The 113,979-nt window shown below is 71.3% G+C and carries 102 protein-coding genes (1 of these 102 running past the window's edge); 43 read left to right on the top strand and 59 right to left on the bottom strand.

What is annotated here, in order from left to right; all coding sequences use genetic code 11:
• Positions 1–181, bottom strand: partial view of a nicotinate-nucleotide adenylyltransferase gene (nadD, locus tag ACZ63J_RS31525; protein WP_465399631.1) — the beginning only. It extends 389 nt beyond the left edge of the window; only the first 181 of its 570 coding nucleotides appear in the window; it begins with the start codon at positions 179–181; the stop codon falls past the left edge of the window.
• Between the two features lie 197 nt (positions 182–378).
• Between nadD and ACZ63J_RS31520 the strand changes: the two genes are divergently transcribed.
• The 5 genes from ACZ63J_RS31520 (at position 379) to ACZ63J_RS31500 (ending at position 6,321) form a co-directional block, all read left to right on the top strand.
• Positions 379–2,490, top strand: a complete 2,112-nt coding sequence (locus ACZ63J_RS31520; protein WP_465399488.1) for a RecQ family ATP-dependent DNA helicase — start codon at positions 379–381, stop codon at positions 2,488–2,490.
• Positions 2,491–2,574: 84 nt separating this feature from the next.
• The gene (locus tag ACZ63J_RS31515) at positions 2,575–3,846 is read left to right on the top strand and encodes an MFS transporter (protein WP_465399487.1); all 1,272 of its coding nucleotides are present in this window, start codon (positions 2,575–2,577) and stop codon (positions 3,844–3,846) included.
• Positions 3,847–3,916: 70 nt separating this feature from the next.
• Positions 3,917–5,638 (top strand): arginine--tRNA ligase, encoded by a 1,722-nt coding sequence (gene argS, locus ACZ63J_RS31510; protein ID WP_465399486.1) that lies wholly within the window; start codon positions 3,917–3,919, stop codon positions 5,636–5,638.
• Positions 5,639–5,650: 12 nt separating this feature from the next.
• Positions 5,651–6,040, top strand: a complete 390-nt coding sequence (locus ACZ63J_RS31505; RefSeq protein WP_465314538.1) for a PPOX class F420-dependent oxidoreductase — start codon at positions 5,651–5,653, stop codon at positions 6,038–6,040.
• Positions 6,037–6,321, top strand: a complete 285-nt coding sequence (locus tag ACZ63J_RS31500) for a putative quinol monooxygenase (RefSeq protein ID WP_465314539.1) — start codon at positions 6,037–6,039, stop codon at positions 6,319–6,321. Before ACZ63J_RS31505 ends, ACZ63J_RS31500 begins: the two co-directional genes overlap by 4 nt.
• Here the strand turns inward: ACZ63J_RS31500 and ACZ63J_RS31495 are convergent.
• Entirely contained in the window at positions 6,291–6,890 is a 600-nt protein-coding gene (locus ACZ63J_RS31495; RefSeq protein ID WP_465399485.1) for a TetR/AcrR family transcriptional regulator, read from the bottom strand. The two genes, ACZ63J_RS31500 and ACZ63J_RS31495, sit on opposite strands and share 31 nt — an antisense overlap.
• Before the next feature lie 61 nt (positions 6,891–6,951).
• Between ACZ63J_RS31495 and ACZ63J_RS31490 the strand changes: the two genes are divergently transcribed.
• Positions 6,952–7,665 (top strand): SDR family oxidoreductase, encoded by a 714-nt coding sequence (locus tag ACZ63J_RS31490; RefSeq protein ID WP_465399484.1) that lies wholly within the window; start codon positions 6,952–6,954, stop codon positions 7,663–7,665.
• 258 nt (positions 7,666–7,923) lie between these two features.
• On the opposite strand, the gene proB is transcribed toward ACZ63J_RS31490, so the two are convergent.
• The 5 genes from proB to ACZ63J_RS31465 form a co-directional block, all read right to left on the bottom strand.
• Positions 7,924–9,033 (bottom strand): glutamate 5-kinase, encoded by a 1,110-nt coding sequence (gene proB / locus ACZ63J_RS31485; RefSeq protein ID WP_465399483.1) that lies wholly within the window; start codon positions 9,031–9,033, stop codon positions 7,924–7,926.
• Positions 9,030–10,493 (bottom strand): GTPase ObgE, encoded by a 1,464-nt coding sequence (obgE, locus tag ACZ63J_RS31480; protein ID WP_465399482.1) that lies wholly within the window; start codon positions 10,491–10,493, stop codon positions 9,030–9,032. Before obgE ends, proB begins: the two co-directional genes overlap by 4 nt.
• Positions 10,494–10,603: 110 nt before the next feature.
• Positions 10,604–10,861, bottom strand: a complete 258-nt coding sequence (gene rpmA, locus ACZ63J_RS31475; protein ID WP_465399481.1) for a 50S ribosomal protein L27 — start codon at positions 10,859–10,861, stop codon at positions 10,604–10,606.
• Between the two features lie 40 nt (positions 10,862–10,901).
• Positions 10,902–11,216 carry a 50S ribosomal protein L21 gene (gene rplU / locus ACZ63J_RS31470; protein ID WP_086678418.1) on the bottom strand — a complete coding sequence of 105 codons (315 nt, stop codon included), beginning with the start codon at positions 11,214–11,216 and terminating at the stop codon, positions 10,902–10,904.
• Positions 11,217–11,377: 161 nt separating this feature from the next.
• Positions 11,378–14,317: a translation initiation factor IF-2 N-terminal domain-containing protein gene (locus ACZ63J_RS31465; RefSeq protein ID WP_465399479.1), complete on the bottom strand. Its 2,940-nt coding sequence runs from the start codon at positions 14,315–14,317 to the stop codon at positions 11,378–11,380.
• Positions 14,318–14,867: 550 nt separating this feature from the next.
• Here ACZ63J_RS31465 and ACZ63J_RS31460 point away from each other — a divergent pair.
• Positions 14,868–16,295 carry a S8 family peptidase gene (locus tag ACZ63J_RS31460; protein WP_465399478.1) on the top strand — a complete coding sequence of 476 codons (1,428 nt, stop codon included), beginning with the start codon at positions 14,868–14,870 and terminating at the stop codon, positions 16,293–16,295.
• A gap of 170 nt (positions 16,296–16,465) precedes the next feature.
• On the opposite strand, the gene ACZ63J_RS31455 is transcribed toward ACZ63J_RS31460, so the two are convergent.
• The 9 genes from ACZ63J_RS31455 to ACZ63J_RS31415 form a co-directional block, all read right to left on the bottom strand.
• The gene (locus ACZ63J_RS31455; protein ID WP_465314545.1) at positions 16,466–17,296 is read right to left on the bottom strand and encodes an ABC transporter permease; all 831 of its coding nucleotides are present in this window, start codon (positions 17,294–17,296) and stop codon (positions 16,466–16,468) included.
• The gene (locus tag ACZ63J_RS31450; RefSeq protein ID WP_465334773.1) at positions 17,296–18,099 is read right to left on the bottom strand and encodes an ABC transporter permease; all 804 of its coding nucleotides are present in this window, start codon (positions 18,097–18,099) and stop codon (positions 17,296–17,298) included. Before ACZ63J_RS31450 ends, ACZ63J_RS31455 begins: the two co-directional genes overlap by 1 nt.
• A gap of 98 nt (positions 18,100–18,197) precedes the next feature.
• Entirely contained in the window at positions 18,198–19,142 is a 945-nt protein-coding gene (locus ACZ63J_RS31445; RefSeq protein ID WP_465399477.1) for an ABC transporter ATP-binding protein, read from the bottom strand.
• Positions 19,143–19,183: 41 nt separating this feature from the next.
• Positions 19,184–22,483 carry a phosphodiester glycosidase family protein gene (locus ACZ63J_RS31440; protein WP_465399476.1) on the bottom strand — a complete coding sequence of 1,100 codons (3,300 nt, stop codon included), beginning with the start codon at positions 22,481–22,483 and terminating at the stop codon, positions 19,184–19,186.
• Positions 22,484–22,590: 107 nt separating this feature from the next.
• Positions 22,591–23,316 carry a maleylpyruvate isomerase family mycothiol-dependent enzyme gene (locus ACZ63J_RS31435; RefSeq protein ID WP_465399475.1) on the bottom strand — a complete coding sequence of 242 codons (726 nt, stop codon included), beginning with the start codon at positions 23,314–23,316 and terminating at the stop codon, positions 22,591–22,593.
• Between the two features lie 52 nt (positions 23,317–23,368).
• On the bottom strand, positions 23,369–23,779 hold the full coding sequence (gene ndk, locus ACZ63J_RS31430) for a nucleoside-diphosphate kinase (protein ID WP_465313130.1): 411 nt from the start codon (positions 23,777–23,779) through the stop codon (positions 23,369–23,371).
• An 89-nt stretch (positions 23,780–23,868) separates the two neighbouring features.
• Complete coding sequence (locus ACZ63J_RS31425; protein WP_465399474.1) at positions 23,869–25,503, bottom strand: MFS transporter; 1,635 nt, start codon at positions 25,501–25,503, stop codon at positions 23,869–23,871.
• The gene (locus tag ACZ63J_RS31420; protein WP_465399473.1) at positions 25,500–25,817 is read right to left on the bottom strand and encodes a hypothetical protein; all 318 of its coding nucleotides are present in this window, start codon (positions 25,815–25,817) and stop codon (positions 25,500–25,502) included. Before ACZ63J_RS31420 ends, ACZ63J_RS31425 begins: the two co-directional genes overlap by 4 nt.
• Positions 25,818–25,882: 65 nt before the next feature.
• The gene (locus tag ACZ63J_RS31415; protein ID WP_465399472.1) at positions 25,883–27,430 is read right to left on the bottom strand and encodes an alkaline phosphatase D family protein; all 1,548 of its coding nucleotides are present in this window, start codon (positions 27,428–27,430) and stop codon (positions 25,883–25,885) included.
• 123 nt (positions 27,431–27,553) lie between these two features.
• On the opposite strand from ACZ63J_RS31415, the gene ACZ63J_RS31410 reads away from it, so the two are divergent.
• Positions 27,554–29,908 (top strand): penicillin acylase family protein, encoded by a 2,355-nt coding sequence (locus ACZ63J_RS31410; protein ID WP_465399470.1) that lies wholly within the window; start codon positions 27,554–27,556, stop codon positions 29,906–29,908.
• A 22-nt stretch (positions 29,909–29,930) separates the two neighbouring features.
• On the opposite strand, the gene ACZ63J_RS31405 is transcribed toward ACZ63J_RS31410, so the two are convergent.
• Entirely contained in the window at positions 29,931–30,497 is a 567-nt protein-coding gene (locus tag ACZ63J_RS31405; RefSeq protein ID WP_465399469.1) for a TetR family transcriptional regulator, read from the bottom strand.
• 88 nt (positions 30,498–30,585) lie between these two features.
• Here ACZ63J_RS31405 and ACZ63J_RS31400 point away from each other — a divergent pair, with 88 nt between their 5' ends.
• Positions 30,586–31,479, top strand: a complete 894-nt coding sequence (locus ACZ63J_RS31400) for an SDR family oxidoreductase (RefSeq protein ID WP_465399468.1) — start codon at positions 30,586–30,588, stop codon at positions 31,477–31,479.
• Here the strand turns inward: ACZ63J_RS31400 and ACZ63J_RS31395 are convergent.
• Positions 31,476–31,868 carry a DUF4233 domain-containing protein gene (locus ACZ63J_RS31395; protein WP_465313135.1) on the bottom strand — a complete coding sequence of 131 codons (393 nt, stop codon included), beginning with the start codon at positions 31,866–31,868 and terminating at the stop codon, positions 31,476–31,478. The two genes, ACZ63J_RS31400 and ACZ63J_RS31395, sit on opposite strands and share 4 nt — an antisense overlap.
• Positions 31,865–33,520 (bottom strand): bifunctional tetrahydrofolate synthase/dihydrofolate synthase, encoded by a 1,656-nt coding sequence (folC, locus tag ACZ63J_RS31390; RefSeq protein ID WP_465399467.1) that lies wholly within the window; start codon positions 33,518–33,520, stop codon positions 31,865–31,867. Before folC ends, ACZ63J_RS31395 begins: the two co-directional genes overlap by 4 nt.
• 73 nt (positions 33,521–33,593) lie before the next feature.
• On the opposite strand from folC, the gene ACZ63J_RS31385 reads away from it, so the two are divergent.
• Both ACZ63J_RS31385 and ACZ63J_RS31380 read left to right on the top strand, forming a co-directional pair.
• Positions 33,594–34,229, top strand: a complete 636-nt coding sequence (locus ACZ63J_RS31385) for a class I SAM-dependent methyltransferase (protein WP_465399466.1) — start codon at positions 33,594–33,596, stop codon at positions 34,227–34,229.
• A gap of 71 nt (positions 34,230–34,300) precedes the next feature.
• Positions 34,301–35,176: an SGNH/GDSL hydrolase family protein gene (locus ACZ63J_RS31380; RefSeq protein WP_465334745.1), complete on the top strand. Its 876-nt coding sequence runs from the start codon at positions 34,301–34,303 to the stop codon at positions 35,174–35,176.
• Positions 35,177–35,277: 101 nt separating this feature from the next.
• Here the strand turns inward: ACZ63J_RS31380 and ACZ63J_RS31375 are convergent, their stop codons facing one another.
• The 3 genes from ACZ63J_RS31375 to ACZ63J_RS31365 all read right to left on the bottom strand — a co-directional run bounded on the left by ACZ63J_RS31375 (position 35,278) and on the right by ACZ63J_RS31365 (position 39,376).
• Positions 35,278–36,255: a hypothetical protein gene (locus ACZ63J_RS31375; RefSeq protein WP_465439706.1), complete on the bottom strand. Its 978-nt coding sequence runs from the start codon at positions 36,253–36,255 to the stop codon at positions 35,278–35,280.
• Positions 36,256–36,265: 10 nt separating this feature from the next.
• Positions 36,266–36,496, bottom strand: a complete 231-nt coding sequence (locus tag ACZ63J_RS31370; protein ID WP_465399464.1) for a hypothetical protein — start codon at positions 36,494–36,496, stop codon at positions 36,266–36,268.
• 258 nt (positions 36,497–36,754) lie between these two features.
• On the bottom strand, positions 36,755–39,376 hold the full coding sequence (locus tag ACZ63J_RS31365) for a valine--tRNA ligase (protein ID WP_465399463.1): 2,622 nt from the start codon (positions 39,374–39,376) through the stop codon (positions 36,755–36,757).
• Between the two features lie 56 nt (positions 39,377–39,432).
• Between ACZ63J_RS31365 and ACZ63J_RS31360 the strand changes: the two genes are divergently transcribed.
• From ACZ63J_RS31360 to ACZ63J_RS31340, 5 genes are all read left to right on the top strand, one after another.
• Positions 39,433–39,726, top strand: a complete 294-nt coding sequence (locus ACZ63J_RS31360) for a hypothetical protein (RefSeq protein WP_465399462.1) — start codon at positions 39,433–39,435, stop codon at positions 39,724–39,726.
• A 57-nt stretch (positions 39,727–39,783) separates the two neighbouring features.
• Positions 39,784–40,785 (top strand): hypothetical protein, encoded by a 1,002-nt coding sequence (locus tag ACZ63J_RS31355; RefSeq protein ID WP_465399461.1) that lies wholly within the window; start codon positions 39,784–39,786, stop codon positions 40,783–40,785.
• 73 nt (positions 40,786–40,858) lie between these two features.
• Positions 40,859–41,296, top strand: coding sequence for a MarR family winged helix-turn-helix transcriptional regulator (locus tag ACZ63J_RS31350; RefSeq protein ID WP_465399460.1), 438 nt, complete (start codon positions 40,859–40,861; stop codon positions 41,294–41,296).
• 89 nt (positions 41,297–41,385) lie between these two features.
• On the top strand, positions 41,386–42,687 hold the full coding sequence (locus tag ACZ63J_RS31345; protein WP_465399459.1) for an MFS transporter: 1,302 nt from the start codon (positions 41,386–41,388) through the stop codon (positions 42,685–42,687).
• Positions 42,688–42,735: 48 nt separating this feature from the next.
• Positions 42,736–45,042: an FdhF/YdeP family oxidoreductase gene (locus tag ACZ63J_RS31340; protein ID WP_465399458.1), complete on the top strand. Its 2,307-nt coding sequence runs from the start codon at positions 42,736–42,738 to the stop codon at positions 45,040–45,042.
• A 4-nt stretch (positions 45,043–45,046) separates the two neighbouring features.
• Here the strand turns inward: ACZ63J_RS31340 and ACZ63J_RS31335 are convergent, their stop codons facing one another.
• The 5 genes from ACZ63J_RS31335 to ACZ63J_RS31315 form a co-directional block, all read right to left on the bottom strand.
• Entirely contained in the window at positions 45,047–45,661 is a 615-nt protein-coding gene (locus ACZ63J_RS31335) for a hypothetical protein (protein ID WP_465399457.1), read from the bottom strand.
• A gap of 255 nt (positions 45,662–45,916) precedes the next feature.
• Positions 45,917–47,323, bottom strand: coding sequence for an LCP family protein (locus tag ACZ63J_RS31330; RefSeq protein WP_465399456.1), 1,407 nt, complete (start codon positions 47,321–47,323; stop codon positions 45,917–45,919).
• 48 nt (positions 47,324–47,371) lie between these two features.
• Positions 47,372–48,124, bottom strand: a complete 753-nt coding sequence (locus ACZ63J_RS31325) for an SDR family NAD(P)-dependent oxidoreductase (protein WP_465399455.1) — start codon at positions 48,122–48,124, stop codon at positions 47,372–47,374.
• Complete coding sequence (locus ACZ63J_RS31320) at positions 48,121–48,246, bottom strand: MFS transporter small subunit (RefSeq protein WP_465313152.1); 126 nt, start codon at positions 48,244–48,246, stop codon at positions 48,121–48,123. The genes ACZ63J_RS31325 and ACZ63J_RS31320 overlap by 4 nt, the downstream gene beginning before the upstream one ends.
• The gene (locus ACZ63J_RS31315; RefSeq protein WP_465399454.1) at positions 48,246–49,601 is read right to left on the bottom strand and encodes an L-lactate MFS transporter; all 1,356 of its coding nucleotides are present in this window, start codon (positions 49,599–49,601) and stop codon (positions 48,246–48,248) included. Before ACZ63J_RS31315 ends, ACZ63J_RS31320 begins: the two co-directional genes overlap by 1 nt.
• Positions 49,602–49,704: 103 nt before the next feature.
• On the opposite strand from ACZ63J_RS31315, the gene fdhD reads away from it, so the two are divergent.
• Positions 49,705–50,529 (top strand): formate dehydrogenase accessory sulfurtransferase FdhD, encoded by an 825-nt coding sequence (gene fdhD / locus ACZ63J_RS31310; protein ID WP_465399453.1) that lies wholly within the window; start codon positions 49,705–49,707, stop codon positions 50,527–50,529.
• 124 nt (positions 50,530–50,653) lie between these two features.
• Positions 50,654–50,830: a hypothetical protein gene (locus ACZ63J_RS31305; protein WP_465399452.1), complete on the top strand. Its 177-nt coding sequence runs from the start codon at positions 50,654–50,656 to the stop codon at positions 50,828–50,830.
• A gap of 16 nt (positions 50,831–50,846) precedes the next feature.
• On the opposite strand, the gene ACZ63J_RS31300 is transcribed toward ACZ63J_RS31305, so the two are convergent.
• Positions 50,847–52,286 (bottom strand): carotenoid oxygenase family protein, encoded by a 1,440-nt coding sequence (locus tag ACZ63J_RS31300; protein ID WP_465399630.1) that lies wholly within the window; start codon positions 52,284–52,286, stop codon positions 50,847–50,849.
• A gap of 73 nt (positions 52,287–52,359) precedes the next feature.
• Here ACZ63J_RS31300 and ACZ63J_RS31295 point away from each other — a divergent pair, with 73 nt between their 5' ends.
• The gene (locus ACZ63J_RS31295) at positions 52,360–53,067 is read left to right on the top strand and encodes a TetR/AcrR family transcriptional regulator (protein ID WP_465313155.1); all 708 of its coding nucleotides are present in this window, start codon (positions 52,360–52,362) and stop codon (positions 53,065–53,067) included.
• Positions 53,068–53,144: 77 nt separating this feature from the next.
• Positions 53,145–54,116, top strand: a complete 972-nt coding sequence (locus tag ACZ63J_RS31290) for an alpha/beta hydrolase (RefSeq protein WP_465313156.1) — start codon at positions 53,145–53,147, stop codon at positions 54,114–54,116.
• Between the two features lie 11 nt (positions 54,117–54,127).
• On the opposite strand, the gene ACZ63J_RS31285 is transcribed toward ACZ63J_RS31290, so the two are convergent.
• The 7 genes from ACZ63J_RS31285 to ACZ63J_RS31255 form a co-directional block, all read right to left on the bottom strand.
• On the bottom strand, positions 54,128–55,048 hold the full coding sequence (locus ACZ63J_RS31285) for an anti-sigma factor RsbA family regulatory protein (RefSeq protein WP_465399451.1): 921 nt from the start codon (positions 55,046–55,048) through the stop codon (positions 54,128–54,130).
• A 53-nt stretch (positions 55,049–55,101) separates the two neighbouring features.
• Positions 55,102–55,521, bottom strand: a complete 420-nt coding sequence (locus ACZ63J_RS31280; protein WP_465399450.1) for a hypothetical protein — start codon at positions 55,519–55,521, stop codon at positions 55,102–55,104.
• A gap of 50 nt (positions 55,522–55,571) precedes the next feature.
• On the bottom strand, positions 55,572–56,867 hold the full coding sequence (clpX, locus tag ACZ63J_RS31275) for an ATP-dependent Clp protease ATP-binding subunit ClpX (RefSeq protein WP_465334709.1): 1,296 nt from the start codon (positions 56,865–56,867) through the stop codon (positions 55,572–55,574).
• Between the two features lie 228 nt (positions 56,868–57,095).
• On the bottom strand, positions 57,096–57,749 hold the full coding sequence (locus tag ACZ63J_RS31270; RefSeq protein WP_465313160.1) for an ATP-dependent Clp protease proteolytic subunit: 654 nt from the start codon (positions 57,747–57,749) through the stop codon (positions 57,096–57,098).
• A 25-nt stretch (positions 57,750–57,774) separates the two neighbouring features.
• The gene (locus tag ACZ63J_RS31265; protein ID WP_465313161.1) at positions 57,775–58,380 is read right to left on the bottom strand and encodes a ClpP family protease; all 606 of its coding nucleotides are present in this window, start codon (positions 58,378–58,380) and stop codon (positions 57,775–57,777) included.
• A 138-nt stretch (positions 58,381–58,518) separates the two neighbouring features.
• Entirely contained in the window at positions 58,519–59,910 is a 1,392-nt protein-coding gene (gene tig, locus ACZ63J_RS31260) for a trigger factor (RefSeq protein ID WP_465399449.1), read from the bottom strand.
• 130 nt (positions 59,911–60,040) lie between these two features.
• On the bottom strand, positions 60,041–60,631 hold the full coding sequence (locus ACZ63J_RS31255; RefSeq protein ID WP_465399448.1) for a TetR/AcrR family transcriptional regulator: 591 nt from the start codon (positions 60,629–60,631) through the stop codon (positions 60,041–60,043).
• Between the two features lie 138 nt (positions 60,632–60,769).
• On the opposite strand from ACZ63J_RS31255, the gene ACZ63J_RS31250 reads away from it, so the two are divergent.
• Both ACZ63J_RS31250 and ACZ63J_RS31245 read left to right on the top strand, forming a co-directional pair.
• Positions 60,770–62,869 carry a fatty acid desaturase gene (locus tag ACZ63J_RS31250; RefSeq protein WP_465399447.1) on the top strand — a complete coding sequence of 700 codons (2,100 nt, stop codon included), beginning with the start codon at positions 60,770–60,772 and terminating at the stop codon, positions 62,867–62,869.
• 20 nt (positions 62,870–62,889) lie between these two features.
• Positions 62,890–63,705 carry a hypothetical protein gene (locus ACZ63J_RS31245; protein WP_465399446.1) on the top strand — a complete coding sequence of 272 codons (816 nt, stop codon included), beginning with the start codon at positions 62,890–62,892 and terminating at the stop codon, positions 63,703–63,705.
• A gap of 36 nt (positions 63,706–63,741) precedes the next feature.
• Here the strand turns inward: ACZ63J_RS31245 and ACZ63J_RS31240 are convergent, their stop codons facing one another.
• On the bottom strand, positions 63,742–64,284 hold the full coding sequence (locus ACZ63J_RS31240; protein WP_465399445.1) for a hypothetical protein: 543 nt from the start codon (positions 64,282–64,284) through the stop codon (positions 63,742–63,744).
• A 175-nt stretch (positions 64,285–64,459) separates the two neighbouring features.
• Between ACZ63J_RS31240 and ACZ63J_RS31235 the strand changes: the two genes are divergently transcribed.
• The 3 genes from ACZ63J_RS31235 (at position 64,460) to ACZ63J_RS31225 (ending at position 68,521) form a co-directional block, all read left to right on the top strand.
• On the top strand, positions 64,460–65,989 hold the full coding sequence (locus ACZ63J_RS31235) for a sensor histidine kinase (protein ID WP_465399444.1): 1,530 nt from the start codon (positions 64,460–64,462) through the stop codon (positions 65,987–65,989).
• 4 nt (positions 65,990–65,993) lie between these two features.
• Positions 65,994–67,862 carry a glycosyltransferase family 39 protein gene (locus ACZ63J_RS31230; protein ID WP_465399443.1) on the top strand — a complete coding sequence of 623 codons (1,869 nt, stop codon included), beginning with the start codon at positions 65,994–65,996 and terminating at the stop codon, positions 67,860–67,862.
• A gap of 101 nt (positions 67,863–67,963) precedes the next feature.
• A complete protein-coding gene (locus tag ACZ63J_RS31225; protein WP_465399442.1) occupies positions 67,964–68,521 on the top strand; it encodes a GNAT family N-acetyltransferase in 558 nt (185 codons plus the stop codon).
• On the opposite strand, the gene ACZ63J_RS31220 is transcribed toward ACZ63J_RS31225, so the two are convergent.
• On the bottom strand, positions 68,466–69,644 hold the full coding sequence (locus ACZ63J_RS31220; protein WP_465399441.1) for a hypothetical protein: 1,179 nt from the start codon (positions 69,642–69,644) through the stop codon (positions 68,466–68,468). The two genes, ACZ63J_RS31225 and ACZ63J_RS31220, sit on opposite strands and share 56 nt — an antisense overlap.
• Positions 69,641–70,696: a helix-turn-helix domain-containing protein gene (locus ACZ63J_RS31215; RefSeq protein ID WP_465399440.1), complete on the bottom strand. Its 1,056-nt coding sequence runs from the start codon at positions 70,694–70,696 to the stop codon at positions 69,641–69,643. The genes ACZ63J_RS31220 and ACZ63J_RS31215 overlap by 4 nt, the downstream gene beginning before the upstream one ends.
• A 234-nt stretch (positions 70,697–70,930) precedes the next feature.
• Between ACZ63J_RS31215 and ACZ63J_RS31210 the strand changes: the two genes are divergently transcribed.
• The 6 genes from ACZ63J_RS31210 (at position 70,931) to ACZ63J_RS31185 (ending at position 76,372) form a co-directional block, all read left to right on the top strand.
• Positions 70,931–71,548 carry a hypothetical protein gene (locus ACZ63J_RS31210; protein ID WP_465399439.1) on the top strand — a complete coding sequence of 206 codons (618 nt, stop codon included), beginning with the start codon at positions 70,931–70,933 and terminating at the stop codon, positions 71,546–71,548.
• An 18-nt stretch (positions 71,549–71,566) separates the two neighbouring features.
• Positions 71,567–72,229, top strand: coding sequence for a Crp/Fnr family transcriptional regulator (locus ACZ63J_RS31205; RefSeq protein WP_465399438.1), 663 nt, complete (start codon positions 71,567–71,569; stop codon positions 72,227–72,229).
• A gap of 79 nt (positions 72,230–72,308) precedes the next feature.
• Complete coding sequence (locus tag ACZ63J_RS31200) at positions 72,309–72,569, top strand: hypothetical protein (protein WP_465399437.1); 261 nt, start codon at positions 72,309–72,311, stop codon at positions 72,567–72,569.
• 110 nt (positions 72,570–72,679) lie between these two features.
• Positions 72,680–73,177: a hypothetical protein gene (locus tag ACZ63J_RS31195; protein ID WP_465399436.1), complete on the top strand. Its 498-nt coding sequence runs from the start codon at positions 72,680–72,682 to the stop codon at positions 73,175–73,177.
• Between the two features lie 97 nt (positions 73,178–73,274).
• Positions 73,275–74,531: a bifunctional glycosyltransferase family 2/GtrA family protein gene (locus tag ACZ63J_RS31190; protein ID WP_465399435.1), complete on the top strand. Its 1,257-nt coding sequence runs from the start codon at positions 73,275–73,277 to the stop codon at positions 74,529–74,531.
• The gene (locus ACZ63J_RS31185; RefSeq protein ID WP_465399434.1) at positions 74,531–76,372 is read left to right on the top strand and encodes a glycosyltransferase family 39 protein; all 1,842 of its coding nucleotides are present in this window, start codon (positions 74,531–74,533) and stop codon (positions 76,370–76,372) included. Before ACZ63J_RS31190 ends, ACZ63J_RS31185 begins: the two co-directional genes overlap by 1 nt.
• A 33-nt stretch (positions 76,373–76,405) precedes the next feature.
• On the opposite strand, the gene ACZ63J_RS31180 is transcribed toward ACZ63J_RS31185, so the two are convergent.
• Complete coding sequence (locus tag ACZ63J_RS31180) at positions 76,406–76,834, bottom strand: nuclear transport factor 2 family protein (RefSeq protein WP_465399433.1); 429 nt, start codon at positions 76,832–76,834, stop codon at positions 76,406–76,408.
• A 77-nt stretch (positions 76,835–76,911) separates the two neighbouring features.
• Between ACZ63J_RS31180 and ACZ63J_RS31175 the strand changes: the two genes are divergently transcribed.
• The 4 genes from ACZ63J_RS31175 to ACZ63J_RS31160 all read left to right on the top strand — a co-directional run bounded on the left by ACZ63J_RS31175 (position 76,912) and on the right by ACZ63J_RS31160 (position 82,110).
• The gene (locus ACZ63J_RS31175) at positions 76,912–77,670 is read left to right on the top strand and encodes a hypothetical protein (protein WP_465399432.1); all 759 of its coding nucleotides are present in this window, start codon (positions 76,912–76,914) and stop codon (positions 77,668–77,670) included.
• Positions 77,671–77,748: 78 nt separating this feature from the next.
• On the top strand, positions 77,749–78,459 hold the full coding sequence (locus ACZ63J_RS31170) for a PP2C family protein-serine/threonine phosphatase (protein WP_465399431.1): 711 nt from the start codon (positions 77,749–77,751) through the stop codon (positions 78,457–78,459).
• 115 nt (positions 78,460–78,574) lie between these two features.
• Positions 78,575–80,560, top strand: a complete 1,986-nt coding sequence (locus ACZ63J_RS31165; RefSeq protein ID WP_465399430.1) for a hypothetical protein — start codon at positions 78,575–78,577, stop codon at positions 80,558–80,560.
• A 14-nt stretch (positions 80,561–80,574) separates the two neighbouring features.
• Positions 80,575–82,110 carry an ABC transporter substrate-binding protein gene (locus tag ACZ63J_RS31160; protein WP_465399429.1) on the top strand — a complete coding sequence of 512 codons (1,536 nt, stop codon included), beginning with the start codon at positions 80,575–80,577 and terminating at the stop codon, positions 82,108–82,110.
• Here the strand turns inward: ACZ63J_RS31160 and ACZ63J_RS31155 are convergent.
• Genes ACZ63J_RS31155 through ACZ63J_RS31145 form a run of 3 tightly spaced genes read right to left on the bottom strand, consistent with a single transcriptional unit; the run spans position 82,096 to position 83,212 of the window.
• Complete coding sequence (locus tag ACZ63J_RS31155; RefSeq protein WP_465313187.1) at positions 82,096–82,581, bottom strand: DUF2127 domain-containing protein; 486 nt, start codon at positions 82,579–82,581, stop codon at positions 82,096–82,098. The genes ACZ63J_RS31160 and ACZ63J_RS31155 overlap by 15 nt on opposite strands.
• 26 nt (positions 82,582–82,607) lie before the next feature.
• On the bottom strand, positions 82,608–83,024 hold the full coding sequence (locus ACZ63J_RS31150) for a hypothetical protein (protein WP_465313188.1): 417 nt from the start codon (positions 83,022–83,024) through the stop codon (positions 82,608–82,610).
• Complete coding sequence (locus ACZ63J_RS31145) at positions 83,018–83,212, bottom strand: HC3 family zinc finger protein (protein WP_465334653.1); 195 nt, start codon at positions 83,210–83,212, stop codon at positions 83,018–83,020. Before ACZ63J_RS31145 ends, ACZ63J_RS31150 begins: the two co-directional genes overlap by 7 nt.
• A gap of 79 nt (positions 83,213–83,291) precedes the next feature.
• Between ACZ63J_RS31145 and ACZ63J_RS31140 the strand changes: the two genes are divergently transcribed.
• Both ACZ63J_RS31140 and ACZ63J_RS31135 read left to right on the top strand, forming a co-directional pair.
• Positions 83,292–84,125: a helix-turn-helix domain-containing protein gene (locus ACZ63J_RS31140; RefSeq protein ID WP_465399428.1), complete on the top strand. Its 834-nt coding sequence runs from the start codon at positions 83,292–83,294 to the stop codon at positions 84,123–84,125.
• Between the two features lie 12 nt (positions 84,126–84,137).
• Positions 84,138–84,302, top strand: a complete 165-nt coding sequence (locus tag ACZ63J_RS31135; protein WP_465399427.1) for a DUF397 domain-containing protein — start codon at positions 84,138–84,140, stop codon at positions 84,300–84,302.
• Here ACZ63J_RS31135 and ACZ63J_RS31130 read toward each other — a convergent pair.
• The 5 genes from ACZ63J_RS31130 to ACZ63J_RS31110 all read right to left on the bottom strand — a co-directional run bounded on the left by ACZ63J_RS31130 (position 84,276) and on the right by ACZ63J_RS31110 (position 89,704).
• Complete coding sequence (locus ACZ63J_RS31130) at positions 84,276–84,848, bottom strand: TetR/AcrR family transcriptional regulator (protein WP_465399426.1); 573 nt, start codon at positions 84,846–84,848, stop codon at positions 84,276–84,278. The genes ACZ63J_RS31135 and ACZ63J_RS31130 overlap by 27 nt on opposite strands.
• A 22-nt stretch (positions 84,849–84,870) precedes the next feature.
• Complete coding sequence (locus ACZ63J_RS31125; protein WP_465399425.1) at positions 84,871–86,319, bottom strand: amidohydrolase; 1,449 nt, start codon at positions 86,317–86,319, stop codon at positions 84,871–84,873.
• Positions 86,320–86,625: 306 nt separating this feature from the next.
• Positions 86,626–88,182 carry an ABC transporter permease gene (locus ACZ63J_RS31120; protein WP_465399424.1) on the bottom strand — a complete coding sequence of 519 codons (1,557 nt, stop codon included), beginning with the start codon at positions 88,180–88,182 and terminating at the stop codon, positions 86,626–86,628.
• Positions 88,179–89,087 (bottom strand): ABC transporter ATP-binding protein, encoded by a 909-nt coding sequence (locus ACZ63J_RS31115; RefSeq protein ID WP_465313195.1) that lies wholly within the window; start codon positions 89,085–89,087, stop codon positions 88,179–88,181. Before ACZ63J_RS31115 ends, ACZ63J_RS31120 begins: the two co-directional genes overlap by 4 nt.
• A 2-nt stretch (positions 89,088–89,089) precedes the next feature.
• Positions 89,090–89,704 carry a TetR/AcrR family transcriptional regulator gene (locus ACZ63J_RS31110; RefSeq protein ID WP_465399423.1) on the bottom strand — a complete coding sequence of 205 codons (615 nt, stop codon included), beginning with the start codon at positions 89,702–89,704 and terminating at the stop codon, positions 89,090–89,092.
• 251 nt (positions 89,705–89,955) lie between these two features.
• On the opposite strand from ACZ63J_RS31110, the gene ACZ63J_RS31105 reads away from it, so the two are divergent.
• Both ACZ63J_RS31105 and ACZ63J_RS31100 read left to right on the top strand, forming a co-directional pair.
• Positions 89,956–93,189: a S8 family serine peptidase gene (locus ACZ63J_RS31105; protein ID WP_465399422.1), complete on the top strand. Its 3,234-nt coding sequence runs from the start codon at positions 89,956–89,958 to the stop codon at positions 93,187–93,189.
• Between the two features lie 400 nt (positions 93,190–93,589).
• Positions 93,590–94,981 carry a discoidin domain-containing protein gene (locus ACZ63J_RS31100; RefSeq protein WP_465399421.1) on the top strand — a complete coding sequence of 464 codons (1,392 nt, stop codon included), beginning with the start codon at positions 93,590–93,592 and terminating at the stop codon, positions 94,979–94,981.
• Here the strand turns inward: ACZ63J_RS31100 and ACZ63J_RS31095 are convergent.
• Complete coding sequence (locus tag ACZ63J_RS31095) at positions 94,969–96,132, bottom strand: ROK family protein (RefSeq protein ID WP_465399420.1); 1,164 nt, start codon at positions 96,130–96,132, stop codon at positions 94,969–94,971. The genes ACZ63J_RS31100 and ACZ63J_RS31095 overlap by 13 nt on opposite strands.
• 99 nt (positions 96,133–96,231) lie before the next feature.
• Between ACZ63J_RS31095 and xylA the strand changes: the two genes are divergently transcribed.
• Both xylA and ACZ63J_RS31085 read left to right on the top strand, forming a co-directional pair.
• A complete protein-coding gene (gene xylA / locus ACZ63J_RS31090; protein WP_465399419.1) occupies positions 96,232–97,380 on the top strand; it encodes a xylose isomerase in 1,149 nt (382 codons plus the stop codon).
• Between the two features lie 17 nt (positions 97,381–97,397).
• Positions 97,398–97,787 (top strand): VOC family protein, encoded by a 390-nt coding sequence (locus tag ACZ63J_RS31085; RefSeq protein WP_465313201.1) that lies wholly within the window; start codon positions 97,398–97,400, stop codon positions 97,785–97,787.
• A 44-nt stretch (positions 97,788–97,831) separates the two neighbouring features.
• Here ACZ63J_RS31085 and ACZ63J_RS31080 read toward each other — a convergent pair whose 3' ends face one another.
• The 11 genes from ACZ63J_RS31080 to ACZ63J_RS31030 form a co-directional block, all read right to left on the bottom strand.
• Complete coding sequence (locus ACZ63J_RS31080) at positions 97,832–101,710, bottom strand: carbohydrate-binding protein (RefSeq protein WP_465399418.1); 3,879 nt, start codon at positions 101,708–101,710, stop codon at positions 97,832–97,834.
• A gap of 134 nt (positions 101,711–101,844) precedes the next feature.
• A complete protein-coding gene (locus tag ACZ63J_RS31075) occupies positions 101,845–102,846 on the bottom strand; it encodes a sugar phosphate isomerase/epimerase family protein (protein ID WP_465399417.1) in 1,002 nt (333 codons plus the stop codon).
• Positions 102,847–102,866: 20 nt separating this feature from the next.
• Positions 102,867–104,234 (bottom strand): nucleotide pyrophosphatase/phosphodiesterase family protein, encoded by a 1,368-nt coding sequence (locus tag ACZ63J_RS31070; RefSeq protein ID WP_465399416.1) that lies wholly within the window; start codon positions 104,232–104,234, stop codon positions 102,867–102,869.
• Positions 104,231–105,358: a metabolite traffic protein EboE gene (gene eboE, locus ACZ63J_RS31065; protein WP_465399415.1), complete on the bottom strand. Its 1,128-nt coding sequence runs from the start codon at positions 105,356–105,358 to the stop codon at positions 104,231–104,233. Before eboE ends, ACZ63J_RS31070 begins: the two co-directional genes overlap by 4 nt.
• Complete coding sequence (locus tag ACZ63J_RS31060) at positions 105,355–106,206, bottom strand: TatD family hydrolase (protein WP_465399414.1); 852 nt, start codon at positions 106,204–106,206, stop codon at positions 105,355–105,357. Before ACZ63J_RS31060 ends, eboE begins: the two co-directional genes overlap by 4 nt.
• Positions 106,206–106,751 carry an EboA domain-containing protein gene (locus tag ACZ63J_RS31055; RefSeq protein WP_465399413.1) on the bottom strand — a complete coding sequence of 182 codons (546 nt, stop codon included), beginning with the start codon at positions 106,749–106,751 and terminating at the stop codon, positions 106,206–106,208. Before ACZ63J_RS31055 ends, ACZ63J_RS31060 begins: the two co-directional genes overlap by 1 nt.
• On the bottom strand, positions 106,748–107,569 hold the full coding sequence (locus ACZ63J_RS31050) for a sugar phosphate isomerase/epimerase family protein (protein ID WP_465399412.1): 822 nt from the start codon (positions 107,567–107,569) through the stop codon (positions 106,748–106,750). The genes ACZ63J_RS31055 and ACZ63J_RS31050 overlap by 4 nt, the downstream gene beginning before the upstream one ends.
• Positions 107,566–108,393, bottom strand: coding sequence for an SCO3242 family prenyltransferase (locus ACZ63J_RS31045; RefSeq protein ID WP_465399629.1), 828 nt, complete (start codon positions 108,391–108,393; stop codon positions 107,566–107,568). The genes ACZ63J_RS31050 and ACZ63J_RS31045 overlap by 4 nt, the downstream gene beginning before the upstream one ends.
• Positions 108,390–109,499, bottom strand: a complete 1,110-nt coding sequence (locus tag ACZ63J_RS31040; protein WP_465399411.1) for an inositol-3-phosphate synthase — start codon at positions 109,497–109,499, stop codon at positions 108,390–108,392. The genes ACZ63J_RS31045 and ACZ63J_RS31040 overlap by 4 nt, the downstream gene beginning before the upstream one ends.
• A 108-nt stretch (positions 109,500–109,607) precedes the next feature.
• The gene (locus ACZ63J_RS31035) at positions 109,608–110,879 is read right to left on the bottom strand and encodes an ROK family protein (RefSeq protein ID WP_465334611.1); all 1,272 of its coding nucleotides are present in this window, start codon (positions 110,877–110,879) and stop codon (positions 109,608–109,610) included.
• A 342-nt stretch (positions 110,880–111,221) separates the two neighbouring features.
• Positions 111,222–111,671, bottom strand: a complete 450-nt coding sequence (locus ACZ63J_RS31030) for a MarR family winged helix-turn-helix transcriptional regulator (protein ID WP_465313211.1) — start codon at positions 111,669–111,671, stop codon at positions 111,222–111,224.
• Between the two features lie 135 nt (positions 111,672–111,806).
• Between ACZ63J_RS31030 and ACZ63J_RS31025 the strand changes: the two genes are divergently transcribed.
• Complete coding sequence (locus ACZ63J_RS31025) at positions 111,807–112,991, top strand: MFS transporter (RefSeq protein WP_465334609.1); 1,185 nt, start codon at positions 111,807–111,809, stop codon at positions 112,989–112,991.
• Positions 112,992–113,014: 23 nt separating this feature from the next.
• Complete coding sequence (locus tag ACZ63J_RS31020; RefSeq protein ID WP_465334607.1) at positions 113,015–113,848, top strand: aldo/keto reductase; 834 nt, start codon at positions 113,015–113,017, stop codon at positions 113,846–113,848.
• The last annotated feature ends 131 nt before the right edge of the window (positions 113,849–113,979 follow it).

The raw sequence follows: 113,979 nt of genomic DNA, 5'->3' as shown, positions 1-113,979 counted from the left end.
TGGACGCGGTCGCGATGACCGTCATCAGGTAGCGGTCCTCGGCCTTGGTCACCTGGCGGTCGGTCTTCTGCCACGGCTGCCCGGTGGGGACGAAGATCACCTCGTCGAGCCCGAACCGGGACTGGACCTCGCTCGCTGCGACGAGGTGGCCGTGGTGCACGGGGTCGAACGTGCCGCCCATGACCCCGATCCGCCGTGGTGACATGAGTGAGGAGCCTATACATCGGCGGGCGCCGACGTCCTGTGCTGCCGCACACCTCGCCCGACCGGGCAATCGGTGTGATTCAGGTCACATTACGGCCGGTATTCGACACGAACGGTCCGTTCGCGACGCCGCCGATTCCCGGTCTGTCGGTGCCATGGGGTAGACGTGGGGACGTGGACACCACCGGCACCACCCCAGCCCTCCGCGACCGCGCCGAAACGCTCCTGCGAGCACTGGCCGGCGATTCGGCGAAGCTGCGCGAAGACCAATGGACGGCCATCGAGGCCTTGGTCGCGCAGCGGCGCCGCGCGCTGGTCGTGCAGCGCACCGGCTGGGGCAAGTCGGCGGTCTACTTCTTGGCGACGGCCTTGCTGCGCGAGCAGGGCAGCGGGCCGACGGTGATCGTCTCGCCGCTGCTCGCGCTGATGCGCAACCAGATCTCGGCCGCGGCGAAGGCCGGGATCCACGCGGCGACGATGAACTCCGCCAACGCCCAGGAGTGGGAGCAGGTCCAGGCGGCGGTCGCGGCCGGCGAGGTCGACGTGCTGTTGGTCAGCCCCGAACGGCTGAACAACCCGGACTTCCGCGACAACGTGCTGCCGAAGCTGACCGCGAGCACCGGGCTGCTGGTGGTCGACGAGGCGCACTGCATCTCCGACTGGGGGCACGACTTCCGGCCGGACTACCGGCGCCTGCGGACGCTCCTGGGCGACCTGCCCGACGGCGTGCCGGTGCTGGCGACCACGGCGACCGCGAACGACCGCGTGGTCACCGACGTCGCCGAGCAGCTGGGCCTCGGCACCGGGGGTGACACGCTCGTCCTGCGCGGCACGCTCGACCGGGAAAGCCTGCGGCTGGCGGTGTGCCGGCTGCCGACGTCGCAGGCGCGGCTGGCCTGGCTCGCCGAGCATCTGGCCGCGCTGCCCGGGTCCGGGATCATCTACACCCTCACCGTCGCGGCGGCGCACGACGTCGCGTCGCTGCTGAAGGACCGCGGGTACCCGGTGGCGGCCTACACCGGGAAGACCGACCCGGCCGACCGGCAGGCGGCGGAGGACGACCTGCTCGGCAACCGCGTCAAGGCGCTGGTCGCGACGTCCGCGCTGGGCATGGGGTTCGACAAGCCGGACCTCGGGTTCGTCGTGCACCTCGGCGCGCCGTCGTCACCGATCGCGTACTACCAGCAGGTCGGGCGCGCCGGGCGTGGCGTGGAACGCGCCGAGGTCGTGCTGCTGCCCGGCGAGGAGGACAAGGCGATCTGGGCGTACTTCGGGTCGCTCGCCTTCCCGGACGAGCTGCGCGTGACCCAGGTGCTGAACACGCTCTCCTACGCCGACCGTCCACTGTCGACGGCCGCGCTCGAGCCGTCGGTGGAGCTTTCCCGCTCGCGGCTGGAAATGGTGCTCAAGGTGCTGGACGTCGACGGCGCGGTGCGGCGCGTCAAGGGCGGCTGGACGAGCACGGGTGAGGACTGGCAGTACGACCGCGGGCGCTACAAGCGCGTCGCGGAGGCGCGCGACCGCGAGCAGGACGCGATGCTCGGGTACCTGGCGACCGACGGCTGCCGGATGGAGTACCTGCGCCGCCAGCTCGACGACCCCGAGGCGGCGCCGTGCGGGCGGTGCGACAACTGCACCGGCGCGCACTGGGACACGACGGTGGCGGACGACGTCGCCGAGGCGACCCGGGAACGGTTGCAGCGTCCCGGCGTCGAGGTCGCGCCGCGGAAGCAGTGGCCCACCGGGATGTCCTCTTTGGACGTTCCGGTGTCCGGCCGGATCTCGGCCGACGACCAGGCCGAGCCGGGCCAGGTGCTCGGGCGGCTGACCGACGTCGGCTGGGGCAACCGGCTGCGGGAGCTCGTCGGGCCGCAGGCGAAGGACACCGAGGTGCCGGACTCGGTGTTCAAGGCCTGCGTCCAGGTGCTCGCCGGGTGGCAGTGGTCGGAGCGGCCGGTCGCGGTGGTGGCGGTGCCATCGGAAACGCGGCCGCAGCTCGTCTACAGCCTCGCGACGCGGCTGGCCGAGATCGGCAAGCTGGAGTTCCTCGGCGCGCTCGACGCCGAGGGGCCGCCGCCGCGGCAGGCCAACAGCGCGCAGCGGCTGGCCGACCTGTGGCGGCGGATGAGCATGCCGGCCGACCTCGCCGGGGTCCTGGCGGGCGGGCCGGTCCTGCTGGTGGACGACGTCATCGACACGGGCTGGACGATGACGCTGGCCGCGCGCCTGCTGCGGAAGGCCGGGGCGCCGGCGGTCCTGCCGTTCGCGCTGGCGAGCACCGCTTGAGAGGAGAACGGACAGTCAGGATCTTTCGCACCGCGAACGAATGTGGCAAAGTCCCGTCCACCTTCGGGGGACGTGGAGGCTGCCATGACCGTGCAGGTCCAGCACCGGCTGCCGGTGCGCAAGCTGTTCGCGGCGAGCGCGGGCAACGCGCTGGAGTGGTTCGACTGGACGATCTACGCGACGTTCAGCATCTACTTCGCCGGCGCGTTCTTCCCGGCCGGGAACGACACACTCGCGTTGATCAACACGTTCGCCACCTACGCGCTCGCGTTCTTCTTCCGCCCGCTCGGCGGAGTGCTGCTCGGGCGCTTCGCGGACACGCGCGGCCGCAAGCCCGCGATGATCCTCACCATCCTGCTGATGGCCGGCGGGTCGGTGGCGATCGGGCTGCTGCCGACGTTCGCGCAGGTCGGCTGGCTCGCGCCGATCCTGCTGCTGCTCGCCCGGATCGCGCAGGGGCTGTCGCTCGGCGGTGAGGTGTCGAACGCGTCGGCCTACCTGGGTGAGATCGCGCCGCCGGCGCGTCGCGGGCGGTACTCGGCGTTCTTCTACATCTCGACCGGTTCGGCCGTGCTCATCGCGACCGTGCTCGGGTTCGTGCTGGCCCGGACGCTGGACAAGGCGCAGCTCGCGTCGTGGGGCTGGCGGCTGCCGTTCCTGCTCGGCGGGGTGTTCGGGCTGGTCGGGCTGTGGTTACGGCGCAGCCTCGCCGAGACCGAGCTGTTCGAGCAGACGAAGACCAAGGCCCAGAAGCTCGAACGGCCGTTGCTGACCACGCTGACGCACCACCCGAAGGCCGTCGGCCGGCTCGTCGGCTTCTCGATGCTCTCGACGCTGTGCTACTACACGTTCTTCAGCGCACTGACGTCCTTCGCGGTGAAGAACCGGCACGCCGACGCGGACGTCGTCTTCCTCGCCCTCTCGGTCGCCACGGCGTTGTTCATCGTGCTGCAGTACCCGATGGGGGCGCTGGCGGACCGGGTCGGGCGCAAGCCGCAGCTGCTCGTCTGGTCCGGGGCGACCGCCGTGGTGATCGTGCCACTGTCCACTTTGATCGGACCGTCGGCCGGCGGGCTGCTCGTGGTGTTCTGCGTCGGGCTCGGGCTGTACACGGCGATGACGTCGATCGCCCCGGCCATCATGAGCGAGCTGTTCCCCACCGAGCTGCGCGGGCTGGGGATCGGCGCCTGGTACAACCTGACCGTCGCGGTCTTCGGCGGCACCGCCCCGCTGCTGATCACCGTGTTCGGCGCCGTCTCGCCCACGCTCTACTTCTGGTACGTCGCCGCCGGCGCCGCGATCGCGTTCGCCGTGATCCTCACGCTGCCGGAGACCAAGGGCGCGGAGCTGCGGTAAACCCCGTCGTCACCGGAGGGTCGCGCTCGCTACGCTGCGGGCTCCGTGACCGATCCGAAGGAGGGACACCGTGCAGCACGCCGACGTTACCGAGGAGCTGGCGCGCCGCGTGGTCGCCGCCGCGGGCCGGGCACTGGACGTCGAGCTGACGCCGGAGCAGGCGCTGATCCAGGCGTCGCCGCGTGACGGCGTCGACTACCAGGGCAACCTCGCGATGAGCCTGGGCAAGCGGCTCGGCCGGCCGCCGCGCGAAGTCGCGACGCTGATCGCGGAGGCGCTGGAGCTGGACGGGCTCGCCGACCCGCCCGAAGTGGCCGGGCCCGGTTTCCTCAACTTCGTGCTGCGCACGGACTGGCTGGAAGCGCGTGTCGCCGCGATGCTCGGCGATCCGCGGCTCGGAGTGCCGGAGGCGGCCGAACCGCGGACGATCGCGCTCGACTACAGCAGCCCGAACGTCGCGAAGGAAATGCACGTCGGGCACCTGCGCTCGTCGGTGATCGGCGACGCGCTCGCCCGCCTGCTGCGCTTCGCCGGGCACGAAGTATTGGCGCACAACCACCTCGGCGACTGGGGCACGCCGTTCGGCATGCTCATCGAGCACCTCCTCGACGTCTCCGCCGGGCATCGCGCGATCGCCGATCTCGACGCCTTCTACCGCGAAGCGCGCGGGAAGTTCGACAGCGACGAAGCGTTCGCGACCCGCGCGCGCAACCGCGTCGTGCTGCTGCAGAGCGGCGACGAAGAGACGCTCGCCGTCTGGCGGGAGCTGGTCGAGGAGTCGAAGCGGCACTTCAACGAGGTCTACGCGCTGCTCGGGATCTCGTTGACGGACAAGGACATCTACGGCGAGAGCTTCTACAACCCGTTGCTCGCCGCGGTGGTCGACGACCTCGAAGCGACCGGGCTGACCGAGATCAGCGACGGCGCGGTCTGCGTGTTCCCCGAAGGGTTCCGCAACCGCGAAGGCGACCGGCTGCCGCTGATCGTCCGCAAGCGCGACGGCGGTTACGGGTATGCGGCCACCGATCTCGCCACCGTCCGGTACTGGACGGCCGAACGCGGCGCCACCGACCTGCTCTACGTCGTCGGGACGCCGCAGGCCCAGCACTTCGCGATGCTGTTCGCGACCTGCCGCGAAGCGGGCTGGCTGACCGGGCACGCCGAGCACATCGGGTTCGGCACGGTCCTCGGCGCGGACGGCAAGACCATGCGCACCCGGGCCGGCGACACGATCAAGCTGGCCGACCTGCTCACCGAAGCCGTAACGCAGGCCGCCGCGGTCGTCGCCGAACGCAGTGAGCTCGACGCGGCGGGGCAGGCCGAGGTCGCGCGGGCCGTGGGCATCGGCGCGGTCAAGTACGCGGACCTGTCCGGGGACCGCGAACGCGACTACGTCTTCGCCTGGGACCGCATGCTCGCGAAGGAGGGCAACACCTCGGTGTACCTCCAGTACGCGCACGCGCGGACGCAGTCGATCCTCCGGAAGGCGGGCGGCCTGCCCGACGGCGCGCAGGTGCTGCTGGAAGCGCCGGCGGAGCGCGCTCTGGCGCTGAAGCTGCTTCGGTTCGGCGAAGCGCTGAATAGCGCGACGAGCAGCTACGCGCCGCACAAGCTCTGCACTTACCTCTACGAGACGGCGGTCGCTTTTTCCCGGTTCTTCGAGGAATGTCCGGTCCTGAAGGCGTCCACCCCGGAGCTGCGCGCGTCCCGGCTGCGGTTGACTACGCTGACGTCGCACACGCTCGCGCTCGGGCTCTCCCTGCTCGGCATCGCGGCGCCCGACCAGCTCTAGCGGGAGACCACTGTGGAACTGCCCGGCGACCTGCTCGCGCTGCTGCGCGAGCCCAGCCTCTGCTTCCTCTCGACCCTGATGCCGGACGGCTCGCCGCAGCTCACCCAGACCTGGGTGGACACCGACGGCACGCACCTGCTCGTCAACACCGTGCTCGGCCACCAGAAGCAGCGCAACATCGAGCGTGACCCGCGGGTGGCGCTGAACGTCGCCGACCGCGAGCGGCCGTCGCGCTACTTCGCGATCCGCGGCCGGGTGCTGGAGATGACCGAAGAGGGCGCCGTCGAGCACATCGAGAAGCTGGCGCAGCGTTATCTCGGCGGGCCGTACCCGTGGTGGGGCGGGCGCGACCAGACGCGGCTGCTGCTGACGATCAAGCCGGACCGGATCAACCCGTCATGATCATCGTGTCCGGCTGGCTCGCCGTCGCTCCCGAGAGCCGTGACGCCTATCTCGAGGACTGTGCCGAAGCCGTCCGGCTCGCGCGGGAAGCGCCGGGTTGCCTGGAGTACTCGCTGGGCGCCGACCTGCTCGATCCCGGCCGGATCACCGTCTACGAGCGCTGGGAGTCCGACGAGGACCTCGAGCGCTTCCGCGGCTCCGGGCCTTCGGACGAGCAGGCGGTCCAGATCCTCGACGCGTCGGTGGCGCGCTACCGGATCTCGGCCGTCGAAGCGCCGTGATCGGCCAGTAGCGCCACCAGTTCGCCGGCCAGGCCGCGGCCGATCGGCTCCCGCGTCGCGAGGAGCCGGTACCAGAGCGTGCCGAACACGACGTCGATCACCGTGCGGGCGCTGACTCCCGCGGGCAGCTCGCCGCGCTCGCGGGCGCGGTCGACGATGGTGCCGAGCGCTTCGCGGCGCCGGTTGAGGAAGTCTTCGCGGAACCGGCCGCCGAACTCCGGGTCGAGCTGCGCCTGCGCCATCAGCGCGCGCAGGCTGTCCGCGACCTGGGCTTTCCCGCCCAGTTCGAACGTGCTGTCCAGGAAGCCGGCGAGGTCGGCGCGGAACGTCCCCTCGTCGGGGATCGGCACATAGAGGTCCGCCTTCGTCGCGAGCGCGTCGAGGAGGACGTCGGCCTTCGACGGCCACCAGCGGTAGATCGTCTGCTTGCCGACGCCGGAGCGCGCGGCGATGCCCTCGACGGTGAGCGTGCCGTAGCCCGCCTCCGCGACCAGGTCGAGCGTGGCGGCGAGGATCGCCAGCCGGCTCTGTTCGCTGCGTTTGCGGCCGGGACGGGACTGGTCGGTCATGGGATCCGATGGTAGCGTCGATTTCGAAACGAGACGTACCGGTTCGAAATGGGGAACGAGCATGAGCATCGCACTTGTCGCCGGCGGCACTTCGGGCATCGGCCTGGCGACCGCGCGACGGCTGAGCGAGCGGGGTTACGACGTCCACGTCACCGGGCGCGGCAAAGAGCGCCTCGACGACGTCGCGGTCAGCGACCCGTCCTTGACGGGGCACCAGGCCGACGGCGGGGACGCTGCGGCGATGGCGGCGCTGGCATCGTCGCTGGGGACGGTCGACGTGCTGGTGGTGAGCCTGTCCGGCGCCGAAGGGATGGGGCCGATCGCGTCGCTGGACCTGGCGATGCTGCGGCGGGCGTTCGACGCGAAGTTCTGGGCGCACCTGACGACGATCCAGGCGGTGCTGCCGCACCTGGCCGCGGACGGGTCGATCACGCTGCTCGGCGCGATCAGCGCACACGCGGCCATGCCGGGGACGGCGGGCATCGGCGCGCTCAACGCGGCGGTGGAGGCGCTGGTCAAGCCCTTGGCGGTCGAGCTGGCGCCGCGGCGGGTGAACGCGGTTTCGCCGGGGGTGGTGGACACGGCATGGTGGAGCGGCTTCCCGGCGGAGGTGCGCGAAGGGTTCTTCGCGCAGACGGCGGCTTCGATCCCGTCCCGCCGCGTGGCCACGGCGGACGACGTGGCCGAGGTGGTCACGGTGGCGGCAACGAACCGCAACTTGAGCGGAACGATCCTGGAGGCCGACGGCGGCGCCCGCCTGGTCTCGGTGGGCTAGCGGGCATCACGCGTGGTTGAAGGGGAATCTCGTGTGATTGAAGGGGCATCACGCGTGATTAGAGGGTCGACACGCGTGATTGGAGGGTCGACACGCGTGATTGGAGGGTCGACACGGCGATGGCCGCTAGACCACGAGTGATGCCTGCTCGATCACGCGAGATGCCCGCCTGATCACGGGTGATTCCCCTCGGATCACGGGTGATGCCCGCTGGATCACGCGTGGTGCCCCTCGGGGCACGGGATGGCTGGTGGCGGGTTAGCGGCGGAGGGGGACGAGGTCGTCGGCGTGGACTACCTCGCGGCGTTGTTCCGGCGGGAGCTCGTGGGTTGAGCGGCCGATCAGCTCCGGGAGCTCCGTCGCGTCGAAGGCGACCACTCCGCGGGCCACCGCCCGGTCTTTCGCGTCGACCAGGTCCACCACGTCGCCGGCCTGGAACTCGCCCTCGACGCCCGTGATTCCCGCGGCCAGCAACGACCGGCGGCGGCGGACCACCGCCGTCACCGCGCCGTCGTCCAGGCGGAGCTTGCCCGTCGTGTCCGCCGCGTAGCCCAGCCAGAAGCGGCGGGCCGACAGGCGGGTGTCCGCCGGGGCGAACGCCGTTCCCGGGGACGCCGTTGTCAGGGCCGCCGATGCTTCCGACGCCGCCGCCAGCAGGACCGGGATGCCCGCGCCCGCCGCGGTTCGGGCGGCCGCCAGCTTCGAGACCATGCCGCCCGTTCCGAGACCGGAGCTGGACATGCCGACCGAGATTCCGTCCACATCGGACTCTGACAAGACCTCGGTGAGCTTGCGGGTCGCGCCCTCGCGGGGGTCGCCGTCGTACAGACCGTCCACATCGGACAGCAGGATCAGCGCGTCCGCGCCGATCAGGTGCGCCACCAGGGCCGCCAGCCGGTCGTTGTCGCCGAAGCGGATTTCTTCCGTGGCCACCGTGTCGTTCTCGTTGACCACCGGGACCGCGCCGAGGGCCAGCAGCCGGGAGAACGTCCGCTGGGCGTTGCGGTAGTGCGAACGGCGGACGACGTCGTCGGAGGTGAGCAGCACCTGCCCGACCGTCAGCGTGTACCGCCCGAACGACTCGGCGTACGCGTGCGCCAGCGCCAACTGGCCGACACTCGCCGCCGCCTGCTGCGTCGCGAGGTCACGCGGACGCTTGCCCAGCGACAGCGGGGCCAGACCCGCCCCGATCGCGCCCGACGACACGAGCACGATCTGCGTTTCGCGGGCGACACGCTCGGCGATCGCGTCGACCAGCGCGTCCAGGCGGGCCGTGTCGAGCCCGCTGCCCGCGGTGGTCAGCGCCGACGAGCCGACCTTGACCACCAGGCGCCGGCCCGCGGCGATGGACTCGCGGGTGCCGCTCACGCGTCGAGGTCCAGGTCGTCGTCGTCCTCCGGCTCCTCCGTGCCGTCGCGGCGGACCCGGCGGGCTTCCTTGCGCTCGGCCGCGCCGATGCGTTCGTTGCGCTCGAGCCGGACGTCGGTGCCGCGGCCGGACAGGTGCACCGCGACGCTCGGCGTCGACGGCTCCCACTCGAACTGGACGTCGCCGATCGTGACCGGGCTGCCCGGCCGCGCGCCGAGCTTGGCCAGCTTCTCCTCGACACCGAGGCGGTTGAGCCGGTCGGCCAGGTACCCGACGGCCTCGTCGTTGGCGAAGTTGGTCTGGCGGATCCACCGCTCCGGCCGGGAGCCACGCACGATGAACGCGCCCTCCTCCTCCGGGTCGACCTCGACGGTGAACCCGGTGTCGTCGACGGCGAGCGGCCGCAGCACGATCTTCTCCGGCTCCAGCACCGGCTGCGCCTCGCGGTACTCCTCGACCACCTTGGCGAGCGCGAACGTCAGCTCGCGCAGGCCCTTGCGCGACGCCGTCGAGACCTCGAACACCTGGAGGCCACGGGCTTCGAACTCCGGCCGGACGAACTCGGCCAGCTCGGCAGCCTCGGGGACGTCGATCTTGTTGAGCACGACCACCCGCGGACGTTCTTCGAGCTTGCCGCCGAGGCCGGGGGTGTACTTCGCGAGCTCGGCCTCCAGAGCGTCCACATCGGACACCGGATCGCGGCCGGGCTCGAGTGTGGCGCAGTCGACGACGTGCACCAGCACCGCGCAGCGCTCGATGTGGCGGAGGAAGTCGAGGCCCAGGCCCTTGCCCTCGGACGCGCCGGGGATCAGGCCGGGCACGTCGGCCATCGTGAAGACGGTCTCGCCGCCGGTGATGACGCCGAGGTTCGGCACCAGCGTGGTGAAGGGGTAGTCGGCGATCTTCGGCTTGGCCGCGGAGAGCACCGAAATCAGCGACGACTTGCCGGCGGACGGGAACCCGAGCAGGCCGACGTCGGCGACCGACCGCAGCTCCAGCACCAGGTTGCGGGCCTCACCCGGCTCGCCCAGCAGCGCGAACCCCGGGGCCTTGCGGGCCTTCGACGCCAGTGAGGCGTTGCCGAGCCCGCCGCGGCCGCCCTGGGCGGCGACGAACGTGGTGCCCGGGCCGATCAGGTCGGCGACCAGCCCGCCGTCCTCGGTGAACACGACGGTGCCCGAGGGCACCTTCATGACCAGGGTGTCCCCCGCCGCGCCCGCGCGGTTGCCGCCCTGGCCCATCTTGCCGCTGCCCGCCTTGGCGTGCGGGCGGAAGTGGAAGTCGAGCAGGGTGTGCACGTTCGGGTCGACGACCAGCAGGACGTCACCGCCGTTGCCGCCGTTGCCGCCGTCCGGGCCGCCGAGGGGCTTGAACTTTTCGCGGTGCACCGAGGCGCAGCCGTTCCCACCGTCACCCGCGGTCAGGTGGATGACCGCGCGGTCCACGAACCGGGACGCCATGACTATGCCTCACTTCACTCAACAAAAAGGGTCCGAACAAAACAAACGAGGGGTGGCACCGGATATTCCGGCCCCACCCCTCGTCAGAGGTCTAACTCGAAGCCGAAAACTCAGGCTTCGGACGGCACGATGTTGATCGTCTTGCGGCCGCGCTTCTCGCCGAACTGGACCGCACCGGCGGCCAGCGCGAACAGCGTGTCATCGCCGCCGCGGCCGACGTTCACACCCGGGTGGAACTTGGTGCCACGCTGGCGGATCAGGATCTCGCCGGCGTTGACTTCCTGGCCGCCGAAGCGCTTGACGCCGAGGCGCTGCGCGTTCGAGTCGCGACCGTTGCGGGAGCTGGACGCACCCTTCTTGTGAGCCATAGCTCAGTCCTCTTTCTGAAAAGCAGATCCGGAAAAGTTCTTACAGCGAGATGGCGGTGACCTCGACGCGGGTCAGCTTCTGCCGGTGACCCTGGCGCTTGTGGTAGCCCGTCTTGTTCTTGAACTTGTGGATCCGGATCTTCGGACCCTTGGTCTGCTCGACGACCTTGCCGGTGACCGAGACCTTCGCCAGCGCGTCGGCGTCCGTGGTGACCTCGCCACCGTCGACGTACAAAACGGCGGGGAGGATGTGCTCGGTGCCCGGCTCGCCCTCGAGCTTCTCGACCTCGACGACGTCGCCGACGGCCACCTTGTACTGCTTGCCGCCGGTCTTGACGATCGCGTACGCCGACACGGAAGTCTCCTGCATTACTCGACAATGGGTGGGGGCCCGCGCGATCGGCCCGCCTCCGGGAAGGCGGTCCTGGACTCGCGCAGCGACCTGCTCTGGTGGCAGGCCGTACTACAGGTTACGTGGGGTGCCCCGGTGCGTTACCACCGGGGTCCCCTAGTTGTTCAGTTGCTCTGTTCCGAGGCGTGCACCGGCGGGCCCGCCGGGCGTGACGCGGCCCGGCGCGGACGGCGCCGGGTGGAGCGCACGGCCGGCTCGGGCACGCTGACCTCGGGTTCGGCGACCGGCTCGGCGGCCTCCGAAGACTCGGTGACCGGCTCTTCCGCCGGTTCCGGCGCCGAGGACCGCTCGACCGCCGGCTCGTCCTGCGGCACCGGCGTCTCGTCCGCCTCGGTGGTCACCGGGACGTCCGCGACCTCGGTGGCCGGGGCTGCGGCTTCCTCGGCCGGCTCGACGGCCGAGGTGGTGTCGGCGGGCTCGGGCACGTGCCCGTTGCCGTTCAGCGCACCCTGGTCGTGCTCCTTGGCGGCCTTCGAGGCGTTCGCCATCGCCGCCACCGCGGACGCGACCGACGCGCGCTGCTCCGGCGGCGGAACGGCGTGGACCTCGGCCTTGGCGGCCTCGGCCTGCTCCTTGGCGGCTTCCTCGCCCTTGCCGCGGCCCCGCGACCGGCGGGAGCTCTTCTCCCCGCCACCGCCGCCGTTGCCGCCGTTGTTCCCGCCGTTGCCGCCGTGGGTGTGCGAGCCGCCGCCCGTGCGCTGCACCTCGGTCGAGACGACCACGCCCCGGCCCTTGCAGTGCTCGCACGGCGTCGAGAACGCCTCCAGCAGGCCGGTGCCGATCTTCTTGCGGGTCATCTGCACCAGGCCGAGCGAGGTGACCTCGGCGACCTGGTGGCGCGTGCGGTCGCGGCCGAGGCACTCGGTCAGCCGGCGCAGCACCAGCTCGCGGTTGGACTCGAGCACCATGTCGATGAAGTCGATCACGATGATGCCGCCGATGTCCCGCAGCCGGAGCTGGCGGACGATCTCCTCCGCCGACTCCAGGTTGTTGCGGGTCACCGTCTCCTCGAGGTTGCCACCCGAACCGGTGAACTTGCCGGTGTTGACGTCGATCACCGTCATCGCCTCGGTGCGGTCGATGACCAGGTAACCGCCGCTCGGCAGCCAGACCTTCCGGTCGAGCGCCTTGGTGATCTGCTCGTCGATCCGGTGGTCGGCGAACGCGTCCCCGGTGCCGGTGTAGCGCTTGAGGCGCTCGGTGAGTTCCGGCGCGACGTGGCTGACGTAGCCGTTGATGGTCTCCCAGGAGCGGTTGCCCTGGATCTCCAGCTTGGCGAAGTCCTCGGTGAAGAGGTCACGCACGACCTTGACCAGCAGGTCCGGCTCTTCGTAGAGCATGGTCGGCGCGCCGCCCTTGCGGCCGGAGCCGGCGTCGGCCTTCTCCTTGATGACGTCCCACTGGGCCTTCAGGCGGTCGACGTCGCGGCCGAGCTCCTCTTCGCCGATGCCCTCGGAGGCGGTGCGGATGATGACACCCGCGTCCTCCGGGACGATCCGCTTGAGGATGTCCTTGAGCCGGCGGCGCTCGTTCTCCGGCAGCTTGCGGGAAATGCCGGTGGCGCCGCCCGCGGGGACGTACACCAGGAAGCGGCCGGGCAGCGAGATCTGCGTGGTCAGCCGGGCGCCCTTGTGCCCGACCGGGTCCTTCGTGACCTGGACCAGCACGGAGTCGCCGGTGGAGAGCGCCTGCTCGATCTTGCGGGCCTTGCCCTCGAGACCGGCGGCGTCCCAGTCGACCTCACCGGCGTAGAGCACGGCGTTGCGGCCGCGGCCGATGTCGATGAACGCGGCTTCCATGCTCGGCAGCACGTTCTGGACGCGGCCGAGGTAGACGTTGCCGACGATCGAGCCGGAACCCGACTGCGTCACGAAGTGCTCGACCAGCACGCCGTCCTCGAGCACGCCGATCTGCGTCGAGTCGCCCTTCTCGGCGACGACCATCGTGCGCTCGACCGACTCGCGGCGGGCGAGGAACTCGGCCTCGGACAGGATCGGGGCGCGGCGGCGGCCGGCCTCGCGGCCGTCACGGCGGCGCTGGCGCTTGGCCTCCAGGCGGGTCGACCCGCGGACGCTGCGGACCTCGTCGCGCGCCGGGCGCTCACGCTCGGCCTGCTCGGCCTTGGCCTGGCGGACGTGGGTGACGGTGTTGGGCGGGTCGTCGGTGGTCTCGGCGTCGTCGCCGTCCGAGCCCTTGCGACGGCGACGGCGGCGACGGCGCTTGTTGCCACCCTCGCCGTCTTCGCTGTCGTTGCCGTCGTTGTCCGCCTCCGCGGCGGCGTCTTCGGTCTCTTCGGTGTCCGCTTCGGGCTTTTCGTCCGTGTTGCGGCCCTTGCGGCGCGGCTCTTCGGCCTGGCCGTCCTCGTTGTCGCCGGCCTCGTCGCTGCCGTCGGCGCCCTTGCCCCGGCCGCGGCCACGGCGGCCGCGGCGGCGACGGCGGCGGCTGTTGGCGTCGTCACCGTCGTCGTCACCGGTGTCGGTGGCCGGCGTGGTGTCCTCGGCCTCGTCTTCGTCCGCCTCCGGCTCGGGCTGCGGCTTCGCCTTGGGCTGGGCCGGCGGCTGCGGCGGCTCCGCGAACGGGTCCGCCGGCTTGCGGGCCGGCTTGGTCGCCGCGGGCTCCGGCGGCAGGAAGACCGGCGACGGCGCGGCAAACACCGGCAGGTGCGCGCGGGTCTTCTGCCGCGGGCGCGGCTTGTCGGCCTCCGCGGCCGGCACCTCGGGCACCGCCGGGGCCTCGGCCTTCTTCGGCTCCGGCGCTTCGGGCTGCTCGGCGGCGGGCTGCTCGGCGGCCGGCGCCGCGTCGGTGGTGCCGCCCGAGAAAGCCTCGGCGACCTTGAGTGCCACTTCCCTGGTCACGCTCGACTGCGCGCTGCGGACGCTTTCGCCCAGTTCGGCCAGCTTCGCGAGGACGTCCCGGCTGTGCGACTCGAGCAGCTTGGCCAGCGCGTGCACCCGGATCCGGGCGGGCAGGTCGGCCAGCGGGCCGGTCGTGGGTGTGGCGGGATTCCCGCCGGTGTGCTCGGCGGGCGTTTCCGCGTTCGACATGTGTCTCCTCCGCCCCCGGGCGCGTCTGCCGGTTCGCACCGGCAGGGACGCGGCCGCGCAGGGGCCCCTTTCTGTTCGTTCCGCCGTGGTGGTCACCAGCGGCGGGAATCCTTGCCCGACGACCGGGCGCCGCACCCCCGCACTCGGTGGCGCGCAACCCGGTCAAAGGTCTGCTCGGCGGCGTGCGTGGCCAGGCTGTCGCTACCCCCGGGCCGCCCGCCACGTCGTCCAGCCGCCCGGTCTGCGGGCGGCGACGCGTCGCGGGAGTTCACGCACATCACCGGGCCACAACACCGCAGGCAGCACCTCTCACGTGCGCCCCGCGGCCCGGTGGCCTCCCCGAGTATCCCACACCGGGTGACTGCTCCGTCGTACTCGGTACCTCCGCCCACGCCGCCGGGCGCGCCGCGGGCGTCCCTCCGGGCCCACCGGCCGGGGGAACTTGGCCGTAGCGCTTGTCCGCCGGGCACGGGGTGGCTACCGTGCGGCTCGGGGTGACCGGGATCTCGCGCGCCGGCACCCGCGGTTCCTGCATCCGGTGGGAGGTCCGGTGTCCCTGCTGGCGCGGCCGCTGCGGGCGGCCGTGTGCACCGTCCTGGTGCTTTCGGGATGCGTCACCGCCGGTCCGGCGGTGGCCGACGAGCCCGGCTGCGGCCACGGGCGGAACCTGCGTTACGTCGTCACCTTCGACCGCGGCACGCCCGAAGCGACCGCCCGCGCGCAGGTCACGGCCGCGTGCGGCGCCACCACCGTGTACTACCCGCAGATCGCCGTGGCGGTCACCACGTCGGGTGACTCGTCGTTCGGCGACCGGATCGGGCTCGACCGGGCGTTCAGCGCCCAGGCCGAGCGGCTGGCCGCGCAGCGCGCGACGGAGTCCGCCAAGCCGCAGCCCGTGCGGGCCACGCTGCCGGCGACCGACCCCGCGAAGGTGCCCACCGCCGACCTGAGCGCCCAGCAGTGGGACATGCGGATGATCAACGCGGGCCGGGCGCGCGGGTACGCCGAAGGCAGCCGTGACGTCGTCGTCGGCGTCCTCGACTCGGGGATCGACCCGGACCACCCGGACCTCAGCGGCGCCCTCGACCGCGACGACTCCGCCGGCTGCCTGACCGGCGCCCCCGACCGCTCCCCCGCGGCCTGGGCGCCGACGACGTCGGTGCACGGCACGCACGTCGCGGGCATCATCGCCGCGGCCGACGACGGCCACGGCGTGACGGGAGTGGCGCCCGGGGTGCGTGTGGCGTCTGTGAAGGTGATCGACGACCGCGGGTACGCCGACCCGGAAGCGGCGGTGTGCGGGCTGATGTGGGCGGCGTCGCGGCACATGCGGCTGACGAACAGCAGTTTTTTCGTCAACCCGTGGACGTTGTCGTGCATCCGCGGCAACGACCGCGGCGTGGTGCACGAGGCGCTGGCCAGGGCGGTCGAGTACAGCACGTCCGCGGGCACGTTGAACGTGGCGGCGGCGACCAACGAGGCCGTCGACCTGACGCCGTCGGCGCATTCGGGGGCGCCGGGAGCGGGCAGCGGCTGCGAAGCCCTGCCGGCGGCGCTGCGGGACGTCGTCGCGGTGTCGGCCGTCGGCTCGGACCGGGTGAAGGCGGGCTACAGCTCGTACGGGCTGGGCGTGATCGACGTCACCGCGCCCGGCGGCGAGACGGGCCAGTGCGTCCTGTCGACGGTGCCCGGCGGGTACGCGCCGCTGTGCGGGACGTCGATGGCCGCGCCGCACGTGACGGGGGTGCTGGCGCTGCTGGCGTCGTCGTCGCCGGAGGCCGGGCCGAGGCAGCTGCGGCGGACGTTGGACGCGCAGGCGATGGCGATGCCCTGCCCGGCCGACTACGACCTCACCGGGGACGGGACCCAGGACGCCTACTGCGCCGGGTACGAGGGGTTCAACGGGTTCTACGGGCACGGGATGGTGGACGCGCTGGCGGCCGTGGCCCCGCGGGGACGGCCGGATCCGGCTCGCTGAGCCGTCTGGGTTCGTACGCAAAGCCGGAACTCGTGTGACTGGAGCCGTAACTCACGTGATTGGGCGCGTAACTCGCGTGATCAGGCGGGCATCTCGCGTGGTTGGAGGGGCATCTCGCGTGATTGGGGGGTCGACTCGCGTGATTGGGGGGTCGACTCGCGGGAGTGGGGTCAGGTTAGGAGGAGTTTGGCGATTCGGCGGGTTGAGGCCCACAGGCCCAGACCGCCCAGCGCCAGCAGGTAGGCCAGGTTGACCAGCATCGAGCCGGACAGGAGGCCGGTTGCCAGGCCGCGCATCAGCTCGATCGCGTGGTAGAGCGGGAGGCAGCGGACCACCCACTGCAGCGGTTCCGGGTAGACCGACAGCGGGAAGAACGTCGTCGAGAAGAGGAACATCGGCATCAGGATCAGCTGGATGTAGTCGAACTGGGCCGTCGAGCGCAGGAACGTCACCATGGCCATGCCTGTCGCCGAGAACGCCAGGCCGACCAGCAGCGCCGCCGGGACCATCAGCAGGGCCCACCACGACACCAGCAGCCCCATCGCCGCCGCGATCGCCAGGAACGCCACCGAGTAGACGCCCGCGCGGGTGACCGCCCAGCCGATCTCGCCCAGCGCGACGTCCAGCGGGCCGATCGGGGTGGCCAGCATCGCGTCGTACAGCTTCGCGTAGCGCAGCTTGAAGAACAGGTTGTACGTCGACTCGAAGACCGCGCCGTTCATCGCCGACATCGCCAGCAGCGCCGGTGCGACGAACGCGACGTAGCTCATCGGGCGGCCGTCCGGGCCCGCCACCTCGGTGACCAGCTTGCCGAAGCCCAGCTGGAACGCCAGCAGGTAGAGGAACGGCTCGACCGCGCCGGACAGGAAGATCATCCAGTTGGTGCGGTACACCAGGTACGACCGTTCGACGAGCATGCGCGCGCGGCCCGCGTACAGCCCGGGCGGGAGGATCCGCAGCAGCAGCCCGGCGCGGGCCGGCGGCGCTTGGACGCTCACCATCAGACCACCAGCCTCCGGTAGAAGGCCCGGTGCGCCAGCGCCCACCCGGCCGCGAACAACCCCGCCAGCACGGCGAAGTGGCCGAGCATCGCCCAGCCGCCGACCCCGCCGACGCTCACGCCACGGGCCAGCTGCGTGCCGTGCCACAGCGGGGAAAGCCAGGCCAGCCAGCGGATCGCGCCCGGCAGCTGGGAGATCGGGAAGAACGTGCCGGAGAACAACGTCATCGGCATCACGACGAAGCGGAAGATCAGCCCGAAGCGCTGGCCCTCGTCGTGCGTGCTCGCCGCGAGCGCCGCCATCGGCGTGGTGCAGGCGAGCCCGGTGACCGTGCCGGCCACGACCACCAGCAGCACACCGGGCCCGGTCCAGGCGCCGAAGAACAGGGCGACGAACGCGTAGATCGCGCCGGCCAGCGTCAGCCGGATCGCCGACCAGATCAGGTGGCCGCCGAACACCTGGCCCGGCGACACCGGTGTGGCGGTGACGGCCAGGTAGTCCTTCTGCCACTTGAACCCGGACAGCACCGGGTAGCTCGACTCGCCGACCGCCTGCTGCGCGGCGCCGGCGGCCAGCAGCGCTGGCGCGATGTACTGCAGGTACGACAGGCCGCCGGTGACCGCGCCCGGCCGCACCTGCGAGCCGAAGCCGAGCCCCATCGCGGCGAGGAACAGCACCGGCTGGAGGCCGGTGGAGTACAAAGTGGACAGCCAGTGCCGCCGGTACCACGTCCAGTGCCCCTCGACGCGCAGCCAGGCGCCGTGCCACTTCCCGACGACGCGGCCGGTGGAGACGGTGGTCATGGCCGCCTCCCCGGACACGACCGGCCGAGCGGCCGCAGGCGACCGGCGAGGGTCGTCGGCGAGCGCCGTCCGCGAGCATCGTTCGTCTTCGTCACGGGTCAGTCCACCAACGTCCGGCCGGTGAGCCGTAGGAAGACGTCTTCCAGCGAGCTGCGGCGCACCAGGCTCGACAACGGCCGCGCCCCGCGGGCGTGCGCGTGCTCCAGCGCCGCCTCGCCGTCGTCGCTGTAGAGCAGCACCCGGTCCGGCAGCTCCTCGACGCGCTCCGCGAGCCCCTCCAGCTGCTGGGCCGCCCCGGCCTGCTCCCCCGGCGCGAACCGCAGCTCGACGACCTCACGCGTCGAGTACCGGCTGATCAGGTCGGCCGGCGAGCCCTCCGCCGCGATGCGGCCGTGGTCCATCACCACCAGCCTGTCGCACAGCTGCTCGGCTTCGTCCATGTAGTGCGTGGTGACGATCAGCGTGGTGCCCTGCGCCTTGAGCCGGAAGAGGCGATCCCAGAGCAGGTGCCGTGCCTGCGGGTCCAGCCCCGTCGTCGGCTCGTCGAGCAGCAGCAGCTCCGGGTCGTTGACCAGCGAGCGCGCGATCGTCAGCCGCCGTTTCATGCCGCCGGACAACGGGTCTACCTTGTCGTCCGCGCGGTCGGTCAGCTGGGCGAACTCCAGCAGCTCCTCCGCCTTGCGCCGGGCTGCCGCGCGCGACAGCCCGAAGTAGCGGCCGTAGATCAGCAGGTTCTCCCGGACGGTCAGCTCGACGTCCAGGTTGTCCAGCTGCGGCACCACGCCGAGCCGCGCGCGGATCCGCGGCCCGGCCACCTCCGGATCGAGCCCCAGGACCCGCAGGTCGCCGTCGGTGCGCGGGGACACGCACGCGATCATCCGCATGGTCGAGGACTTCCCGGCGCCGTTCGGGCCGAGGAAGCCGAACGCCTCGCCGCGCCGCACCTCGACGTCGATCCCGCGCACGGCCTCGAACTCGCCGAAGCGCTTCACCAGCGCCTTGGCCTGCACCAGCGCCGGTTCCCGGTCCTCCGATTCGTCCACACCCCGACCATAGGACCGGGCACCGACAAAAACCGAACGGATTACCCGCGGACGGTCACCACCAGCGTCCGCGTCACCCCGTTGACCGTCACCGAGAGCCGCGCGACACCCGGGCGCAGCGCGGTCAGGACACCGGACGCCGGATCGAACGCGACAACACCCCAGCCGACCGTCCAGTCCGCGCTCACCGGGTAGGACACCGGCACGTCCCGGGTGCCCTGGCGCAGGGTCGCCCGCACCTCCGCGCGGTCACCGCGCTTCAGCGAGGAAGGCCCGGACAGCGTCAGCGAGTCGACGTTCGGCCGCGTCTCGAAGCGCACCGGCTGCGCACGGTCGGCCGGGTCGACGCGCACCAGCGTCCAGCCGACGAACCCGCCGTCGCCGGGTGCGGCCGCCGGGGCCTTGCCCGAGTTGCCGTTGACCAGGTAGGGCACGCCGTCCACACGCGAGAGCGAGAAGACGCCCGCGTGCGAGGCGATCGAGCCGGCCGGCTTGCCGGACGCCTGCTCGAACCCGGTCAGCCACTGGGTCAGCAGCGTGGCTTCCTTGCGGTCGCCGAGCTGGGAGTTCCCGGTCGGGCTCGGGTCCTTCACCGGGTGGTGCATGGCGACGACGACACCGCGCACCGACCGGTCGCGCGCGGCCGAGTCGAGCGCCGAGCGCAGCATCCGGATCTGGTCGAACCCGCCCGCCCGCAGCGAACCCCGCGAAGAGTCCATCAGCACCAGCCGGATGCCGTGCACGTCGACGACCTGGTGCGTGACCCCGAAGACGGCCTGGAAGTTGGCGAGCCCGTTGCCGCCTTCGGCTTCGTGGTTGCCCGGCACGTAGTACCAGGGCACCTTGCCGTCGAGCTCCTCGGTGATGACCTGCTTCGCCAGCACGAAGTCGGGCGGGGTGCCGCGGTCGACGAAGTCGCCGTTGATCAGCACCAGGTCCGGCTTCGCCGCGACGGCTTCCCGCAGGGCACGGCGGGCCTGCGCGACCAGCGGGCCGGCCGGGTCGTCCGCGGTGAACTGGGCGTCGCTGACGACGGCGACCCGCAGGCCGCCGGTCAGGGTTCCGTCGGTGACCAGCGCCGGGTCGTGCGGCGCCGGGTCCGCGGGCACCGTCGCCGTCGGCGCCACCTCGAAGGTGAGGTCGTCGAACACGAGGTGGCCTTCGTACTGCTGGTCCGGCACGTTCTCGACGGCGTAGAAGCGCGCCAGCCGCTGGCCGTCGGGCAGCCCGGCCGGGACCGCCGCGGTGACGTAGCGCCAGCCCGTCCAGTCGACGCTCAGCGACAAGTCCACAATGGACGCGACGTTCGCCGCGTCGCGCAGCTCCGCCCGCAGCCAGGCGCCCTTGCCGTCGCCGTTCACCCACAGCCCGATCTTCTGCGTGCCGGAAGGCACCGGCAGCGGCGCCGACGGCGTCACGTAGGCCGCACGCGTGGCGGTCGTGCCGGTGAGCCGGTAGTCCAGCGCGAGACCGGCGCCGCCGTCGCGGCCGGGAGCCGCCGACAGCGCCGCGCCGACGACCGCCGGGAACACCGTCGCGGCCCAGCCCGCGGTGCCGTCCAGCGGCGACGCGACCTGCGGCACGGTGCCCACCGAAGCGGCCAGGTGCGTCGTGAAGCCTGCGGCGGTCGCGGTGATCGCGGAGGCACCGGACGCGGTCAACGCCGTGACCGAATATCCGTCACCCGCCGGCTCGATCTTCACCACGGCGTGGTCGTAGTCCAGCTTGACGTCGTCGGGCTCCAGCCAGGTGCCGTACCCGTCGGCGTCGTAGCCGTAGACCTTGAACGTGCTCTTCGCGCCGGCGCCGGACAGCGCGACCTGCTCGGTGCTCGTGCCGAGCCGGACCGGCTTGCCCAGCACCGAAAGCGTGGTCTTGCCGGACGCGCGGCCGGACTTCGCCACGACGTCGACCGCGCCGGCGCCGTGGCCGGTGACGACCCCGTGCGTGACGGTGGCCCGCCGGAGGTCGGAGGTGCTCCAGCGCGGGTCGGCGGCGACCGCGGCGCCGGTCTCGTCGTGGCCGTCGGCGACCAGGTGCCGGGTCAGGCCGGCCAGGACGCGGTTCGCGTCGGCCGTCGCGACCGCGGGGGCCGGGGCGAACCCGGTGAGGCGCCCGCTGCCGGGCACCGTCGCGAAGCCGATCCCGTTGGGCACCAGGCGTTCCCCGCCGTCGGAGGGGGCGTTGCGGATGCTCGGCGCGGCTTCGCCCTCGTTGCGCGCCAGGAGCGTCGACGAGCCGCCGCCGTCGAGGTTGATGGCGTCGTCGGCGCCGAGGCTCTTCATGTGGCGCGCCAGTTCCAGCTCGGTCATGCCCCGGCTGTCGGCCTGGCGACCGTCCACAGTGGCCAGCCACAGCCGGCGGCCGTCGGCGGAGAAGCCGACCGCGGTCCGCGGGTGCATGGCGACGTTGTCGACGGGCTGCACGACACCGTCCCGGAGCAGGACTTCGTTGCCGCCCACCGCGACCGCGATCTTCCCGGCGTCCGTGCGCGGCGCGTAGGTGACGCCGACCGCGTCACCCGGCTTCAGCGCGGCGAGGGCGTCCGCGCCGGCTTCGCGGGCCAGCAGGACCGTGCTCCCCGCCGCGATCGGACCGGACGCGGGCGCGGCGCGGACGTCGGTGACCACGCCGCCACGCAGTTCGACCTCGACGACACGAGCCGCTCCGGCCACCGCCGTCGCACGGGCCGAGGCGCCCCACAGCGGCGTGTAGACGCCGATCGCGTCGCGGTCGAGGACCGGGCTGTTGAAGTTGGTCGCCTTCACCGCGCCGCCCGGCAGCGTCACGTTCGCTTCGAGGAAGACCGAAGCCAGGCGCGCCTTTCCCTCCTCGGTGATCGACGCGGTGAGGTTGTGCCCGGCGGCGGGCGCGGTCTGCAGCTGCCCGTGGTCGATGCCGACGCCGATCGGCGCGCCGGTGGCGTTGATGTCGAAGAAGTCGCCGTTCACCCCGGCGACCGCGCCCGCCCGCGCGACCTGCTGCGAAAGCGGTGTGCGCGCGGAAACCGTGCCCGGGCTGAGGTACGTCGGCTTGAGGACCTTGCTGCCCAGGTCGACGGCGAGGGTGTCGCCGCGGATCCAGCCCGCCGGGTCGAACCGGTCGAACTGGGTGAGGTCCAGCCCGGGCGCGACCTCGGTGGTCGCGCTGCCGGTGACGAGCCCGTCGTCGGGGTCCGCCGCGGCGAAGGCGGCCGGTCCCTGGTGGTCCGAGGACGCGGCAGGCGCGGCCTCGACCGGCGGCGTGCCGAGCGGCGCCGCGAGCGGGTCGGCGTGGGCGGGGACGGCGAACGCCGTCGCGAACAAGGCGAGCAGCGGCAGCGCAATGCGGGACTTCTTCACCAGGTACCCCAGTATCGAGTGAGAGTGAGCCGGACCCAGCACAGCGCAGCGGCACGTCCGGCGGAAGGGCTTCCCGGTGAACGCCGCCTGAATGGTCTAGAACAGCGTCAGGGCGTCAGCGGCGCTTCGAGCAGCGCGGCCGCGGCGGCGCCTTCGGCACGCGGGTCCGGGCCGGTGCGCTTCCACAGCCGCAGCAGGAGGTCCAGCGCGGGAGCTTCGACGCTCGCGGCGTCGCCGTCGGCCGGGCCCAGCGCGGGCGGCTCGCCAGGGTGGACGGTCCAGACGTCGCCGGTGTCGGTCGCACGCAGCGTGACGGGCCCGGGCAGCCGCGGCGAAGGGTGCCAGCGCGTGACGCGCGGCAGCATGACGGCGAGGACCTCGTCGACGCCGTCGGCGGCCACGGCCGGGTCGAGCGTGAAGTCCTGGCCCGCAGCGTGGCGGGCGTCGGCGAGGTGGACGGCGGTTTCGTGGACCTGGCGGCGGTACCAGAACGCCTTGGTCTTCTCGGCGCCGCCGAAGTGCCAGCACTGGTCGCCGGGGTCCGCGGCTTCCAGCGCGGCCAAGAGCCCTTGCGCGGTTTCGGCGTACCAGGACGCCGGATCGCCACCCGGGCCGTCGGCGAAGCTCTGCCGCTGCGCCTGCCCGGTCGTGACGATCGAGGTGGCCCAGCGGTGGACGTTCCCGAGGTGCGTGCCGAGGTCGGCCAGCGTCCACGCGCCGCAGTCCACGACCGGCGCGGCCGGGTCGGCGGTGCGCAGCACCTCGGTGAACCCGCCGGTCAGCTCCCGCAGCACGGGGAGGTAGTCGCGGGCCGGGAACGGCATCGTCGTCACGGGTGCTCCTGGGGAGAACCGGGGCCACGCGCGGGCGTGGCCCCGGCGCCGGTCACAGGTCGGGGAACCAGAGCTTCAGCTCGCGCTCGGCCGACTCCGGCGAGTCCGAGCCGTGGACCAGGTTGAACTGGGTCTCCAGCGCGAAGTCGCCGCGGATCGTGCCCGGGGTGGCCTTCTCGACCGGGTCGGTGCCGCCGGCCAGCTGCCGGAAGGCCGGGATGGCGCGCGGGCCCTCGACCGCGAGCGCGACCAGCGGGCCCGACGTGATGAACTCGAGCAGGTCGCCGAAGAACGAACGCTCCTTGTGCTCGGCGTAGTGCTCTTCGGCCAGGGCCTGGGGCACAGTGCGCAGCTCGAGGGCGACGAGCTTGAGGCCCTTGCGCTCGATCCGCGAGATGACCTCGCCGACGAGGCCGCGCGCGACGCCATCGGGCTTGACCAGGACCAGCGTGCGTTCAGTCACGACGGTTTGTCTCCTTGTTGCAGTTACGTGTCGGTGCGCGTGAGCGTAGCCGACCCGCTCAGCCTCCCCACCCCGACCAGTGGTCCACGTCAGAATTCGCGGCGCAGCCGACGACCGCGGGCGCGTGTCGGCGAGCTGAACCGTTCGATCGCGCCGATGACATCACGACGGCCCAGCGGAGGCTCCCTCATCATCAGCAGCAGGATCAGCACCACCACCGTCAACCCGGCCCCGACCGAGAAGGCCCTCGACGCGGCGACGGCGTAGGCGGGAGAGGGAACCGGGCCGGACCCGCCGGCCAGCACGGCGACGAAGCACCCGCTGGTACCGAGGATCGTCCCGAGGTTCCACAGGATCACGGACGTCGCCCTCGCCTCGAATTCCCGGTCTCCCGCCTCGTCGAGCAGGAATGCCACGGAAGCGCCCCGGGCGGCGCTGCCCAGGCCGAGCCCGGCCAGCAGGCCGAACCCGGCGACCACCCAGCCGCCGGCCCCGGCGCCCGCGATCGCGAACAGGGCGAACCCGGCCGCGGCGGCGAGCGCTCCGGACACCGCGACCGCGCGAGCCCGTCCCCGGTCCCGCAACACCGGGGAAACCAGCCGGCCGCCGAGGAAACGTCCCGCGGTCGCCGGTACGAACAGCACGCCGGTCTGCACGACGGAATGACCGAGACCGGCCTGCAGGTACAACGGCAGCAGGACGAGCAGCCCGGCATCCAGCACAGCGATGAGGAAGTCTGCGACGCAGAGCGGTCCGTACCACCGGTGACGCAGCAGGTCGGCCGTCAGCACCTCGTCCTTCCCCGACGAGCGCAGGAAACCGACGAACAGCACGAGTCCCAGGACGGCCAGCAGGTAGCACACGACCGCCGGGGCCGAGCCCCATCCCCACCGGGTGCCCGAACCGGTCACCACGACGAGCGGGACGAGCATCAAGGCGTACGCGCCGAAACCCGAGCTAGGCTGGAACAGTCGAGGCAGGCTGCCCCCCGGGAGTACCGATGGCGCGAACACCAGAACGATCGTGAGCAGTACCGCCTGACCGAGGAACAACCACCGCCAGCCCACCGAGCCGGCGACCAGGCCCCCCAGCACCGGGCCGGCGACCCAGCTCCCGGTGAGGAGAAGACCGAACGCACCGTTGGTCCGCACCCTCCGGTCGGCCGGGACGACGCGTGCCACGAGCGCGAACGTCACCGCGGCCACCGTGCCGGCTCCCGCCCCCTGAATCGCGCGACCGGCCGCCAGCAGTGGCATCGTGGGTGCGGCGGCCGTGATCACGGTCCCCAGGAGCAGAACCGCGAGCGCCACCAGATAACCGCGCCGGCTCGCCAGCCACATGGCGCAGAACGCCGCCAGGAAACCCGCCACGAGATGGGGCAGCTCCACCCACGCCTGCTGATCGAAGCCGCCGAGATCGGTCGCGATCCGCACGGTCACCGTGCCGGTCGAGGCACCGTCGGCGAACACCGCGAGCATGCCGGCCATGAGCACGGCCAAGGGCCGGGCCGGCCCCGCCGTCCGGGCGACCCTCGGCGACCGGCGGAACTTGTCGTCCCCGCGGCGGGTGGTGTCGGCGACCGCTCCGAGGAACCGGCGCCAGCCGGAGGATCCCGCGCTGTGCGGACGCGGCGTGAACGCCGGGCTCGCGTCTCCGAGTGCTTCGAGCAGACGTCGCCCGGCCGAGCCGGCGAGCTGCCCGCTCCGGAGCCGCCCGGGCGTCACGTGCCCGCCCCCGGATCGTCCTTACCGGGCAGCTGGGCCAGCGTATAGCCCGCCAGCTTCTTGACCACCAGCGGCGCCACCGCGCCGATGCCGAAGGCGACGAACCCGTTGCTCACCACCGGTGTGGTCGAGGCCGCCGCCGCCACTGCCGTGCCGATGCCGAGGTGCAGTACCTGCGCGACGGTGAACAGGCCGCCGCCGGGGCCGTCCGGCGCGGCCCACGGCCAGCCCTTCACCCGCTGGCTCGCTTCGAGGAAGACCAGCGCGCGGTTCACCGCGGCGCCGGCCAGGCCCCACAGGGCGTATTCCCACACACCCGCCCAGACGTCACCCGGCTCCGGCCTGTTACGACCCGAGCCGGGTGAATCGCCGAACGGGTTCAGCGGCCCTGCGGGTGCAGCTTCTTCGACCACAGCGACGCGCCGGTGGCATCCCGCAGGTCCACGGTCAGGTCGCCGCTCGCGCCGTCGATGTTCAGCTCGCCGAAGTGCTGGAAGCCGTCGATCGGGGCCGTGTTCGCCACCGGCGGGGCGTGCACGAACACCGCCTCCGGGCCGAACGTCGGGTCGAGCGTGTTGGGCCCGAACGCGCCCGCGTTCAGCGGTCCGGACACGAACTCCCAGAACGGGTCGAAGTCCTGGAAGGCCGCGCGGTCCGGCGAATAGTGGTGCGCCGCCGTGTAGTGGACGTCCGCGGTCAGCCAGACGACGTTGCGGACCCGGCGGCGCTGGATCTCCCGCAGCACCCAGGCCAGCTCCGTCTCGCGGCCGCCGGGCGCGCCCGGCAGGTTGTTCGCCACCGCCTCGATCGCGGTGCCGTCCGGGACGACCAGGCCGAGCGGCATGTCCGCCTGGACGATCTTCCACGTCGCCGTGCTGCGGCCGAGCGCGTCGGCCAGCCAGCGGGCCTGGCGGTCGCCGAGGATGTAGCCGGGCTTGGTCTGGTCGGCGGTGTTGGCGTTGCGGTAGGTCCGCATGTCCAGCACGAAGATCTCGACGCGGGAGCCGTAGGTGAAGCTGCGGTAGACCCGCCCGTCGACCGCGCGGCGCGAGTCGATCGGGTGCCACTCGTGGAACGCCTGGTACGCCCGCGGCGCGAGCACGTCGACGCGCTTCTCGGTGTAGGCCGGGTTGTCGAGGATCTTGCCCGGGTACCAGTTGTTCAGGACTTCGTGGTCGTCCCACTGGACGTAAGCCGGCACTTGGGACACGAACCGCTTGAAGTTGTCGTCGAGCCGGTTGTAGGCGTGCTGGCCGCGGAACTCTTCGAGCGTCTCGGCGACCTTCGCCTTCTCCGTCGTCATGACGTTGCGCCAGGTCCGGCCGCCGGGCAGCGCGACGGTCTCGGTCAGCGGGCCGTCGGAGTACACCGTGTCGCCGCTGTGCAGGAACAGGTCCGGGCACCGGGCGGCCATCGCGGAGAAGATCGTCATGCCGCCGAGCGCCGGGTTGATCCCCCAGTTCTGGCCGACGACGTCGCCGGACCACAGGATCCGGGCGTTGCGGCGGCCCACCGGTGCGGTGGCGAACCGGCCGGTCAGCGGCTGGCTGGTCGCGCGCCCGTCCAGCGACTCCGCCGTGACGCGGTAGTGGAACTCGGTGCCGGGCGCCAGGCCGGCGACGCGCACCTGGCCGGTGCCGCCGGTGGCCGGGCCGGCGGCGGGGCCGGTGATCCGGCGGGCGTGCCGGAACGACGGGTCGCGGGCGACCTCGACGACCAGGCGCGAGGGCTGGTCCGCGCGCGACCAGACGATCGCGGACCCGGGCGTGACGTCGCCGGACTGGACACCGTGGGTGAGCACCGGCCGGTCACGGCGGACCAGCGGTGTCGCGGCGAAAGCCGTCGAAGGCAGCACCAGGCTGGCGGCGGCGCCGGTCAGGCCGGCCTTGAACAGCGTGCGGCGGGAGTGGTGGGTCGGTTCGGTCATGCGCGGATTCAATCCCGCCCCGGCCAACGCCGGATGGCGCGCGGGTGAACGGATCCCGGGGGTTTTCCCCCATGTCCGCGGGGCTCGCCGTCGGTAGCGTGGTGATCACGACAAGGGGGTCAGATGAGACCAATCAGGAAAACCCTGGCGGTTCTGACGGCGGCGCTCACCATCACCACGCTGGGCACCGGTGTCGCGGCAGCCGGCGAAGACGGCGCGAAGGCCGTCCTCCGCTACACCGAACACGGCGTCCCGCACATCGTCGCGAAGGACTTCGACGGCCTCGGGTACGGCTACGGCTTCGCGGCCGCGACCGACAACGTCTGCGAGCTCGCGAACATCTACCTCACGGTGAGCGCGCAGCGGTCGAAGTACCTCGGCCCGGAGGGTGGCGGTTACCCGTCGCTGTCCGACGCGCGCAGCAACCTCCACAGTGACCTGTTCTTCCAGCGGATCAACGACTCGGGGGTGGTCGACCGGCTGGCCGCGGCACCCGCGCCGCAGGGCCCGCGGCCCGAGGTGCGGCAGCTCGTTTCCGGGTACGTCAAGGGGTTCAACGCCTACCTGGCGCGCACCGGCCGGTCCGGGATCTCCGATCCGGCCTGCCACGGCGCCGCCTGGGTCCGGCCGATCACCGAGCTGGACTTCTACCGGCACTACTACGCGATCGCGATCACCGGCGGCCAGGGTGTCGTCACCGAAAGCCTGTTCACGGCGCCGCCCTCCGGTCCGACGCCGGCGCCGGGCACCGCCGGGCAGCTCGGGGCGGGCCTGCGCCGAGCGCTCGGCGGCGGGGGCCTCGGCAGCAACGGCATCGCGATCGGCGCGGACTCGACCCGGGCGGGCGAGGGCAGTGTGCTGCTCGGGAACCCGCACTACCCGTGGCAGGCCGGCCGGCGGTTCTGGCAGAGCCAGCTGACCGTCCCGGGCCGGTTCGACGTCGCCGGCGCGAGCCTGCTCGGCATGCCGTTCGTCCAGATCGGCCACACCGCCGACGCGGCGTGGACGCACACGGTGTCCACTCCGGTCACGTTCGGCTTCTTCGAAGTGCCGCTGACGGCGGGCGACCCGACGACCTACCTCGTCGACGGCAAGCCGGAGAAGATGACCGCCCAGGACGTCACCGTGCAGGTCCGCCAGGCCGACGGCTCGGTCAAGCCGGCGAGCCAGCGGTTCTGGTCGACGCGCTACGGCTCGGTCATCGGCGACTTCCAGGGTGTTCCCCTGCCGTGGTCGGCAAAGTCGGCGTACGCGGTGCGCGACGCCAACGCCACCAACCTGCGCGGGCTGAACACGTGGTTCGAGCTCGACCAGTCGCGCAGCACGGCCGACGTCGTCCGGGCGCTGAGCCGCACGCAGGGCGTGCCGTGGGTCAACACCGTCGCCACCGACCGCGCGGGAAACGCGCTGTACGCGGACATCCAGGTCGTCCCGCACGTCACCGACGAGCTGGCGAGCCGGTGCAACACGACGCTGGGACAGCAGACTTTCGCGGCGTTCGGACTGTCCATCTTGGACGGCTCGAAGACGTCGTGCGGCTGGGGTGCCGACCCCGGCGCGGTCGAACCGGGGATCTTCGCACCCTCGCGGCTGCCGCAGCAGACCCGCCGCGACTACGAGCTGAACGCGAACGACAGCGCGTGGCTCGCGAACGCCCGCGCGCCGATCACCGGGTACCCGCACATCGTCGGGGACATCGGCACCGAACGCTCGCCGCGCACGCGGGAAGCGCTGCTCACCGCCGAGCGGGGCGGGTTCACCACGGACTCGATGAAGCAGATGCTCTTCGCCGACCACAGCCTGGTCGCCGACCTGGCCGCGGGAGACCTGGCGAAGCTCTGCGCGTCGTTCCCGGGCGGCCAGGCGCCGTCGGCGAGCGGCCCGGTGCCGGTCGGGCCCGCGTGCGACGCGCTGGCGAAGTGGGACCACCGGTACTCGCTCGACAGCCGGGGTTCGCTGCTGTTCCAGCGGTTCGCCGCCCGGCTCGGCGACCTGTCGCGCTTCACCGTGCCGTTCGACCCGAAGGCGCCGCTCACCACGCCGAACACGCTCAACACCGCGGACGCCGGGGTCCGGCAGGCGTTCGGGGACGCGCTGGTGGAGCTGCGCACGGCCGGGCTCGCCCCGGACGCGCGGCTGCGTGACGGCCAGGCCGTCACGCGCAACGGCGAGCGCATCCCGATCCACGGCGCGCAGGGTTTCCTCGGCGTGCTGAACGTGATGACGACGCAGTGGGACCCGGCGCGTGGGAACGTCGAAGTGGCGCACGGGTCCAGCTACATCCAGGTGGTCGGCTTCCACGGGCGCGCGTGCCCGGACTCCTCGACGCTGCTGACGTATTCCCAGTCGGCGAACCCGAAGTCGCCGTACTTCAGCGACCAGACGAAGCTCTACAGCCGGGGCGAGTGGGTGAAGGATCGCTTCTGCGAACCCGACATCCTGCGCTCCCCCGCGCTGCGGATCGTCGTCCTGCGCTGAGGTGCCCGGCGGGGGCGGGCGCTCAGCCCGCCTCCGCCGCCAGGACGCGCAGGTCGTCGAAGGCTTCGGTCAGGTGCTCCGCCAGGCCGCGCCCGGAGTCTTCGAGCCACGCCACGACGGCGTGGTGGAAGGTCGCCCAGCCGGTCTGGGCGGCCAGCGCGGCGAGCCGCTCGGCCACGCCACGCTCGCGCAGCGCCTCCGCCAGGGCGTCGGTCATCGCCGCGGCCTTGGCCAGATCGCGTTCGCGCAGCGCCGGGGTCGCCGCGATGACCGCGAGCCGCGGCTCGGCGAACGGCCGGTTGCCCTCGATGATCCGCGCGGCCTTCCGGAAGGCTCTCAGCAAGACTTCCAATGGCGGGAGCCCTTCACGTGCGTCGGCCACCGACCGGGTCAGGTCCGCGCGCAGGGTCGCTTCGCCGTCGAAGAGCACTTCGCGCTTGTCCGGGAAGTGCCGGAAGAACGTGCGCTCGGTGACGCCGGCCCTGGCCGCGATCTCGGCCGTGGTGGTCTGGTCGAACCCGCGTTCGGCGTACAGCTCCAGCGCCGCCTGCTGAAGGCGGCGGCGCGCTTCTTCTCCGCTGCGTGGCACCCCGCCAGCGTACCCGTAGTGACAGTGACTGACACTACGAGGTACGGTTCGTAGTGTCAGTCACTGTCACTACCTCGGGAGCACGTCCATGCACGTCTTCGTCACCGGCGGTTCGGGCCTAACCGGCCCGGCCGTCGTCACCGAACTGATCGAGGCCGGCCACAGCGTCACCGGGCTGGCCCGCTCGGCCGCGGCCGCCGACCGGCTGACCGCGCTGGGCGCCACCCCGCACCGCGGTTCCCTGGAGGACCTCGGCAGCCTGCGCCGCGGCGCCGAAGCCGCCGAAGGGGTCCTGCACATGGCCTTCGGCGGCGACTTCGCCGATCCGGACGACATGGAACGGCGCGACCGGACGGCGATCGAGACGCTCGGCGCGGTGCTGGAGAACACCGGCAAGCCGTTCGTCAGCACCTCGGGCACGTTGGTCATGCCCGCCGGGCGCGAGAGCACCGAGAAGGACGAGCCGGACACGGCCGGACTCGCCGCCTTCCGGATCGCCGGCGAGCGCGCCTGCCTGGAGTTCGCCGCCCGGGGGGTGCGCGCGAACGTCGTCCGGCTCGCGCCGACGGTCCACGGTCCCGGGGACCACGGCTTCATCCCCATGCTCATCGACACCGCGCGCAAGACCGGGAAGTCCGCCTACGTCGGCGACGGCGCCAACCGCTGGCCCGCCGTGCACCGGCTCGACGCGGCCGTCCTGTTCCGGCTGGCGCTGGAGGGCGCGCCCGCGGGCAGCGTGCTGCACGGCGCGGCCGAGAACGTCCCCTTCAAGGACATCGCGGAGACGATCGCCGACGGCCTGGGCCTGCCCGCGGTCTCACTCACCCCCGAGGAGGCCTCGACGCACTTCGCCAGCCCGTTCTTCGCGCTGGCCTACGCCTTCGACGCGCCGGTCGGCAGCGGGTTCACCCGCGAGCTGCTCGGCTGGGCGCCGACCCGGCCGGGCCTGCTCGACGACGTCGCGACCGGCGACTACCTCTAGGCCTGGGGCTGCTGCTGGCTCGCCAGGGTGCCGGCCGCCATCCGGCGGGCGACGTCCTTGCGCAGCCACAGCAGCCACAGCCAGACCGCCAGGAAGATCACGCCCAGCACGGCGATCGCGGGCAGCCAGAACACCAGCGCGATCAGCACCACCTGCAGCGCGAGCAGCAGCGGCACGGCCCACGGCCGCTTCACGAACCCGCAGGTCACGATGAGCAGGACGGCCACCGCGATGACCGTCCACCCGGTGCCGGTGCCGATCCCGCCGCCGAGCTTGTTCACCACCGGCAGCGCGAGGGCGACCGTGATCGCCTCCATGATCAGCGTTCCCGACATCACGCCGCGGAAGCCCTTCATCGGGTCCTTCGGCTTGGGAGTCGCTTCCGTCATGCCGGCTCCTTCCCGAACAGCGTGCGCGCTTCGCCCACGGTGACCACCGAACCGGTGACGAGCACCCCGCCACCCGCGAGCGGCTCCTCGGGGTCGTCGCTGGTCTCCACCAGCGCGATCGCCGTTTCGATCGCCGTCTCCAGGTCCGTCTCGGCGACGACGCGGTCCTCGCCGAACACCGAGATCGCCAGCTGGTTCAGCTCCTCCAGCGGCATCGCGCGCGGCGAGGAGTTGCGCGTCACGACGATGTCGGACACCACCGGCTCCAGCGCGTCGAGGATGCCGTGGGCGTCCTTTTCGGCCATCACGCCGACCACCGCGACCAGGCGGCGGAAGGCGAACTCCTCGGCCACGGTCGTGGCGAGCGCGCGGGCGCCGTGCGGGTTGTGCGCGGCGTCGATCATGACCGCGGGCGCCGAGCGGACCCGCTCGAGCCGGCCGGGGGTCTCGACCTCCGCGAACGCCTCGCGGACGGCCTCGAGGACCAGCTGCTTGTCCTTGCCCGCACCGAAGAACGCCTCGACGGCGGCCAGCGCGAGCGCGGCGTTCGCGGCCTGGTGGGCACCGTGCAGCGGCAGGAAGATCTCGTCGTACACCCCGCCGAGGCCCTGCAGCCTGAGCAGCTGCCCGCCGACGGCGACCTCGCGCTCCAGCACGCCGAACTCGCTGCCCGCGCGGGCGACCGCGGCGTCGACCTCGACGGCGCGTTCGAGCAGCACCTTCTGCACCTCGGGGTCCTGCTCGGCGATGACCGCGACCGAGCCGGGCTTGATGATGCCCGCCTTTTCGCGCGCCGCGCCGAGGATGTCCGGGCCGAGGTACTCGACGTGGTCGATGCCGATCGGGGTGATGACCGCGACGTCGGCGTCCGCGACGTTCGTGGCGTCCCAGGCGCCGCCCAGGCCGGCCTCGATCACCGCGGCCTCGACGGGCGCGTCGGCGAAGGCGGCGAACGCCATGCCGGTGAGGATCTCGAACTTGCTCATCGCGACGCCGTCCGCGGCCGCGCCGTCCACCATCGCCACGTACGGCGCGATGTCGTGCCACAGCTCCGCGTACCGGGCGGCGGAGATCGGCCGGCCGTCGAGCGCGATCCGCTCGGTGACCAGCTGCAGGTGCGGGCTCGTGTAGCGGCCGACACGCAGGCCCATCCGGGTCAGCAGCGCGTCGATCATCCGGGCGGTGGAGCCCTTGCCGTTCGTGCCGGCGACGTGCAGCACCGGGTAACCGCGGTTGGGCTCGCCCAGCAGCTGCGTCAGCGCCGAAATGCGGGTCAGCGACGGCTCGATCTTCGTCTCCGGCCAGCGCTGGTTCAGCTCGGCCTCGACGGCCATCAGCTCGCGCCGCGCCTCGGGCCCGTCCGGGCTGCCGTACACCGCGGGCTCGCCCTGGTCGTCGAGCTCGTGCAGCTCGGTGTCCTCGGGCACGCTCAGGTCGGGCACCGGGCCGGTCGCGAGGTTGTCGCCGAGCTGGCCGACGCCGCCGATCCCGCCGCGCGAGCCGCCGCCCACGTCGAACGCGGTGTCCCGCGCGTCCAGCTCCGGGTCGTGGTCGTCCGAGTCCTCGTACCCCTCGGCACCGAGCTCGTCGACGCCCGCGAAGCTGTCCAGATCCGACAGGTCCGGCCTGCGACCTGTCTCATCCTGCGGCACTGAATCTCCTCCGGCCTGGGGTTTTGGCACTTGCTTGCGAGTCTACGTGCGTGACAGGTGGCACTCTCGACCCATGCCGTTCAACCACAACGACCACTACCACCCGCTGCTGCTGGACCAGCTGCCGCCCGGGCCGGGGATCGCGCTGGACGTCGGGTGCGGCACCGGCCGGTTCGCGCGCCGGCTGGCCGCGACCGGGATGGCGGTCGAAGCGGTCGACGTCTCGGCGGCGATGGTCGAGGCGGCGTCGGGCCTGGGGTCGCCCGGGCCGGGCAAGATCGTCTACCGGCAGGCCGACATCACCACCGACGCCCTGCCCGAGCAGCATTACGACTTCGTTTCGTGCCTGGCGTCCCTGCACCACATGCCGCCCGGGACGCTCACCAAGCTGCGCCGCGCGCTGGTGCCGGGCGGGGTGCTCGTCGTGCTCGCCCTGGCGCGGCCGAGCACACCGGTGGACTGGGCGCGGGCGGCCGCTGCGGTCCCGGTCGACGCGCTGGCCCGGCTGGTCGTCTACGCCGGCGAGCGGCTGAACGGCGGCGCGGAGGACGGCCCGCGGGCCCCGGTCGTCGACGACTACCCGACGCTGGCCGAGCTGCGGCGTGAGTCGGCCCGGCTGCTGCCCGGGAGCACGGTCCGGCCGTTGCTGTTCTGGCGCACCCTGGTCACTTACCGTGAACGTGAAGACGGTGACCCGACAGGCGGGTGAAGTCCGGCCCCGAAGCGCCCCGCGCTCGCTAGATCTGGAAGGAGTGTTTCCGGAACCAGAACGGGGTCTTCATGCGCAACACCCGGCTGCTCCTCGCGGTCGTCTCGGCAGCCATGCTCCTCACCACCACCGCGACCGCCGCGTCGGCGGCCCCGCGGATCCACCACTACGTCGCCCTGGGTGACTCCTACACGTCGGGCCCGTTCATCCCGGTCCAGCGGACCGACCCGCTCGGCTGCGGCCGCTCGACGGCGAACTACCCGTCCGTGCTGGCGGACACGCTGAACGTCGGCGACTTCGACGACGTCAGCTGCGGCGGCGCCGACACGACGAACATGACGCGGCCCCAGGCGGTCCCGTTCAACGGCACCAACCCGCCGCAGCTGGGCGCGCTGCGCGTCGACACCGACCTGGTCACCCTCGGCATCGGCGGCAACGACTTCGGCGTGTTCGGCAGCATCGTGTCGACGTGCCCGGGGCTGCGCGCGAGCGACCCGACCGGCAACCCGTGCGAAGAGCACTTCACGACCAACGGCGTCGACACGATCCAGAAGGCGATCACCCAGACCGGCGCCCGGGTCGAGGCGGTGCTGGCGGCGGTCCACGAGCGTTCGCCGGGCGCGCGGGTGCTGGTGGTCGGCTATCCGCGCATCGCGCCGGAGAGCGGTTACTGCCCGGACGTCCTGCCGTTCGCGGACGGCGACTACGCGTGGCTGAACCAGGTCGAGCGCGAGCTGAACCAGGCCCTTTCGGACGCGGCCGACGCGGACGGCGACACGACGTTCGTCGACACGTTCGGCCCGTCCCGCGGGCACGACGCCTGCGCGCGCGGCGGGTCGGCGTGGATCAACGGCAAGGACCAGAACGTGTTCGTCGCGGCCGCCTACCACCCCCTGAAGGCGGGGATGGCGGGCGTGGCCGCGGTGGTGCTCAAGTCCGTGCGCTGACGAAGTCCAGCACCAGCCGGGCGAACTCGTCCGGCAGCTCGGCCGGGGCGCCGTGCCCGCCGGTCTCGGCAACGGGGCACGGCGCTCTTCCGGCTGAGCCGCTAACCGCCGCCGAGCCACCTCAACAGCCGCACGGCCGGGTCGGCGATCACCACGGTCGTCTCCTCGGAGGGGACGCCGGCGAACTCGAAGACGACGCTCTCCGTGTGCCACCCCGGCTCGGAGGGAACCGGTCGGCTGACCTCGATCGAGCGGTGACCGTCCCGGCCCCCGACCGTCCCGGCCTCGGGAGCCGGAACCGCACTGCCGACCAGCACGGCGCCGCCGAGCTGCACGGAAACGGCGGATCCGGTCGCGCCTTCCTCGGGCACACCGACCGTGGCCACGAACAGTCCGGTGACCAGATCGGGTGACACCCGGAGCACTTCGTAGTGAAGGGTGCACCAGACCTTCCGGACACCGTCCCCGGCTTCGCCGCCCCGCCCCACGGTGACGCGGTAGCCCACGTCGTAGGGCTTGCCGAGCAGCTCGCCGGCCGAGACGCGCACCGGCGCGGGGGCTTCTCGTCGCTCTTTCAGGGGCTGGGGACCGGCGACGCATCGGACGCCCAGTTCGAGCTGTGTCGCCGGCGGCGCCACCGCGCCGGGCGCCAACACCGCGGCCGCGGCACCGGCGCCGATCACCGTCCCGATGGTCACCAGCAGCCGTCGCAGCTGTCGCCCATCTCTGTTCCGAGACTTCGAAGCCTTGCCGCCGGCCCCCGGCACTCCACAATCTTCGCCCAGCTCGGTGCGGTGCAATCGCCACCTCTGTTGCCAGTACTCGAGCGCGTCCGGGCAGTTCACCCCCCGGCAGGCAATCACGTAAGCACGCACGTGGGCCCATGGCGGGATTGTTTTGCCGTTCGCCGCAGTCGAAAGGACGGACGCGGAGAAGTGCACACCGGGCCGCGCGGCCATTTCCCGGTAGGTCGGGCCACCCACGTTCTTGCGCAATTGCCGAAGGGCGAAACCGAACCGCGCTTCGGGACCGGATCCGGGATCGAGGCTCGTCTCCGGCCGGCCTGGCCTCGCCATCATCGAGCTCTCCTCAGACCGGCGGCCGGACGCCGCGTCCGAGCAGGCTGTTGACGGCTGCCACGGCGGCGAGCGCCGCACCGCTCGCGGCCGGCAAGGCCACCAGGACCGGAATGCCCGCACCACAGATCACGGCGGCCAGCACGACTATGCTGCTGAAGACGGTCAGATAAAGCCCTCGCACCACGCGGGCGTGGGGTGCGCACAATGCCGTCACCGGCACCGTGGGATCGCTGGACGACATCGGCTCTTTCCTGTTCGGCGTATCCGGTGGTTCGGGGCGGCAGGCCCGCTTGCGCGAACGCCCATTCCGCTCATCCGGAGCCCAGTATGTCGGCCGGGAAAGGCCGGATTCCAGCTGTGAGCCGATTCCCCGATCAATTCGGTCGGGACGGGCCTCCGGTCCGCGTGCAACGGAGCCGGGCCGCGCCGGTTCTCACCCCCGGGCACAAACGAAGCCCGGCCCTCCCGAAGGAGCGCCGGGCTTCGTTCGTCACCACCCTCAGGAAGCCGGCAGAGCCGCCAGCCTCGCCGTGATGCGGTCGATATCCGACACCGCCGTTTCCTTGCGCAGCTTGATCTTGTCGATCACCGGGGCCGGGGCCTTCGCGATGAACGCCTCGTTGCCCAGCTTCGCCTCCGTCTGGGACAGCTCCTTCTCCGCCGCCGCCAGGTCCTTCTGCAGGCGCTTGCGCTCTGCCGCCACGTCGACCGTGCCCGACAGGTCCAGCTCCACCGTCACCACGCCGGCCGCCAGTGCGACCTCGAGGGACGCGCTCGCCGCGAACTCCTCCGTCGGTGCCGTCAACCGGACCAGTGACCGGACCGCCTCCTCGTGGCCGCCCGAGTAGCCCGCCAGGCGGGCCGCCACCTTCTGGCCCGGCTTCAGCCCCTGGTCCGCGCGGAAGCGGCGGATCTCCGTCACCAGCTTCTGGACGTCCGCGATCCGCGCGTCCGCGGAAGAGTCCGCATAGCCCTCGAACGGTGCCGGCCAGGCCGCGACCACCAGCGACGCACCGCCGGTCAGGGCCGTCCAGAGCTTCTCCGTGATGAACGGGATGAACGGGTGCAGCAACCTCAGCACCGTGTCCAGCACGTGGCCCAGCACCGACCGCGTCGCCGCGACCCGAGCGTCGTCGCCCTGGTACAGCTGGACCTTCGCCAGCTCCAGGTACCAGTCGCACAGCTCGTTCCAGGTGAACTGGTAGAGCGCGCCCGCCACCTTGGCGAACTGGAAGTCCTCGAACAGGCCGTCCACTTCGGACACCAGCGCGCCGAGGCGGCCGAGGATCCAGCGGTCGGACTCCGTGAGAGAAGCAGCGTCAGGCAACGGCGAAGCGACCGAAGCGCCGTTCATCATCGCGAACTTCGTCGCGTTCCACAGCTTCGTGCAGAAGTTGCGGGAACCGGCCGCCCACTCGTCGGCCAGGGCCATGTCCGCGCCCGGGTTCGCGCCGCGGGCCAGGGTGAACCGGGTGGCGTCCGCGCCGTACGCGTCCATCCACTCCAGCGGGTCGATCACGTTGCCGCGCGACTTCGACATCTTCTTGCCCTGCGCGTCGCGGATCAGCCCGTGCAGGTAGACGTGGTCGAACGGCTGCTTGCCGTCCATCTGGTGCACGCCGAACATCATCATCCGGACGACCCAGAAGAACAGGATGTCGTAGCCCGTCGACAACACACTGGTCGGATAGAACTTGGCCAAATCGGCAGAAGACGAGGGCCATCCCAGCGTCGACATCGGCCACAGGCCCGAGGAGAACCACGTGTCGAGCACGTCCGGGTCCTGCGTCCAGCCCTCACCCGCCGGCGGCTGCTCGTCCGGGCCGACACACACCACTTCGCCGTCCGGGCCGTAGTACACCGGGATCCGGTGGCCCCACCACAGCTGGCGCGAGATCGTCCAGTCGTGCATGTTGTCGACCCAGTCGAAGTACCGCTTGCCCAGCTCGGCCGGGTGGATCTTCGTCCGGCCGTCGCGGACCGCGTCGCCGGCCAGCTTGGCCAGCTCCTCGACCTTGACCCACCACTGCAGCGACAGCCGCGGCTCGACGACCGTGTCGCAGCGTGAGCAGTGGCCGACCGCGTGCACGTACGGGCGCTTGTCGGCCACGATCCGGCCGGCCTCCCGCAGCGCGGCGACGACTGCCGGGCGCGCCTCGAACCGGTCGAGGCCCTCGAACGGCCCCGGCGCGGTGATCTCGGCGCGCTCGTTCATGATCGTCAGCATCGGCAGGTCGTGCCGGCGGCCGATCTCGAAGTCGTTCGGGTCGTGCGCCGGGGTCACCTTGACCGCGCCGGTGCCGAACTCGGGGTCGACGTGCTTGTCGGCCACGATCGGGATGCGCCGCCCGGTCAGCGGCAGCTCGACCTCGGTGCCGACGAGGTGCGCGTACCGCTCGTCGTCCGGGTGGACGGCGACCGCGGTGTCGCCCAGCATCGTCTCGGCGCGGGTGGTGGCCACCACGATCGCGGTGTCACCGTCGCCGTAGCGGATCGAGACGAGCTCGCCGTCGTCGTCGCTGTGGTCGACCTCGATGTCCGACAGCGCCGTCTGGCAGCGCGGGCACCAGTTGATGATCCGCTCGGCGCGGTAGATCAGGCCCTCGTCGAAGAAGTTCTTGAACACTGTCTGGACGGCCTTCGAAAGGTTCTCGTCCATGGTGAACCGCTCGCGCGACCAGTCGACGCCGTCGCCGAGGCGCTTCATCTGGCCGAGGATCTTGCCGCCGTACTCGGCCTTCCACTCCCAGACGCGCTCGACGAACTTCTCCCGGCCCAGGTCGTGGCGCGAAAGGCCCTCACCGGCCAGCTGGCGCTCGACGACGTTCTGCGTCGCGATGCCCGCGTGGTCCATGCCTGGCAGCCACAGCACCTCGTAGCCCTGCATGCGACGGCGGCGGCTCATCGCGTCCATCAGGGTGTGGTTGAGCGCGTGGCCCATGTGCAGCGAACCGGTCACGTTCGGCGGCGGCAGTACGATCGAGAACGGCGGCTTCCCCGACGAGGCGTCGGCCGTGAAGTACCCGGCCGCTACCCAGCGGTCGTACATCGGTGCTTCCTCGGCGGCCGGGTCCCAGGCACCCGGAAGGTCGGTGGTCTGCTGCGGAGCGTTCTCGGTCACAATGGACAAGTCTACGAACCCGTCACGGCGGGTCACCCAGGGGGAAGGCACTCGGGATGGCAGAGCCCCAACAGCCGCAGGATCCGGACGACCGGCGCCTGGAGACGCACCCGGACCTGGCGAACCCGGACTGGCAGCGCTACGCCGAGCGGGACGCCTGGCTGGGCGCGAAGAAGGAGCTGAAGAAGCGCCGCAAGCGGGAGCGCCGCGCGAGCGGGTTCCAGCAGCCAGGGCAGAGCCGCTGGCCGGGTGTGCTCGCCCTGCTCCTGGTGGCCGGCCTGGTCGCCGCGGCGATCATCGTGCACCAGATCCAGGGGATCGGCGTCAACGAGTTCGTCTTCTTCGGCTGAACCCGTAACGCTCGTCCCCCGCCGTCGATGATCAGGCATCGACCCTGGGGGAAGCACGTGGACGACGACAACCTGCTCGACTCGCACCCGGACCTGATGGACCCGGAGTGGCGCAAGCACGCGCAGACCGACGCCTGGCTGGGCGCCAAGAAGGACCGCAAGCAGCTCCGGAAGCAGCAGCGCGGACGCCGCTCCCGGAAGCCGCGCACCCGCTGGTGGATCCTCGCCGTCTTCGTGGCGATCCTCGGCCTGACCGTCGCGGGCATCGTGCTGGCCGGCCGTCCTCCGGCGCGTGAGGCGATCCCGGAGACGCCCAACCCGACCCAGGTGGCGCAGTTCGCCCACGTCGACCTGGCTTACCCGTACGCGAACACCCCTGCCCAGGACTGGACCAAGGGCCTCGGCGGCATCACCTCGCCCGCCGCGGCCGCGATTGGCTCGTTCAAGGCCGAAGCGGTCGCCGACGCCTACGCGCGGGCCCGGCAGGCCATCACCGCGGCCCACCTCGACCCGGCCGTGCTGTTTTCGCACGACCCGAAGGCGTTCCTCGCGCTCCTCGCCCCGGACCAGCGCGAGCAGATGACACCCCGGCTCGCGGCGAAGCCGTCGAAGGACCAGGCCGGCTTCAACGCCTACCTGACCGAGATCGCCGACGGCTACCACCTGCTCGACGCGGGCCCCCGCACGTTCGGCACGCTCACCGCGCACGCCGGCGAGAAGCCCGGCGAACTGGCCGTCGACGCGAAGTACGTCGTCGCCTACGCCTTCGACAACGTCCATCCCGAGGGGCTGACCAGCCCGAACGAGATCGTCAGCTTCCTGCGCGTGGACGAGACGTACGTGGTCGCCACCGGTTCGAGCGTCGCGAAGTCGAGCCACGGACTGTGGCTGGACGGTGGCCAGAGCGCGACGTGGTCGGTCGGGTGCGCCGCCGCCAACGAGGGCTTGCTGGCGCCGAACTACGCGAACCCGCGGACCGGCCCGTCGACCGGCGGTCACGACGCGCCCGGCTACTACGACCCGAAGTACCCGGTGCCGACCTTCGACGACTGCCACTGACCCGAGCGCACTCCCGGCCGGGAGTGCGTCACATCCAGATGCACAGTCTGGGCTGTACAGTTAACCTGTGTGCATGGGCGAAGTACCTGCGCACGTGGCCGAGACCGCCGGCTGGCTCCGCGGCGTGGTCGCGCAGCTGCACCGGCGGCTGCGCCAGGTCGACAACGCGGGGATCCTGACCCCGTCGCAGTCGGCCGTCCTCAACCGCCTCTACCGCGAGGGCCCGGGCACCCAGGGTGAGCTGGCCGCGGCCGAGCACGTCCGGCAGCAGTCGATGGCCGCCACCCTCGGTGTCCTCGACGAGCTGGGGTACCTCGCCCGCACCCCCGACCCGGCCGACCGGCGCCGCGTGGTCATCAGCCTGTCCGAGGCCGGCACGGACACCGTGCGCGGCATCCTCCAGCACCGCGACGAATGGCTCGCCCAGGCACTGCTGGACGAGCTGACCGCCGCCGAGCTCGAGGCCGTCACGCGGGCGCTGCCCTTGCTTCAGCGCGCCGCTCAACACTAAGACCCCGTCGGCCGGTAAGAGATAGGAGCGTCCTGACGAGCACCGTCACCGCACCCGCCAAGTTCGGCGCCCGCCTGGTCACCCCGCTGGTGGCCGGCGCGGTGCTCAACCCGATCAACTCCACGCTGATCGCCGTCGCGCTCGTGCCGATCGGGCAGAGCTTCGGCGCCGGCCCCGGCCAGACCGCGTGGCTGATCTCGGCGCTGTACCTGGCCACCGCGGTCGGGCAGCCGGTGGTCGGCCTGCTGGTGGACCGCTATGGCGCGCGGCGCGTCCTGCTCGGCGGGGCGACGCTGGTGATCATCGCCGGGATCGCCGGCATGATCCCGCTCTCCGTCGGCTGGCTGACCGGCGTGCGGGTCGTCCTGGGCCTCGGCACGTGCGCCGGGTTCCCGGCCGCGATGGCCGTGCTGCGCCACCACGCCGAAGCGAGCGGCCAGGGCGTGCCCGCGCGGGTGCTGTCGGTGCTGTCGATGTCCGCGCAGACGGTGATGGTGATCGGCCCGACCCTCGGCGGGGTGCTGATCGGCCTCTTCGGCTGGCCCGCGATCTTCGCGGTGAACATTCCGCTCGCCGGGCTCTCGCTGGTGCTGGCGCTGCTGTGGGTGCCGAAGGACGACCGCGGCGCGCGCACGGCGAAGCCGATCGACGTCCTGGGCATCACGCTCTTCTCCGCGACGCTGCTGGCGCTGCTGTTCTTCCTGATGAACCCCGGCGCCGACGTCTGGCTGCTCGCCGTCGTCGCCGCGCTCGGGATCGCGTTCGCGCTGGTCGAGCTGCGGCGGGCGGACCCGTTCCTCGACCTCCGGATGCTCGCGGCCAACCGCGCGATCCTGCGCACCTACCTGCGGCAGGCGCTGAGCTTCATGGCCATCTACGCGATCATGTTCGGCTACGTCCAGTGGCTGGAGACCACGCGGCAGCTGTCCGAGGAGGCCGCGGGGCTGATGCTGCTGCCGATGTCCGGCACGGCGGTGTGCGCGGCGGCGTTTTCCGGGCGCGCGTCCGGGATCAAGGCCCGGCTGGTCACCGTCGCGGTGGCCCTGCTCGGCGGCTCGGCGCTGCTGCTGCTCGTGCACGACGGCACCTGGGTCGGCGCGCTGCTCGCCCTGGCCGCGCTGTTCGGGCTGGCCCAGGGCCTGACCAGCGTCGCGAACCAGACGACGCTCTACCGCGAGGCGCCGGCCGAGCAGATGGGCACGGCCAGCGGCCTGTTCCGCACGGCCCAGTACCTCGGCGCGATCGTGGCCTCGACGCTCATCGCGCTGTGTTACGGCCCGCACGCCGATTCGGCCGGCCTGCACCGGCTGGCGATCGCGCTGGTCGTCATCAGCGTGCTGCTGCTGGCCGTCACCGTCGCCGACCGCGGGCTGCGCGCCGCCAAGGTGTGACGCACCCCCTGTTCGCCCGCACGATCATGAAGGCGCACGATGGACCCCATGACCCGTGAAGCGCCGGCGCAGGACGTGGACGAAGCCCGCCTCGAGGTGGGCAAGCCGAAGGGCTGGGCGGCCGGGATCCCCGGCGTGGCCGTGTCCCTCGCGCGCAGCGTCGAGCAGATGGGCACCGGCCGGACCGTCAAGGCGCTGCGGCTGCTGAACCAGCGGGAAGGCTTCGACTGCCCCGGGTGCGCGTGGCCCGAGCCCCGCGAGGTCGACGGCGAGAAGCGCAAGCTGGCCGAGTTCTGCGAGAACGGCGCGAAGGCCGTCGCCGAAGAAGCCACGAAACGGCGGGTGGGCCCGGAGTTCTTCGCCGCGCACCCCGTCGAGGAGCTGCGCGGGAAGACCGACTACTGGCTGGGCCAGCAGGGCCGGATCACCGAGCCGTTCGTGCTGCGCGAAGGCGCGTCGCACTACGAGCCGATCTCCTGGGACGACGCGTTCGAGCTGGTCGCGGGTGAGCTGAAGGCCCTGACCGACCCGAACGAGGCGTTCTTCTACACCTCGGGCCGCACCAGCAACGAAGCCGCGTTCCTCTACCAGCTGATGGTGCGCTCGTTCGGCACGAACAACCTGCCGGACTGCTCCAACATGTGCCACGAGTCCTCCGGCGCGGCGCTGGCGGCGACCACCGGCATCGGCAAGGGCTCGGTGAGCCTGGCCGACATCCACCAGGCCGACCTGATCGTCGTCGTCGGGCAGAACCCGGGCACCAACCACCCGCGGATGCTCTCGGCGCTCGAGGTCGCCAAGGGCCACGGCGCTCAGGTGATCGCCGTGAACCCGTTGCCCGAAGCCGGGTTGATGCGGTTCAAGAATCCGCAGAACGTCCGCGGGGTGGTCGGCAAGGGCACCCCGCTGGCCGACGAGTTCGCCCAGATCCGCCTCGGCGGCGACCTCGCGCTGTTCCAGGCGGTCGGGCACCTGCTGCTCGCCTGGGACGAGGAGGCGCCCGGCTCGATCGTCGACCGCGACTTCGTCGACCGGGTCACCGAGGGCTTCGACGACTACGCGAAGCACCTGCGGGAGATCGACTGGCCGGAGGTCGAGCGCGCGACCGGGCTGCCGCGGGAGCAGATCGAGAAGGTGGCGCGGATGATCGCCACCTCCGAGCGCACGATCTACTGCTGGGCGATGGGCCTGACGCAGCACAAGCACGCCGTCCCGACCATCTCGGAGATCGCGAACCTGGCGCTGATGCGCGGGATGATCGGCAAGCCGGGCGCGGGGCTGTGCCCGGTGCGCGGGCACTCGAACGTCCAGGGCGACCGGACGATGGGCATCTGGGAGAAGATGCCGCAGTCGTTCATGGACGCCCTCGTCGGCGAGTTCGGCATCGACGTCCCCCGCGAGCACGGCCTCGACACGGTCGACTCGATCCGCGCGATGCGCGACGGCCGCGGCAAGGTGTTCTTCGCCGTCGGCGGCAACTTCGCGTCGGCGACCCCGGACACGGAGGCGACGGAGAAGGCGCTCGAGTCGTGCTCGCTCACCGTGCACGTCTCGACGAAGCTGAACCGCTCGCACGTGGTGCACGGCCGCACCGCGCTGGTACTGCCGACGCTCGGCCGCACCGAGCGCGACGTCCAGGCGAGCGGCGAGCAGTTCGTCACGGTCGAGGACTCGATGTCGCAGGTGCACACCTCCCGCGGCCGCCTCAAGCCGGCGAGCGAGCACCTGCTCTCGGAGGTCGCGATCGTCTGCCGGCTCGCGGAAAAGCTCTTCGGCGCCGGGCACGCCGTGCCGTGGCGGACGTTCGAGACCGACTACGACCTGGTCCGCGACCGGATCTCGCGGGTCGTGCCGGGCTGCGAGGACTACAACCGGCGCGTCCGCGAGCCGGACGGGTTCGTGCTGCCGCACGCGCCGCGCGACTCCCGCGAGTTCACCGGCACGGCCAACGGCAAGGGCAACTTCACGGTGTCCGAGCTGCAGTACCCGAGTGTGCCCGAGGGCCGGCTGCTGCTGCAGACGATGCGCAGCCACGACCAGTACAACACCACGATCTACGGGCTGTCGGACCGCTACCGCGGCATCGAGAACGCCCGCCGCGTGGTCCTGGTGAACCCGGACGACCTGGCTTCCCTCGGCCTGACCGACGGCGCGCTGGTCGACCTGGTCTCGGAGTGGCGCGACGGCGACCGCCGCGCACCGGAGTTCCGCGTGGTGTCCTACCCGACGGCCCGCGGCTGCGCGGCGGCGTACTTCCCGGAGGCCAACGCGCTGGTGCCGCTGGACTCGGTGGCGGAGAAGTCGAACACCCCGGTGTCGAAGGCCATCGTGGTGCGCCTCGAGCCCCGGTCCTGACGGCTCAGCCCTTGTAGTCGCGCTGCAGGGTGTTGGTCATGTCGGTGACCACGGCCTGGACGTTGTCGAGGGTCGCGGGCGGGATCAGGGCGGCTTCCGTGCCGCCGTCGGCTATCGCCAGGCCCAGCACCACGTTGCCGGTGCGGACCGCCGCCCACTGCTCGGAGAACCCGGCTTCGTCGCCGACTCCGGTGGCGAGCCGGACGCCCGAGTGGTCGGCCAGTGCGTCGGTCATCAGCTGGGTGGCCTTGGTGGCGCCCTGGGCGGCGTCGGAGTCGGTGTAGCGGACGACGGCGATCGTGACCAGCCGGTAGTCCTGCAGGTTGGGCTTGCCGCCGCCGAGGTCGCGGGCGAACAGCCGTTTGCAGCTGGTCAGGGCGTTGTCGTCGTTGGAGCGGTCGGTGGGCACGACCTTGCTGTCGGCCGTCTTGACCGAGCTCGCCGGGATTTCGACGGTCCCGGGCGCGAGCCGGGCGAGGGTGTCCGCGCCGGGCAGCTTGCAGGCGTCGACGGCTTCGGGGTAGTGCGAAACCCCGGACCCCGACTGGCACCCGGCGCAGAAAAGGGCCGAAAGGACCACCGGAAGGACCCACCACCCGCGGGCGATGCTGCTGCGCATAGATCCCGGACTTTCCGTATTTCCCGAAATTGACTTTCCGGGTGCTCACCGATCGGGTGAACTACTCCGGACCGTCGCGGTGCTGCCGCCGGACGGTCCCCGGAACACTGCCTCACCAGTGGGGCAGCGTCAAGACCAGTGCCACGGGTGGTCCACCGTGGTCCAGTCGGCCGGAAGTCCTTGCGGTGCTTTTCCGGAAATCCCGTCCGCATTTCGCGGAACCGGACAGAAAGGGGGAAAGTAATTAGCAGCCGGTCAATTGACGCAGACGACACCGCTCGAGGTGATCGGCTCGTCTCCCGCGGCCGGCGCGCTCCCGCCGCCGGCCGCGCCGGGCCCGTTGTAAACCGTCCCGAGGACGACCTCGATGTGCCCCGGCGGCACCGACGCCGACTCCTGCGCGTCCAGCCCGCCGAGCAGCTTCGCGACCTCGGCGCCGCGCTGGGCGAGGTCCGCGCCGAAGCGCACGAGCGAGGTCCGCCGCGTGGCGGTGTTCCCGGTGTCCCCCTGGGTGAAGCCGTGCTCGCCCAGGAACCCGGCGACGCGGGCCGCGAGCCCCTCCCGCGGGCCCGCGTTGGCGACGTCGACCGTGACCGGCGCGGCCTGGGCCGACGGCCGCGCCGCCGGCCCGATCAGGCCCGCCGCGAACGACTTCACGGCGGCCGGGTCGACCTGCACCGCCGTCGCGCGCGGGTCGGCGGGGTCGTAGCGGTAGTCCGGGTTCACCACCGGGATCGTCTCGAACTGGATGCCACCGCCGCTGACTCCACGCATCTGCGCGACGAAGTCGAGCAGATTCCACGACGCGTCGAGCACCACCGACCGCTTCACAGCGTCGATCAGGCCGGACAGCTTGCCGGGGTCGGCCAGCGTGCCCGCCGACAGCACCTGCCGGGCCAGCCCGGCGAGGAACACCTGCTGCCGCCGGACGCGGTCGAAGTCACCACCCTTGAGGTGGTCGCGCTGCCGGACGAAGGCCAGCGCGTCCGCACCCGAGATCCGCTGCGGGCCGGCCGGGAAGTCCGCGCCCGAGTTCTTGTCCTTGGTGGCTTCCTTGAGGCAGACGTCGACACCGCCGACGGCCTTGCTGATCTCGGAGAAGCTGAGCAGGTTCACCTCGGCGAAGTGGTCGATCTTGACGCCGGTCAGGTCTTCGACCGCCTGCCGCGTCGCGCGCCGGGCGGCGGTCAGCGCGGACTGGTCGATCTTCGCCTTGTCGGTCTCCCCCGCCGTCCGCAGCCGCCGCGCCTCGCCCGCCTTCGCCCGGCCGAACGCGGCGTTGATCTTGCCCTTCCCGCCGGGCATCGCGACGTAGCTGTCGCGCGGGATGGAAAACGCTTTCACCTCGCTCGTCCCGTTCGGGATCCGCAGCACGATGAGCGTGTCGGTGAGGTCGTCGCCGTTGGCGCCGACCCGCAGCTCCCGCAGGACGTCGGGCGCGAGCGGCCTGCCCTGCGGGTCGGTGCGGGCGTCCCGGCCGACGAGCAGGATGTCGAGCGAGCCGTCGGCGGGCTGCTCCCCCGGCTTGGCCTCGCCGCCGGCGTCGATCACGCTGTCGCGCGTGACCTCGTCGAGCGCGCGGAGGTTGGTGTAGCCGTACGCCGTGCCGCAGAGAACGACCAGGGCCAGCCCGGCGACGACGATCTTCCCCAGTGGATGCACGCCCTACCGACGCGCGCGGCCCGTCGCCTGCTGCACGCGTGAGGCAGGTCACATCCGCAGGTGGGAGGCGCCGTTGAGGTCGAGGATCGCGCCGGACGCCCAGGTCGCTTCGGCGGAGGCCAGGTAGACGACGGCCGCGGCGACCTCCTCCGGCGTGCCGACCCGGCCGAACGGGCTCTGCGCACGCAGGGCGTCGTCGATCCGGTCCGCGACGCGCTCGGTGGCGGTGAAGCCGGGCGCCACCGACGTCACGGCGATCCCGTGGGGTGCGAGGGAGAGCGCGAGCGACTGGCCGAACGCGTGCAGCGCGGCCTTGCTCGCGCCGTACGCCGGGTGGTCGGGCTCGCCCCGGAACGCCCCGCGTGACCCGATGTTGACGATCCGGCCCGGCGCCCCGCGTTCGATGAGGTGCCGGGCGACGCAGTAGCTCACGTTCGCCGCACCGACGACGTTGACGTCGAGGGTGCGCCGCCAGATGCGCTGCCAGTCCGCGTAGGACACTGAGGCGACCGGGTGCGCGGTGTCGGCCGACGGCGCGACGGCGGCGTTGTTCACGAGCACGTCGACGCCGCCCAGCCCGGCTTCGGCCGCGTCGGCGATCCGTTGCGCTGCTTCGGGATCGGCGAGGTCACCCCCGACGAGCACGTGCCCGTCGCCGGGCAACGCGGCGAGCGTCTCCTCGGCGTCGGCGGCGCGGTGTCCGTAGTGGACGGCCACGCGGTGCCCCTTCGCCGCGAAGGCGAGGGACACCGCCCGCCCGATTCCCCGGGACGCCCCGGTGACCAGCACGCCCCCGCTCATCCGAAGAGCTGCACCAGCTTGAGGAACAGCTGGTACACGCCGTAGGCGAAGGGCAGCACGACCCACGCCCAGGCCAGCACGATCAGCGGCACCCGGTTGGTCTTCGCCGACGGCTCGGTCATCACGCCTCACTCCTCGCGGCCGCGCCGGCGGGCGCCGGCTCGTGGAACTTCTCCTTCACCGGCCGCACCAGCTCGTTGGCCACGAAGCCGACCACGAGCAGGCCGATCATGATGTAGAACGACGTCGTGTAGAGGTCGGGGCCGGACTTGCCCGCCGCCTTCTCGCTGTCGGCGATGGCGTTGACGATCAGCGGGCCGAGCACACCGGCCACCGACCACGCGGTGAGCAGCCGGCCGTGGATCGCGCCGACCTGGTAGGTGCCGAAGAGGTCCTTGAGGTACGCCGGGACGGTCGCGAACCCGCCGCCGTAGAACGACAGGATCACCATGGCGCACAGGATGAACACGAGCTTCGACGAGTTCTGCGTCAGCGCGATCACCAGGTACAGCACCGCGCCGACGCCGAGGTAGGTGCGGTAGATGTTCTTGCGGCCGACCAGGTCCGAAGTGGACGACCAGACGAACCGGCCGAGCATGTTCGTCAACGACAGCAACGCGACGAACCCCGATGCGGCTGCAGCGCCACTCGGAGTGGACATGTCCGCGAAGAAGTCCTTGATCATCGGCAACGCCTTCTCCAGGATGCCGATGCCCGCTGTGACGTTGAAGCACAGCACGACCCACAGGAGCCAGAACTGCGGCGTCTTGATCGCGTTGGCCGCCGAAACGTTCGTGGTGGAGATCATGGCCTTGCCGTGATCGGTCTTCGGCTCCCAGCCAGTCGGCTTCCAGCCGTCGGCCGGCACACGCACGAGCAGCCAGCCCATCGACATGAACACCGCGTAGACGATGCCGTGGATCAGGAAGGCCATCGCGATCGTGCCGGTGGTCGGCGAGGTGCCGAGCATCGACGTGGACCAAGGGGTCGCGATCAGCGCACCGCCGCCGAAGCCCATGATCGCGATGCCGGTCGCCATGCCGGGGCGGTCCGGGAACCACTTGATGAGCGTTGATACCGGCGAGATGTACCCGATGCCGAGCCCGACACCGCCGATCCCGCCGTAGCCGACGACGACAAGCCAGAACTGCCCGGTCGCCACGCCGAGGGCGGAGATGAGGAAGCCGCTGGCGAAGCAGCACATCGAGACGAACATCGCCCAGCGCGGGCCGTTCTTCTCTACGAGCGTGCCGCCGAAGGCGGCCGATAGCCCGAGCATGACGATAGCCAGCTGGAACGGCAGCGCGCTCTGAGTTCCACTCAAATGCAGGGTCTTCTCGAGCGGAGGCTTGAACACGCTCCACGCGTAGGCCTGCCCGATCGACAGGTGTACCGACAGGGCCGCCGGCGGCACCAGCCAGCGGGTCCAGGTGGGGGGTGCGACGATCCGGGAACGGTCCAGGAAGCCGAGAGCCATCGGATCCCTCCGTAGAGTGGGGATGATGGAGGGAATGTATTACTAAATACCCGGTGTTGCACCATGCGAGTGTCAAACTTTCCGGCGGAGAAGGGTGTGGGTCATGGGCAGGGTGACCGTGCGCAGGCCGGTGCGGCGGATTTCCGCGACCGGCGACCGGCGCCGGCCCGACTCGCTCGCGGCCGAAGAGCCCCTGGAGCTGCGGGTCGGCGGCAAGGCGCTGGCGGTGACGATGCGCACGCCGGGCCACGACGTCGAGCTGGCCCACGGCTTCCTGTTGTCGGAAGGGGTCATCGGCGGCCGGGAGGACGTCTCGGTCGCCCGCTACTGCGACGGCGTCGACGACCAGGGCCGCAACACCTACAACGTGCTGGACGTCGCGCTGGCGCCGGGCGTGCCGCCGCCGGACACCGGGGTCGAGCGCAACTTCTACACGACGTCGTCCTGCGGGGTCTGCGGCAAGGCCGCCCTCGACGCGGTCAAGCTCAAGACCCGCTTCTCCCCGGCCGAAGCGCCGTTCACGGTGAAGAGCGAGACGCTGTCCGGCCTGCCGGACAAGCTGCGCGCCCAGCAGAAGGTGTTCGCCAGCACCGGCGGCCTGCACGCGGCGGCCCTGTTCACCCCGGACGGCGCGCTCGACGTCGTCCGCGAGGACGTGGGCCGGCACAACGCGGTCGACAAGGTGCTGGGCTGGGCCGTCCTCGAGGGCCGCACACCCGCGCCGGAGCACGGCCTGCTGGTGTCCGGGCGGGCGTCGTTCGAGCTGGTCCAGAAGGCGGCGATGGCCGGGATCGGCCTGCTGGCCGCGGTGTCGGCGCCGTCCTCACTGGCGGTGGAGCTGGCCGAGGAGAACGGCATCACGCTGATCGGCTTCCTGCGCGGCGACTCGATGAACCTCTACACCGGCGACCACCGCGTGCTCGTCTAGCGGGCGCCGGTCAGCCGAGCCGGCGGACGAGACCTCCGATCGATCAAGCACGCCTTGGTTCGGTCGGAGCGGAGATCCGCCGGTGCGCGGAGCTCTTTCCAGCCGGGCCGCTGGAAGGGGTTCGATGAACGTCTTGTCCGGCGCCGATCCGGTTCTCCTCCTCGGGTTGGCCCTGCTCGGTCCCGTCGTCCGGGTCATCGGTCTCGCGGTCGCGCTCCGGGGCGCCGACCCACGGGACCGGCCGGCCATCATCAAGGCCCTGGCGGAGCTGTTCCGCGTCCTGCCGCCGAGGCGGCGCTGACGGGCGCCCGGTGCGCTCAGGCGGTCTCGACCCAGTTGCCGTGGAAGCCGTTCGGCACCCGGTCCGGCAGGTGCACCGCGGCGACGGTCTCCAGCGTGCCCGCGTCGAGCAGCGTGAGGTCGCTGCGCTGCGTCGCCGGGTCGAAGACGAAGCCCATCAGGACACCGTCGTCCTCGGCCGCGTCGTCGTGGCACGGGACGAAGACGAACTCGCCGGGCTGCCGTCCGTCGCCGAACGCGCGCTCCTGGCGCGAGCCGGTCCGGAAGTCGTGCTTGAACAGCGATCCGCCGGGCTGCGCGCCGTCTTCGGTCGAGATCGCGTAGCCGTAGCGGTGCGGCCGGCCGACGAGCCGCTCGTCGACACGCGGGAACTCCTGGCCGCGGTCGTCGAGCCGCTCCTCCAGGACCTTGCCGGCGCTGAGGTCGACGGTCCAGCGGTCGAGCGTCGGGCCGCCCTCACCCGGGCCGTGCAGCTCGCGGTCGAACATCTTCGGGTGGCGGACGACGTCCAGCACGATGCCGTCGCCTTCGTCGTGGGCGTTGAGCGGGTGGAAGACGTAGCACGGCTCGACGTCGAACCAGCGGACGTCGCGGTTCTGGCCCTCCCGCGGCATGACGCCGATCCGGGCCGGGTACTTCGGGTTCCAGCGGTAGGGCAGGCCGCCGTTCGCGCCGATCTTGCTCGCCATCATCGCGGTCACCGGGTCCGGCACGCGGACCTTGCCGACCATCGCCGACAGCACCAGCTTCGCGGGGGTGCGCAGCGCGCCGGGCACGTTGGCGGCCACCGCCATCTCGGTGTTGAAGGTCACCGGCAGGTCGTAGAAGACGACGTACTTCTCGGTCAGGGAGAAGTCGTGCATCATCGGCGACCCGGTGACCTCGACGTCGACCGTGCGGCGGACGTGCCCCTCGGCGTCGATCACCGAGTACTGGACCTTGTTGCCCATGCCGAAGAAGTACGACACGGCGTGCAGCTCGCCGGTGCGCGGGTCGCGCTTGGGGTGCGCGGTGTACCCGCCCGGGAGCGTGCCGTCGAAGTCGCACTGGCCGACGGTGTCGAGCTCGTCGGTCAGCTCGTAGATCGGCGCGCCCGCCTCGACCAGCGCGAGGGTCTTGCCGGCGTGGCCGACGACGTTGGTGTTGGCGCCGAGCGCGTCCAGCCCGCAGAACCGGCTGGCGTCCTCGCCGTTCAGCGTCGCCGAGACCGACGGGTTGCGCACCCAGCGGTTGCGGTACCACTCGGCCTTGCCGTCGCGCAGGCGGACGCCGTGGACCATGCCGTCGCCCATGAACCAGTGGTAGGCCGCCGGGTCCACTTCGGACAGCGGGTTGGGCCCGTTGCGCAGGTAGCGGCCGTCGAGGAAGTCGGGGATGTGCCCCGTGACGGCCAGCTCGGTGATCGTGTGCTCCCGGCTCACCGGGCCGAAGTTTCCTTCGAGGAACTTGTTGCCCATGCCGAACCCCTCCGAGGCTGTCATAACTTGGTTATGACTCCATTTATAACAGGGTTATGAGATACTGGCAAGCATGAGCCCGAAACCCCGAGCGAACGACGTCAAGGAGCGGCTCGTCGAGGCCGCCATCCGGCTGCTCGACGACGGCGGCCCCGAAACCCTGCAGGCCCGCAAGCTCGCGGCCGAGGTCGGCGTCTCGACGATGGCCGTGTACACCCACTTCGGGGGCATGGCCGCGCTGGTCGACGAGGTCGCGCGGACCGGGTTCCTGCGGCTTTCGGCGCGCTTGGGCGAGGTCGGCGAGACCGACGACCCGGTGGCGGACGTCTTCAGCCTGGCCCGGACCTACCGGCAGGCGGTCGCCGAGCAGCCGCAGCTGTTCGCCGTGACGTTCGGCCAGTCGGCCCCCGGCGGCAAGCGGGCCACGCTCTCGGACCTCACGACCGAGGAAGGCCGCGAAGCCGCCCAGGAGGGCCTGGAGGCGTTCGAGCACATCGTCCGGGCGACCGAACGGGCGATCGACGCCGGGCGCTTCCGGCCCGCGGAGAAGTACCAGGCGGCGGCGCAGCTGTGGAGCGCGCTGCACGGTTTTGTCACGTTGGAGGCGTCCGGGCACTTCGGCCTCGACGAACAGGGTATAGACCACATCTTGATACCCCTGGGAATCACGCTGGCCGTGGGCCTGGGAGACACTGTGGAGCGGGCCGAACGCTCGACCGAGGCCGCCAAAGCGGCTTGGCGCGCGAAGACCCGAAACGCCGGGCAAGGTGAGAACGACTAACCCGGCGGGTGGGACGCGAGGGGAACGCGGAGCGGGTGCGCGGCGTCCTAGGGAAGAGCAGGCGGGGACGGAGACAGGTGAACGAGGAAGACGGGGATCGCGGGGACGCGGCGGGGGCCGAGCCCCAGACCGCGGCCGGGGCGGCGGTCCGGGACGCGCGCAGGTGGCTCAGCCGCCGGTCGGCCCTGATCGCGGGGGCGTCCGGGCTCGCGGTGGCCGGCCTGGCGGTCGGCACGGCGACCGGCAAGCTGCCGTTCAGCCCGGCGCTGCAGCGCGCGCTGGGCGTGGCGTCGTCGAACCCGACGACGCAGCTGGGCAGCACGCGGGTCGAGCGGGTCTACTCCCAGGCGCGCGGCCGGATGGTCGACCTGGTGTTCGTGCTGCCGTCGAAGACCCCGCCCAAGGGGCTCCCGATGTCGCTCATGCTGCACGGCCTGCACGGCAACGCCCGCAGCGCGGCGCCCACCGGCACGCTCAAGCAGCTCGCCAGCGACGTCGCGCGCAAGGCGGTCCCGGCGTTCGGCTTCGTGGCCGTCGACGGCGGCGACAACTACTGGCACCAGGTGCACCCGAACGACGACCCGATGGCGATGCTGCTGGAAGAGGTCCCGCAGTGGCTGCGGGCCCGCGGCTTCGCCGGCGACACCGGCCTGCCGTTCGCCTGCACCGGCGTGTCGATGGGCGGGTTCGGCGCGCTGCTGTACACGCGCCGCCGTGTCGAGCGGCGCCAGCCGCCGGCCGCCGTCGCGACGCTGGCCCCGGCCCTGATCCTGTCGTGGCAGGAGATGGCCAAGCGGCACATCTTCACCGGCATCCAGGACTGGACGGCGCTCGACCCGCTGCGGCACGTCGACGAGACCAAGGGTGTCGCCAACGGCATCTGGTGCGGCACGGAGGACCCGTTCATCACCGGCGTCCGCCGCTACATCGACGCGGCCCACCCGGCGGTGGCGCACACCGCCCACGGCAAGCACGGTGACACGTTCAACCGGACCGTGGTGCCCAGCCTGGTCAGCTTCCTCGGCAAGCACGTCCCCCGCGCGGACTGACCCCGGCCGGCTCAGCAGGTGAAGTGGACCCGGGTGGTCGTGCGGCCCGGGATCCAGTACGTGCGGACCAGGTCGGCGAGCCGGTGCACCAGCAGGAGCCCGCGCCCGCCCAGCGTCGCCGCCGGCGGCGGGACGCGGCCGGCCAGCGGCTCGGTGATCGTGCCCGCGTCGGTCACCTCGGCGACCACCTGGCGTTCTTCCGTCCACAGGCGCAGCACGCCGGTGCCACCGCCGTAGAGGACGCTGTTCGTGGTCAGCTCCGCGATCGCCAGCGCGAAGTCGTCCCGGCGGGGCCGGCGCAGGCCGTGACGGGCGGCCCAGATCTCCGCGAAGCCGCGCAGCGACGCCAGCTGGGCGACGTCGAACCGGCGCTCGACCGCCACCGACGGCGGCACCAGCGGCCGGGTGAAGTCCGCCCGGGCGCCGTCGGGGTCGAAGCGGGCGCTGGGCGCCCGGCCGCTCGAGGCCCAGAGCTCGGGGTGGGTGCGCTCGACGTCGGCCAGGACCTCCGGCGGCAGCGCCGCGACGTCGTAGGGGCAGAGCACGGCGACGTCGCGGCCGGCAAAAGCGTGGTTGACGACGACCTCGTGCAGCACGCACTCGGGGTATTCGACGTCCGTGCGGGCGGCCCACATCGGCTCCCCCACGATCCGCACCCGGCTCGAGTGCTCGCCGGCGAAGGAGAGCAGGACCGACGGCAGGATGGCGCCCGGATTGCGGCCGGCCTCGCACATGTCGATCAGCCGGACGTGGGACGCCCGGGCGCCCAGGGCGTTCTCGAGGAGCTTCAGGTTCCGCTCCGGCACGGCCACAGCCACGGGTTCACCCTGGTCGAGGCCTTCGACCAGGAACGGAACGACGCCATCGAGATACTCAGTGTCACCACGGTAGAGCAGTGCGGGATGCCGGAACGGTCCGCGCGCATCTGCCACGGGAATTTTTTACCCAAAAACGGGTGAACTCAAACGGGCCGGAAGGAGGGAGTTCACTCCACCCAGCGGCCGACGACCGAAATCAGCCAGAAGCCGACCATGGTCGCGAGCGCGAACAGCAGCACCCAGCCGAACAGCTGACGTCGTTCGGTCACCCCGCGCGCCTGCCACAACCCGTAGCCCGCGACGAGGAACAACGGCACCGGGATCAGCGGCAACGGCGACAGCCGCGCCACCACCCCGACGACACAAGTGCCGGTGAACACGGCCAGCACGCCCATCAGGACGCGGTTCAGCCACGTGTACCGGTCGAAGACCGACGCGATCACGCGCTCGCTCAGCTCGAGGAACCCCGGAGCCGTCCCGGCCGGGGCACCCTCGGCGGGCGCCGGGGCCGGCTCCGGCGGAGGCGGCGCCTGCACGCCTCCACCGGGGACCGTGCCCCCGGAGCCCGGGAAAGAGTCAGCAGTCATTCAGCTTTCCTGTCGGGTCTCCGGGCCGGGGTGGCCCGGAGACACCCGGGTCAGGCCGACTTCTCGCCGCGCTCGCTGCGCGCGCGCCTCGTCGGCTGCCGGGCGACGATCGTCGGGTTCACGTTCTCCCGGACCGTCTGCTCGGTGATGACGACCTTCGCCACGTCGTCGCGGCTCGGGATGTCGTACATCACCGGCTGGAGCACTTCTTCCATGATGGCGCGCAGCCCGCGGGCGCCGGTCCCGCGCAGGACCGCCTGGTCGGCGATCGCTTCGAGCGCGGTCTTGGTGAACTCGAGCTCGACGTTGTCCATCTCGAAGAGCTTCTTGTACTGCTTCACCAGGGCGTTGCGCGGCTGGGTGAGGATGCTGACCAGCGATTCCTTGTCCAGGTGGTTGACCGTCGCCACGACCGGGAGCCGGCCGATGAACTCCGGGATCAGCCCGAACTTGATCAGGTCCTCCGGCATCGTGTCGGAGAAGACGTCGCTCTCCTCGATCTCGGACTTCGTGCGGATCTCCGCGCCGAAGCCGAGGCCGCGCTTGCCGACCCGCTCGTTGATGATCTTCTCCAGCCCGGCGAACGCGCCGGCCACGATGAACAGCACGTTCGTCGTGTCGATCTGGATGAACTCCTGGTGCGGGTGCTTGCGGCCGCCCTGCGGCGGGACCGAAGCGGTCGTGCCCTCGAGGATCTTCAGCAGCGCCTGCTGCACACCCTCGCCGGAGACGTCCCGCGTGATCGAGGGGTTCTCCGACTTGCGGGCGATCTTGTCGACCTCGTCGATGTAGATGATCCCGGTCTCGGCCCGCTTGACGTCGTAGTCCGCCGCCTGGATGAGCTTGAGCAGGATGTTCTCGACGTCCTCGCCGACGTACCCGGCCTCGGTGAGCGCCGTGGCGTCCGCGATCGCGAACGGGACGTTCAGCAGCTTCGCCAGGGTCTGCGCGAGGTAGGTCTTGCCGCACCCGGTGGGGCCGAGCATCAGGATGTTCGACTTCGCGAGCTCGACCGACTCGTCCTTGGAGTCCTTCGGCCCGGCCTTGTCGTCCGCCTGGATCCGCTTGTAGTGGTTGTAGACCGCTACCGCGAGAGTCCGCTTGGCGTCGTTCTGGCCGATGATGTACTGCTCGAGGAACTCGTGGATGTCGGCGGGCTTGGGCAGCTCGTCGAGCTTGACGTCGCCGGCCTCGGCCAGCTCCTCCTCGATGATCTCGTTGCAGAGGTCGATGCACTCATCGCAGATGTAGACCCCGGGGCCGGCAATGAGCTTCTTCACCTGCTTCTGGCTCTTCCCGCAGAAAGAACACTTCAGCAGGTCTCCGCCGTCACCGATCCGTGCCATGGCCGTTGACCTCGTCCCCTCCGGCGCGGGTTTCCGCGCCTGACGTGTGTTGCCAGTGTGCGGCCCCGGTCACGGACGACCTGGCGGAGCCTCACGCATTGCCACTGACGGTACCCGTCCGATGCCCTGGGCGGGAACACCCACAAGCTCCGGGAGCACGTCAGAGGACGACCCTAAACCAGGAGGCCGGTGTGTGTCGTCTTCTCGACACACACCGGCTCGGCGGATCTACAGCGCCGACGCCTTGCGGTACGGGAGCACCTCGTCGATGATGCCGTACGCCTTGGCGTCCGCGGCGGTCAGGATCTTGTCCCGCTCGATGTCGGCCCTGATCTGGTCGGGATCCTTGTTCGTGTGCTTGGCCAGGATGATTTCCATCTGGCGCCGCATCCGCTGGATCTCGTTCGCCTGGATCTCCAGGTCGGAGACCTGGCCGTAGCTGCCCTCGGTGGCGGGCTGGTGGATCAGCACCCGCGCGTTCGGCAGCGCGAACCGCTTGCCCGGGTTGCCGGCGGCGAGCAGCACCGCGGCCGCCGAGGCGGCCTGGCCGAGGCAGACCGTCTGGATGTCCGGCCGGATGTACTGCGCGGTGTCGTAGATCGCCATCAGCGAGGTGAACGAGCCACCCGGCGAGTTGATGTAGATCGTGATGTCGCGGTCCGGGTCCTCGTGCTCGAGGTGCAGCATCTGGGCCATCACGTCGTTGGCCGACGCGTCGTCCACCTGCACGCCGAGGAAGATGATCCGCTCTTCGTACAGCTTGTTGTACGGGTTCGACTCCTTGACGCCGTAGCTGGTGCGCTCGACGTACGACGGGAGGATGTACCGCGACTGAGGGACGGAAGGTGACCGGAAGTCACCCGGGAGCCTGAAGTTGCTCATGGTGAAGTCTCCTTGGTGCTTCGGCTCAGTTCGAGCCCGGACGAGCGATGTTGGCGGTGAGGACGTGGTCGACGAACCCGTAGTCCTTCGCCTCCTGCGCGGTGAACCAACGGTCGCGGTCGCCGTCCTTGATGATCTGCTCGACCGTCTGCCCGGTCTGGTCGGCCGTGATCTTGGCCAGCTCCAGCTTCCACTTGTTGAACAGGTCGGCCTGGATCGCGATGTCCGAGGCCGTGCCGCCGACACCGGCCGAGGGCTGGTGCATCAGGATCCGCGCGTGCGGGAGCGCGTAGCGCTTGCCCGGCGTGCCCGAGGAGAGCAGGAACTGCCCCATCGAGGCCGCCATGCCCATCGCGTACGTCGCGACGTCCGGGCGGATCAGCTGCATGGTGTCGTAGATGGCGAACCCGGCCGTGACCGAGCCACCCGGCGAGTTGATGTAGAAGCGGATGTCGGACTCGGCGTCGTCGGCGTCGAGCAGCAACAGCTGCGCGGTGATCCGGTTGGCGATCTCGTCGTTGACCTCGGAACCGAGGACGACGATGCGCTCCTGGAGCAACCGCTCGAACACCGAGTCGGTGAGGGTGAGCCCTGCGGTTCCGGTCCGCGCCTCGGGCGTGTGCTGCGTCACGTCTGCCTGCCTTTTCGCCGGCGGCGGCCCGGTGCTGACGGCCGCCGCTGTCGTTTCAGATGCTTGAGATCTTGTATCCGACCCTAACGAACTTGGGCGGTGCAGAATGCCTGACACCGCCCAAGTTCGCTCACAGCTTCACTCCGCGGGAGTCTTCGCCGCCTCGTCGGTGACCTGCGTCTCCTGGGTTGCCTCGTCGGCGGCCGGCTCGTCGTTGCCGAACAGCTCCGAGAGGTCGACCTCGGCGCCCGAGCCGTCGGTCACGGTCGCCTTCCGGACCACGGAGGCGAGCGCCTTGCCGCGGCGGACGTCGGCGTAGATCGCGGTCAGCTGGCCGGACTGCTGGGCCCGCTGGACGTACTCGTCCGGGCTGATCCCGAAGCGCTGGGCCTGGTAGATGATCCGCTCGGTGAGCTCGCCGTCGTTGACCGACACCTCTTCCTTGTCGGCGATGGTGTCCAGCAGCAGCTGCGTGCGGACGGCCTTCTCCGACTCGGTGCGGGTCTCGGCGTCGAACTCTTCGAGCGTGCGGCCTTCGGCCTCGAGCGCCTGCGCGAACTGCGCCTCGTCGTGGTCGAACGGGTGGATCGCGTCGTGCTTGCGGTTCTCGATCTCGGAGTCGAGGACCTTCTCCGGGATCGGCACCTCGGTGCGCTCGAGGAGCTCGTCGAGCACCTTGTCGCGCGCCTGGACGCCCTGCTGCATCTTCTTGACGCGGGCGAGGCGCTCGCGCAGGTCGCCCTTGAGCTCGTCGATCGTGTCGAACTCGCTCGCCATCTGGGCGAACTCGTCGTCGGCCTCGGGCAGCTCACGCTGCTTGACCGACTGGACGGTCACGGTCACCTCGGCGTCCTTGCCGGCGTGGTCGCCGGCGACGAGCTGGGTGGTGAACGTCTTGGTCTCGCCGGCGTTCGCGCCGACGATCGCCTCGTCGATGCCGTCCACGAGCTGGCCGGAGCCGATCTCGTAGGACAGGCCGCTGGTGGCGGCCTCCTCGACGGCCTCGCCGTCGACGGTCGCGGCGAGGTCGATCGAGACGAAGTCGCCGGTCTCGGCCGGGCGCTCGACGCCGGTCAGCGTGCCGAAGCGGGCGCGCAGCTCGTCGAGCTGCTCGTCGACCTCCGCGTCGGTCAGCTCGACGTCGTCCACGGTGACCGCGAAGCCTTCGAGGTCGGGCAGCTCGATCTCCGGGCGCACGTCGACCTCGGCCGTGAACTCGAGGACGTCGCGGTCCTCCAGCTTCGTGACGTCGAACTCGGGGTTCCCGAGCGTGCGGACCTCGTTCTCGCGAACGGCCTCGATGTACTTGGCCGGGATGGCCTCGTTGACGACCTCGTCGAGCACCGGGCCACGCCCGATCCGGCTTTCCAGGACGCGAGCGGGCGCCTTGCCGGGCCGGAAGCCCGGGATGCGCACCTGCTGGGCGATCTTGCGGTAGGCGCGGTCGAAGTTCGGCTTGAGCTCGTCGAACGGCACCTCGACATTGATCTTGACTCGCGTCGGGCTCAGCTGCTCGACGGTGCTCTTCAAGGTCTTCTCCTCGAGCGGTAACGATTGTGGTGAGACAATCCTGCGGAAATGGCCCCTGGTCACCTGCAGACCGGGACGTCCGAGTCTAGGCCAGTGGCCCGCGCCGCCGGGCCGGGGGCCACCTGCGGCGTCAGGCGCCGAGCATCCGGCCGATCACCCAGCGCATCTGGCCGCTCGCGTGCTCGGCCGAGCCGCTGGGCTGCACCAGGTGCGAGAGCAGCAGCCGCATGAACGCCTCGACCGCGACCGCCCACTCCGAGGGCGTCAGCCGCACCTCGGGGTAGGCCCGCGCGAAGACGGCCGCGACGGCTTCGACGGCCCGCCCGAGCACGGCCTCGGGCTGCGAGGTGAGCAGCGGGAGGAAGTCGTCGCGGCCGCCCTGCGCACCGCCGAGCGCGATCTCGAGCAGCGGGTTGGCGCGGGCGGCTTCGAGGGTGTGCCGGAACGCGGCGGTGACGCCGGCGACCGGGTCGTCCGGGTGCGCGGCGACGTCCCCGTTCACCCGCTCGACGAAGCGGTCGGTCTCGCGCAGCATCAGCGCCTTGGCGAGCTCGGTCTTGGACCCGAGCTCGTTGTAGACGGTCTGCCTGCTGACGCCGACCCGCGCGGCGAGCTTGCCCATCGTCACGGCGGCCCAGCCGTCGGCGTGGATGACGTCGGCCGCCGCGGTCAGCAGCTTTTCCCGGGTGGGCGCCGGGGCCGGGTGGGTGACCGCCTTCACACGGCGAGCTTACCCGCCGGTTCGGTTCCGCTGGCCGACACCTTTTTTCGAAGCCTGCCGTAACGTTTACATCCGGCTTTGAGTTGTCTACGGTGACTCCCGCCTGGCCAGGAGCTTCTCGACTGAGGAGACCACTCGATGACCGCCGCCGTCACGCAGCCGCACGAGTCCGCCACCTCGGCGGCGCCCTCGTCCGGCACAGTGCGCGCACGCGCGGTGCCGGCGCCCCGGATCTCGCTGCCCGCCGTTTCGGTGCCCACGCTGGCGCTGTTCGCCGGCGCGCTCGCGGTGTGGGTCTCCTCGACCTGGCTGCTGCTCGCCGGGCTGCTGCCGGCGGCGGCGACGGTGCTGCTGAACACCGCCGTGACCTTCGCGATGTACACGGTGGTGCACGAGTCGGCGCACCACTCGGCGGGAAAGCTGACCTGGGTCAACGAGGTGCTCGGCCGGCTCGCCGTGCCGTTCGTCGCGGCGTACGCGACGTTCCCGGCGCTGAGGTTCGTCCACAGTGAGCACCACCGTCACACCAACGCCGGCCACGCCGATCCGGATGCCTGGGTGTCGCGCGGCCCCGCCTGGCAGCTGCCGCTGCGCTGGTCGACCCTCGACTTCTCCTACGCACGCTGCTACGTCGCGCGGCTGCGGTCGCGGCCGCCGCACGAGCTGGTCGAAGGGCTGGTGATGCTCGCCGCGGCGTTGTCGGCCGTCATCGCGCTGATCGCGAACGGCCACGGTGTGGAGCTCCTGGTCGTGTACGTGCTGCCACAGCGGTTGGGGCTGGTTCTGCTCGCCTGGTCGTTCGGCTGGCTGCCGCACCACGGTCTGCCCGCCGCGGCGAGCTCGTGCGGCCGGTTCGGCACCACCCGCGTCCGCATCGGCCTCGACCGGCTGCTGACACCGCTGTTGCTGGCCCAGAACCTCCACCTGGTGCACCACCTGCACCCGGCGGTCCCCTTCCATCGCTACCGGCGGGTCTGGCTCGAGAACCGCGAAGCCTACTTGGCCCGCGACGTCCCGATCAGCACCGCCTGGGGCCGAGACCTGACGGTGGCGGAGTACCGGCTGGGGGTGGGGCTCGAGATCACGCCCGAAATCATCGTGCCCGCGCCGGCGCCGCCGCCGCTCGGGCCGAGCCGGTTCCACCGCCTGCGGGTGGCCGCGGTCCGGCCGCTGACCGCGGACGCCGTCGCGGTCACCTTCGCGGTCCCGCCGCACTTGGCGGCGGAGTTCCGGTTCACGCCGGGCCAGCACGTGGCGGTCCGCGCGGTGGTCGACGGCCGGCCGGTGCGGCGGACGTACTCGATCTGCGCGCCGGCGGGGTCCGGCGAGCTGCGGATCGCGGTGAAGCGTCGTCCGGGCGGGGCGTTCTCCGGCTTCGCGACGACGACGCTGGCCGCCGGTGACCACCTCGACGTGCTGCCGCCGTCGGGCGGGTTCACGCTCACGCCCGATCCTTCGCGGACCGCGCACTACGTCGCGCTGGCCGCGGGCAGCGGCATCACGCCGGTGCTCTCGATCCTCGTCAGCGCGCTGTCGGCCGAGCCGCACAGCCGCGCGACCCTGTTGTACGTCAACACTTCGGGGGCGACGACGCTCTTCGCGCGCGAACTGGGTGCGCTCGCCGACGGGTTCGGCGGCCGGCTGCACGTCGTCCACTACCGCACCGACGAGCGCGACCCGGACCTGCACACGCACCGGCCGCGGCAGTTCGACACGGTCGGCGAGGCACTGGCGATTTCGCACGAGCGGTACCAGCGCGGACGCCTCGACGGCACCCGCCTGCGCGCCCTGCTGCAGAACCGCCTCCACCCGGCGAAGGTCGACGAGTGGTTCCTCTGCGGCCCCCGCGGCCTGATGGAGCTGGCCCGCCGCACCCTGGCCGACGCGGACGTCCCGGAGGAGAACGTCCACTTCGAACTGTTCCGCGGCGCGGCCCCGTTACGAGACCCGGCGGGCGCGCCGGCCCAGGTGTCGGTGACCCTGGGCGGCACGCCGACGACCGTCGCGGCCGAAGCGGGCGAAACGGTGCTGGACGCGGCGCTGCGAGCGGGTCTCGAGGTGCCGTACTCGTGCACCGGCGGCGCGTGCGGGACCTGCCGCGCGACGCTGCTGCAGGGCCAGGTCGACATGGACGTGCGGTATGCACTGACGGAGGACGATGTGGCGTCGGCCCGGATCTTGACGTGCCGCTCCCGCGCGACAACTCCGGAAGTCTCCGTCGACTACGACCGCCGCTGACCCGTGCGTAGAGTCGCGGCGTGCGGGGATACCCCATCGACCTGAGAAGTGATGCGCAGCGTCTGCGGGCTGCGCGAAGCCTGCTCGGCGACTTCGAAAACACCGCCGGCCGGGTCGTGGCGCGCCTCACCGGCGAGCGGGTGTTCATCCAGGACGACAACAGCTGCGACCGGACGCCGGACATCAGGATCGAACACGGCGACGGCCGGATCAGCCATGTCGAAGTCACCGCGGACGTCGACCCGAAGTACGCCGAGATGGTCATGCGGCTGAGAACGCCGGGGTCGGTGTACCCGGAGATACCCGGGCGTATTCCGGCGCCACGCCTCGACCGGGTCTGGTTCGTGACGCTGTCCGCCGCAGCGAACCTCGCCAAGCTACGCAGAACCCTTCCCGACCTCATCACCGCGGCCACAGAGGACGAGCTGCGAAAGCTCGGCATCACTCGCGCCTCATGGCGACCGGCGGCCGACGGCGCGGCCGAGATCCTGCTGTACCCCGAAGGAACCGAAGGCCCGACCGACGTGACCTGGGAGCAGTGGCACCAGGCGCTGAGCCGGCTCCTGTGCGCAGACCGGACCATGGCGAAGTGCCGGAAGCTGGAGCAGGCCGACGGCACCGGCAAGCACCTCTTCCTCGGCCTGACCCACACCAGCGAGTGGGAGCTGTACTTCCCGCTCTCCCTGGAGGTCACCGATTTGCCGTCGAAGCCACCGGCCGCACCTGACTACCTGACCCACTGCTGGATCATGAACGCCCACTCGCCCGGCCGCTGCCTGATGTGGTCCAGGGACCGGGGCTGGCTCGACACCCACGGACACTGGCGCACCGAATGACCGGGTGGCCCTGCCCCAGGGCCACCGCAACCTCGGTCAGCCGGTCCGGGTCGGCGCCCCCGCCGGCGGTGCCCCCTGACCTCCCGCATCGCCGTCGGTCACCGACGTCGCGGTCGCCGTGTCGCCGGACTCCGTCGCCACCACCGTGACCGTGTCTCCCGTCGCGAGGCCCGTCGCCTGGGCCGACGTGATCGTGTACGTCTTCGAAAAGCCGTCATCGCTCTTCGCGGTCAGGGACGTCGCGCTCAGCGCCGTCACCTCGCCGGTCTGCGTGATCTTCGTGACGTAACCGCCGTTCCCGTCCGAGGCGACGTACTCGCCGTGCAGGGTCGACCCCAAGGCGCCCATGCCGCCCGGGCCGCCCGGCATCCCGCCCGGTCCGGCGGCCGTCGTGCTGTCGGTGGCGGCGGACGACGACGCGGCCCAGACCGCCGCTCCGCCGCCGGCCACGATCACCGCCGCGACGGCGCCCGCCGCGACCTTCTTCCCGGTCGACCAGGCCGGGCGGGAAGGTGCGCCCGGCGCCGGTGCGCCGCCCCACGCCTGGTCCGAAGTGGACGGTGCCTGCGGTGTGGTCATGTCGTGCTCCTTAACGAGATGCTGCGATGGGATCCACCGTGGGGCCGCTCGCTGTGCGCGGACTGTGGTGGGCGTCAGCCGTTCCTGTGACCGGAGGAATCGGGCAGCCGCACCGCACAGCCGCCTCACAGGCAGCACACAACCCGCACACACGGCGCGGACGGACGCTGAACCCATGGCCGCGCGAACCACCACGTCGCACCCCCGCCGGGGGCGGCTTTCGCTGCGCGCGAAACTGACCGGCTCGATGGTCGCGCTGCTCACCGTGGTGTGCCTGATCGTGGGTGTGGTCAGCGAGCTCGCGCTCGACGTGTTCCTCACCCGCCAGATCGACCAGCAGCTGTCCGCCGCGGCGACCCGCTCCCAGGTCTTCGCGAGCAACACCGGCCCGCACGACGGCGGGCCGCAGCCGGACGGCCAGCACCCGCTCGGCCAGAACGTCGGCACGGTGAGCGCCACCTTCTCCGGGCCGCTGCTCGTCCGCGACGACAGCATTTCCGAGCACGGCGAACGGCTGCTTCTCACCTCGGCCCAGCAAGCCGTCATGCTCTCGGTGCCCGCCGACGGCAAGCCGCACACGGTGTCCTTCGCCGAACTCGGCGCGTACCGGCTGATGGCGTTGCCGGTCACCGGAAGCGGCGACGTCGTGGTCACCGGCCTGCCGCTGAAGCCGGTCGACGACACGCTGCTCACGGTCGGGCTGATCCTGTTCGGCGTCGCCGCCGCGGGCGTGCTCGGCGCGGCCTTCCTCGGCGCGTTCGCGGTCCGCCGCACGCTGCGCCCGCTCGACCGCGTCGCGGCCACCGCCGGGCGCGTCACCGAGCTGCCGCTCGACCGCGGCCAGGTGGCGCTGTCCATCCGCGTCCCCGAGCCCGACACCGATCCGCGCACGGAGGTCGGCCAGGTCGGTTCGGCGCTGAACCTGATGCTCGGCCACGTCGCCCAGGCGCTGGAAGCGCGTCACGACAGCGAGCTGCGCGTCCGGCAGTTCGTCGCGGACGCCAGCCACGAGCTGCGGACGCCGCTGGCCGCGATCCGCGGGTACGCCGAGCTGGCCGCCCGCGGCAGCGCGCTGGTGCCACCGGAGGTCGCGCGTTCGATGGGCCGGATCCAGTCCGAGGCCGTCCGGATGACGGCGCTCGTCGAGGACCTCCTGCTCCTCGCCCGCCTCGACGGCGGCCGTCCCCTCGACGTCCGCGAGGTCGACCTGACCCGCCTGGTGGCCGACGCCGTCGGCGACGCCCAGGTCGCCGGCCGCGGCCACCGCTGGCAGCTGGAGCTGCCCCCGGACCCGGTCCTCGTCCTCGGCGACGTCCAGCGGCTGCACCAAGTGCTGGCGAACCTGCTGGCCAACGCCCGCACGCACACCCCACCGGGCACGACGGTCGTGACGACGCTGGCCCGCTCGGCGGACGGCAGCGCGGTCCTCACGGTGACCGACGACGGCCCGGGCATCGCGCCGGACCTGCTGCCGGACGTCTTCGAGCGGTTCGCCCGCGGGGATTCGTCGCGCTCGCGGAACGCGGGCAGCACGGGCCTCGGGATGGCGATCGCGTCCGCCGTCGTGGTCGCCCACCACGGGTCGATCGAGGTGCACAGCCGGCCCGGCCGGACGGAGTTCGCGGTGCGCCTGCCCGTGGCCGTGCCCGCACAGCGAGTGCACAGCATCGGCACAACCCGGCCCCAGCTGGAGACCGGAAGCTGACTTCATGACCGCTCTCGCGTCTCGTGAAACCCCCGCCGTGACCCCTTCCCCGCCGGCCCGCCGCACCTGGCACGGGCCCGCGCTCGCCGTCCTGCTGCTGGCGACGGCGGCGCTGTACCTGTGGGGCCTCGGCGCGTCGGGCTGGGCGAACGCCTTTTATTCGGCGGCCGCCCAGGCCGGTTCGGAGAGCTGGAAGGCGCTGTTCTTCGGCTCGAGCGACGCGGCGAACGCGATCACGGTCGACAAGACCCCGGCGGCCCTGTGGGTGATGAGCCTGTCGGCGCGCGTGTTCGGCGTCAGCGCGTGGAGCATCCTGGTGCCCCAGGCACTGATGGGCGTCGGCTCGGTCTGGCTGCTCTACGCGACGGTCCGCCGCACATCGGGCCCGGCGGCCGGACTGGTGGCGGGCCTGGTGCTGGCGTTGACCCCGGCGGCGGCGCTGATGTTCCGGTTCAACAACCCGGACGCGCTGCTGGTGCTCCTCCTGGTCGCCGGCGCGTACTGCGTGGTGCGGGCGGTCGAGAAGGCGAGCCCGCGCTGGCTGGCGCTGGCGGGCGTCGCGGTCGGTTTCGGGTTCCTGACGAAGATGCTGCAGGCGTTCTTGGTCCTGCCGGCGTTCGCGCTCGCTTATCTGGTGGCAGCGCCGACATCGCTGGGTCGCCGTCTGCTGCACTTGCTGGGCGCCCTGGCTGCAACGCTGGTGGCATCGGGCTGGTACTTGGCGGTGGTGGCTCTCTGGCCGGCGGCGGATCGCCCGTTCATCGGTGGTTCGCAGACCAATTCCCTGTGGGAGCTGGTGTTCGGCTACAACGGCTTCGGCCGCCTCACGGGCGACGAGGTAGGCAGCGTCGGCGGCGGCGCTGGACGTGGCTGGGGTTCCACTGGCCTGACTCGCCTGTTCGGCAGCGAGATGGCGGGCGGGATCGCGTGGCTCCTGCCTGCTTCGTTGCTTGCCCTCGTGGCGGGGTTGTGGTTCACCCGCCGGGCGCCGCGCACGGACCGTTCGCGCGCGTCCCTGCTCCTGTGGGGCGGCTGGCTGGTGATCACGGCGTTGGTCTTCAGTTACATGGGCGGAATCATCCACCCGTATTACACGGTGGCGCTGGCTCCCGCTGTGGGCGCGCTGGTCGGAACGGCGGCAGTACAGCTGTGGCGCCTCCGGTCCAACCCGGCCGCGTCGGGTCTCCTTAGCGGTGGGGTGGCTCTCACAGCGCTTACGACGTACCTCTTGTTGTCAGGTTCGTCCTGGCAGCCATGGCTGGCGCCAACGGTGCTCATCGGCGGCCTCCTGGCGGCGGTGGGGTTGTTCTTCGCGTCGCACCTGACGCGCTGGGCAGCATCGTTCGTGGCGGCATTCGCGCTGGTGGCGCTGCTGTCGGGAACGGGCGCGTACACGCTGGCCACGGCGTCGACCACCCACAGCGGAGCGATCCCCTCAGCGGGCCCATCGTCCGGCTTCGGCTTCGGCGGCCCGGGCGGCTTCGGCGGCGGCCGAGGCGGCGGCCCCGGCTCCCTGCTCTCGACAACCCTCCCCGGCGCCCAGCTGACAGCGTTGCTGAAGCAAGACGCGTCTGAGTACCGGTGGACGGCAGCAACGGTCCTTTCAAACGCAGCAGCGGGCTACCAGCTGGCCAGCGACGCCCCGGTGATGGCGGTGGGCGGCTTCAACGGAACGGACCCGTACCCGACGCTGGAGCAGTTCCAGCAGTACGTGGCCAGCGGCCAGATCCACTATTTCCTCGGCGACGGCATGACGATGCAGGGAAGCACCGGCTCCGACGCGGCCCAGCAAATCGCCGACTGGGTAGCAGAGCACTACGCGGCAACCACAGTCGACGGAGTCACGGTCTACGACCTCACCACGGCCGCTTGAGGCAAGGACCGACGAAAGCAGGGTGAGGGCCAGATGACCTGGTCAACTCCCCGCCGCCTCCTGCACACTGGAAGGACCCCGGCGGACAGGAGCCTCTGCAGATGACCGAGCCCGACGTGCGGCCGGCCCGCTCGGCAGACTTGGATTCGTTCGCCGCGGCCCTGGGTGACGCCCGGTTCCTCACCGATCGGCTCGATCGGCAGCTGAACAACCACGGAGTGCTGTTCTTGGCCTGGTGGGACTGCCGCCCCGCGGGGGACGTCTACTTGTGGCTCGAGAAGGCCGAAGAAGCGCTGATCCAATGGTATTTGCCGCGCGTGCCCCTGATCACGCACCTGGAGGTCGCGCCGGCCCTGCGCAACCGCGGAGTCGGTCAGGCCCTGGTAGAAGCGGCGGAGCAATACCTCGTCGAAAACGGTCGCCGGAAAGTCGCGCTGGCGGTCCGAACGGACAATTCGGACGCAGCGCGACTGTACGACCGGCTCGGCTACCAGGACTGGGGTCACGGCGAGGTCACCTGTTATACGCAGACGACCTTGCCGAACGGCCGGGTCAAGAGGGATCCCGAACGGTGTCACGTGCTGACCAAGGACTTGGTCCCGATCACACCGTCGCCGCGGTCAGAGACTCAGGCGATGGGCGTGTCTCAGGCGTGCTGAGCCGGACACCGGAAGCCGCGTCAGCCCAGGACGGGATTCCCAGCGCTTTGATAGCGTGTTCGATCCCTGAGCCGTCGTGGTGATCGCGCCGAAGTTCGGTGATCCGCTGCCGCCAGCGCACGCAGTCCTCTTGCCAAGCGCGGAGGTACCGTACGCACAGTTCCGGGGTGATGAGTTCGCTGCGGCCGATCGCGGCTTTGAGCGAATCGACCATCCGTGCCTTCTGTGCCGCATCGATCGGCGACGCCAGCACCAGCTTGATGGTGTCCCGGATGATCCGCCGGCGGTCGGCCATGAACTCGCGCCAGTACGCCTCGTCGGCCTGCGCCAGGCCGAGATGGCTGTCCAGCAATCCGAACACCCCTTCGGCCAGGGTGTCGCCCAGTTCCTCACCGCGAGCACGACGTGCGTCGCGGTAGGGATCGTAGGGTTTCTGGACCGCCGTCCCGGTGACCGCCGACCGGCGCAGCTTCATGCCGTCCAGCAGGAAGAACCAGTCTTCGTTGTAGATGTTGGGGAAGAACGAGCTGAACGCCGCTTCCCCGACCGAAAGAGCACCTCCGCCGATGAAGGTGTCCTGTTTTTGCCCGGCGTCACGGATCGCGTGGCACACCACCGAGTTGTCCGGCATACCGGCGTTGGCAAGGCCGACAACCGGGTAGTCGTCGAGCAGCCCGGCGGCGGTGGTGAGGTCCGCTGGGTTCGGCAGCTCGATGTCGTCGTCGAGGAAGAGGATCCGCTTCCAACCGGCCAGCACGGCGATCAGCAAGCCCAGATTGCGCTTGAAGCTCGTGTCGGTCTTCCGGTGGAACCGCGTGAAGCGGACGACGTCGTCCGTCGTGAACTCGGGAACCGCCCGATGGTCCACCAGTTCGATGTCGATGGCGAGCGCCCGGACCCCTGCTCGCTTCGCCTCCAAGGACGCACTTGAAGCGTCCGACCGAAGACTGCACAACAAGAGGACGAAGACATCGCATTCCTTCGCCGCCGCCATCGCCTGCCGCAGATATGCGGCGGGGCGGGCGGTGGGCACGATGATCGCGTCCATCACCGCCCCGGGGGCGTCCCCTGGTTCGAAGTGCGCCAGCAAGTCCTGATGGGACTCGTGCTGCCGCGCGTTCATGCGTCGACCTCGGACCACTCGTGCAACCGGTTCTCCTCGATGGTCCAGTCCGGGGTGAGGCCCTGGCCCTGGAGCACGGGCACCCGGCTGATGATGCTGAACGACTCGGCGTCGCCGAAGCGCTCGCGGAGGTACGCCTCGTTCCGATCCCGGAAGCGGATGTCCGTCAGTGCCCGAACCGCTCCGAGCGTGCCACGACCGTACATACCATTGCATACGGTCACAGTGCGCTTTCGGTTGAACGGAGATACCGCCCGATAGAAATGCGCAACGTCTTCGACCAGATGGCCTTGCGCGTCCAGCTGCGGCACGAACAGTTGCTCGTGGCCGTCCCAGTCCACCCGGAACCCGCCTTCCTCCACGTCGCCGAGCCGGTCGAACTGCTCGACCGGCAGGTCCACGCGTTCGATCACGTCCCGGGTCACGGTGTTCCAATCCACGCCCCCGAGCAGGACGAGGTGGCCCGTGTAGTGGTCGGCGGTCAACTCGTCGGCCGTGTGAAAATTAACCGTGTTGTCGGGGTTCCTCGAACGGATGTGACCGAACAGCTCGATCAGGGCGTCGGGATCCGCGTAGGTGTAAAGCGAGACGAAGTCGGGGCTCTCCGGGTCCGCGTAGCTGAGGTGCTTCCGGTACTTTTCCGGCAAGGGCGCGCATACGATGGTGATGTCCTGGTCGTGGGGGAACGTCCAGGTGTCACGGACCCCCGGCCGGGCCAGGGCGGCGTCCTTGCCCTCCCGCAGCCCGAGCAGTTCCTCCAGCAGCTCCTTGCGCCGGTCCTGCTCCTCGTCCGTCAGTTCTTGAACAGAGAGCACGTGCACGGCTTCCCCGTCCAGGGAGCGCCGCGTCGCGAACAGCGATGCGTACGCCTCCAGTCGCCTGACCGGCGGCCGGACCGGCTTGTCCGCGTTCTCCCAGGACGAGATGAGCGACATGCTGACGCCGCCGAACGCCTGCGCGAGCTGCAGCTGAGTGAGCCCTGCGTCAGGCCACTGCTCTTCGCGCAGCGCTTTGAGGCGGCGCGCGAGCGCTCGAGGCGCGACTGGGGACACAGTCTCCGCCACCCTTCAGCAAATTTCAGTATCACGGAAAGTGGCCAAATCCTACTCCTTGCGGCTCAAGCCACGATGGTCGCCCCGCCGAAGCGAGGACTGAACCGTTACGTTCGGCCAAACTTCCTGGCACCAAACAGATAACGTCGATTCACCTCAGTTGTTCCAGGGTACTCCAGGCCATACAGTGAACTTGACTGAACTTCAGTTCACACCTGAAGGCAGGAGCGGGCCATGGACAACTCAGCCGACATACCCCGGCACCGGGCCATCGTGGCGGTCGACATCGAGAACTCGACCACGCGGACCAACTCGGTGCGCACCCAGCTCCGGACCGTGCTCTTCCAGCTCCTCGACGAAGCCCTCGCCTCCGGTGGGATCGGCCGGAAGCACCGGGACGCCTTCGTCGATCGGGGGGACGGGGCGCTCTGCCTCGTCCGGCCCTTCGACCAGCTGCCCAAGACCCTCCTGCTGACGACCGTCGTGCCCGCGCTTGCCGATGGTCTTCTCAAGCACGCCGAGAACCGGCCTGAGCTGGCCTTTCGGCTGCGGGTCGCCGTGCACGCCGGTGAGGTGCACCGCGACGCCCGGGGTCCCTACGGCGAAGACGTCGACATCGCCTGCCGCCTCGTCGACGCCCCCGACCTGAAACGGCGGCTGCGGGACACCGCCGAACCGCTCGCGCTCGCTGTCTCGCAGGAGATTCACCGGGTGGTCGTGCGGCAGGGCTACGCCGGCATCGATCGCAGCGCCTTCACCCAAGCCGTCCACATCAGGCTCGGCGAAGAACGGATTCGCGGCTGGCTCTACGCGCCCCGTGCTCGCGAGCCCGAGGAGGACCTGACCGCTTAGACCGGAAAGAGGTGGGACGTGGAACCGACGGGATTCTGGGCCGGCCTCGGACCGGCCGAGCGCAGCGAACTGGCAGCCGCCGGTTCGCGGCGTTCCTACCGGCGCGGCGAGTTCCTCTGCCGGGAAGGCGACCACTCCAGCGCGGTGGTCTTGCTGCTGGCCGGGCACGTGCGGATCGTCCACGGCACGCCCGACGGCCGCGAGATCGTCATCGCGGTCCGCGGCGCCGGGGACGTCATCGGCGAGCTCGCGGCGATCGACGCGCAGCCGCGGTCGGCGACCGTCCAGGCCCTCGGCGACGTCGAGGTGCTGGAGATCCCCGGCGAACGGTTCACCTCGCTGTGCCGGGCGCGGTCGCGGATCTCCTGGGCACTGCTGCGCGTCCTCACCGACCGTCTCCGCTCCGTCGGAACCCACTGGCTGGACCTAGGCGGCGGGACAGCCGCCCGGCGGGTCGCCGCGCAGCTCATGCAGCTCGCCGTCCAGCACGGGGTCGCGCGGGGCGGGGACATCGAAATCACCGTTCCCGCCACCCAGGCCGAACTCGCCATGACCGCCGCCATCTCCCGTGAGTCCTGGGCGCGCGCGACCCGCGAGCTGCGGCAGCGAGGCGTCATCAGCACCGGCCGGAGACAAGTGACGATCCACCGCCTGGCTGAACTTCGACGTCTGGCGAGCTGAATCCCGCCTTGTGTGTCAGCTGACACACACGACGCGGCGACCCGGAGGTTTCCTGGATCCACCGAGGAGGAGGGCACTCATGGACCCCTACACCACCGCACCGCGCAGCCGCTGGCGCCGGGGCGTCTACGCGGCCGGGATCGTCATTCCCTTCACCGCTTCCCAGCTCTGGGCACTTCTGGTGCTGCTGCGGCTCGCGCCGCTCGATGGGCTCGTCGGGCAGGCCTTCGTGCTGATCCTGCTGGGCTCCGTCGTCGCTGTCTGGGTGGGGTGGCGCTGGACCTGGCAGCTCGGCCGGGACAAGGACCGGCGCGCCCACGAGACCCGGATTCCGACATGACCTCCGCGCCGGTGATCGTCGCGGCCCTGGTGGCCGGGGTTGCCGCCGGACGTCTCTCACGCCACCTCGGCGGCCTTCTGCGCCGCCGGTTGACCGGAAGGAGCTCGGAAATGACCAGCAGGCCGGCGTCGTTCCCCGTCCGCCTCTACCACTGGCGGTGGGAGATCCTCTCCCTCACGCTTCTCCCCTACGGCGTGGTGGTGTTCGCGCTGTGGGCCGGCCCGGTGTGGTCCGGCGCCACGCTCGCGGCGGTCCTCGGGATAGCGTTCCTGCGCCGCCGCCAGGTGCGGGCGCGCGTCCAAGCCGTGCGGCTGCAGCACCGGCTGCGGGCGACTTTCCCGCGGCTGCGCCTGCGTCCGGCGATCCTGTGGAGCCGTCCGCGCAGTGGTGACATCGTGGTGTCGCTGTTCGGCCGGGATGCCTTCGAACACCTGCACCGCAACCGATCCGTGCTCGCGGCGGCGTGCGGGGTGCCCGAGGTCTACGTCGACCGGCACCCGCGCTACGCGAGCCTGGTGACGCTGACGATCAGCCCGACCGAGGCCCGCCGTGAACCGAGCCGCGCGCTTCCGCCGAGCAACGTCGTGCCGCTGCGCGTGCACAGCTGACGCCGGCTGTGCCCGGCCACCCGGCCGGGCACAGCGCACAGCAAGCGCACAGGGCGATCACACGATCACCAAAGCGGGACCGGCGACCGTATGAGGCATGACAGCCACCGCCTCCGCAGCACGGCCCGGGACCGTCCCGGTCGACCTGGCCGGTCCGCAGCCCGTCCTCGACGTCGTCATCCCGGTCTACAACGAAGAGGCCGACCTCGAACCGTGCATCCGCCGGCTGCACGCGCACCTGGCCGAACACGTCTCCTACCCGTACCGGATCACCGTCGCCGACAACGCGAGCACCGACACGACGCTGCAGGTGGCCGAACGACTCGCCCGCGAGTTCTCCGAGGTGGCCGTCCACCACCTCGACGAGAAGGGCCGCGGCCGCGCGCTCAACGCCGTCTGGCGGGCCTCCGACGCCGCCGTCCTGGCCTACATGGACGTCGACCTCTCCACCGATCTCGCCGCGCTCGGGCCGCTCGTCGCCCCGCTGCTGTCCGGGCACTCCGATCTCGCCATCGGCAGCAGGCTCGCCCGGGGGGCGCGAGTCGTGCGGGGGCCGAAGCGCGAGTTCATCTCCCGTGCCTACAACCTGATCCTCCGCTCGACGCTCGCCGCGAAGTTCAGCGACGCCCAGTGCGGCTTCAAGGCCATCCGCGCCGACGTCGCGCGTGAGCTGCTCCCCCACGTCGAGGACACCGGCTGGTTCTTCGACACCGAATTGCTCGTGCTCGCGCAACGCGCCGGGCTGCGGATCCACGAGGTGCCCGTCGACTGGGTCGACGATCCCGACTCGTCGGTCAACATCGTGAAAACCGCCACCGCGGACCTCAAAGGCATCGCCCGTGTCACTAAAGCCACCTTCACCGGCGAAATCCCGATCAGCCGGCTGCGCGAGCAGCTCGGCCGGCAGCCGATCGGGGTCGAGGCGCCGGGGGTGCCGCCGCGGCTGGTGACGCAGCTCGTGCGGTTCGCCGCGATCGGCGTCTCGAGCACGCTCGCCTACCTCGTGCTGTTCCTGCTGCTGCGGACCGCCGTCGGCGCGCAGCCGGCGAACTTCGCCGCGCTGCTGGTGACGGCGGTCGGGAACACCGCGCTGAACCGCCGGCTCACCTTCGGCATCCGCGGCCGCTCCGGCGCCGGGCGGCACCAGTTCGAAGGGCTGATCGTGTTCGGCCTCGGGCTCGCCCTGACGAGCGGCTCGCTCGCCCTGCTCAACGGATCCACCACCCCCGGCCTGGTCCTGGAGATCACCGTGCTCGTGCTGGCGAACCTCGCCGCCACGGTGCTCCGGTTCCTGCTCCTGCGCGGCTGGGTGTTCAACCCGCGCCGCCAGGCCGCCACCCAGAAGGAGTACTGATGACCGCCGTCCTGTCCGACCCCGTGACGCAGGAACCGCGTCACCGCAAGGATTCCGCGGCGCACGCGCCGCCGCGCTGGGTCCGCCCGGCCGTGTTCGGGCTGCTGGCTGCGACCGCCGTGCTGTACTTCTGGAACCTGACCGCGTCCGGCTACGGCAACTCGTTCTACGCCGCGGCCGTGCAGTCCGGGACGCAGAGCTGGAAGGCGTGGCTGTTCGGCTCGCTCGACTCCGGCAACGTGCTGACCGTCGACAAGCCGCCCGCGGCGCTGTGGGTCGGCACGGCGTTCGCGCGGATCTTCGGGTTCTCGAGTTTCACCGTGCTGGCGCCGCAGGCGCTGATGGGCGTCGCGTCCGTCGGGATCCTTTACCTGACGGTGAAACGGACTTCGGGCCCGGTCGCCGGGCTGATGGCCGGGGCGATGCTGGCGGTGACGCCGGTCGCGGCGCTGATGTTCCGGTTCAACAACCCGGACGCGCTGCTCGTGCTCCTGATGGTCGCCGGCGCCTACTTCGTCGTGCGGGCCACGGAAAAGGCGTCCCCCGGCTGGCTCGCGCTGGCCGGCGCCGCGATCGGGTTCGGCTTCCTGACGAAGATGATGCAGGCGTTCCTGGTGCTGCCCGCGTTCGGGCTGGTGTACCTGATCGCCGCGCCGACGTCGCTCGGCAAGCGGCTGCTGCACCTCGGCGGCGCGGTGGTGTCGCTGGTCGTTTCGGCAGGGTGGTTCGTCGCGCTGGTCGAGCTGTGGCCGACGGCGTCGCGGCCCTACATCGGCGGGTCCGAAGGGGACAGTCTGCTCGAACTCGCGTTGGGCTACAACGGGTTGTCGCGCATCTTCGGCGGTGGTGACGGCGGCGGGCCGGGCGGTGGCGGCGGCATGGGCGGCAACACCGGGTTCGGTGGCGCGTCCGGCCTGTTCCGGATGTTCGGGTCGAGTTTCGGCGTGGAGATTTCGTGGCTGCTGCCGGCCGCATTGATCGGGTTGGTTGCCGGGCTCTGGTTCACGCGCCGCGCGCCGCGGACCGACCGGACGCGCCTGGCGCTGGTGCTGTGGGGCGGCTGGCTGGTCGTGACGGCGCTGGTGTTCAGCTACATGAGCGGCATCGTCCACCCGTACTACTCGGTGGCGCTGGCGCCGGCGATCGCCGCGCTGGTCGCGATTTCGGGGCGCGCGCTGTGGCAGGGCCGGGCGAACCTGGCGCCGCGGGCGGTGCTGGCGGCGATGGTCGTGGTGACGGCGGTGTGGTCGTTCATCCTGCTCGACCGGACGCCGGACTGGTTCCCGGCGCTGCGCTGGATCGTCGCGGTGCTCGGGGTGCTGGTCGGCACGGTGCTGGTGATGGGCGTGCCACCGGTCCGCCGCCTGGTCGCGGCCGTCGGGGCGGCGCTGGTGCTGACGCTCGGTTTGTCGACGGCCGCTTACGGAGTCGAGACGGCGTCGGTGGCCCACAGCGGTTCGATCCCGACGTCGGGCCCGACGTCGAGCGCGATGGGCGGCGGCTTCGGCGGCGAGGATTCCGCGTCGAGTGCGGTCGGTTCGCTGCTGGCCGCGACGACCACGAAGTGGGCCGCGGCGACGACGGGTTCGCAGAGCGCGGCGTCGTTGGAACTGGCCAGTGGTAAGGCGGTGATCGGCATCGGCGGCTGGAGCGGTTCGGACCCGGCGCCGACACTGGACGAGTTCAAGGCGTACGTCGCGGCGGGCGAGATCAAGTACTTCGTCGACGGCGGCCGCGGCGGCGGCCCAGGCGGCGGTTCGTCGGACATAACCACGTGGGTGACGGCTAACTTCACCGCCACGACAGTGGACGGCCAGACGGTGTACGACCTGCAGAGCTGACGAAAGTCGCCAAAGGGCCGTGGGCGGAAACGCTCACGGCCCTTTGGCACGCAGGTGATGACTGACGTCCCCGAGCAGGTCGATCTTCACCCGGCGCTCCGAGAACGCCCACTCCCCGTCCACAAAGCTGAACGAGTCCGCATACGACCCCGCGGCGATCGGCTGCAGAACCAACCCCGGCGCCGCCTGCAACACCGTCACATAAGCCCGCGCCGAAGCCGACGTCCCGCTCACCGAAACAACCACATTCGAAGTCACGTGCTTGGTCCGCGGTGTCCCGTCCTCATACAGGATCACCGTGTCCCGCAGCATCCCCGAAACCTCCGCCGCACCGCGAAACGCGCCGCCGCTTCCCACGAACGTCCCCGACGCGAACAAGGCCCCCACTCCCGCGAAGTCCCCCGCGTCGACCAGGAACGCGTACGACGCGATCAGGTCGGAAATCGCCCGGTGATCGTCCACGGAAACGATCTTACCGGGATTTTCGGTACCTTGGCGGTGAACGGCGGCAGGGGGCCGCCGGCCAGGGGGTTGTTCTCATGCTCGATCGTCGGAACCTGCTCAAAATCGGCGCGGCCACCGTGGCCGGGTCGCTCGTGCTCGGCGGCACGGCCACCGCCCAGACCGAAACCGGGACCGGGACCGGCCTGCCGCCCGTGCCCGGCATGCTCGGCGACCGCCGAGCCAACGAACTCTGGTACCAGCTCGACGAAATCGCGCTGTACCACCCGTCGCAGGAAACCCAGGACGCCTACAAGGTCTTCTTCGGCTACCTTCAGCAGACAGATGGCATCTACGCGGAATGGCTGAAGCTCAGCCAGGAACCCGGCTACCCGAACAACTACGTCGAGTTCCTCAAGCCCGTCGAAGCGCCGCTCAAGACGATCTCGAAACTCCAGCTCGGCAACTTCGACCGCTTTTACCGCAACGACGACGAAGGCCTCATCCGCGCCTTCGCCGCCTTCGGACAGGGCATCCTCTTCGACCCGCGGCGGGCGGACGTCGAGTCCGAGGTGCACACCATGGACGGCGACCCGCCGAGCAGCTACCACTTCTGGCACGCCGTCCAGCGGGCGCACATGCTGCTCGACATCGACCGGCGGCGGTGGGCGCGGCTCGACCCGGTGCTCGGGTTCGCCTGGGCGCTGCAGTCCATCGCGAAGCCGGACCACCGTCACGTCAACCCGCCGCTGCCGCGCGAACAGGTCCGCGCCGTCGCGCGGCACTGGCTGCCGCGTTCGCCCGCGCAGCTGGACCACGACTTCCGGTCGTCGCCCTACCCGGCGGGCATCCACTGACGCGCCGCACAGAAAAGTCTCAGACGGCCCACAGGTAACGAGCGGATCATCGAGGGCAGAGGGGACGAGGAGGCCGCGATGATCACGACACGACCGGAGTACCCGCGCTGGCACACCGCGAGCGCCCAGGGGCCCCGTGAGCTCAATGCCGACGCCGTCGGGGCGTACGCCGCGGCCGGCGGGCCGGGCATCGTCTTCGCCCTCGCCGACGGGGTCGGGGACGAGCCCGCCGCCGCCCGGGCGGCCCGGACCGCCGCCGCGGCCGCCGCCCGGACGCCGGTCCACAAAGGACCCGTCGAAGCGGTGCTCGCGGCGCAGCGCGCGGTGCGGGAGCAGACGCTCGGGGACGCCGTGCTCGTCGTCGCCATGCCGGCCGAACACGGCGGGTACCGCATCGCCTGGGTCGGCGACGCCCGCGCGTACACCTGGGACGGCACCACGCTGACCCGCCTGACCACCGACCACACGCTCGCCGAGTACTTCCGCGCCCGCCATCAGCCGGTGACCCCGCGGATGGAACACGTCGTCACCACCAGCGTCCGCACCACCAAGCCGGAGGAGATCGGCACGGCGGAGACGCCGGGTGCGGGCCTGCTGCTGACCAGCGACGGTGTCCACAAGCCGCTCACCGGCAGCGGGATCCGTGCCGTGCTGGCCGATCCGGGCGCCGGCGCGGCCGAGCTCGTCGGCGCCGCGCTCGCCCGGGGCGGCTCCGACAACGCGACCGCCCTCTACGTCGAACCCCTGGAGGCCGACAGCACGACGGTGCGATTTCCCGTCGCCGCGTAGGCCGGAAATCATGGACAAAAATCGGCCAAACGGGGGGAACCCGTAGCCGAGTGCTCACGGAGTGTTTAACCTGGTAACCCGACGTGTTCGTGGTTCACTGGGGGAGTACACACTGATGGTCGAAGCGGATCATTCCGGTTCCGTTCTGCTGACCCGCCGCCTGCTCTGGAACGGCGTCACCGGCAAACCGCCGCGGCCGCAACCGGTGGTCCTGCTGCTCGGCCCGGTCGGCGCCGGCAAGTCGCACGCGCTGTCCGAGATCACCAGTCACCTGGGCTGGGGTGTCGTGCACGCCCGGTTCGACTTCGCCGGTGACGAGCCCGCCCCGGTCGACGTGCTGATCAGGCTCGCCTACGAGCTCTCCCGGAAGTGGCGGCACCGCGCGCGGCCGCGGTTCCTGCGCCTGGCCGTCGCCCTGATCGCCGTCAACGCGGAGCTCAGCACCACCGACCGCCGCCGGGACCGCGAGACGCTGCGCGAAGAGCTCCGGAAGTTCAAGCGCAGCCGCTGGAACGGCAGCTTCGATCCCTGGCTGCGCATCTTCGCGAAGACCGCCGTGCCGGCCCCCTTCGGCGCCGCGTTCGCCGACGAGGTCCCGGGGCTGCTGCAGACCCTCCGCCCGCGGCTGGGCCACATCCTGCGCTCGCTGACCGAGTTCGACCGCTTCACCACCGGGGACGCCCTCGACGCGCTGGTCGACCTCAACTGGCTGGCGCGCGGGGCCGAGCCCGACCCCGACGGGGTCACCGCGTGGCTGACCGAGGCGTTCCTCGCCGACGTCCGCGAGAACCACCGCCGGATGTCCGTCCCGGAGCGGCGCAGCCCGTGCGACTGCGTCAACCCGGAAAAGGTGTCCCACGTGCACAACTGGGTGGTGCTGCTCGACGACGTCGACCACCCGGGCGGGCTCGCGTTCCTCAAGGCGCTGACGGCGGCCCGCGAGGCCTACCGCCGCAAGCACGGCGACCGCGGCACCGGCGATCCGCTGCTGGTCGTGGCGACGAGCGGGAAGTGGGACGGCGAGTGGGAGCGGGAGCTGGCCCGCGCCTGGCGGCCGCCGTGGCAGCCGGGCGGGACGGCGGCCCGGGTCGTGCCGAGCTGCCGCGACGCCTCCTACGACGACTGGGCCGAGCACCCCGACGGCGCGCGCCCGCCCGCCTACTACCCCGTGCTGCTCGAGCCCCTGACCGTCCACGAAGTCGCGGCGCTGCTGGGCAAGGCCGTCCCGCGCACGACGGCCGAGTTCGTCCACCGGGCCAGCGGCGGCCTGCCGAAGGCGGCGAAGCAGCTGGCCGCGGCCCTGCGCGACACCTCGGTCCGCCCCGGCGCCCGCGACGTGCTCGGCACGTCCGGCCCCGACCCGTGGCGCCGCTGGCTCACCGACCTCCGGCTGTCCAGTGTGGACACCGAGGCGCTGGTCACGGCCGCGCCGTTCGCCACCGCGCCGTGGCTGGTCCCGCTGCCCGAGCACGGGCTGGTCGGCCAGCCGCACGTCGGCCCGATCCTCACCGAGCTGCGCGCGTCGTTGTGGGTGAACGCGCCGGGCCACGGCGGCGGCACGCCCGACCACGTCACGCTGCACCCCTGGCTCGCCGGCAACCTCGTGTCCGCGCTGGCCCGGCGCAACGGTGACGGCGGCCCGACCTACGCGGCCCAGTTCTCCGCGCTGCGCGGCGCCCCGGAGGCCGACGACGTCCGGCTCGCCTACTGCCTGCTCGCCCTCGGCGACTTCCCCGCCGTGGTCGACCTGTTCGAACGGGACTTCCCGAAGCTCCCGCACCAGGAGTGGATAGACCGGCTGACGGTCGTCGTCCACGCCCCGGACGCCCAGCCGCTCGACGAGAACTACGAACGGCTCTTCGGCAAGCTCGTCGACGCCGACATCGAGCGAAACCCCGACGACCGCACGGAGATCCGCAACAACCTCGCCCGGCTGGTCGCCGCGAGCTGGCTCAGCGCGAACCCGTTCGCCGTGCGCGGCCCGGACCAGAACAAGAGCATCCGCACCGCGCTGACCAACCTGTCGTCGATCTCGCAGCGCTCGGACACCCAGGCCCTCGAAGACACCGCCAAGCTCGCCTTCGACGGCCTCTGGCCCTGACGGACGGAACGCCGATGCCCCGCACCGCCCTGCTCGACCGCTTCACCCCGCGGACCCGCGCCGCCGAGCCACCCGTCCGGCCGCGCAGCGTGCTCCACCGGCACTGGATCGCCGTCACCGCCGTCGTTGTGCTCCTGGTCGGCGTGGTCCTCGTCTGGAAACAGCCCTGGCAGCAGTGCGGCGCCGGGCTGACCGAAGAGAACAACGTCTGCGTCGGCCTCTCCCTCGACTCCGGGCCGCTGCGCGACGACGATCCCCTCGCCGAGCTCGAAGCGGTGATCGCCGCCCGGAACGCCCAGGCGGGCGCGAACTACAAAACCGTGGTGGTGCTGGAGAACCTGACCCCGGATCCGAACGTCGACAGCACGCCGATCGACTTCATCCGACACGAGGTCCAGGGCGCGATCGCCGCCGCGTGGCCGCGTCCGGACACCACCGGCGTCAAGCTGCTCCTGGCGAACTTCGGCAGCAACGCCGAACACTGGCGCGCGGCGGTCGACCAGATCGTCGCGAACGCCGAGCCGCTGCGCATCGCCGCCGTCACCGGTGTCGGCATCAGCCTGCAGAGCACGCGCGACGCGATCGCGGAGCTGTCGCGCAACGGCATCGTCACGATCGGCGCGACGGTCACCGCCGACGACCTCAACGTCGACGCCGACGGCAAGCGCATCAAGAACTTCTTCCGCGTCGGCCCGACCAACAGCGACGAAGCGCACGCCGCGGTCAACTACATCGCGAAGCTCCCGAACCGCAGCGCGATGCTCATCGCCGACGGCAACGAAGCCGACACGTACGCGGGCACGCTGAGCAAGGCGTTCACCGAGCAGCAGTCGGTGCCGATCAAGGCCTCGCAGAGGTACACCTACCCGGGGCAGCTTACCGGCACGAACCGTGACGACTACTTCCAGAAACTGTTCCGTCGCATGCACTCCGAGATCTGCAACACCCAGCCGGACGTCATCTATTTCGCCGGCCGCGGCGTCGACCTGCGGTCGTTCATCTACGCGCTGTCCAACAGCGGTGCGTGCGAGCAGCTCCGCTCGGTCAAGGTCATCTCCGGTGACGACGCGGCGACGCTCGTCGGCACGAAACTCCCGCTGACCGGGGACATCGCCGTGACGCCGATGTACACGGCGCTGGCCTACCCGGACCAGTGGACGAAGTTCACCGGCAACGACGCCGCGCTGGCCTACCGGCAGAACTACGCGGACTTCCTCAACAGTTTCGCGGGCACGCACGCGTTCGAGGCCGGTGGCCTCTCCGACGGCGCGGCGATGATCGAGCACGACGCCGTCGCGACGGCGCTCAGCGCGGCCGACAACGACCCGTCGTCGAACTCGCAGTCGGTGGCGAACTTCGTCTCGCAGATCAACTGCACCTCCGCCGTGCCGGGCGCCACCGGCTTCATCGCGTTCCGGCAGGACAGCGGCAACCAGATCGACAAAGTGCTGCCGATCCTGAGCATCGGGGCCGACGGTGCGGCGAACCTCGTCGACCTCGTGTGGTCGCAGGGCCGGCCGCTCGACACGTCGCCGTCATGCACTTCGTGACCGCTTCAGCTGCCGGTATTCCCGCAGCACGAGCACGATGATGACAACGTCGAGCGCGGCGAAGAACGGCAACGCGATCGAATGGGTGTGGATCGCCCGGATCACCTCGTAGACGACAAACGCGGCGAGGATGATCGCCGCGACCGGGTACGCCCGGACGATCTTGCGCGCGAGCGCCCAGACCAGGCCGAGCTTGATCAGGCCGTGGGCGAGCAGGTACGCCACGGCGAAGGTCTTCGTGTCGCCGTGGAGGAAGTTCTCGGTGGCCGACTCGAGGTGGCGCGCGAGGGTGCCGGACGGGTCGCCGAGCAGGTCGCGCGTGATGACGGCGTGGGTGAACCCGCTGACGGCCGACGCGGGGATGAACGCCAGGATCAGCGCCCCGACCACCTGCAGGGCGCCGTCGAGCCCCTTGATCGCGATCGCGATCCGGAAGAAGCGCTCGGTCGCCGTCGTCTTCGCCTCGGTCATGCCCCCAGCTCAGCACGAACGGCAGGTCAGCGCACCTGGAGGCACCTTTCGCACCGTTCGTGGCGAGTCGTCCGGCCCGTCGGGTCCGTGCCGTAGAAGGGGAAACACGCGGCGCCGCAGACGGCCAGGAAGATCGGCCCGCACCGGAGGGGGTGCGGGCCGACCTGGTGGGCGACGGCCAGCGCTCGCCGCCGTGCGCCCGCTTCGGGGAGCCACCCGTGGTCCGGCAGGGTGGCCCGGACCCGGGCGTCCAGCTCGTCGGCGCGGCCGACGAGGTCCGTGCCCAGGTCGGCGAGGCGCTCCCCCAGGTCGCGGAGGATGTCCGGCCGCGGGGCCTCCTCGTCGAGGGTGCGGGCGAGCCAGGCCAGGTCGAGCGCGAGCGACGCGTGGAGGTCGCGGATGCGGTCGAGCAGCCGGTGGTCCCGGCCGGCGTCGGTCAGCACCGGGCCAGCCACGCGTCCCGGCAGCCGGTGCAGGTCGGGTCGAACCAGTTCCCGCCGAGCTGCGGCACGTCGCACACCGCGACGGTCACCTCTTCCCCGCACAAAGTCACGAACGTTTCTTCCGGACGCGGAGGGAAAGCGCCGTCGAGCGCGTGGCGCTTTCCCTCCGCTTGCTGCCACCTCAACATGACTCCAGTGAATCCGTCCTGTCCGGTAGACACCAACACGCTGAGTGGGTGATGGACAACGCTTTGTACGATCGGGCGCATGAAACCGACTTCTTCCACGCCTCGCGCGCGGACGCTGGCCGCCGGTCTCCGCGAGATCCGCGAGTCGCGAGGGATGGGACTGCGCAAGCTGGCGACGATCCTCGGATTCACACCGCAGCTGCTGTCGTTGTGGGAGAAGGGGTTGCGGGTGCCACCGGTCTCGGCGGTGGCGCTCATCCTCGGCTTCTTCAAGATCCGAGGCGAGCAGCAGAAGCACCTGCTGGAATTGGCCCAGAGCGCCCGCGAGCCCGACTGGATCACCACGGGATCACCCGAGATTCCGGCGCCCCTGAGCGGCCTGCTCGAATGCGAGCGCACCGCAACAAAACTCACCACCTGGCAACTCGCCATTATTCCCGGACTACTTCAGACCGCCGATTACGCCCGGGCACTGCTGAGCAATTCGAAGATTACAGTCGAGCAGGCCGATGCCCGCCTCAAGGTCCGGCTCGACCGGCAGAAGATCCTCACCCGGCCGGAGCCGATCCGCCTGAACGCGATGGTCCACGAGTCCGCCATCCGCGAGCCGATCGGCGACGAAGACATCATGTCCGACCAGTACGATCACCTCCTGGCGATGTCCCGTTTGCCGAACATCTCGCTGCGGGTCCTCCGCTCGGGCCGTGGATACCACCCCGGCCTGCTCGGCAGCTTTATCCTCTACGACTACGAGGATCTGCCACCGGTCGTGTTCCTCGAATACTTCGGCGGGAGCGCGTTTCTCTCCGACGACCGTCACATTGTCACCTATCGACAGCTTGCTAAACTGCTGTCGGAGACCGCACTGAGCGAAGACGCCTCCCGCGACCTGATCGCGGAGGTCACGAGGTAATCGGAGGCGCGGATGCACCGGAATTGGCGCAAGTCGTCCCACAGCGGTCATGAAAGCGACTGTGTCGAGGTGGCGATCGAGCGCAGCGTCGGGGTGCGGGACAGCAAAACCCCCGCGGCCGGTCAGCTCACCGTGTCCCGTCAGGCCTGGTCAGCAGCCCTCCGCACCCTTCGCTGACACCTCGGCCCGCACCACGTCCGCGGCCAGCGCGACCGCCGTCTCCGCGGCTTCCGCGCCGAGGGTCGGGCCGTTCGCGTACAGGCCGTCGACGATCACCATGATCCGGTCGGCCAGCCGACCGGGCTCGCGCGCCGTCGTCTCGGCCGCCAGCTCGCGCAGCTGCGTCCGCACCCGCCTGAAGTGGTCGATCGCCGCGCGGTGGACCGGGTGGGCACGTTCCGGGAACTCCGTCAACGCGATGCGAAGCGGGCAGCCGCGCGCGCCGGGCTCGACGGCCCGCACCCCCACCCCGCGGACCAGGTCCACCAGGCGCGACTGCGGGTCGCCCGCTGTCCGGATCTCCGCGACGAGCGCGTCCCAGTCGCCGCTGTGGTGCGCCAGGTACGCGACGACCAGGTCGTCCTTGCCCGCGAACTGGCCGTAGAGCAGGTTCTTGCCGCACCCGCACTCGTCGATGATCCGCTGCATCCCGACGGCGTGCACCCCGTGCCGGTCGAACAGCCGCGTGGCGGTTTCGAGGATGCGCTGGCGGACGTCCGGCATCCGGGGATCGTAGTGGCCGGGGCTAGACGAGGTGCGTGACGTGTCCGGCCAGGACCGTCGCCGTCACCGGGAGCGCCCTCAGGTCGGCCGGCGAGAGCACCGACGGGTCGGCCGCCGTCACCATCAGGTCCGCGACGTCTCCCACCGCGACGCCCCGACGTCCGCCCGAAGACGCCGCCAGCGCGTCCGCCAGCGACAACGCCTGTTCCGGGTGCCAAGCCGGCCGGTCGTCGTCGGTCCGGGAGACCGCCGACGCGATCCCGTCCCACGGGTCCAGCGGCGCCACCGGGGCGTCCGACCCGAACTCCAGCCGGGCCCCCGACTCCAGCAGCGACCGGTACGGGAAGGCCCGCGAAGTCCTTCCGTGCCAATACCTTTCCGCGACGTCACGGTCGTCCGGCTGGTGCGCCGGCTGGACCGCCGCGATCACGCCCAACGCCGCGAACCGCGAGACGTCGGCCGGCGAAAGCAGCTGCGCGTGCTCGATCCGCCCCGGGCAGCCGACTCGCTCGAACGCGTCCAGCGCGATCGTGTTCGCCTGGTCGCCGATCGCGTGCACCGCCGGGACCAGGCCGTGCGCGGAAGCCCGCTCCAGCAACGGAACCAGCTCGGCCGGCGGCAGCTCCAGCAACCCCGGCGAGTCCGAACCCGGATAAGGATCGTGGCAGTAAGCCGTGCGAGTGTTCAGCGAACCGTCCACGAAGAGCTTGAACGGCCCGACCGTCAGCAGCCCGCCCGAATCCGGCAGGACGTCTCCGGTGCGGTGGCCGCGCTCGATCGCCTGGTCCAGCAGGTGCCGGGCGATCACGCACGAGATCCGGGCCGCGGGCGCGCCCCGCCGGGTCCAGTCCGTGACCGTGTCCGCGTACTCGTAGTCGACGATCTCCGTCACGCCCCGCGCGGCCGCCGCGGACACCGCTTCCGCCACCCACTCGTCCTGGACGTCGACCGCGGCCGTCGGGAGCTGGGCCGTCGCGCTCATGCAGTCGTTCTCCAGCAGCACCCCCGTCGGGTGCTCACGGCCGATCAGCTTCAGCGCCGCCGGGCTCAGCCACAGCGTGTGCAGGTCCGCGCTGAACAACGCGACCGCGCGCCCCGGCAACGCCCGCTGCAGCAGCTCCTTGTGCGGCTTGTCCGGCCAGAGCCCGTCGCGGAAACCCGCGCCCACGACCAGTTCCGTCTGCGGCGCCGGTGTCGCCAGCAGGTGGGCCAGCAGCAGCTCGACCGCCTCCGTCGCCGACCGCGCCGCGTCCAGCGGGATCCGGCGCCGGGACGTCGCCCACTGCACGACGTGGACGTGCGCGTCGACCAGCCCCGGCAGCAGCGTGCCGCCGTGCCCGTCCACCACCCGCGCGGCGAAGGCCCCGGACCCCGGCTCGGTGATCGCCGTGACCCGGCCGTCGTTCACCCGGACGTCCGCGAGCTCGCCGCGAAGTCCCGGCCGCACACGGCGCAGCAGTAGATCATCCATGCCGACCACCCTGCCAGCCGGACCCGTCCGGGTGAAGCACGGAGTGAGATGGGAATGAGATGGGTATTAGCTACCGTTGTACAAGATGGCAGCCGTCGCCCGCCGAAGGGTCAGGGCCGGTCCATGGGCGCCGCCCTCATAAGCCGCGCAGGGTTCGACTCCCTCGGTTGCCGCGAGCGAGTGGGTGAGGTGTGTGCGCAAAAAGCGCGCACCCACCTCGCTCGCCGTGTCTCCTGGGGGTCAAACCCCCAGACCCCCGCCAGGGGGCAAGCCCCCTGGACCCCCCGGTGTGGTCGCCTTTCGCTTTCAGCCCACGGGGATGTCACGCCTTCGCAACGCCGTCAGGCCGCCCGCTCCCGCCACCAGGGCGATCGCCGCCAGCCAGAGCACCGGCGTCAGCGAGAACGTTCCGCCCGGCAGCCGGGGCAGGTGCTGGAATGGGGAGATCCCCAGCACCATGTCGTTCCATTGCAATGCCGAACCCACCAGGGACAGCAGCAGGAACGCGCCCAGCAGCCCCCATGCCGCCGCCGCGAAGCGCGGGAGGACGCCTGTTAGCAACGCCGCCAGCCCGGCCAGCACCCACACCGCCGGGAGCTGGGCCAACGCCGCCGGGACCAGTGAAGCGCCATACGCCGCGCCGGTTGCCAGACCGGTCACCGCCAGCACGAACGCTGAGCCCAGCACCATGATCACCAGGTGCGACGCCGCCCAGCCGAGCCGGCCGACCGCCGTCGCCAGAAGAGGTTCTGCCCGGCCTGCGGCCTCTTCGGCCCGTAGCTTCAGCGTCGCCTGGATGGCGTAGCCCGCCGCCGCGAGGCCGTACAACGTCATCGTTCCGGCCAGGTATGCGTCGACCACCGCGCCGCCTCCGCCGAGCCGCGCGAACACGTCCCCGACTGCCTTGTTGTCCCGCAGCAGGTCCGAGACGTTCTGCGCCACGCCGCCCATCAGCAGGCCGACCAGCGCCAGGCAGACGGTCCAGACCAGCAGCGTCCCCCGCTGCAGCCGCCAGGCGAGCGCCAGCGGCGACCGAAGTGACGCCTTCGCCGTCGCTCGCCCCAGCCGCGCCGGAAGCAGCGCTGCACCGAGGTCCCGCCGCGCGGACAACACGACCGCCAGCGCCACCAGGACGCCGGTGAAGGCCAACGCCAAGGCCAAGATCCACCACTGCTCCCCCGCGAACGGCCGCAGCCGGTGCGCCCAGCCGATCGGCGACAGCCACGCGAGCCAGCCGGCCGACGCGCTGCTGTCCCCCGCCGCGCGCAGCAGGAACGCCAGCACCAGCGCGCCGATCCCGATCCCGCGCGCCACGCTCGCGCCCCACGTCAGCTGCGCCGCGATCGCGCCGACCCCGGCGAACACCCAGCCCACCAAGGAAAACCCGAGCCCGAGCGCGAACGCACCCGCCGCCGGCTCGCCCTGGGCGGCGACGCCGAGCCCGACCAGCAGGCCGTACACCAGGCAAGCCCCGCAAGCGAACAGCACCGCAGCCGCCAGCCCGGCGTGCCGCCCGACGACGGTCGCGCCGGTGAGCTCGCGGCGGCCCGCCTCCTCCTCGGTGCGGGTGTGCCGCACGACCGTCAGCAGCGCGATCAGCCCGACGACGACCGGCACGAACCCGCACTGCCAGGCCAGCAGGTTGCCCACCGACGAGCCGTACAGCGGGCCGTTGCGCACGACGAACGTCGCGCTCGACGCGTTCAGGTCGTAGAAGTGCTGCCGCGACGCCGCATCCGGGTAGGCCGCCTTGATCGACGACAGGTACCCCAGCGGCGCGAGCGCCAGGCAGACGACCCACAGCGGCATCAGCAGCCGGTCACGGCGCAGCACCAGCCGCAGCAGCGCCCAGGTCCCGGTCATCGCGCCGCTCCGACCGGCGCGTCCTGGCGGTAGTGCCGCAGGAACAGCTCCTCGAGCGTCGGCGGCCGGCTCACCAGGTTGCGCAGACCGGCTTCGGCGAGGTGCCGCATCAGGTCGTCCAACGCCGTCTGGTCCACGGACAGGTGAACGTGCGAGCCGTACGTGCTCAGGTCGTGCACCCCCGGCAGCGACGCCAGGTCCGCCGGCACGCGCGCGAGCGACGCGTCGATGGTGATCCGGCCGAGGTGGCGCAGCTCGTCCAGGGTCCCCGACTCGACGGTGCGGCCGGCCCGGATGATCGTGACGCGGTCGCACAGCGCCTCGACCTCGGAAAGGATGTGCGAGGACAGCAGCACGGTCCGGTCGCCGCGTTCCCGCTCCTCCGCGACGACCTGCCGGAACACCTCTTCCATCAGCGGGTCGAGCCCGGACGTCGGCTCGTCGAGCACCAGCAGCTCCACATCGGACGCCAGCGCCGCGACCAGCGCGACCTTCTGCCGGTTGCCCTTGGAGTACGTCCGGCCCTTCTTGCGCGGGTCGAGGTCGAAGCGCTCGACGAGCTCCGCGCGGCGCGTCCTGTCGAGGCCGCCGCGCAGCCGGCCGAGCAGGTCGATGACCTCGCCGCCGGTGAGGTTGGGCCAGAGCGTGACGTCGCCCGGCACGTACGCGAGCCGCCGGTGCAGCTCGGTCGCGTCGGTCCACGGGTCGCCGCCGAGCAGGGTGGCGCGGCCGCCGTCGGCCCGCATCAGCCCCAGCAGGACGCGGATCGTGGTGGTCTTGCCGGCGCCGTTGGGTCCGAGGAACCCGTGCACCTCGCCGGTGTGGACGGTCAGGTCGAGCCCGTCGAGGGCCTTCGCGGGACCGAACGCCTTGGTGAGGCCGTCGGCGGTGATCGCCTCAGCCATCGTCATTCCTTTCGTGGGTACGCGGCCAGCGCTTCGCGGGCCTTGTCGAGGACGTCGGCGTCGCCGAGCGGGTTCAGGAAGAGGTGCCCGGCGGCCAGCGACATGCGCAGCATCGCCTCGTGCGTGCCCGGCTCCTCGCCGAGCGCACGGGCGACGTGGTCCTGCAGGATCATCAGCCCGCCGGTCATGGCGGCGAGCGCGGCGGCGACCCCGCGCGGGTCGGGCATGTCCAGGTGCTGCTCGCGGAAGTAGCGCTCGGTGCCGTCGACGATGTCGACGAACTGCGCGGCCGCGGCTTCGGAGCCGTCGATCATCGCCCGGCCCAGGTAGCGGCGGAACAGGAGCTGGCGCGCGTCGAACGTCGGGACGAAACCCGGGTCCGCGTGCCCCTTCGCCAGCGCCTCCTCCTTGAACTTCAGCAGCTCGTCGAAGACGTGGGCGTCGCAGGCCTCGCGCAGGCCGTCCTTGGAGCCGAAGTGGTGGCGGATGAGCCCGCCCGACACCCCGGCCTCCTTCGCGATGTCCAGGACCGACGTCTTCTCCATGCCGCGTTCGGTGAACAGGCGGATGGCGGCGTCGCGGATCCGGGCCCGCGCGGTGAGGTCTTCGGTGTTCATGAGCGTCCTATACGTTCGGATAGCCGACTACACAGCAATGTAGCCCCCTATACGCACGTATAGCAAGAGTGGACGTCTGACCTCGCCGCGTCACATCCGGTTGCCGCCTAACCGGCGAGCGCGTTAGGCCATTCGGCTCGCAACCAATTGCGGTTGATGGGCTAACTGTCTGATTGCTGACGAAGATCTCACGTTGTGTACTTCACGGACGTCTACTTGTCGGACGCATCTCTTCACGAAGGGTCGTTTCAGTGACACAGCACAGACCGCGCTGGAGACGGCGGGCCGGGATCACCGTCCTCGCCACCGCCCTCGGCGCCTCCGTCCTCGGCATCGCCGTCCCGGTGGCCTCCGCCCAGCAGGCCCCGGCCACGGCGGGCGCCACCGACGGCAAGACCCTCGACGAGCACGACCGCGCCCTCGTCGCCGAGGCCGAAAAGGCCGGAAAGCCCGACGTCACGCTGCTGATCGCGGCGGAGAAGGGCCAGACCGGCGCGGCCGTCACCGAGCTCAAGGCGCTCGGCGGGGTCGTCCAGTCCACCGACACCAAGCTCGACTACGTCAAGGTCAGCGTCCCCACCGCCAAGGCCGAGAAGGCCGCGAAGCTCAAGTCGGTCAACGCCGTCGACGTCGACGGCCTCGTCTACCGCGACGACCCGAAGCCCGAGGGCGCGCAGGACCCGGCGCCGCAGCCCGCGCCCGGCAAGAACACCCCGCGCGTGAACCCCTACCTCCCGACCGGCGACACCTACGCGGCGCAGTTCGGCCAGGTCCTGCCCAACTGGGACGGCAAGGACACCACGGTCGCCGTCCTCGACTCCGGCGTCGACCTCGACTCCCCCGCGCTGGCGAAGACCAGCCACGGCGAGCGCAAGATCGTCGACTGGTACAACGCCAACGCCACCAACTCCGGCGACGGCACCTGGGTCGCGCAGTCGGCCGCGACGTACACCGGCACCTTCACCGCGAACGGCAAGAGCTGGACGGCCCCGGCGACCGGCGGCCCGTACACCTTCGGCGTCTTCAGCGAGACCGCGGGCGACCTGGGCGGCGCGGACAGCGAGACCGGCGGTGACGTCAACCGCGACGGCGACCGCGCCGACTCCTGGGGCGTGCTCGAGGACAGCGTCACCAAGGAGGTCCGCGTCGACCTCAACGGCAACGGCGACTTCACCGACGAGAAGCCGATGACCGACTACGCGAAGAAGTACGACGTCGGCTACTTCGGCACCGACAACCCGGCGACCGACATCGCCGAGCGGATGGCCTTCGTCGTCCAGACCGACAAGCCGGGCTTCGTCGGCATCGGCATCGCCGGCGCCGAGCACGGCTCGCACGTCGCGGGCATCGCCACCGGTAACGACCTGTTCGGCGGCAAGATGGACGGCGCGGCCCCGGGGGCGAAGGTCCTGGCGGTCAAGGTTTGCCTCACCGGCACCGCCTGCACGTCGTCGGGCTTGATCGACGGCGTCGTCTACGCGGCCAGCCACGGCGCGGACGTCATCAACATCTCGATCGGCGGCCTGCCGGCCCTCAACGACGGCAACAACGCCCGCGCGGAGCTCTACAACCGCACGATCGCCGAGTACAACGTCCAGATCTTCATCTCGGCCGGCAACAGCGGCTACGGGGCGAACACCGTCGGCGACCCGTCGGTGGCCACGGACGCGATCTCGGTCGGCTCGTACATCACCAAGGAGACCTGGCTCTCGAACTACGGCTCGAAGACCCAGAACGCCGAGTCGCTGCACCCGTTCTCCTCGCGCGGCCCGCGTGAGGACGGCGGCTTCAAGCCGGACATCATCGCGCCGGGCGCGGCGATCTCCACCACCCCGCGCTGGGAGGCGGGAGGCCCGGTGGCCGGCACGTACGGCCTGCCTGCCGGGTACGCGATGCTGCAGGGCACGTCGATGGCGGCGCCGCAGGCGACCGGCGCGGCGGCACTGCTGGTGAGTGCGTACAAGGCGACGCACCAGGGCCAGCGGCCGCCGGTGGCGCAGCTGCGTTCGGCGATCAAGTCGACCGCGCGGTTCGTGCCGGGCATCGGCGCGTACGCCCAGGGCGCGGGCCTGTTCAACGTCCCGGCCGCGTTCGTCGCGCTGTCGCTCAACCCGAAGCCGGACGCCGTCTCGACGTCGGTCGAGGTGCACACCGCGCTGTCGGGGCTGCTCGCGAAGCCGAACACGGGCGTGGGCATCCACGACCGTGAGGGCGTGACCACGGGCACGGCCTACACCCGCACGTACACGATCACGCGCACCACGGGTTCGGAGCGTCCGGTGCCGTACTTCGCGCGGTGGACGGGCAACGACGGCACGTTCTCCTCGGCGGCCACGGTGGTGCTGCCGCTGAACACGCCGGTGAAGTTCGACGTCAAGGTGAACCCGAAGACCGCGGGCGTCCACTCGTCCCTGCTGTACCTGGACAACCCGCTGACCGTCGGCATCGACGTGCAGACCCTCAACACGGTCTTCGCGCCGCAGGAGTTCACCGCGGCCAAGGGCTTCCAGGTCGACGTCTCCGGCAAGATCGCCCGCAACCAGGCGACGAGCTACTTCGTGCGGGTGCCCCAGGGCGCCAGCGCGCTGAAGGTCGACCTGGACGCCGGCGCCGGCGCGCCGGGCAAGGGCCAGGTGCGGTTCCTGCGGTACGACCCGACCGGGGTCCCGGCCGAGGCCAGCACGTCGACGACGTTCTGCTACCTGCCGGACGCCGGAGCCGGCTGCCCGGGTGGCACGCCGACCAGCCGCACCATCGCCAACCCGCTGCCGGGTGTGTGGGAGATCGTCGTCGAAGCGCGCCGGACGTCCGATGTGGACAATGCGGCGTACAAGCTGTCGGCTTCGGTTCTGGGCACGGCGATCTCGCCGAACCCGGACACCATCGCCTCGGCCACGCTGAACACGCCGATCGCGCGTTCGTACACCGTGACGAACACGCTCGGCGCGTTCACCGGCAAGCTGAACGGCGCCACGCTGGGCAGCGCGAAGGTCGCGCGGCCGTCGATTGCCGAAGGCGCGCAGCAGCAGTACCAGATCGCGGTGACGCCGGGTTCGACGTCGCTGACGGCCACGATCGGCAAGACGTCCGACGTCGGCGCCGACCTGGACCTGGTGCTGTACAACTGCACGACCGGCTCCTGCGTGCAGGCGGCGGTCAGCGCGGACGGTGACTCCGAGGAGTCGGTGACCGTGGCCAACCCGGCCGCGGGCGTCTGGGTCGCGCTGGTCGACGGGTACGCGGTGCCCGCGGGCACCACGCAGTACGACTACCTCGACGTGTTCACCAACCCGTCGTTCGGCTCGGTCGAGGTGGCCGACACGAACGCGGCGCACGCGTCGGGCAGCTCGTGGACCGTCCCGGGCACGGTGACGGTCAAGGCCCCGCCGGCGGCCGGCCGGATCCTGCGCGGTCAGCTGACCGTGCAGACCGACACCGGTGTCACCGTCGGGAGCTCGCTGGTGCAGGTCAACGCAGTGAGCTAGTCCCGCTCATCGGAAGCCGCCCCGGGGTCCGCCCCGGGGCGGCTTTCGTGTTTCTGTGGCTCCCGGCCAGTTGTGGTCACCAGGCCCGGCATGACCAACCCAGCCGTGTGCCGTCCGCATCGAGACCGACTGCGCGATGTGTGGTCGACCAACCCCGCCACCATCGGGGCCGTGCCGGTCGCGGTCGCCCGCGTAGCCGGCGGGCCCGCATCGGCTACCGGTACGAACACCCAAGGCCGGGCGAAATCCCGCTCAACGGGAGCAGCCCCGGAGCGGCTTTCGGTTTCCTGGTGGCTTTCCGACGCAAGTTTGCGCATGTCCGGAAAACTATTGCCCGGGCTCGGTTCCCGTCCGTATGGTCGGGACCACTCCCACGCAACGGCGCGACGAGGGGCTCCCCATGCGACGGTTCACGACGATCTTCGCCGCCCTTTTCCTTCTGGTGGCCACCCTGACCGCACCGGCCGCGCACGCCGCCGCGGCGCTCTCGGGCCGGACCCATCTCTTCTACTACCCCTGGTACGGCAACAGTTCCGGCGCCTACCGGCACTGGCAGCAGGGCGGCCACACCCCACCGGACGACGTCGGCGCGAACTTCTACCCGGTTCTCGGCCCCTACGACTCCGGCGACGGCGGCGTGGTCGAGCAGCACATGCGGTGGGTCGAACAGTCCGGCGCCGGGGTGCTCGTCTACAGCTGGTGGGGTCAGGGGTCCTATGAGGACGGTCTGGCCGCCGGGGTGCTGGCCGCCGCGGCGCGGCACGGGATCCGCGTTGCCTGGCACCTCGAGCCGTACGCCGGGCGTACTGCCGCGTCCACGGTGGCGGACGTCAACTACCTCACCGGGCGTTACGGCGGGAGCCCGGCGTTCTACCGCGAGGGCGGGCGCGGCGCGTTCTACGTCTTCGAAAGCCTGCGCATCACGGACTGGTCGGCGCTCGACCAGGTGCGCTCGTCGGCGATCGTGCTGGCGCAGACCACGGACACGAGCAAGGTCGCCCACTTCGGCGGCATGTACACCTACGACGCGATCGCCGGGGCGACGGCGCCGGGCTGGCGTGAAGCGAGCGCGTACTGCAAGGCCAACGGACTCGTCTGGGCGCCGTCGGTGGGCCCGGGCTACAACGACGACCGAGCGGTCCCCGGCAACACCACACCGACGCTGTCCCGCGACAACGGCGCCACCTACGACCGCGAGTGGCAGAACGCGCTGGCCTCGAACGCCGACTGGGTCTCGGTGACGTCGTTCAACGAGTGGCACGAAGGCTCGATCATCGAGCCGGCCCGGTCTTCCCCGCCGCCGTTCGGGTACGACACGTTCTCCGGCGCCTACGGAACTTCGGGCGCGGCTTCGGAAACCGCATATCTGGACCGGACGCGCTACTGGGCGTCGCAGCTCGCCGGCCCGGTGACCAACCTGGCCTTGGGCAAGGCCGCGTCCGCGAGCGGCTCGCAAGGCGGGTTCCCGCCGGGGAACGCCGTCGACGGGAACGCGTCGAGCTACTGGGAAAGCACGAACAACGCGTTCCCCCAGACGTTCACGGTGGACCTCGGCGCACCTCGCACGGTAGCGCGCCTGGTGCTGAAGCTGCCGCCGTCCTGGGGCACACGAACCCAGTCGATCTCGGTGAACGGCGCCGCCCCGGCGGGCTACGTCTTCGACCCGGCGAGCGGAAACACGGCAACGATCCCGGTCCCGGCAACAGCGAACCAGTACGTCCGGCTCACCTTCACCGGCAACACCGGCTGGCCAGCCGGGCAACTGTCCGAAGTGGAGGCCTACGCCTCCTGAGCTCGCGCCAGGAACGGCGCCGGATCCGCCAGCACCCGATGCACCACCCGCCCCGCGGCACCCAAAGTCGCCGCGTCACCACCCAGCCGTGACGCCGACAACACCGGAGGCGCACCCCGCAAACCCCCCAACCGCGCCGCCAGCACCTCCGACACCGGCCCGGACAGCCACGGGTACAGCTGCGTGAACACCCCGCCCAGCACCACCCGGTCCAGATCGAGGAGATTCACGGCCGACGTCAGCGCGATGCCGAGAGCCTGCCCGGCCGCCGCGCAGGCCGACAACGCGACCTCGTCGCCGCGGTCCAACGCCGACAGCAACGACGGCACCGACGTCGCCTTTCCCGCCGCCAGCAACGCTTCCTGACCCGCGTACGTCTCCAGGCAGCCGCTTCCGCCGCAACGGCACGGTGGGCCCTGCGGCGCCACCACCACGTGGCCGAGCTCGCCGGCCAGGCCGCGGGCGCCCGAGAACAGCGCGCCGTTCACCACCAGGCCCGCGCCGATGCCGACTTCGCCGGACACGTACAGGAAGTCACGCTCGCCGTTGCCGTACCAGAGCTCGCCCAGGGCCGCGAGGTTCGCTTCGTTGTCCAGCTCCACCGGGACCGGCAGGCGCAGGAGGTCGGCCGGGTGGACGTCCTGCCAGCCGAGGTTGGGGGCGCTGAACAGCACACCGTCGCCGACCGGGCCGGACACCGCCAGCACCGCGCCCGCCGGCTCCAGCCCGAGCCGGTGGGACTCCGTCAGCGCCTCCGCGGCCAGGGCCTGCAGCTCCGCCATGACCTTCTTCGGCCGGGAGCCGCGATTGTCCCGCGAGCGCCGCGCGGCGAAACGGACCACGCCGGTGAGGTCGAGCACGCGCACCGCGAGGTAGTCGACGTTGATCTCCAGCCCCAGCGACGCCACGCGCGCCCCGCTGAGCACGACCTCCACGCCCGGCCGGCCGCGCTCGCCCGCCCGCGCGGGGCCGGTTTCGGCGAGCAGCCCCGCGTCGATCAGGTCGCCGACGAGCTTCGAGACCGTCGACTTGGTCAGCCCGGTGAGCTCGGCGAGGGCCGCCCGGGTCAGCGGCCCGCCGCGGCTGACCGCGCCGAGCACGACCTCGAGGTTGCGGGCGCGCATCGAGTCGTGCCGCACGGCCTGGGTCATCGCGTCCCTCCCTGCGAAGCACTCTAACCGGCCTCTTGACGCCCGGGACCGCCGCGGCGCATATTTAGTCTACAACGTGAACTAAATGAAGGGACAGTCATGAGCGACTACGCCCCCCGGCCGGCCGACAAGTTCACCTTCGGCCTCTGGACCGTGGGCTGGCCCGCGAACGACCCGTTCGGGGTCGGGACGCGGCCACCGCTCGACCCGGTGGAGAGCGTGCACCGGCTGGCGGAGCTGGGCGCCTACGGCGTGACCTTCCACGACGACGACCTGCTCGTCACCGAGCCCGACCGCGACAAGGCGATCGAGCGGTTCCGCAAGGCGCTCGCGGAGACCGGCCTCAAGGTGCCGATGGCCACGACCAACCTGTTCACCCACCCGGTGTTCAAGGACGGCGGCCTGACCAGCAACGACCGCGACGTCCGGCGCTACGCGCTGCTGAAGGTGCGCCGCAACCTCGACCTCGCGGCGGAGCTGGGCGCGGAGACCTACGTCGTCTGGGGCGGCCGCGAGGGCGCCGAGTCCGACGCCGCGAAGGACGTCCGCGCGGCGCTGGCCCGCTACAAGGAGGGCCTCGACCTGCTCGCGGACTACGTCGTCGAGAAGGGCTACTCGCTGCGGTTCGCCCTCGAGCCGAAGCCGAACGAGCCGCGCGGTGACATCCTGCTGCCGACGATCGGGCACGCGCTGGGCTTCATCTCCCAGCTGGAGCGTTCCGAGATGTTCGGGCTCAACCCGGAGGTCGGCCACGAGCAGATGGCCGGGCTCAACTTCGTGCACGGCATTTCGCAGGCGCTGTGGCAGGGCAAGCTGTTCCACATCGACCTCAACGGCCAGCACGGCCCGAAGTACGACCAGGACCTGATCTTCGGCCACGGCGACCTGAAGAGCGCGTTCTTCCTCGTCGACCTGCTGGAGAACGGCGGCTACGAGGGTCCGCGGCACTTCGACTACAAGCCGCTGCGCACCGAGGACTCCGCGGACGTCTGGGTGTCCGCGGCCGCGAACATGCGGACCTACCTGATCCTCAAGGAGAAGGCGGCGAAGTTCCGTGCCGACCCGGAGGTCGCGGAGGCCCTGGCGGCGTCGCGGGTCCCGGAGCTCTCGACGCCGACGCTGGCGCCGGGCGAGTCGTTCGACGACCTGCTGAAGGACGACTTCGACCTCGACGCGGCCGCGGCCCGTGGTTACCACTTCACGCGGTTGAACCAGCTGGCCCTGGAGCACCTGCTCGGCGTGCGGTAAGCGGCTACCCTCGGGTGATGTTGAGCAACGCGCGGTTCGAAGCCCGTATCCCGACCCAGGACCTGGCCCGAGCCCGCCGGTGGTACTCGGAGAAGCTCGGCCTCGAACCGGCTGAGGAGCGGGAAGGCGGCCTGCGCTACGAAGGCGCGTCGGGCGTCTTCTGCCTCTTCGCCTCCGCCGGCGCGTCGGACGGATCCTTCACGCAGATGGGGTTCTACGTCGACGACATCGAGGCGGCGGTCGCCGAGATGCGGGCGCGCGGGGTCGTGTTCGAGGAGTACGACGGCGCCGTGGACGGGATCATGGACGTCCGCGGCAACTACCCGAGCAAGGGCCGCGGCGAGCGCGCCGCCTGGTTCCGCGACAGCGAGGGCAACATGCTCGGGGTCGCCGAAGTGGTCCGCTGACGGAAGAGGGGCCGCCGTGACAGCACGGCGGCCCCCTCCCCGCGTTACGACACCGTCAGCGTGTCGATGTCGAACAGGGAACCCGCGCCGCCCCGGAAGACCAGGTGGAGCGGGCCGGAGCCGCCGGTCACCGTGGTGGTGACCGTCTGGAACGTCTCCCAGCTGCCCGTGTTCGGCACCGCGACCGTGCCCAGCAGGGCGCCGGTGGCCGAGCCGTCACGGATCTCGATCGTGCCGCCCGCGCCCGCGGACGACACCACCGCGCTGAACCGCGTGATGCCCGCCGTGCTCACCGAGGCGTACCCGGCCCAGTCGCCGTTTTCGATGTAGCCCAGCGTGTTGCCGCCGCTGGCCGGGGCGTGCGGGGCGATCTGCACGCCCGAACCCGAGGTGAACGACTCACCCTCCACTGTGGACGAATGCGCGACTCCGCAGTCGGCCGCGACAGCCCCGGCGGCGTACCGGATCCCGCCGAGCAGCTCGGTCCGGAACGCCGTGTCCGAATAGGACTCGATCGTGTGGCCGAGACCGGTGTAGAACGCCCGGCCGCTCCCCTGCGGGTGGCACCAGGTGATCGGGTGGTCGGCGCCCATCTCACCGCCGGTGTAGCTGGACTCGTCCAGCGTCTGCAGCACGTGCACCTGCGCCCGCGGGTTCGTGCGGTAGTTGTACAGCTCGTCGGTCCGGGTCCAGACCGCCGGCAGGTGGGCGGTCGCCGGGTGGGTGCCGTCCTCCGTCACGAACCGGGCCTGCTGGATCGCCGGGTGGCTCTTGAACCAGGCGCCGACGAGCTGCCCGTACCACGGCCAGTCGTACTCGGTGTCGGCCGCGGCGTGGACGCCGAGGTACCCGCCACCACCTTCCACATAGGACTGGAAGGCCGCCTGCTGGTTCGCGTCCAGGACGTCACCGGTGGTCGAAAGGAAGATCACCGCCTTGTACTTCGCCAGTTCGGTGGCCGTGAACACCGACGCGTCCTCGGTCGCCGTGACGCCGAACCCCTGGGCCGTGCCCAGCTCCCGGATCGCCTGGATCCCGGCCGGGATCGCGTCGTGCCGGAAACCGGCCGTCTTGGAGAACACCAGCACGTCGTACGCGGGATCCACCTGGGTCGGCATGCTGCTCAGGCTAAACGTGTCGATGTCGAACAGGGAACCGGAACCGCCGCGGAACACGAGGAACAGCGGCCCGGACCCGCCCGACACCGAAGTCGTGACGTTCTGGAACACCTCCCAGTCGCCGGTCGGCGGCACCGCCACGCTGCCCAGCAGCGTCCCGGTGGCCGAGCCGGACCGGATCTCGATCGTGCCGCCCGGCCCGGCGGAGGAGATCCGCGCGGAGAACGTCCGCGCGCCCGCCGTGCTCACCGAGGCGTACCCGGCCCAGTCACCGTTTTCGATGTAGCCCAGCGTGTTGCCGCCGCTGGCCGCGGCGTGCGGGGCGATCTGGACGCCGGAGCCGGAGGTGAACGACTCGCCTTCGATCGCGCCCGCCTGCGTCGCCGTGGTGAAGGTGAACGAGTCGAGGTCGAACAGGTTGCCCTGCCCGGTGACGCCCTTGAACACGAGGTACAGCGTTGTCGTGCCGGACGGCCGGTTCGTCAGGTTCGCCGTGACGTTCTGGAACACCTCCCAGTCCCCGGTGCTGGGCGCCGCCACGGACCCGAGCAGCGTGCCGGTCGGCGAGCCCGCGCGGACCTCCAGCGTGCCACCGGGGCCCGCCGAGGACACGCGTGCGCTGATCGACGTCGCGTTGCCCAGCGCGTACGGCGTGAACGAGATCCAGTCGTCGTTGTCGGTGTACCCGACGGTCCGGCCGCCTTCGGCCGCGCCGTGGTCGGCGAGCTGGATCCCGGACTGCGCCGAGAAGTGCTCACCCTGCCGGTGCCGCGGCTGCAGCTTGTGCACGCTGTGCGACGTCAGCCCGCCGTTGTCGGTGTACTGCGCGTCGAACACGCCGAAGATGTTCGCCGCGGCGTCGTGCTCACCGTCGACGGGGACCGCGATCGAGCCGCTGCACCCGGTCGCCTGGGTGATCTGGTGCTGGTGGCTGTCGTGGCCGAGCAGGTAGGTGACCTTGACCTTCGAGCAGTCCAGCGGCCCGTCTTCGGGGTCGGTGCCGGTCACCTGGAAGGGCACGGTGTCCCCGAAGGAGAACAGCTGACCGTCCTCTGGGGTGGTCAGGTTCACCGTCGGTGCGGTGTTCCCGACCGTGACGACGAGGCTCGCCGTGCCGGTCAGGCCGTCCGGATCGGTCACCGTGAGCGTCGGCGAGTAGGTGCCGTTGGTCGTGTAGGTGTGCGCCGGGTTCGCCGACGTCGATGTGGCGCCGTCACCGAAGGCCCAGCGGTAGCTCAGCGCCCCGCCTTCGGGGTCGGTGCTGCCCGCGGAGGAGAAGTTCACGGTCAGCGGGTTGGCCCCGGAGGTCTTGTCGGCCGCGGCCTTCGCGACCGGGCTGCGGTTGGTGCCCGCGAGGTACTCGACCCGGTAGAGCGCCTGGTTGTCACTGCCGGTGCCGTAGTCGAGGACGTACAGGGCGCCGTCGGGGCCGAACGCCATGTCCATGACCTGCGTGCCGGTCCACGGGAAGTTGTCGATCGTGCCGCGGCTGCCGTCGGCGTTGACGGTGACCGCCTTGATCCACTTGCGCCCGTACTCCCCGGCGAAGAACTTGCCGTCGAGCGACTGCGGGAACTTGATCGTCGACGTCGAACTGGCGTCGTAGCGGTAGACCGGCCCGCCCATTGGTGATTCCGAGCCGCTGCCGAACTCCGGCGGCGAGCCCTCGTCGCCCGCGTACTTGATCCACGCGGGTTTCGGCACCGGCAGCTTGGCGAGCCCGGTGTTGCGGAACGAGGAGTTCGTCGGCCCGCCCGCGCAGTCGTACTTCGCGCCGGACGGCCCGCTCGGGAAGGTGAAGTGGTTGTACGTCTCGGTGGTCGTGTTCGAGCCGGTGCAGTACGGCCAGCCGAAGTTGCCCGGCCCGGTGATCCGGTCGAACTCGACCTGGCCCTGCGGCCCGCGGTCGGGGTTGGTGACGCCGGCGTCCGGGCCGTAGTCGCCGAGGTAGACGACGCCGGTCGGCTTGTCGACACTCATCCGGAACGGGTTGCGGAAGCCCATCGCGTAGATCTCCGGCCGCGTGTTCGCGGTGCCCGGCGCGAAGAGGTTGCCCGACGGGACGGTGTAGGTGCCGTCGGCCTGCGGGTGGATGCGCAGGAGCTTGCCGCGCAGGTCGTTCGTGTTGCCGGACGAGCGTTGCGCGTCGAACTGCGGGTTGCGTGTGGTCCGCTCGTCGATCGGCGAATAGCTGTCCGAGGAGAACGGGTTGGTGTCGTCGCCGGTGGTGAGGTAGAGGTTGCCGGCGGCGTCGAAGTCGATGTCACCCCCGACGTGACAGCACTGGCCGCGGTCGTTCGCGACCTTGAGGACGACCTTCTCGCTGGCGAGGTCGAGGGTGTTGTCGGTCTTCAGGACGAACCGCGAGAGGTGCAGCTCACCCTTGAAGGGCGCGAAGTCGGCCTCGGTGCCGTCGGTCGGCGCGTCACCGTCCGGTGTGGACAGCCGCGGCGAGAAGTACAGCCAGACGAACCGGTTGGTGGCGAACCCGGGATCGGCGGCGACCCCCTGGAGGCCTTCCTCGTCGTGGGTGTAGACGTTCAGCTTCGCCGCGACCGACGTCGCGCCGGCCGCGGTGGTGACGCGGACGGTGCCGTCGCGGGAGGTGTGCACGACCGAACGGTCCGGCAGCACGGCGAGCGACATGGCCTCGCCGAGCTCGGCCGCACCGGTGGCGAGGGCGACCTGCTGGTAGTCCGCGGGCGGGATGTCCGCGCGCGCCGGGGTGTCGAGGGTGAGCAGGAGGCCGGTGCCCAAGAGTGCGGCGCCGAACAGCCTCGCCCACTTCGGTGGGGACGGAGACATGCTGGATCCTTCCTGATTTTGCGCGTGCTTCGCCCCGGAGTGGCGCGAAGCCGGTTTTGATCACCTTCCGACGGGGTTGGCGGTCACCCGTTGAACAGAAGCGTTGGTGCCCTGCCGCGGCTGCAGGCTTACGGTTACTTCGAGGAGAAGGCGGCGTCGAAGGCCGCCGTGGGTGGGGTGAAGTTGAGCTTGCGGACGAACTCCAGCGCTTCCGGTGCGCCGATCAGCCGGTCCATGCCCGCGTCCTCCCACTCGATCGAAATCGGGCCGTCGTAACCGATGGCGTTCAGCATGCGGAAGACGTCTTCCCACGGGACGTCACCGTGGCCGGTCGAGACGAAGTCCCAGCCGCGGCGGGGATCCGCCCACGGGAGGTGGGAGCCGAGCCGGCCGTTGCGGCCGTTGAGCTGCTTGCGGGCCTCCTTGCAGTCGACGTGGTAGATGCGGTCCTTGAAGTCCCACAGGAACCCGACCGGGTCGAGGTCCTGCCAGACGAAGTGCGACGGGTCGAAGTTCAGCCCGAACGCCTCGCGGTGCCCGATCGCCTCCAGCGTCCGGACCGTGCTCCAGTAGTCGTAGGCGATCTCGCTCGGGTGCACCTCGTGGGCGAAGCGCACGCCGACCTCGTCGAACACGTCCAGGATCGGGTTCCAGCGCGTCGCGAAGTCGGCGTACCCGCGCTCGATCATCGACGGCGGCACCGGCGGGAACATCGCCACCGTGTGCCAGATCGACGAGCCGGTGAATCCGACCACAGTGGACACTCCGAGCTTCGCCGCGGCGCGGGCGGTGGTCTTCATCTCCTCCGCCGCCCGCTGCCGGACGCCCTCGGCCTCGCCGTCGCCCCAGATCCGCGCCGGCAGGATGGCCGCGTGCCGCTCGTCGATCGGGTGGTCGCAGACGGCCTGGCCGAGCAGGTGGTTCGAAATCGCCCACACCTTGAGGTCGTACTTGGCCAGCGTCTCCAGCTTCGCCTCGACGTAGCCGTCCTCCGCCACCGCGCGATCCACTTCGAAGTGGTCTCCCCAGCAGGCGATCTCGAGGCCTTCGTAGCCCCAGCCGCTCGCCAGCTCGCACACCTCCTCGAACGGCAGATCGGCCCACTGCCCGGTGAACAGGGTCAACGGTCGTGCCATGTCTGACCTCCTGGTGAGTCCTACTCGGTACGGATGGCCGCCAGCAACAGGTCCTTGACCTCGGTGGCGTGGATCTTTTCGCGGGCGAGCGCCGGGTCCGAGCAGAGCAGGACCGGCCCGTCCTCGGGCGCGTCCGGCAGCCGCCCGTGGCTGCCCTTCACCGGCGCCGGGTCGAGCGGGACGACCTGCATCGAGTACCGCAGGCCGAGCTTCTTGCGGGCCAGCGCGGACGCCGCCTTCAGCTTCACCTTCGGGTCGTTCGGGTCGAAGAACAGCTCGGCCGGGTCGTACCCGGGCTTCCGGTGGATCTCGACGGTCTTCGCGAAGTCCGGCGCGCGGTCGTCGCTCAGCCAGTAGTAGTAGGTGAACCACGCGTCCGGCTCGGCGATCGCGACCAGCTCCCCGGCCCGCTCGTGGTTGATCCCGATGCCCGCCTGGCCCTCGCGGTCGAGGACGACGTCCACTCCGGACAGTCCGGCGACGATGTCCCGCACCCGCGGGAGGTCGGCCGGGTCGGCGACGTAGACGTGCGCGACCTGGTGGTCGGCCACCGCGAACGCCCGCGACGTCCACGGGTCGAGGTACTCCATGCCCGCCTGGACGTACACGTTGAGCAGGCCCTCACGGCGCAGCGCCCGGTTGATGTCGACCGGACGGCTCGCGTTCGTGATGCCGTACTCCGACAGCGCGACGACGGTGTGCCCACCGGCAGCGGCGAAGTCCAGCAACGGCTTCAAAGCCGTGTCGATCTCCCGCGCGGCCGCCGCGGCCTGAGGCGCGTCCGGGCCGAAGCGCTGCAGGTCGTAGTCCAGGTGCGGGATGTAGACGAGCGTGGTGTCCGGCTTGTCCTCGGCCATGATCTTCTGCGCCGCGGCGATGATCCACTTCGACGACGTGATGGCCGCTGTCGGACCCCAGTAGGTGAACAGCGGGAACTCGCCGAGCTCGCCGACGAGCCGGTCGTGCAGCTGCGGCGGGTGGGTGTAGGCGTCCGGGGACTTCTTGCCGTCGGCGTGGTAGATCGGCCGCGGAGTCACCGTTAGGTCGACGTCCATGCCCATCGCGTACCACCAGCAGACGTTGGCGACGCGATGCCCGGCCTGCGCGCGGCGGGCCGCGTCCCAGAACTTGTCGCCCTGCACCAGCCGGTTGTGCTGGCGCCACAGGAAGATCTCGCCGAGGTCGCGGAAGTACCAGCCGTTGCCGACGATGCCGTGTTCCGCCGGCTGCAGTCCGGTCAGGAAGGTGGACTGCACCGAGCACGTCACCGCCGGGAAGACCGTGTCCAGCTGCGCGGTGAAACCGGGTTCGGCCATCTTGCGCAGGTTCGGCATGTGCGGGAGCAGCCGCGGCGTCAGGCCGACGACGTCGAGAACGAGCAAACTCATCTAGAAACCTCTTCCAAGCCCAGGGTGGTCAGTTCTCGCCGGGTCCAGTCCAGCTCGGCGGCGATGCCCGCGACGAGCCCGGCGGTGTCGGCGGGTGCGTCCGGGAGCACCTGCCAGGTGTAGGTCTCGACCTCGACGTGGTCGGTGCGCGCGGTCGCGCCGCCGAACAGCTCGGCCAGGGTCCCGGCCAGCACGGGCCGGGTCGACGTCAGCGGCGGCGCCGGGTCGGCGTGCAGCGGCACGTGGAAGTGCACGCGCCACGGCGCCTCGCCCGGCAGGCCACCGGCCAGCGCCTCATCGAGGTCGTCGGCGCCCGGCGGGGCGCCTTCGTTGCTCTGGTGCAGGAACCGGGGTTCCACAAAGGACTCCAACGCCCGCCGCGTCGCGGGATCCGCTGGGTTCGCCGCTTCGAGCGCGGCCGACGCCTGAAGCTTGACGACGTCGAGCCCGGCGGCTTCCAATCGTCCGAGCGCGGCCGCGGGGTCCTCGAACCCGACCGCGAGGTGGCACGTGTCGAGGCAGACGCCGAGCCACTCTTTGTCCACTTCGGACAGCAGCGACGCCGCCTGCGTGGTCGTCTCGATGACACAGCCGGGCTCCGGCTCGAACGCCACCCGCACCGGCCGGTCCTGCTTGGCCAGTCCCTTGGCGAGCAGTTCGAGCTGACCGGCGTCGTCCCGCCATTCGGTGCGCCAGCCCAGCGGCAACGTCGACACGCTGCCGCGCACGGCGTCCTCCGGCATGAGCTCGGCGAGCAGCCGGGCGAGATCGAGCGTGTACTGCGTCCGCTCGGGAGTCGACCAGTCCGGCCGGTACACCTTGTGCTTGACCACCGGGTCGTGGAACCCCTGGTACGGGAACCCGTTGAAGGTGACGACCTCCAGCCCGCGCGCCGCCAGCTCGGCCCGCAGCCGGGCCACCGCCGCCGGGTTCTCGACCAGCTCGGAAGCCACCGGCCGGGCCAGCCACAGGCCGAGCCCGAGCCGGTCGACGCCCAGGCGTTCCCGCACCGGCTCGCCGAAGCGGGCCAGCTGGGCGAGCACACCGTCGAGGTCCTCGGCCTGGTGCACGTTGGTGCAGTAGGCGAGGTGGACGAGCGTGCCGTCAGGGTGCCGGAACCTCACTTGCGCGCACCTCGCAGGATCGAGTTGCCCGCGAACTCGGCTTCCGGCGACACGCCTTCGAGCGAAAGCCGGCCGCTCTGGCCGTAGAACTCGACCGGGTTGCGCCACAGCACCTGGTCGACGTCGTCCTCGGTGAAACCGGCGGCCAGCATCGCGTCGCCGGTCTTGCGGGTCTTGAGCGGGTCGCTCTTGCCCCAGTCCGCCGCCGAGTTCACCAGCACCTTCTCGGTGCCGAACTCGCGCAGGATCGCGACCATCCGCTCTTCGTCCATCTTCGTGTCCGGGTAGATCGAGAACCCCATCCAGGAGCCGGACTCCTTGACCATCGCGACGGTCATCTCGTTGAGGTGGTCGAGCACCACGCGCTCCGGCGCGATCCCCGACTCGCGGACGACGGCGATGCTCCGCTCGGTCCCGGCGGCCTTGTCGCGGTGCGGGGTGTGCACCATCGCCGGCAGCTCGTGGTCGATCGCCAGCGCGAGCTGCGCGGCGAACGTCTTGTCCTCCTCGGCGGTCATCGAGTCGTAGCCGATCTCGCCGACCGCGACGACGCCGTCCTTCTCCAGGTAACGCGGCAGCAGGTCGAGCACCGGCGCGCACCGGGGGTCGTTGGCCTCCTTGGGGTTCAGCGCGATCGTGCAGTGGTGCGCGATGCCGAACTGGCTCGCGCGGAACGGCTCCCAGCCGACCAGCGCGTCGAAGTAGTCGGTGAAGCTGCCGACGTTCGTGCGCGGCTGGCCCAGCCAGAACGCCGGTTCGACGAGCGCGCGGACGCCCGCCGCGTGCATCGCCGCGTAGTCGTCGGTGGTCCGGGAGCTCATGTGGATGTGCGGGTCGAAGATGCGCATCAGGCGTCCTGTTCGTTCAGCAGCGGGAGGAGGTCGGCGGGCACGTCGCGGCCCGCGGCGGTGCGCTCCGCGGCGAACGACCGCATCATGCGCAGCAGCTCCTCGTCGGTCCGGCGGTCCAGCCCGGCCACCTCGGCCAGGGGGATGCCCATGAAGACGCACTTGAGCACGCCGTGGCGGTAGGCGGAGTCGTCCAGGTGCGTGGCCGCGTACTCCCCCATCGCCGCGGTGACGAGCCGGGTGTCGTTGGTGCGCAGGGCGTCCGCGACCAGGTCGAGGCCGGCATCCCCGAGGTCCACAACGGACAGTCCACGGAGGACGGCCCGCTTCTCGGCGGCGTCGCCGTAGCGGTAGAGGTCCGGCATCTCGGCGGCCGCGCCGGGCGCGGCTTCGAGCAGCCGGACGCGCGCCACGTCGTCGACCGTCCAGCCCGGGGTGTCCGAGGGGCCCCGGCCGACCCGGCGGCCGACTCCGGGGAACAGCGTGCGCAAGGCCGTCGCGTCGGTGGCCACCTTCGTCAGAGCTTCGTCGAGCCAGGCGTTCACACGATCGCCGCCTTCCGCAGGAACTCCAGGGACTCCCGCGCGATCCGCGGGGCCGCATGACTGTCGCGCGGCAGTTCGACGGCGACCAGCCCGGGGTACGGCGACAGCGCTTCCAGCACCGGCGGGAAGTCGATCTCACCCTTCCCGAACTCCAGGTGCTCGTGCGTGCCGCGGCGCATGTCGTCGATCTGGACGTTCACCAGCCGCGGCAGCGCGCGCCGGACGCAGTCGGGCACGGACGCGGACTCGTTGCACCGGCAGTGCCCGATGTCCAGCGTCAGCCCGAACCGCTCCGGGTCACCCAGCCGCCGGGCCAGCTCGAAGTAGCCGTCGAGGTCCTCGACGAGCATGCCCGGCTCGGGTTCGAAGCCGAGCTTGACGTCGTGGTCGTCGGCCGCCTTGAGCACGTCCGCGCAGCCGTCGACCAGGTACGCCCAAGCGTCCTCAGTGGACAGCTCGGCCGGCTTGTTCCCGCTCCAGAAGGACACCGCCTCGGCGCCGAGGTCCGCGGCGATCTCGACGGCCCGGGTCAGGAACTCCACCCGCGAGGACCGATCCGGATCGAGGAACGTCGGCGAGTGCTTGCGCCACGGGTCCAGCAGGAACCGCGCGCCGGTCTCGACGACCACGGCGAGCCCGAGCCGGTCCAGGTCCGCGCGCAGCGAGGCGACGCGCCGGGCGAGGTCCGGCCCGAACGGGTCGAGGTGCTGGTGGTCGAGGGTGAGTGCGACGCCGTCATACCCGAGGTCGGCAAGCACGCGCAGCGCGTCCCCGAGCCGGTGGTTGGCGAAACCGTTGGTGCCGTAACCGAACCTCATGTCGGGGACACCTTCCGGCTCAGCGCCCGGGCGATCGGGAACGCGGCGGCGACGGCCAGCGCCGAGCGCCACGCCCCGGTCCGCGCGATCAGCCCGGCCTGCAGCGGGATCATGCCGTGGATCCCGGCGCCGACCGCGCGGCGGATCTTCGGCGCGACCGGGTCGCGGACGGCGTCGTACTGCGCCCGCCCGGTCGTCACCGCGTACGTCCCGAGCAGCGCCGAAGCCAGCGGACCGACGCGTCCGGCGGCGACCCGCACCCCGGCCGTCGCCGCCAGCGTGGCGGCCGGGAGCGCCGGCTTCGCGCCGTGCACCTCGGCCCGCGACAACGTCGTCACCGCGAACGTGTGCGCCCCGACCGTCAGCGCCGCGGGTGTCGCGGCGCGGGCCCCGCCCGCCCCCAGCAGGACGTCGAGGGTGCGGGCCGCGGCCATCGCGGCCGGGCCGAACACCGTCTCCTTGAGCACGAAGTCGTACGCCCAGACGGTCGCGGCCAGCGGCAGGGCGACCCGCAGGGCCCGCTTCCCGCCGGCCGCCGCCGCGATGCCCAGCCCGGTCGCGGTCAGCCCGGTCGCGACACCGAGCGCGGTCTCCGGCTTGATCCGCCCGGACGGGATCGGCCGCTCGGGCCGTTCCATCGCGTCGAGGTGGCGGTCGGCGTAGTCGTTGAGCGCCATGCCCGCCCAGTAGATGCAGACGGACGCGGCGGTGAGGGCCGGCGTGCGGCGGCCGAAGGGCCAGCCCGAAGCCGCGGCTCCGGCGACGACGTCCCCGGGCACGGTCAGCGCCGCGGGGGCGCGGACGAGTTCGACGTAGGCCTTCACCGGTGCGCCCACTCACGCAGCGCCGCGTACTGGGACGCGAGGTCGTGCGGGCCGTCCCCGGCCGGGTCCTTGAAGAAGAAGCCGAACTCGGCGACCGGGCCCGCGACGCCGTCGCGGCAGGCCTTGCCGGTGAGCCGGGCGAGGTCGAGGACCAGCGGCGCGGCGAGCGCGGAGTCGCAGCCCTGCCAGGTGAGCTGGAGCGTCATGCGGGTGCCGAGGAACCCCTCGAACAGGACGTGGTCCCAGGCCGTCTTCCAGTCGCCGAGCGCGGGGACGTTGTCGATGTGCACCTCGCCGTCGACCTCGCGGCCGAGGTTCTGCGAGAGCACCTGCTGCTTGGACGCGTTCTTGCTGGCCGCCGCGCCGGGGTCGGCGAGCGTGGCGCCGTCCCCGCCGCCGAGCAGGTTCGTGCCCGACCAGGCCAGGACGTTCAGCCCGCGCTGGGCGAACATCGGCGCGAGCACCGAGCGCAGCAGCGTCTCGCCGGTCTTGCCGTCGCGGCCCGCGTAGGGCAGCCCCGCGGTGCGGGCCAGCTCGTCCAGCGCCGGCAGCCGCGCGCCCGTGGACGGCGTGAAGTCGACAAAGCCACAACCCGCACGGAACGCGGCGTAGGCGTACAGCGCGCTGGGCGGGAGAGTCTCCAGCGCGTCTTCCAACGCGGCCAAGGACTCGTGCGCCGGGTGCGGCGCGCACGGCGGCTCGGTGGAGGAGACGTTGATCACCACGACGTGGTCCAGACCCTCGCGGAACTCGGTCAGGTCCGCGATGAGTTGATCCGCCGCCGCACGCCCGCCCTCGGCCGGTGCTTGGCGCAGCCGGGACTCGGCCGCTTCCAGCTCGGCCGTGACCGGGCCGGGCAGCGTCGCCGGCAGCACGCCCGCCGCCGCCAGCTGCTCCGCCCGCTTGACCAGCGGTGTGTCGACGACGTCGTGCCCTCCGAAGACCAGGTCGTCCAAGCCGGGCAGCTCCGCCCCGGCGAAGTCCGGCAGCTCGGTCACGCAGCCCGTGCGCGCGGCAAGTCCCGCACGCATCGCGGCCGCCCCGGCGACGGCCGTCGTGGCCACCGATCCCCGGGCTCCGATCAGCCAGACACCGATCTTCCCCATGTTGTTGCCTCCCAGTTCAGCGTCAGCCCGTGCCCGTCGCTCGTTCGCCGGGCGTGCCGAGGCCCACCCGAACTACATCGCCCATTTGGATCAAGCGTTTCCACCGGGTCATCCGCTGTCCCTCTCCGCTCGCTCCGGCACCAGCGCCGGATCGTCGAAAACCGCCTGCAGCGCGACGTGCGCCCCGCCGCGCGAAGCCGCCGAGAACCCGAGCCAGGACAGCTCGACGCGGCAGCCGCCGATGCCCGGGGCGACCACCCGCGCCTCGAGCTCGGCCATCATCGGGCCCAGCAGGTACGGGCCGAGCTGCGCGAAGTAGCCGCCCAGCAGCACCACGCGCGGGTTGAAGACGTTGATCAGCACGGCCGCGCCGACCCCGAGACCGGTGCCGACCTGCGCGAGCGCGTCGAGGGTGCGCTTGTCCTTGCGCTGGGCGCGGCGGCGGATCATGTCGAGCCGCTGCTCGAGGTCGAGGGACGGGTCGTGCACCGGGTCGTTGGGCGCCGCCGCGAGCCGCAGCATCCCGGCCAGCCCGACCAGGGTCTCCCAGCAGCCCCGGCGGCCGCAGCCGCAGACGCGGCCCGCCGGGTCGAGCTGGATGTGCCCGATCTCACCGGAGAAGCCCTCCGCGCCGCCGAGCAGCCGGCCCCCGGAGATCACGCCGCCGCCGACGCCGATCTCGCCGGTCAGGTAGACCAGGTCGGCGGTCCCGGCGACACTGCCCATCGCGTACTCGCCGAGCGCGCCGAGGTTGGCGTCGTTGGCCGTGCGGATCGGGAACGTCAGCGGGCCCAGCCGCCGCGTCAGCCGCTCGGTGAACCCGCCGACCACCGGGACGTCGGTCCAGTGCAGGTTCGGCGCGAAGGCGACGGTGCCGCTCGTGACGTCGACCAGCGCCGGGATGCCGACGGTCACCCCGGCGGGCAGCACCCCGAGCCGGCGGCACTCCCGCAGCGCGCGGGCGGTCAGCTCGGCGCCGGCGTCGAGCACCTTCGCCACGGGAAGCGCTTGCACGTCGAGCGCGACACGTTGTTCGAAGAGCACCGTGCCGGTGAGGTCGAGGGCGAGCGCGGTCAGGTAGTCGACGTTGATCTCGACGCCGATCCCGCCGACCCCCCGGCCGTCCAGCCGGACGATCGTCCCCGGCCGCCCGACCGCGCCGGCGCGTTCCCGCTCGCCCTCACGGGCCAGCCCCCGCCCGACGAGCTCGGAGACCAGGCTCGACACGGTTCCCTTGTTCAGGCCGGTGTCCGCGGCGATCCCCGCCCGCGACCGGGGGCCCCCGTCACGCAGGTGCCGCAGCACGAGCGAGAGGTTGCTCCGGCGGACAGCGGTCTGATCGGCCGGGCGCACCGGTTTGAGCGAGAAGGAGGAGTCCACGCCGACACACCCCGGTTCGTCTGGTGGGACAACAAATTAGGGCGGCCGGAACGAACAGGTCAACGAGGTGGCCGGGCGCGCACTGTCACCAAAAGGCACACAAATCAGGCTGACCAGCGAAACTATCGAACGCGCGTGACAAAAGGGTCCCACGGATGGAGCACTGGTTCGGGTGCGCGGCCACCGTAATCCCGCCGCCGATCGAGACCCGCCGTTAGTCGTGTCCCGGTGACCGGGACGAGGCCGGGCGCACAACCAAAATGTCCGGCGACACGGAAACTTGCGGGCTCCCGAAGCGCGAAACTATCGCCGCCGCATCGAAAGTTTTCGCAACCGCCCGCGTCAGGGAGCGAAGGTGAGGGTGCCGAGAGCGGCGACGAGCGGGGCCAGCTCCGGCAGCGCCTCGGCTTCCGCCAGCGCCTCGGCCAGCGCCGTGTCGTGGGTCGGGCGCGCCGCCGTCAGCAGGGCCTGGCCCGCCGGCGTCACCTCCGTGTAGATGCCGCGGCGGTCGTCCGCGCAGAGGTAGCGGGCCAGCAGCCCGCGGTCCTCGAGCCGCGTGACCAGCCGGGTCGTCGCCGACTGGCTGAGCACCACGGCGTTCGCCAGCTGGTTCATCCGCAGGTGGAAGCCGTCCTGGCGGGCCAGCACGTCGAGCACCGTGTACTCGCTCACCGACAGCTCGTGGTCGCGGTTGAGTGCGCGCTGCAGCTTGTCTTCGATGCGCGCGTGGAGCGCGGCCAGCGTGCGCCAGCCCTGCGCGCGCGCTTCGACGGCGTCGTCGTCCAGTGACACGGTTCACCTCTCCCGGACTTGCCGCATACGTTTGCGCGCGGCACTCTAAAGCTTGTGCAATATACGGCGCGTGCAACTATCTCGGACGCTCGTAGTTGCTCACGCCCACAAGTCTACTCCGGAAGAAGGAAGTCCATGCCCGCCGCTCTGCTCGCCCTCGCGATCAGCGCTTTCGGGATCGGCACCACCGAGTTCGTGATCATGGGCCTGCTGCCCGAGGTCGCGGGCGACTTCGGTGTCTCGATCCCGTCCGCAGGCCTGCTCATCTCGGGGTACGCGCTCGGTGTTGTCGTCGGCGCGCCCCTGCTCACCGCGCTCGCATCGCGCGTCCCGCGCAAGACCGTGCTCGTCGCCCTGATGGGCCTGTTCATCGCCGGCAACGTGCTCTCGGCGCTGGCCCCGAGCTACGGCCTGCTGATGACCGGCCGGGTTGTCGCGGCCCTCTCGCACGGCGCGTTCTTCGGTGTCGGCTCGGTCGTCGCCGCGTCGCTCGTCGCCCCGGCCAAGCAGGCCAGTGCGATCGCGCTGATGTTCACCGGGCTGACCGTGGCGAACGTGCTCGGCGTGCCCGCCGGCACCGCGCTCGGCCAGGCCTTCGGCTGGCGCTCGACGTTCTGGGTGGTCAGCGCCCTGGGCGTGGCCGGCGCGATCGGCATCCTGGCGCTCGTGCCGCACCAGCCCAAGAGTGACAACGTCGGCCTGCGCGGTGAGCTCGCCGTGTTCCGCCGTCCGCAGGTGTGGCTCGCGCTCGCGATGACCGCACTCGGCTTCGGCGGGGTGTTCGCGTCGTTCACCTACATCGCGCCGATGATGACCGAGGTCGCGGGCTTCTCCAGTGGCGCCGTCACCTGGCTGCTCGTGCTCTTCGGCGCCGGCCTGTTCGCCGGCAACCTGCTCGGCGGCAAGGCGGCGGACCGCAAGCTGATGCCCAGCCTGTACGTCATCCTCGCCGCGCTCGCGCTGATCCTGGCCGCGTTCGTCTTCACCGCCCACGGCAAGGTGCCGGCCGCGATCACCATCGCGCTGTTCGGCGCGGCCGGGTTCGCCACGGTCCCGCCGCTGCAGGCCCGCGTCATGGCGAAGGCCGAAGGCGCCCCAGCGCTGGCCTCGGCCGCGAACATCGCCGCGTTCAACCTCGGCAACGCCGGCGGCGCGTGGCTCGGCGGCCGGGCCATCGAATCCGGCCTCGGCTACACCGCGCCCAACTGGATCGGCGCCCTGCTCGCCGCGGCCGGCCTCGCCGTGGCGCTCTTCTCCGGCCTGCTCGACCGCCGGACCCCCGTCAGTTTCCCCGCCGGGGAACGGGTACCCGCCCGATGAACCACCCACCGAAAGGAACCCTCGTGACCAGCGTGCCCGTCATCGAAATCGCCGACGGCGTCCGGATGCCGCAACTCGGCTACGGCGTGTTCCAGGTCCCGGACGACGAGACCACCGCCGCCGTGAAGGCCGCTCTCGAAGCGGGCTACCGCAGCATCGACACGGCCACCGTCTACGGCAACGAAAAGGGCGTCGGCCAGGCGCTCGCCGAGTCCGACGTCGCCCGTGAAGACCTGTTCGTCACCACCAAGCTGTGGAACTCCGCCCAGGGGTACGACGAGACGCTCAAGGCGTTCGACGCCAGCATGGCCAAGCTCGGCCTGGAGCAGCTGGACCTCTACCTGATCCACTGGCCGACACCCGAGCGCGACAAGTACCTCGCCACGTGGAAGGCGTTCGAGAAGCTGCACGCCGACGGCCGCGTCCGCGCGATCGGCGTGTCCAACTTCCAGCCCGCGCACCTCGAGCGCCTGCTCGACGCGGCCGACGTCGCCCCCGCGGTCAACCAGGTCGAGCTGCACCCCTACCTGCAGCAGCAGGAGGTCCGCGAGTTCGACGCCAAGCACGGCATCACGACCGAAGCGTGGAGCCCGCTCGCCAAGGGCGGCTCGTTGCTCGGCGACCCGGTGATCGCGGACCTCGCGGTGAAGCACAGCCGCACGCCCGCGCAGATCGTGCTGCGCTGGCACCTGCAGCTGGGCAACGTCGTGATCCCGAAGTCCGTGACGCCGTCCCGCATCGCGGAGAACTTCGACCTGTTCGGGTTCACCCTCGCGGAGGAGGAGCTGGAGCTGCTCACCCCGCTGGACCGCGGTGAGCGCACCGGTCCCGACCCGGACACCTTCAACGCCGCCTGACCCCGTCGTGGGGGGGGGGGGGGGGGGGGGGGGGAGGGGAGAACCAAAAAGGGGAAGGGGGGGGGGAAGGGGTGGGGGGGGGGGGGGGGAGGGGGGGGGGAGGGGGGGGTGCGGGGGGGTGGGGGCGAGGG

It is taken from the genome of Amycolatopsis sp. NPDC104863 (assembly GCF_055582965.1).
Note: the sequence above shows the minus strand (reverse complement) of the source record. Positions and strands in the feature narration are given on the sequence as shown.

Coding starts and splice junctions, on each gene's coding strand:
- ACZ63J_RS31120 (WP_465399424.1), bottom strand. CDS start 88,182: ATGACCGGGACCTGGGCGCTGCTGCGGCTGGTGCTGCGCCGTGACCGG.
- ACZ63J_RS31465 (WP_465399479.1), bottom strand. CDS start 14,317: ATGTCGAACGCGGAAACGCCCGCCGAGCACACCGGCGGGAATCCCGCC.
- ACZ63J_RS31095 (WP_465399420.1), bottom strand. CDS start 96,132: ATGACCCAGGCCGTGCGGCACGACTCGATGCGCGCCCGCAACCTCGAG.
- ACZ63J_RS31135 (WP_465399427.1), top strand. CDS start 84,138: ATGCACCGGAATTGGCGCAAGTCGTCCCACAGCGGTCATGAAAGCGAC.
- ACZ63J_RS31155 (WP_465313187.1), bottom strand. CDS start 82,581: ATGACCGAGGCGAAGACGACGGCGACCGAGCGCTTCTTCCGGATCGCG.
- ACZ63J_RS31165 (WP_465399430.1), top strand. CDS start 78,575: ATGGTCGAAGCGGATCATTCCGGTTCCGTTCTGCTGACCCGCCGCCTG.
- ACZ63J_RS31210 (WP_465399439.1), top strand. CDS start 70,931: ATGGACAACTCAGCCGACATACCCCGGCACCGGGCCATCGTGGCGGTC.
- ACZ63J_RS31325 (WP_465399455.1), bottom strand. CDS start 48,124: ATGAGCGGGGGCGTGCTGGTCACCGGGGCGTCCCGGGGAATCGGGCGG.
- ACZ63J_RS31185 (WP_465399434.1), top strand. CDS start 74,531: ATGACCGCCGTCCTGTCCGACCCCGTGACGCAGGAACCGCGTCACCGC.
- ACZ63J_RS31315 (WP_465399454.1), bottom strand. CDS start 49,601: ATGGCTCTCGGCTTCCTGGACCGTTCCCGGATCGTCGCACCCCCCACC.
- ACZ63J_RS31415 (WP_465399472.1), bottom strand. CDS start 27,430: ATGACCGAACCGACCCACCACTCCCGCCGCACGCTGTTCAAGGCCGGC.
- ACZ63J_RS31280 (WP_465399450.1), bottom strand. CDS start 55,521: ATGACTGCTGACTCTTTCCCGGGCTCCGGGGGCACGGTCCCCGGTGGA.
- ACZ63J_RS31085 (WP_465313201.1), top strand. CDS start 97,398: ATGTTGAGCAACGCGCGGTTCGAAGCCCGTATCCCGACCCAGGACCTG.
- xylA (WP_465399419.1), top strand. CDS start 96,232: ATGAGCGACTACGCCCCCCGGCCGGCCGACAAGTTCACCTTCGGCCTC.
- ACZ63J_RS31375 (WP_465439706.1), bottom strand. CDS start 36,255: ATGATGGCGAGGCCAGGCCGGCCGGAGACGAGCCTCGATCCCGGATCC.
- ACZ63J_RS31200 (WP_465399437.1), top strand. CDS start 72,309: ATGGACCCCTACACCACCGCACCGCGCAGCCGCTGGCGCCGGGGCGTC.
- ACZ63J_RS31220 (WP_465399441.1), bottom strand. CDS start 69,644: ATGAACGCGCGGCAGCACGAGTCCCATCAGGACTTGCTGGCGCACTTC.
- ACZ63J_RS31350 (WP_465399460.1), top strand. CDS start 40,859: ATGGGCGAAGTACCTGCGCACGTGGCCGAGACCGCCGGCTGGCTCCGC.
- ACZ63J_RS31070 (WP_465399416.1), bottom strand. CDS start 104,234: ATGAGTTTGCTCGTTCTCGACGTCGTCGGCCTGACGCCGCGGCTGCTC.
- ACZ63J_RS31115 (WP_465313195.1), bottom strand. CDS start 89,087: ATGGCTGAGGCGATCACCGCCGACGGCCTCACCAAGGCGTTCGGTCCC.
- ACZ63J_RS31270 (WP_465313160.1), bottom strand. CDS start 57,749: ATGAGCAACTTCAGGCTCCCGGGTGACTTCCGGTCACCTTCCGTCCCT.
- ACZ63J_RS31075 (WP_465399417.1), bottom strand. CDS start 102,846: ATGGCACGACCGTTGACCCTGTTCACCGGGCAGTGGGCCGATCTGCCG.
- ACZ63J_RS31305 (WP_465399452.1), top strand. CDS start 50,654: ATGAACGTCTTGTCCGGCGCCGATCCGGTTCTCCTCCTCGGGTTGGCC.
- ACZ63J_RS31240 (WP_465399445.1), bottom strand. CDS start 64,284: ATGACCACACCGCAGGCACCGTCCACTTCGGACCAGGCGTGGGGCGGC.
- ACZ63J_RS31040 (WP_465399411.1), bottom strand. CDS start 109,499: ATGGGGAAGATCGGTGTCTGGCTGATCGGAGCCCGGGGATCGGTGGCC.
- ACZ63J_RS31025 (WP_465334609.1), top strand. CDS start 111,807: ATGCCCGCCGCTCTGCTCGCCCTCGCGATCAGCGCTTTCGGGATCGGC.
- ACZ63J_RS31125 (WP_465399425.1), bottom strand. CDS start 86,319: ATGGATGATCTACTGCTGCGCCGTGTGCGGCCGGGACTTCGCGGCGAG.
- ACZ63J_RS31515 (WP_465399487.1), top strand. CDS start 2,575: ATGACCGTGCAGGTCCAGCACCGGCTGCCGGTGCGCAAGCTGTTCGCG.
- ACZ63J_RS31170 (WP_465399431.1), top strand. CDS start 77,749: ATGATCACGACACGACCGGAGTACCCGCGCTGGCACACCGCGAGCGCC.
- ACZ63J_RS31130 (WP_465399426.1), bottom strand. CDS start 84,848: ATGCCGGACGTCCGCCAGCGCATCCTCGAAACCGCCACGCGGCTGTTC.
- ACZ63J_RS31500 (WP_465314539.1), top strand. CDS start 6,037: ATGATCATCGTGTCCGGCTGGCTCGCCGTCGCTCCCGAGAGCCGTGAC.
- ACZ63J_RS31335 (WP_465399457.1), bottom strand. CDS start 45,661: ATGCGCAGCAGCATCGCCCGCGGGTGGTGGGTCCTTCCGGTGGTCCTT.
- ACZ63J_RS31400 (WP_465399468.1), top strand. CDS start 30,586: ATGCACGTCTTCGTCACCGGCGGTTCGGGCCTAACCGGCCCGGCCGTC.
- ACZ63J_RS31225 (WP_465399442.1), top strand. CDS start 67,964: ATGACCGAGCCCGACGTGCGGCCGGCCCGCTCGGCAGACTTGGATTCG.
- clpX (WP_465334709.1), bottom strand. CDS start 56,867: ATGGCACGGATCGGTGACGGCGGAGACCTGCTGAAGTGTTCTTTCTGC.
- ACZ63J_RS31495 (WP_465399485.1), bottom strand. CDS start 6,890: ATGACCGACCAGTCCCGTCCCGGCCGCAAACGCAGCGAACAGAGCCGG.
- ACZ63J_RS31295 (WP_465313155.1), top strand. CDS start 52,360: ATGAGCCCGAAACCCCGAGCGAACGACGTCAAGGAGCGGCTCGTCGAG.
- ACZ63J_RS31175 (WP_465399432.1), top strand. CDS start 76,912: ATGCTCGATCGTCGGAACCTGCTCAAAATCGGCGCGGCCACCGTGGCC.
- ACZ63J_RS31195 (WP_465399436.1), top strand. CDS start 72,680: ATGACCAGCAGGCCGGCGTCGTTCCCCGTCCGCCTCTACCACTGGCGG.
- ACZ63J_RS31190 (WP_465399435.1), top strand. CDS start 73,275: ATGACAGCCACCGCCTCCGCAGCACGGCCCGGGACCGTCCCGGTCGAC.
- ACZ63J_RS31110 (WP_465399423.1), bottom strand. CDS start 89,704: ATGAACACCGAAGACCTCACCGCGCGGGCCCGGATCCGCGACGCCGCC.
- ACZ63J_RS31300 (WP_465399630.1), bottom strand. CDS start 52,286: ATGGGCAACAAGTTCCTCGAAGGAAACTTCGGCCCGGTGAGCCGGGAG.
- ACZ63J_RS31160 (WP_465399429.1), top strand. CDS start 80,575: ATGCCCCGCACCGCCCTGCTCGACCGCTTCACCCCGCGGACCCGCGCC.
- ACZ63J_RS31395 (WP_465313135.1), bottom strand. CDS start 31,868: ATGACGGAAGCGACTCCCAAGCCGAAGGACCCGATGAAGGGCTTCCGC.
- ACZ63J_RS31410 (WP_465399470.1), top strand. CDS start 27,554: ATGAGACCAATCAGGAAAACCCTGGCGGTTCTGACGGCGGCGCTCACC.
- ACZ63J_RS31100 (WP_465399421.1), top strand. CDS start 93,590: ATGCGACGGTTCACGACGATCTTCGCCGCCCTTTTCCTTCTGGTGGCC.
- ACZ63J_RS31050 (WP_465399412.1), bottom strand. CDS start 107,569: ATGAGGTTCGGTTACGGCACCAACGGTTTCGCCAACCACCGGCTCGGG.
- ACZ63J_RS31230 (WP_465399443.1), top strand. CDS start 65,994: ATGACCGCTCTCGCGTCTCGTGAAACCCCCGCCGTGACCCCTTCCCCG.
- ACZ63J_RS31490 (WP_465399484.1), top strand. CDS start 6,952: ATGAGCATCGCACTTGTCGCCGGCGGCACTTCGGGCATCGGCCTGGCG.
- ACZ63J_RS31235 (WP_465399444.1), top strand. CDS start 64,460: ATGGCCGCGCGAACCACCACGTCGCACCCCCGCCGGGGGCGGCTTTCG.
- ACZ63J_RS31380 (WP_465334745.1), top strand. CDS start 34,301: ATGCGCAACACCCGGCTGCTCCTCGCGGTCGTCTCGGCAGCCATGCTC.
- ACZ63J_RS31060 (WP_465399414.1), bottom strand. CDS start 106,206: ATGCGCATCTTCGACCCGCACATCCACATGAGCTCCCGGACCACCGAC.
- ACZ63J_RS31340 (WP_465399458.1), top strand. CDS start 42,736: ATGACCCGTGAAGCGCCGGCGCAGGACGTGGACGAAGCCCGCCTCGAG.
- obgE (WP_465399482.1), bottom strand. CDS start 10,493: ATGGCGTCCCGGTTCGTGGACCGCGCGGTCATCCACCTGACCGCGGGT.
- ACZ63J_RS31320 (WP_465313152.1), bottom strand. CDS start 48,246: ATGACCGAGCCGTCGGCGAAGACCAACCGGGTGCCGCTGATCGTGCTG.
- ACZ63J_RS31080 (WP_465399418.1), bottom strand. CDS start 101,710: ATGTCTCCGTCCCCACCGAAGTGGGCGAGGCTGTTCGGCGCCGCACTC.
- fdhD (WP_465399453.1), top strand. CDS start 49,705: ATGGGCAGGGTGACCGTGCGCAGGCCGGTGCGGCGGATTTCCGCGACC.
- ACZ63J_RS31145 (WP_465334653.1), bottom strand. CDS start 83,212: ATGTTGAGGTGGCAGCAAGCGGAGGGAAAGCGCCACGCGCTCGACGGC.
- ACZ63J_RS31360 (WP_465399462.1), top strand. CDS start 39,433: ATGGCAGAGCCCCAACAGCCGCAGGATCCGGACGACCGGCGCCTGGAG.
- ACZ63J_RS31455 (WP_465314545.1), bottom strand. CDS start 17,296: ATGGTGAGCGTCCAAGCGCCGCCGGCCCGCGCCGGGCTGCTGCTGCGG.
- rpmA (WP_465399481.1), bottom strand. CDS start 10,861: ATGGCTCACAAGAAGGGTGCGTCCAGCTCCCGCAACGGTCGCGACTCG.
- ACZ63J_RS31385 (WP_465399466.1), top strand. CDS start 33,594: ATGCCGTTCAACCACAACGACCACTACCACCCGCTGCTGCTGGACCAG.
- ACZ63J_RS31450 (WP_465334773.1), bottom strand. CDS start 18,099: ATGACCACCGTCTCCACCGGCCGCGTCGTCGGGAAGTGGCACGGCGCC.
- ACZ63J_RS31140 (WP_465399428.1), top strand. CDS start 83,292: ATGAAACCGACTTCTTCCACGCCTCGCGCGCGGACGCTGGCCGCCGGT.
- ACZ63J_RS31370 (WP_465399464.1), bottom strand. CDS start 36,496: ATGTCGTCCAGCGATCCCACGGTGCCGGTGACGGCATTGTGCGCACCC.
- ACZ63J_RS31250 (WP_465399447.1), top strand. CDS start 60,770: ATGACCGCCGCCGTCACGCAGCCGCACGAGTCCGCCACCTCGGCGGCG.